Origin of the sequence: Pleomorphomonas carboxyditropha, assembly GCF_002770725.1 — a bacterium.
GTDB classification, from domain to species: domain Bacteria; phylum Pseudomonadota; class Alphaproteobacteria; order Rhizobiales; family Pleomorphomonadaceae; genus Pleomorphomonas; species Pleomorphomonas carboxyditropha.
In genome coordinates, this window is record NZ_NQVN01000013.1 from 1 (window position 1) to 115,343 (window position 115,343).

94 protein-coding genes and 1 riboswitch (1 of these 95 running past the window's edge) are annotated in these 115,343 nt (G+C 66.7%); of the genes, 40 read left to right on the forward strand and 54 right to left on the reverse strand.

The annotated features are described in order from the left end of the window. From CJ014_RS17400 to CJ014_RS17415, 4 genes are all read left to right on the forward strand, one after another. Positions 1-811, forward strand: an 811-nt coding sequence (locus CJ014_RS17400) for a sugar ABC transporter substrate-binding protein (protein WP_100081764.1), incomplete at its 5' end; no start/stop codon positions are given. 168 nt (positions 812-979) lie between these two features. Next, on the forward strand, positions 980-1,924 hold the full coding sequence (locus CJ014_RS17405) for a sugar phosphate isomerase/epimerase family protein (RefSeq protein ID WP_100081765.1): 945 nt from the start codon (positions 980-982) through the stop codon (positions 1,922-1,924). Positions 1,925-1,950: 26 nt separating this feature from the next. Next, positions 1,951-2,967: a Gfo/Idh/MocA family protein gene (locus tag CJ014_RS17410; RefSeq protein ID WP_100081766.1), complete on the forward strand. Its 1,017-nt coding sequence runs from the start codon at positions 1,951-1,953 to the stop codon at positions 2,965-2,967. Between the two features lie 399 nt (positions 2,968-3,366). Then, positions 3,367-4,290 (forward strand): sugar phosphate isomerase/epimerase family protein, encoded by a 924-nt coding sequence (locus tag CJ014_RS17415; protein ID WP_100081767.1) that lies wholly within the window; start codon positions 3,367-3,369, stop codon positions 4,288-4,290. 92 nt (positions 4,291-4,382) lie between these two features. Here the strand turns inward: CJ014_RS17415 and CJ014_RS17420 are convergent, their stop codons facing one another. Next, positions 4,383-5,435 (reverse strand): LacI family DNA-binding transcriptional regulator, encoded by a 1,053-nt coding sequence (locus CJ014_RS17420; RefSeq protein WP_100081768.1) that lies wholly within the window; start codon positions 5,433-5,435, stop codon positions 4,383-4,385. 390 nt (positions 5,436-5,825) lie between these two features. Here CJ014_RS17420 and iolG point away from each other — a divergent pair, with 390 nt between their 5' ends. The 7 genes from iolG to CJ014_RS17455 all read left to right on the forward strand — a co-directional run bounded on the left by iolG (position 5,826) and on the right by CJ014_RS17455 (position 15,439). After that, complete coding sequence (gene iolG, locus CJ014_RS17425) at positions 5,826-6,842, forward strand: bifunctional inositol 2-dehydrogenase/D-chiro-inositol 1-dehydrogenase (RefSeq protein WP_100081769.1); 1,017 nt, start codon at positions 5,826-5,828, stop codon at positions 6,840-6,842. A 46-nt stretch (positions 6,843-6,888) separates the two neighbouring features. Then, positions 6,889-7,716, forward strand: coding sequence for a TIM barrel protein (locus tag CJ014_RS17430; protein ID WP_100081770.1), 828 nt, complete (start codon positions 6,889-6,891; stop codon positions 7,714-7,716). A gap of 448 nt (positions 7,717-8,164) precedes the next feature. Continuing rightward, positions 8,165-9,076, forward strand: a complete 912-nt coding sequence (locus CJ014_RS17435) for a sugar phosphate isomerase/epimerase family protein (protein WP_100081771.1) — start codon at positions 8,165-8,167, stop codon at positions 9,074-9,076. 271 nt (positions 9,077-9,347) lie between these two features. Continuing rightward, the gene (locus tag CJ014_RS17440; RefSeq protein ID WP_100081772.1) at positions 9,348-10,277 is read left to right on the forward strand and encodes a sugar ABC transporter substrate-binding protein; all 930 of its coding nucleotides are present in this window, start codon (positions 9,348-9,350) and stop codon (positions 10,275-10,277) included. An 85-nt stretch (positions 10,278-10,362) separates the two neighbouring features. Beyond that, complete coding sequence (locus CJ014_RS17445) at positions 10,363-11,904, forward strand: sugar ABC transporter ATP-binding protein (RefSeq protein ID WP_100081773.1); 1,542 nt, start codon at positions 10,363-10,365, stop codon at positions 11,902-11,904. A gap of 31 nt (positions 11,905-11,935) precedes the next feature. Further along, entirely contained in the window at positions 11,936-12,973 is a 1,038-nt protein-coding gene (locus CJ014_RS17450; RefSeq protein ID WP_100081774.1) for an ABC transporter permease, read from the forward strand. 84 nt (positions 12,974-13,057) lie between these two features. Then, positions 13,058-15,439: a methyl-accepting chemotaxis protein gene (locus CJ014_RS17455; protein ID WP_100081775.1), complete on the forward strand. Its 2,382-nt coding sequence runs from the start codon at positions 13,058-13,060 to the stop codon at positions 15,437-15,439. Positions 15,440-15,835: 396 nt separating this feature from the next. On the opposite strand, the gene CJ014_RS17460 is transcribed toward CJ014_RS17455, so the two are convergent. The 5 genes from CJ014_RS17460 to CJ014_RS17480 form a co-directional block, all read right to left on the reverse strand. Further along, positions 15,836-17,515: an ABC transporter permease gene (locus CJ014_RS17460; RefSeq protein ID WP_100081776.1), complete on the reverse strand. Its 1,680-nt coding sequence runs from the start codon at positions 17,513-17,515 to the stop codon at positions 15,836-15,838. Between the two features lie 10 nt (positions 17,516-17,525). Continuing rightward, entirely contained in the window at positions 17,526-18,485 is a 960-nt protein-coding gene (locus tag CJ014_RS17465) for an ABC transporter substrate-binding protein (RefSeq protein WP_100081777.1), read from the reverse strand. A gap of 15 nt (positions 18,486-18,500) precedes the next feature. Next, positions 18,501-19,580 carry an ABC transporter ATP-binding protein gene (locus CJ014_RS17470; RefSeq protein ID WP_100081778.1) on the reverse strand — a complete coding sequence of 360 codons (1,080 nt, stop codon included), beginning with the start codon at positions 19,578-19,580 and terminating at the stop codon, positions 18,501-18,503. A 299-nt stretch (positions 19,581-19,879) separates the two neighbouring features. After that, positions 19,880-24,199 (reverse strand): 2-hydroxyacyl-CoA dehydratase, encoded by a 4,320-nt coding sequence (locus CJ014_RS17475; protein WP_100081779.1) that lies wholly within the window; start codon positions 24,197-24,199, stop codon positions 19,880-19,882. 94 nt (positions 24,200-24,293) lie between these two features. Further along, entirely contained in the window at positions 24,294-25,145 is an 852-nt protein-coding gene (locus CJ014_RS17480; protein WP_245427423.1) for a TetR/AcrR family transcriptional regulator, read from the reverse strand. 459 nt (positions 25,146-25,604) lie between these two features. Here CJ014_RS17480 and CJ014_RS17485 point away from each other — a divergent pair, with 459 nt between their 5' ends. The 5 genes from CJ014_RS17485 to CJ014_RS17505 are packed head-to-tail and all read left to right on the forward strand — an operon-like array spanning position 25,605 to position 30,088. Beyond that, the gene (locus CJ014_RS17485; protein WP_100081781.1) at positions 25,605-26,645 is read left to right on the forward strand and encodes an ABC transporter substrate-binding protein; all 1,041 of its coding nucleotides are present in this window, start codon (positions 25,605-25,607) and stop codon (positions 26,643-26,645) included. A gap of 54 nt (positions 26,646-26,699) precedes the next feature. Next, on the forward strand, positions 26,700-27,698 hold the full coding sequence (locus CJ014_RS17490) for an ABC transporter permease (protein WP_100081782.1): 999 nt from the start codon (positions 26,700-26,702) through the stop codon (positions 27,696-27,698). Continuing rightward, entirely contained in the window at positions 27,698-28,483 is a 786-nt protein-coding gene (locus CJ014_RS17495; RefSeq protein ID WP_100081783.1) for an ABC transporter ATP-binding protein, read from the forward strand. Before CJ014_RS17490 ends, CJ014_RS17495 begins: the two co-directional genes overlap by 1 nt. Then, positions 28,476-28,781 (forward strand): hypothetical protein, encoded by a 306-nt coding sequence (locus tag CJ014_RS17500; protein ID WP_100081784.1) that lies wholly within the window; start codon positions 28,476-28,478, stop codon positions 28,779-28,781. The genes CJ014_RS17495 and CJ014_RS17500 overlap by 8 nt, the downstream gene beginning before the upstream one ends. Continuing rightward, positions 28,778-30,088 (forward strand): O-acetylhomoserine aminocarboxypropyltransferase/cysteine synthase family protein, encoded by a 1,311-nt coding sequence (locus CJ014_RS17505; RefSeq protein WP_100081785.1) that lies wholly within the window; start codon positions 28,778-28,780, stop codon positions 30,086-30,088. The genes CJ014_RS17500 and CJ014_RS17505 overlap by 4 nt, the downstream gene beginning before the upstream one ends. Positions 30,089-30,097: 9 nt before the next feature. Here CJ014_RS17505 and CJ014_RS17510 read toward each other — a convergent pair whose 3' ends face one another. Genes CJ014_RS17510 through CJ014_RS17530 form a run of 5 tightly spaced genes read right to left on the reverse strand, consistent with a single transcriptional unit; the run spans position 30,098 to position 35,289 of the window. After that, positions 30,098-30,790 (reverse strand): methionine ABC transporter permease, encoded by a 693-nt coding sequence (locus tag CJ014_RS17510; protein ID WP_100081786.1) that lies wholly within the window; start codon positions 30,788-30,790, stop codon positions 30,098-30,100. Continuing rightward, positions 30,771-31,868 (reverse strand): methionine ABC transporter ATP-binding protein, encoded by a 1,098-nt coding sequence (locus CJ014_RS17515; protein ID WP_100081787.1) that lies wholly within the window; start codon positions 31,866-31,868, stop codon positions 30,771-30,773. The genes CJ014_RS17510 and CJ014_RS17515 overlap by 20 nt, the downstream gene beginning before the upstream one ends. A 7-nt stretch (positions 31,869-31,875) precedes the next feature. Continuing rightward, positions 31,876-32,664, reverse strand: a complete 789-nt coding sequence (locus tag CJ014_RS17520) for a MetQ/NlpA family ABC transporter substrate-binding protein (protein WP_100081788.1) — start codon at positions 32,662-32,664, stop codon at positions 31,876-31,878. A 16-nt stretch (positions 32,665-32,680) separates the two neighbouring features. Then, on the reverse strand, positions 32,681-34,114 hold the full coding sequence (locus CJ014_RS17525) for an FAD-binding oxidoreductase (protein WP_100081789.1): 1,434 nt from the start codon (positions 34,112-34,114) through the stop codon (positions 32,681-32,683). After that, a complete protein-coding gene (locus CJ014_RS17530) occupies positions 34,111-35,289 on the reverse strand; it encodes an aminotransferase (RefSeq protein ID WP_100081790.1) in 1,179 nt (392 codons plus the stop codon). Before CJ014_RS17530 ends, CJ014_RS17525 begins: the two co-directional genes overlap by 4 nt. Positions 35,290-35,633: 344 nt before the next feature. Between CJ014_RS17530 and CJ014_RS17535 the strand changes: the two genes are divergently transcribed. Beyond that, positions 35,634-36,251: an RBBP9/YdeN family alpha/beta hydrolase gene (locus CJ014_RS17535; protein ID WP_100081791.1), complete on the forward strand. Its 618-nt coding sequence runs from the start codon at positions 35,634-35,636 to the stop codon at positions 36,249-36,251. A gap of 112 nt (positions 36,252-36,363) precedes the next feature. After that, complete coding sequence (locus CJ014_RS17540) at positions 36,364-37,419, forward strand: isopenicillin N synthase family dioxygenase (protein WP_100081792.1); 1,056 nt, start codon at positions 36,364-36,366, stop codon at positions 37,417-37,419. A 694-nt stretch (positions 37,420-38,113) separates the two neighbouring features. On the opposite strand, the gene CJ014_RS17545 is transcribed toward CJ014_RS17540, so the two are convergent. Continuing rightward, positions 38,114-38,557, reverse strand: a complete 444-nt coding sequence (locus CJ014_RS17545; protein ID WP_100081793.1) for an RrF2 family transcriptional regulator — start codon at positions 38,555-38,557, stop codon at positions 38,114-38,116. 287 nt (positions 38,558-38,844) lie between these two features. On the opposite strand from CJ014_RS17545, the gene CJ014_RS17550 reads away from it, so the two are divergent. The 6 genes from CJ014_RS17550 to CJ014_RS17575 all read left to right on the forward strand — a co-directional run bounded on the left by CJ014_RS17550 (position 38,845) and on the right by CJ014_RS17575 (position 45,867). Then, the gene (locus CJ014_RS17550; protein WP_100081794.1) at positions 38,845-39,882 is read left to right on the forward strand and encodes an amino acid ABC transporter substrate-binding protein; all 1,038 of its coding nucleotides are present in this window, start codon (positions 38,845-38,847) and stop codon (positions 39,880-39,882) included. A gap of 25 nt (positions 39,883-39,907) precedes the next feature. Beyond that, positions 39,908-41,104 carry an amino acid ABC transporter permease gene (locus tag CJ014_RS17555; protein ID WP_100081869.1) on the forward strand — a complete coding sequence of 399 codons (1,197 nt, stop codon included), beginning with the start codon at positions 39,908-39,910 and terminating at the stop codon, positions 41,102-41,104. Then, positions 41,101-42,156 (forward strand): amino acid ABC transporter permease, encoded by a 1,056-nt coding sequence (locus tag CJ014_RS17560; protein ID WP_100081795.1) that lies wholly within the window; start codon positions 41,101-41,103, stop codon positions 42,154-42,156. Before CJ014_RS17555 ends, CJ014_RS17560 begins: the two co-directional genes overlap by 4 nt. 182 nt (positions 42,157-42,338) lie before the next feature. Beyond that, the gene (locus CJ014_RS17565) at positions 42,339-43,277 is read left to right on the forward strand and encodes an aldo/keto reductase (RefSeq protein WP_165790883.1); all 939 of its coding nucleotides are present in this window, start codon (positions 42,339-42,341) and stop codon (positions 43,275-43,277) included. Positions 43,278-43,306: 29 nt separating this feature from the next. Then, entirely contained in the window at positions 43,307-44,692 is a 1,386-nt protein-coding gene (locus tag CJ014_RS17570; RefSeq protein WP_100081797.1) for a pyridoxal-phosphate dependent enzyme, read from the forward strand. Then, entirely contained in the window at positions 44,689-45,867 is a 1,179-nt protein-coding gene (locus CJ014_RS17575) for a cystathionine gamma-synthase (protein WP_100081798.1), read from the forward strand. The genes CJ014_RS17570 and CJ014_RS17575 overlap by 4 nt, the downstream gene beginning before the upstream one ends. A 347-nt stretch (positions 45,868-46,214) precedes the next feature. Here CJ014_RS17575 and nifH read toward each other — a convergent pair whose 3' ends face one another. The 6 genes from nifH to CJ014_RS17605 all read right to left on the reverse strand — a co-directional run bounded on the left by nifH (position 46,215) and on the right by CJ014_RS17605 (position 52,739). Then, positions 46,215-47,084, reverse strand: a complete 870-nt coding sequence (nifH, locus tag CJ014_RS17580; RefSeq protein WP_100081799.1) for a nitrogenase iron protein — start codon at positions 47,082-47,084, stop codon at positions 46,215-46,217. A gap of 30 nt (positions 47,085-47,114) precedes the next feature. Further along, positions 47,115-48,047, reverse strand: coding sequence for a radical SAM protein (locus tag CJ014_RS17585; RefSeq protein WP_100081800.1), 933 nt, complete (start codon positions 48,045-48,047; stop codon positions 47,115-47,117). Next, positions 48,044-48,415: a NifB/NifX family molybdenum-iron cluster-binding protein gene (locus tag CJ014_RS17590; protein ID WP_100081801.1), complete on the reverse strand. Its 372-nt coding sequence runs from the start codon at positions 48,413-48,415 to the stop codon at positions 48,044-48,046. The genes CJ014_RS17585 and CJ014_RS17590 overlap by 4 nt, the downstream gene beginning before the upstream one ends. Continuing rightward, entirely contained in the window at positions 48,412-49,815 is a 1,404-nt protein-coding gene (locus CJ014_RS17595) for a nitrogenase component 1 (RefSeq protein WP_100081802.1), read from the reverse strand. The genes CJ014_RS17590 and CJ014_RS17595 overlap by 4 nt, the downstream gene beginning before the upstream one ends. Positions 49,816-49,828: 13 nt before the next feature. Continuing rightward, positions 49,829-51,334: a nitrogenase component 1 gene (locus CJ014_RS17600; protein ID WP_100081803.1), complete on the reverse strand. Its 1,506-nt coding sequence runs from the start codon at positions 51,332-51,334 to the stop codon at positions 49,829-49,831. A 337-nt stretch (positions 51,335-51,671) separates the two neighbouring features. Then, on the reverse strand, positions 51,672-52,739 hold the full coding sequence (locus tag CJ014_RS17605; RefSeq protein WP_100081804.1) for a threonine aldolase family protein: 1,068 nt from the start codon (positions 52,737-52,739) through the stop codon (positions 51,672-51,674). A gap of 44 nt (positions 52,740-52,783) precedes the next feature. Further along, positions 52,784-52,890, reverse strand: a riboswitch (SAM-I-IV-variant riboswitch). 264 nt (positions 52,891-53,154) lie between these two features. Here CJ014_RS17605 and CJ014_RS17610 point away from each other — a divergent pair. The 3 genes from CJ014_RS17610 (at position 53,155) to CJ014_RS17620 (ending at position 57,163) form a co-directional block, all read left to right on the forward strand. Next, on the forward strand, positions 53,155-54,660 hold the full coding sequence (locus CJ014_RS17610; RefSeq protein ID WP_100081805.1) for a pyridoxal-phosphate dependent enzyme: 1,506 nt from the start codon (positions 53,155-53,157) through the stop codon (positions 54,658-54,660). Positions 54,661-54,663: 3 nt separating this feature from the next. Further along, positions 54,664-55,944: a PLP-dependent lyase/thiolase gene (locus CJ014_RS17615; protein ID WP_100081806.1), complete on the forward strand. Its 1,281-nt coding sequence runs from the start codon at positions 54,664-54,666 to the stop codon at positions 55,942-55,944. Between the two features lie 415 nt (positions 55,945-56,359). After that, a complete protein-coding gene (locus CJ014_RS17620) occupies positions 56,360-57,163 on the forward strand; it encodes a DeoR/GlpR family DNA-binding transcription regulator (RefSeq protein WP_245427425.1) in 804 nt (267 codons plus the stop codon). Between the two features lie 75 nt (positions 57,164-57,238). On the opposite strand, the gene CJ014_RS17625 is transcribed toward CJ014_RS17620, so the two are convergent. From CJ014_RS17625 to CJ014_RS17635, 3 genes are all read right to left on the reverse strand, one after another. Next, on the reverse strand, positions 57,239-58,042 hold the full coding sequence (locus CJ014_RS17625) for a triose-phosphate isomerase (protein ID WP_100081807.1): 804 nt from the start codon (positions 58,040-58,042) through the stop codon (positions 57,239-57,241). A gap of 71 nt (positions 58,043-58,113) precedes the next feature. Further along, entirely contained in the window at positions 58,114-58,746 is a 633-nt protein-coding gene (gene dhaL, locus CJ014_RS17630) for a dihydroxyacetone kinase subunit DhaL (RefSeq protein ID WP_100081808.1), read from the reverse strand. 3 nt (positions 58,747-58,749) lie between these two features. Continuing rightward, positions 58,750-59,754 carry a dihydroxyacetone kinase subunit DhaK gene (locus CJ014_RS17635; RefSeq protein ID WP_100081809.1) on the reverse strand — a complete coding sequence of 335 codons (1,005 nt, stop codon included), beginning with the start codon at positions 59,752-59,754 and terminating at the stop codon, positions 58,750-58,752. A gap of 476 nt (positions 59,755-60,230) precedes the next feature. Between CJ014_RS17635 and CJ014_RS17640 the strand changes: the two genes are divergently transcribed. Then, entirely contained in the window at positions 60,231-61,265 is a 1,035-nt protein-coding gene (locus tag CJ014_RS17640) for an NAD(P)-dependent alcohol dehydrogenase (RefSeq protein WP_100081810.1), read from the forward strand. Between the two features lie 141 nt (positions 61,266-61,406). On the opposite strand, the gene CJ014_RS17645 is transcribed toward CJ014_RS17640, so the two are convergent. From CJ014_RS17645 to CJ014_RS17670, 6 genes are all read right to left on the reverse strand, one after another. Then, positions 61,407-62,402, reverse strand: a complete 996-nt coding sequence (locus CJ014_RS17645) for a sugar-binding transcriptional regulator (RefSeq protein ID WP_207765786.1) — start codon at positions 62,400-62,402, stop codon at positions 61,407-61,409. A 102-nt stretch (positions 62,403-62,504) separates the two neighbouring features. Further along, complete coding sequence (locus tag CJ014_RS17650; protein WP_100081812.1) at positions 62,505-64,199, reverse strand: methyl-accepting chemotaxis protein; 1,695 nt, start codon at positions 64,197-64,199, stop codon at positions 62,505-62,507. Between the two features lie 622 nt (positions 64,200-64,821). Beyond that, entirely contained in the window at positions 64,822-65,769 is a 948-nt protein-coding gene (locus CJ014_RS17655) for a D-ribose ABC transporter substrate-binding protein (protein WP_100081813.1), read from the reverse strand. A gap of 103 nt (positions 65,770-65,872) precedes the next feature. Continuing rightward, entirely contained in the window at positions 65,873-66,889 is a 1,017-nt protein-coding gene (locus CJ014_RS17660; protein ID WP_425351927.1) for an ABC transporter permease, read from the reverse strand. 48 nt (positions 66,890-66,937) lie between these two features. Then, on the reverse strand, positions 66,938-68,467 hold the full coding sequence (locus tag CJ014_RS17665; RefSeq protein ID WP_100081870.1) for a sugar ABC transporter ATP-binding protein: 1,530 nt from the start codon (positions 68,465-68,467) through the stop codon (positions 66,938-66,940). Positions 68,468-68,483: 16 nt separating this feature from the next. Further along, positions 68,484-69,161, reverse strand: a complete 678-nt coding sequence (locus CJ014_RS17670; protein WP_245427426.1) for a DUF2291 family protein — start codon at positions 69,159-69,161, stop codon at positions 68,484-68,486. A gap of 763 nt (positions 69,162-69,924) precedes the next feature. Here CJ014_RS17670 and CJ014_RS17675 point away from each other — a divergent pair. The 3 genes from CJ014_RS17675 to CJ014_RS17685 all read left to right on the forward strand — a co-directional run bounded on the left by CJ014_RS17675 (position 69,925) and on the right by CJ014_RS17685 (position 72,751). Next, entirely contained in the window at positions 69,925-70,575 is a 651-nt protein-coding gene (locus CJ014_RS17675) for a TetR family transcriptional regulator (protein ID WP_165790884.1), read from the forward strand. After that, a complete protein-coding gene (locus tag CJ014_RS17680) occupies positions 70,576-71,697 on the forward strand; it encodes an alpha/beta hydrolase (protein WP_100081817.1) in 1,122 nt (373 codons plus the stop codon). Between the two features lie 184 nt (positions 71,698-71,881). After that, a complete protein-coding gene (locus CJ014_RS17685) occupies positions 71,882-72,751 on the forward strand; it encodes an Lnb N-terminal periplasmic domain-containing protein (protein ID WP_100081818.1) in 870 nt (289 codons plus the stop codon). A 1,089-nt stretch (positions 72,752-73,840) separates the two neighbouring features. Here CJ014_RS17685 and CJ014_RS17695 read toward each other — a convergent pair. The 4 genes from CJ014_RS17695 to gltS form a co-directional block, all read right to left on the reverse strand. Further along, the gene (locus CJ014_RS17695; protein WP_100081820.1) at positions 73,841-74,077 is read right to left on the reverse strand and encodes a DUF2934 domain-containing protein; all 237 of its coding nucleotides are present in this window, start codon (positions 74,075-74,077) and stop codon (positions 73,841-73,843) included. A 376-nt stretch (positions 74,078-74,453) separates the two neighbouring features. Further along, on the reverse strand, positions 74,454-76,967 hold the full coding sequence (gene glgP / locus CJ014_RS17700) for an alpha-glucan family phosphorylase (RefSeq protein ID WP_207765787.1): 2,514 nt from the start codon (positions 76,965-76,967) through the stop codon (positions 74,454-74,456). A gap of 193 nt (positions 76,968-77,160) precedes the next feature. Next, positions 77,161-77,943 (reverse strand): mycofactocin-coupled SDR family oxidoreductase, encoded by a 783-nt coding sequence (locus CJ014_RS17705; protein WP_100081822.1) that lies wholly within the window; start codon positions 77,941-77,943, stop codon positions 77,161-77,163. Positions 77,944-78,679: 736 nt separating this feature from the next. Continuing rightward, positions 78,680-79,876, reverse strand: a complete 1,197-nt coding sequence (gltS, locus tag CJ014_RS17710) for a sodium/glutamate symporter (RefSeq protein WP_100081823.1) — start codon at positions 79,874-79,876, stop codon at positions 78,680-78,682. A gap of 277 nt (positions 79,877-80,153) precedes the next feature. Here gltS and CJ014_RS17715 point away from each other — a divergent pair, with 277 nt between their 5' ends. Continuing rightward, complete coding sequence (locus CJ014_RS17715) at positions 80,154-80,768, forward strand: TetR/AcrR family transcriptional regulator (protein ID WP_100081824.1); 615 nt, start codon at positions 80,154-80,156, stop codon at positions 80,766-80,768. A gap of 163 nt (positions 80,769-80,931) precedes the next feature. Here the strand turns inward: CJ014_RS17715 and CJ014_RS17720 are convergent, their stop codons facing one another. The 5 genes from CJ014_RS17720 to tal all read right to left on the reverse strand — a co-directional run bounded on the left by CJ014_RS17720 (position 80,932) and on the right by tal (position 86,814). Next, entirely contained in the window at positions 80,932-81,702 is a 771-nt protein-coding gene (locus tag CJ014_RS17720) for a GolD/DthD family dehydrogenase (protein ID WP_100081825.1), read from the reverse strand. Positions 81,703-81,779: 77 nt separating this feature from the next. Beyond that, the gene (locus tag CJ014_RS17725) at positions 81,780-82,772 is read right to left on the reverse strand and encodes a substrate-binding domain-containing protein (protein WP_100081826.1); all 993 of its coding nucleotides are present in this window, start codon (positions 82,770-82,772) and stop codon (positions 81,780-81,782) included. An 86-nt stretch (positions 82,773-82,858) separates the two neighbouring features. Next, entirely contained in the window at positions 82,859-83,860 is a 1,002-nt protein-coding gene (locus CJ014_RS17730) for an ABC transporter permease (RefSeq protein ID WP_100081827.1), read from the reverse strand. 34 nt (positions 83,861-83,894) lie between these two features. Continuing rightward, complete coding sequence (locus CJ014_RS17735) at positions 83,895-85,373, reverse strand: sugar ABC transporter ATP-binding protein (RefSeq protein WP_100081828.1); 1,479 nt, start codon at positions 85,371-85,373, stop codon at positions 83,895-83,897. A 481-nt stretch (positions 85,374-85,854) separates the two neighbouring features. Next, positions 85,855-86,814 carry a transaldolase gene (tal, locus tag CJ014_RS17740; RefSeq protein ID WP_100081829.1) on the reverse strand — a complete coding sequence of 320 codons (960 nt, stop codon included), beginning with the start codon at positions 86,812-86,814 and terminating at the stop codon, positions 85,855-85,857. A gap of 428 nt (positions 86,815-87,242) precedes the next feature. Here tal and CJ014_RS17745 point away from each other — a divergent pair, with 428 nt between their 5' ends. After that, positions 87,243-88,031 carry a DeoR/GlpR family DNA-binding transcription regulator gene (locus CJ014_RS17745; RefSeq protein WP_165790885.1) on the forward strand — a complete coding sequence of 263 codons (789 nt, stop codon included), beginning with the start codon at positions 87,243-87,245 and terminating at the stop codon, positions 88,029-88,031. 49 nt (positions 88,032-88,080) lie between these two features. On the opposite strand, the gene CJ014_RS17750 is transcribed toward CJ014_RS17745, so the two are convergent. The 7 genes from CJ014_RS17750 to CJ014_RS17780 form a co-directional block, all read right to left on the reverse strand. Continuing rightward, positions 88,081-89,196: an alcohol dehydrogenase catalytic domain-containing protein gene (locus tag CJ014_RS17750; RefSeq protein WP_100081831.1), complete on the reverse strand. Its 1,116-nt coding sequence runs from the start codon at positions 89,194-89,196 to the stop codon at positions 88,081-88,083. 126 nt (positions 89,197-89,322) lie between these two features. Beyond that, entirely contained in the window at positions 89,323-89,961 is a 639-nt protein-coding gene (gene dhaL / locus CJ014_RS17755; RefSeq protein ID WP_100081832.1) for a dihydroxyacetone kinase subunit DhaL, read from the reverse strand. A 14-nt stretch (positions 89,962-89,975) separates the two neighbouring features. Beyond that, on the reverse strand, positions 89,976-90,971 hold the full coding sequence (locus CJ014_RS17760; RefSeq protein ID WP_100081833.1) for a dihydroxyacetone kinase subunit DhaK: 996 nt from the start codon (positions 90,969-90,971) through the stop codon (positions 89,976-89,978). Between the two features lie 1,465 nt (positions 90,972-92,436). Beyond that, positions 92,437-94,191, reverse strand: coding sequence for an NADH-dependent [FeFe] hydrogenase, group A6 (locus tag CJ014_RS17765; RefSeq protein WP_207765789.1), 1,755 nt, complete (start codon positions 94,189-94,191; stop codon positions 92,437-92,439). A gap of 26 nt (positions 94,192-94,217) precedes the next feature. Beyond that, on the reverse strand, positions 94,218-95,852 hold the full coding sequence (locus CJ014_RS17770) for a NuoF family protein (RefSeq protein ID WP_245427427.1): 1,635 nt from the start codon (positions 95,850-95,852) through the stop codon (positions 94,218-94,220). Between the two features lie 64 nt (positions 95,853-95,916). Then, the gene (locus CJ014_RS17775; RefSeq protein WP_100081836.1) at positions 95,917-96,462 is read right to left on the reverse strand and encodes an NADH-quinone oxidoreductase subunit NuoE family protein; all 546 of its coding nucleotides are present in this window, start codon (positions 96,460-96,462) and stop codon (positions 95,917-95,919) included. A 410-nt stretch (positions 96,463-96,872) separates the two neighbouring features. After that, positions 96,873-97,352, reverse strand: coding sequence for an RpiB/LacA/LacB family sugar-phosphate isomerase (locus tag CJ014_RS17780; protein ID WP_100081871.1), 480 nt, complete (start codon positions 97,350-97,352; stop codon positions 96,873-96,875). A 255-nt stretch (positions 97,353-97,607) separates the two neighbouring features. Here CJ014_RS17780 and tkt point away from each other — a divergent pair, with 255 nt between their 5' ends. Both tkt and CJ014_RS17790 read left to right on the forward strand, forming a co-directional pair. After that, complete coding sequence (gene tkt, locus CJ014_RS17785) at positions 97,608-99,644, forward strand: transketolase (protein WP_100081837.1); 2,037 nt, start codon at positions 97,608-97,610, stop codon at positions 99,642-99,644. 241 nt (positions 99,645-99,885) lie between these two features. Then, complete coding sequence (locus tag CJ014_RS17790) at positions 99,886-100,284, forward strand: hypothetical protein (protein WP_165790886.1); 399 nt, start codon at positions 99,886-99,888, stop codon at positions 100,282-100,284. Between the two features lie 3 nt (positions 100,285-100,287). On the opposite strand, the gene chrA is transcribed toward CJ014_RS17790, so the two are convergent. The 4 genes from chrA to CJ014_RS17810 form a co-directional block, all read right to left on the reverse strand. Continuing rightward, positions 100,288-101,469, reverse strand: a complete 1,182-nt coding sequence (gene chrA, locus CJ014_RS17795) for a chromate efflux transporter (protein ID WP_100081839.1) — start codon at positions 101,467-101,469, stop codon at positions 100,288-100,290. 169 nt (positions 101,470-101,638) lie between these two features. Then, a complete protein-coding gene (locus CJ014_RS17800; protein WP_207765793.1) occupies positions 101,639-102,664 on the reverse strand; it encodes an HlyD family secretion protein in 1,026 nt (341 codons plus the stop codon). Between the two features lie 155 nt (positions 102,665-102,819). Next, positions 102,820-104,523: an MFS transporter gene (locus tag CJ014_RS17805; RefSeq protein ID WP_245427428.1), complete on the reverse strand. Its 1,704-nt coding sequence runs from the start codon at positions 104,521-104,523 to the stop codon at positions 102,820-102,822. Continuing rightward, positions 104,520-105,098 carry a TetR/AcrR family transcriptional regulator gene (locus CJ014_RS17810; protein WP_100081841.1) on the reverse strand — a complete coding sequence of 193 codons (579 nt, stop codon included), beginning with the start codon at positions 105,096-105,098 and terminating at the stop codon, positions 104,520-104,522. The genes CJ014_RS17805 and CJ014_RS17810 overlap by 4 nt, the downstream gene beginning before the upstream one ends. 333 nt (positions 105,099-105,431) lie before the next feature. Between CJ014_RS17810 and CJ014_RS17815 the strand changes: the two genes are divergently transcribed. The 5 genes from CJ014_RS17815 to CJ014_RS17835 all read left to right on the forward strand — a co-directional run bounded on the left by CJ014_RS17815 (position 105,432) and on the right by CJ014_RS17835 (position 109,450). Continuing rightward, positions 105,432-105,977 carry an RNA polymerase sigma factor gene (locus CJ014_RS17815; RefSeq protein WP_100081842.1) on the forward strand — a complete coding sequence of 182 codons (546 nt, stop codon included), beginning with the start codon at positions 105,432-105,434 and terminating at the stop codon, positions 105,975-105,977. Beyond that, positions 105,974-106,384 (forward strand): hypothetical protein, encoded by a 411-nt coding sequence (locus CJ014_RS17820; RefSeq protein WP_207765791.1) that lies wholly within the window; start codon positions 105,974-105,976, stop codon positions 106,382-106,384. The genes CJ014_RS17815 and CJ014_RS17820 overlap by 4 nt, the downstream gene beginning before the upstream one ends. 11 nt (positions 106,385-106,395) lie before the next feature. Continuing rightward, on the forward strand, positions 106,396-106,842 hold the full coding sequence (locus CJ014_RS17825; protein WP_165790887.1) for a periplasmic heavy metal sensor: 447 nt from the start codon (positions 106,396-106,398) through the stop codon (positions 106,840-106,842). 66 nt (positions 106,843-106,908) lie between these two features. Continuing rightward, a complete protein-coding gene (locus tag CJ014_RS17830; protein ID WP_100081844.1) occupies positions 106,909-108,297 on the forward strand; it encodes a DUF1800 domain-containing protein in 1,389 nt (462 codons plus the stop codon). Between the two features lie 4 nt (positions 108,298-108,301). Beyond that, a complete protein-coding gene (locus tag CJ014_RS17835; RefSeq protein ID WP_100081845.1) occupies positions 108,302-109,450 on the forward strand; it encodes a DUF1501 domain-containing protein in 1,149 nt (382 codons plus the stop codon). A gap of 3 nt (positions 109,451-109,453) precedes the next feature. Here CJ014_RS17835 and CJ014_RS17840 read toward each other — a convergent pair whose 3' ends face one another. The 7 genes in view from CJ014_RS17840 to CJ014_RS17870 are tightly spaced (at most 36 nt apart) and all read right to left on the reverse strand, a layout consistent with a single transcriptional unit that may run on beyond the window. Next, positions 109,454-110,710 carry a Zn-dependent hydrolase gene (locus CJ014_RS17840; protein ID WP_100081846.1) on the reverse strand — a complete coding sequence of 419 codons (1,257 nt, stop codon included), beginning with the start codon at positions 110,708-110,710 and terminating at the stop codon, positions 109,454-109,456. Continuing rightward, positions 110,707-111,549 carry a BtpA/SgcQ family protein gene (locus CJ014_RS17845; protein ID WP_100081847.1) on the reverse strand — a complete coding sequence of 281 codons (843 nt, stop codon included), beginning with the start codon at positions 111,547-111,549 and terminating at the stop codon, positions 110,707-110,709. The genes CJ014_RS17840 and CJ014_RS17845 overlap by 4 nt, the downstream gene beginning before the upstream one ends. Beyond that, positions 111,546-112,436: a ribokinase gene (locus CJ014_RS17850; RefSeq protein ID WP_100081848.1), complete on the reverse strand. Its 891-nt coding sequence runs from the start codon at positions 112,434-112,436 to the stop codon at positions 111,546-111,548. The genes CJ014_RS17845 and CJ014_RS17850 overlap by 4 nt, the downstream gene beginning before the upstream one ends. A 3-nt stretch (positions 112,437-112,439) precedes the next feature. Further along, positions 112,440-113,207: a glutamine amidotransferase gene (locus tag CJ014_RS17855; protein WP_100081849.1), complete on the reverse strand. Its 768-nt coding sequence runs from the start codon at positions 113,205-113,207 to the stop codon at positions 112,440-112,442. Positions 113,208-113,243: 36 nt separating this feature from the next. Further along, positions 113,244-114,332, reverse strand: coding sequence for a phosphotriesterase family protein (locus CJ014_RS17860; protein WP_100081850.1), 1,089 nt, complete (start codon positions 114,330-114,332; stop codon positions 113,244-113,246). Between the two features lie 2 nt (positions 114,333-114,334). Further along, entirely contained in the window at positions 114,335-115,342 is a 1,008-nt protein-coding gene (locus tag CJ014_RS17865; RefSeq protein WP_100081851.1) for an ABC transporter permease, read from the reverse strand. Next, positions 115,339-115,343, reverse strand: partial view of an ATP-binding cassette domain-containing protein gene (locus CJ014_RS17870; protein WP_100081852.1) — the 3' end only. It continues 793 nt past the right edge of the window; 5 of the gene's 798 nt are visible here — the last part of the coding sequence; its start codon lies off the right edge, out of view; its stop codon occupies positions 115,339-115,341. Before CJ014_RS17870 ends, CJ014_RS17865 begins: the two co-directional genes overlap by 4 nt.

Consider the following 115,343-nt stretch of genomic DNA (forward strand, 5'->3'; position numbering starts at 1 on the left):
CGACGTGTTCACCATGAGCCGCAAGAACGCCTTCATCGAGGCGGTCAAGGCCGATCCGGACGTCGAGGTCCGCTTCACCGACGCCAATCTCGACATCTCCAAGCAGCTCGACCAGATCGACAACTTCATCACCCAGAAGGTCAACGCGATCATCGCCGTGCCGGTCGATTACGACGGCATCGTGCCGGGCATCGAGAAGGCCAACGCGGCCGGCGTGCCGGTGATCACGCTGGGCATCGCCGCCGCCGGCGGCGAATACACCTTCGTCGGCTCGAAGAACTACGACGCCGGCAGGCTGCAGGGCGAGTTCATGAAGGAGAAGCTGCCCAAGGACGCCAAGATCCTCTATCTCCAAGGCACGCCCGGCCTCTATCACTCGGTGGAACGCCTGCAGGGCTTCACCGACGCCTGCCTGAAGGAACGGCCCGACGTCACCCTGCTGGCCAGCCTGACCGGCAACTACGACCGTGCCGAGGGCATGAAGGTGACCGAGGACTGGATCCAGTCCTTCCCGCAGTTCGACGCCATCATCGCCGCCAACGACCAGATGGCGCTCGGCGCCCTCGAAGCGCTGAAGACCGCCGGCCGCCTCCAGGGCGTGATGATCTCCGGCGTCGACGGCACCGCCGATGCGCTTGCCGCCATCAAGGCCGGCGAGATCGCGCAGACGATCTTCCAGAACGCCAAGGGCCAGGGCGCCGCCACCTTCGAGGTGATCGAGGGCCTCAAGGCCGGCCAGCCGGCGCCCAAGGAGAAGCTCGTCGCCTTCGAGTCGATCACCGCCGACAACGTCGATCAGTACATGCAGTAACCGCCTTGGGGCGACGCGGCAAACGAACCCGCGTCGCCCCGCAAAAGATAGCCGCAGGCAAGCGCCGGTCCTCGAACGGGCCCCGGCGCCCCGAGACGGCCGACCCCGCGGGCAAGCGAACTCAGACCTCCCGAGACCGGACGCGCCCGACAAGCCTGGAGACTCCCCATGATGAAGATCAGCCTGGTTACCAACATCTTTGCCCGCATGCCGTTCGACCAACTGACGGCGACGGCGGCGGGGCTCGGGATCGAGGCGCTCGAGCTGGGCACCGGCAACTGGTCCGCCAACGATCACCTGAAACTGGATGCGCTGATCGACAGCGCCGCCGAGCGCGACAAGTACAAGGAGACGCTGAAGCGCCACGGCCTGGAGATCGCCGCCTTCAACTGCTCGGGCAATCCGCTGAAGCCCGGCCCGGACGGCGAGGCGCACAAGGCGGTGATGGTGAAGACGCTGCGCCTTGCCGAGCTGTTCGACGTCAAGACCGTGGTCGGCATGTCCGGCTGCCCCGGCGGCGCCCCCGGGGACAGCACCGTCAACTGGATCACCCATCCGATCCTGCCCGAGCACCAGGAATCGCTCGACTGGCAGTGGGACGAGATGCTGATCCCCTTCTGGCAGGAGATGTCGAGGCTCGCCGAGAACCACGGCGTCGAGCGGCTGGCCATCGAGAACCTCGGCATGAACCTCGTCTACAACGCCGATACGCTGCTGCGCCTCCGGGCGGCGGTCGGCCCGCGCGTCGGCATGAACCTCGATCCCAGCCATCAGATGTGGATGGGCGGCGATCCGATCGCCATGGCGCGCAAGCTCGGCGACGCCATCCTGCACGTCCACGCCAAGGACGTGCGCATCGAGCGCGTGCTGGCCGACGCCGACGGCCTGATCGACACCCACTGGATCGCCGACGTGCCGAAGCGCCAGTGGAACTACGTCGCCCTCGGCCATGCGCACGACGTCGCCTGGTGGAAGGAATTCTTCTCGGTGCTCGTCTACCTCGGCTACGACGGCCCGGTCAGCCTGGAAATGGAAGACCTCAGCATGCCGCCGATCGTCGGCGTCAAGAAGTCGCTCGACGTGCTGCGGCAGGCGCTGCCGCGGGATCTTTGAGACCAAGAGTAGAGGATTGAAAAGAAATGACTCTCAAGATCGGTGTCATCGGAACCGGCGCCATCGGCCAGGACCATATCCGTCGGCTCACCAACACGCTGACCGGCGCCGAGGTCGTCGCCGTCAACGACATCAACCTCGATGAGACCAAGGCCTTCGTCGCCCGGGAAAAGCTCGGCGCCAAGGTCTACGACAACGGCCAGGAGCTGATCCGGGCTTCCGATGTCGACGCGCTGGTCGTCACCTCCTGGGGGCCGTCGCACGCCGAGTTCGTGCTCGGCTCGATCGCCGCCGGCAAGCCGGTGTTCTGCGAGAAGCCGCTGGCCACCACGGCGAAGGACGCCCGCAGCATCGTCGATGCCGAGATCCGGCACGGCCGCAAGCTGGTGCAGGTCGGCTTCATGCGCCGCTACGACGCCGGCTATCGCATGCTGAAGGCCGCATTGCAGGCCGGCACCATCGGCGAGGCGCTGATGGTGCACTGCGCCCACCGCAATCCGTCGGTGCCCGACACCTATACCGGCGACATGGCGCTGACCGACTCCTTCGTGCACGAGATCGACGTGCTGCGCTGGCTGCTCGACGACGACTACGTGACGGCGCAGGTCGTCAACGGCCGCGACACCCGCCGGGCCGAGGGCGGCCTCCGCGATCCGCATTTCGTCCTGCTGGAAACGCGCAAGGGCATCCGCATCGACGTCGAGATCTACGTCAACTGCCAGTACGGCTACGACATCCAGTGCCAGGTGGTGGGCGAGACCGGCATCGCCAACCTGCCGGAGCCGATGAGCCTGCTGCTGCGCAAGGACGCCAGCCTGTCGCAGGCCATCCTCACCGACTGGAAGCAGCGCTTCATCGCCTCCTACGATGTCGAGTTGCAGGAGTGGATCAACTCGACGCGCGACGGCGAGGTGCACGGCCCGACCTCCTGGGACGGCTATTTCGCCTCCGTCACCGCCGACGCCTGCGTCGAGGCCAAGCGGACGCGGGCCATCGTGCCGATCTCCATCGACGACACGCCAGCCTTCTACGCGCGGCGCTGAGACATTGGGCCATTGTCGCCGCCTCCGGATGAATCCGGAAGGCAAGCCAATTGCATGCATGCCGGGTTTGGCATGCATGCGACCCGACCGCGGCGGAGGGGGACGAATGCTCCAGCATCTCCCAGAGCATGCCCTTTGCCGCGGCACGCATCGGCACTCTCCTCGGGGCGAGCTCCCCCTTTACCCGTGCCCCGCCGATGCAACTCACCGGAGCCGCCGAAGTCCATCTCCCACTGTGACCGAGGCGCTCCCGTGGACCCGTGCCGGTGTTTCACGTGAGACCACTCGCAAGAGACGTGAAATCCGGCGTGGTTCGGCGGCCCGTTCGGAAGCCCGTTGTCCTGACGCTGTCTTCCGGCGGGTCGCCTGTCTTTCTTTTCCGATGCCCAGGAGGAAACGATGAAACTCGCGCTCGATCCCTACATGCACCGTCACCTGTCGCTGCCGGAGATCTGCCGGCTGACCGCCGAACTCGGCTACGACGGCGTCGAGCTGTCGCCGCGCGCCGACTTCCTCGACTGGTGGGTGATGCCGCGCGCCACCCCCGAACGCCGCGCCGAGTTCAAGAAGGCGCTGAAGGACCACGGCCTCGAACTGATCACCCTGCAGCCGATGTATCGCTGGGCCAGCCCGGTCGAGGAAGAGCGCCAGATGGCGGTGCGCTACTGGAAGCGGGCCATCGAGGTGGCCGTCGACATGGGCTGCGACACCATGGTCTCCGAGTTCGGCCGCGGCACCTCGCCGGAACGCTCCAGGACGCTGCCGCTCGGCACCGATACCCGCGAGACCAAGGAAGCGGCCTGGTGGCGGTCGATCGAGGAGTTGACGCCGATCTTCGAGAAGGAAGGCGTCATCCTGTCGGTCGAGCCGCATCCGGAGGACTGGGTGGAGACCTTCCATCCGGCCTTCGACATCATCCGCATGGTCGGCTCGAAGAACGTCAGGATGAGCTACATCGCGCCGCACACCTTCTACTATTGCAGCGGCGACGCCAGCAAGATGGCGACGACGCTCAGGGAGGCGGCGCCCATTCTGCACCACGTTCGGGTGGCCGACACGTTCAATCCCTTCGTGTCGTCGGGCAACCGCTACATCGCCAACCCGCCGGATGCGTCGATCCGGGTGCACCAGCACCTCGACATCGGCCAGGGCGAGATCGACTGGGAGACGTTCTTCAAGACGCTCGGCGAGGTGAAGTTCGACGGCATCTATTCGTCCTGCGTGTTCGCCTGGGAGGATAGGGCCGAGGAATCGTCGCGCTTCATGTGCAAGGAAATCAGACGGTACGTCGAGAAATACGCCAGGGCCGGCGCCGCCGCGTGAGGGAGCATCGCCTGGGAGACGAGCGGCGGGGTCGGCTGTTTGCCGGTCCCGCGGTCTCTTTCACATTCCATCGGCGCTGCCGGTAGCAGCAGCTATTTGATGTAGGCGCCTTCGGCGAAATTCTCGGAAAAATAGACCCGGAACTCGCACCCCTGTTCGCCGGGGGCCGGTCGTTCGTCCTCGGTGTCCGCCGAGCGGACGAGATAGCGGAGCGCCGAAATGGCCTGCATGTCGGGGTCCTGGTCGATGACCATGGTCAGCGTGCCGGACTTCAGGTACTGCCGGTGATCGTCGGACAATTCGTGGGTGATCCAGACGACCTCGTGGCCCGGGTCGTACTCGTTCAACGCCTTGACGATGCCGGCCGAGCCGGCGCCGCTGTTGTAGAGGCCGGCGAGGCCCGTCGTCCTGAGGGCGGAGGTGACCGCTTCGTAGCAGCGGGTGTCGTCGTCGTGGGTTTCCTGCGACGTCCTGTCGCAGGTGAGGTGCTGGAACGACGCCGTGAGGACGTCGCGGCAGCCCGCCGTGCGGTCGAAATGCGCCTTCCAGATGTCGCGATTGCTGAGAAACATCACGCGGCCCGGCTTGCGGGCGAAGCGGCCCAGGATGAGGCCGGCGGTGCGGCCGGCGCGGTAGTTGTCGATGCCGACATAGGCCAGGCCGTCGGCACCGACCACGTTGACCACCGCCACCACCGCTTCCCCGCGGCCGATGACCTCGCGCAGCGCCTGCCGGATCGGCAGCGTATCCGGGGCGGCGACGACGAGGCCCTGACGCGGATAGCCCGGCTCCAGCATCGCCCGGGTCAACAGGTCCTCCCTGTCCTCGCGGACGATGCGGCGGTGAATGACGAAACGCTTGTCAAGAAAGCGCGCCGATTCCTCGAAGGACTTGCGCAGCCGCTGAAAGAAGGGCGTGCGGTCGTCGGGCAGCAGCAGGTCGAAATGGATGAGCTTGTGGGTCCGGCTGGGCAATATCCGGGGCACGCCGAGCTTGGAGGCGGCGGCGATCACCTTGGCGCGCGCCTTGTCGGAGACGCTGCCGCGCTCGTTGAGGACGCGGTCGACCGTCGACGGGCTGACGCCGGCTTCCGCGGCGATTTCCAGGAAGCGGGGCGTACGTTTGCGGCGCGGCGCGTCGGCCATGGAGCGGAATCCTCAAGTTTTTCGACTTTAGTCGATTGACGATAATTCGTCAAAAGCCAGCTCGGTCAAGCCCGGCCTGTCGGGTTAGCTTTCCCGTCGAGGAGAGGGAGCTATCTCGAAATAACCAATGATCACCCGCAGCTTCTTTGCAAGCCGGCGTGGTCGTTTTTGGCCGAAGACGGGTTTTGCTCGGCTTTACGGGTGGGATTGTTGTGATTTGAGACAGCTTTTCCCGTGCGCACGACCGTGCCCGGGACAGTTCCGGACCGTTGGACGCGGTCCGGAAGGCAACAATTATTGGCTATCGCCAGCCAGATGGACGGGACCGTCAGTATTTCGATGACGTCCGGCTTTCCGGACTTCTGGGACTTGAGACAAGGTGGATTTGACATGACGCTGAAAGTTGGCGTGATCGGTACCGGGGCTATCGGTCAGGAACACATCAATCGCCTCAACAACAAGCTGGCGGGCGCGCAGGTCGTCGCCGCGAGCGACATCGACGCCGCCGCCGCCAGGGCCGCCGTCGCCAAGCTCGCCCCCGGCGCCAAGGTGCATGCCGACGGCCGGGCGGTCATCGCCGATCCGAACGTCGATGCCGTGGTGGTCACCTCGTGGGGGCCGACGCACGAGGAGTTCGTGCTCGCCGCCATCGCCGCCGGCAAGCCGGTGTTCTGCGAGAAGCCGCTGGCGACGACGGCCGACGCCTGCCTGAAGATCGTCAACGCCGAGATCGCCGCCGGCCGGCACCTGGTGCAGGTGGGCTTCATGCGCCGCTACGACAGCGGCTATCGCGCCCTCAAGAAGGCGATCGACGACGGTGCGATCGGCGCGCCGCTGATGGTCCACTGCGCGCACCGCAACCCGTCGGTGCCCGAGGCCTACGTCAGCTCCATGGCGATCGTCGACACGTTCATCCACGAGATCGACGTCCTGCGCTGGCTGATCGGCGACGACTACGCCTCCGCCCAGGTGATCGTGCCGCGCAACACCCGCCTGACGCATTCCAAGCTCGACGACCCGATCATCGTCATGCTGGCCACCAAGGGCGGCATCCGCATCGACGGCGAGGTCTTCGTCAATTGCCAGTACGGCTACGACATCCGCTGCCAGGTCGTCGGCGAGGACGGCGTCGCCGACCTGCCCGAACCGCAGAGCGTGCCGCTGCGCCGCGAAGGCAGGTTCAGCACCGCCATCCTGCAGGACTGGAAGCTCCGCTTCATCGATTCCTACGACGTGGAGCTGCAGGACTGGATCGACGCGACCAAGCTCGGCAAGGTCGACGGCCCCAACGCCTGGGACGGCTATTTCGCCGCGGTGACCGCCGACGCCTGCCTCGAAGCGCAGCGCACCGGCGCGGTCGTTCCGATCGTCACCACCCCTCGGCCGGTTTTCTACGACAAGGGCTGACCGCCGGCCATCGGTACCCACCAAGCAAATGCTGGGAGGACAGGACATGTCCAGCAAGACAATCAAATTCGGCTTCAACCACATGGTCAGCCCGTCGCTGACGCCGGGCGCCCTGCTGACCACGGCGGTCAAGGTCGGCGCCGTCGCCGTCGAGCTGCGCAACGACGTCGGCGACAACAGCGTGAAGGATGTCGACGCCGCCCGCGACATCGGCGCCAAGGCGGCCGACCTCGGCCTGAGCATTCGCAGCATCAACGCGCTCTATCCCTTCAACGTCTGGAACGACGAGCGGGCCCGGCAGGCCGAGGCGCTGGCCAAGCTCGCCAGGGCGTCGCGGGCCGAGGGGCTGGTGGTCTGCCCGCTCAACGAGGGCAAGCTGCTGGAGGACACGCCGGAGAAGGCGGCGGGCCTGCGCGCCGCGCTGACGGCGCTCCGCGACATCCTCGGCGAATACGGCATCAAGGGGTTCGTCGAGCCGCTCGGCTTCCCGGTTTCGTCGCTGCGCTTCAAGCGCGAGGCCCTGGCCGCCATCGACGCCATCGGCGCCGCCGACACCTTCTCGCTGGTGCACGACACGTTCCATCACGCCGGGGCCGGCGAGAAGGAGATCTTCGCCAAGCGGACGGGGCTTGTCCACATCTCCGGCCTCGAGGATCCGTCGATCGGCTTCGACGACATGCTCGACGGCCACCGCGTGCTCGTCGGCCCCAAGGACCGGCTCGGCAACATCGAGCAACTGCAGGTGCTCCTCGACGACGGCTACGACGGCATCGTCTCCTTCGAGCCGTTCGCCAAGGAGGTCCACGACAGTCCCGATCCCATCGGGGCGATCCGGAGAAGCATGGACTATGTACGCCAGCAACTCGGCGTCTAGGCCGGCCCTCGCCCGCCCTGCCGAAACGGCGGGGCGGCACGGGGTGGTCAACATCTTCACGACGGCCGGTATTTATCTCCCACGGTACTATGGGCCGTCGTGTCGCGCGTCGGTGAGGGCTGCCGCTCCCCAATTTCACGGCGCCCCTCGCCGACGCAATCGCGCCCGAACGTCCGGTCACCTCCTCACTCCCATCGACCGCGTCAGGGCGTGCACCGTGCCGGCATTTCGCGTGCGACCACTCGCAAGAGGCGCGAAATCCGGCGTGGTCCGGCGGCCCGTTCGGAAGTCCGTTCTCCTGATGCTGCCTTCCGGCGGGCCGCCATCTCCCATCGGCATGTCCCGGGCATCGGCTCGCTTGCCGGCGACGATCGGCCGGCGGCAGCAGGGCCCGCATGTTCCGCCGGCCCGGGCGGCCCTGAGCACATAGCAAAACAGGATGAAGTCCATGAAACTCGCGCTCGATCCCTACATGCACCGCCACCTGTCGCTGCCGGAGATCTGCCGGCTGACCGCCGAGCTCGGCTACGACGGCGTCGAGCTGTCGCCGCGCGCCGACTTCCTCGACTGGTGGGTGATGCCGCGCGCCACGCCGGAGCGCCGCGCCGAATTCAAAAAGGCGCTGAAGGACCACGGGCTGTCGCTGATCACCCTGCAGCCGATGTACCGCTGGGCCAGCCCGGTCGAGGAAGAACGCCAGATGGCGGTGCGCTACTGGAAGCGGGCCATCGAGGTGGCCGTCGACATGGGCTGCGACACCATGGTGTCCGAGTTCGGTCGCGGCACCTCGCCGGAGCGCTCCAGGACATTGCCGCTCGGCACCGACACCCGCGAGACCAAGGAGGCGGCCTGGTGGCGGTCGATCGAGGAGCTGACGCCGATCTTCGAGAAGGAGGGCGTCATCCTGTCGGTCGAGCCGCACCCGGAGGACTGGGTGGAGACCTTCCATCCGGCCTTCGACATCATCCGCATGGTCGGCTCGAAGAACGTCAGGATGAGCTACATCGCGCCGCACACCTTCTACTATTGCAGCGGCGACGCCAGCAAGATGGCGACGACGCTGCACGAGGCGGCGCCGATCCTGCATCACGTTCGGGTGGCCGACACGTTCAATCCCTTCGTGTCGTCGGGCAATCGCTATATCGCCAACCCGCCGGACGCGTCGATCCGGGTGCACCAGCACCTCGACATCGGCCAGGGCGAGATCGACTGGGAGACCTTCTTCAAGACGCTCGGCGAGGTGAAGTTCGACGGCATCTATTCCTCCTGCGTCTTCGCCTGGGAGGATAGGGCCGAGGAATCGTCGCGCTTCATGTGCCAGGAGATCAGACGGTACATCGACAAGTACCGCAAGGTTTAGAAGTTCCTGGCCAGCATTCCGCCATCAAAATCGGCCCTTTCGAGCAACGAGCGAAGCAAAAGACAGCTCCATTCCTATTTCAGGCATCGATCCGAGCTTGGAGTTAGTGCTGTCTAAATCGAATAAGACCGAGTTGGACGGGTTGCTGGCCAGTCGTTGAATTCCGTTTTGGCGGTCGATTGAGGAATCGGCCGCCAAAAGAGACGGAACGCCCCTGGAGGAGGGGATCCGGTAAATCGGGTGGACCGGACACCAGCAAGCGGAGGTATTCATGAAGAAGTTTCTTATAGCCACGGCCATGACCCTGATCATGGCTTCGTCCTCGCAGGCGACGACCATCGGCATCTCGATGGCGTGGTTCGACGACAACTTCCTGACGGTGCTGCGCAACGGCATGATCTCCTATGCCGGGACGCTCGATGACGTGCAGTTGCAGATCGAGGACGCGCAGAACGACATTTCCAGGCAGCAGAACCAGATCCAGAACTTCATCGCATCCAAGGTCGATGCGCTGATCGTCAACGCCGTCGACACCAACGCCACCGTCGCCATGTCGGAACTGGCCGCCAACGCCGGCATTCCGCTGGTCTTCGTCAACCGCATGCCGGTGAACGTCGACAGCCTGCCGCCCAAGCAGGCCTTCGTCGCCTCCGACGAACGCGAGTCGGGCACGCTGGAGGCCCAGGAGGTCTGCCGGCTGCTCAACGGCAAGGGCAAGGCCCTGGTGATGATGGGCGAACTGTCGACGTTCCATGCGCGCCAGCGGACCCAGGACATCGAGGACGTCTTCAGCACGCCGGAATGCTCGGGCATCGAGATCGTCGACAAGCAGACCGCCAACTACATGCGGGTGCAGGGCGCCGACCTGATGTCGAACTGGCTGTCGGCCGGCATCGAGTTCAACGCCGTCGTCGCCAACAACGACGAGATGGCGATCGGCGCCATCCAGTCCATGAAGGCGGCCGGCCTGGACATGAAGGACATCGTGGTCGGCGGCATCGACGCCACCGCCGATGCGCTGGAGGCGATGAAGGCCGGCGACCTCGACGTCACCGTGTTCCAGAATGCCGCCGGCCAGGGCCAGGGCGCCGTCGACGCGGCGCTGAAGCTCGTCAAGGGCGAGCCGGTGGAAACGAAGGTCTACGTGCCCTTCGAGCTGGTGACGCCGGCCAACCTCGACAACTACCTCAAGAAGAACTGAACGGCTTCGGCAAACGGACCAGAGAGTGCAGGCCTTCGGGCCTGCGCTCCAATGACAATTGCATCAAGCCCGCAAGGAAAAGGTCATGGTACTCAGTCCATCGACAATGGCCGCTGTCCGCAAGAGTGGCGCGATACCCAATGCGGAATTTCTTTTGACAGCCGAGGGCATCCGCAAGGAATTCCCCGGGGTGCTCGCCCTCGACGACGTGCAGTTCCACCTCAAACGCGGCACTGTGCATGCGCTGATGGGCGAGAACGGCGCCGGCAAGTCGACGCTGATGAAGATCCTGGCCGGCATCTACCATCCCGACCAGGGCGAGATCCGCATGAAGGGCGTCGACATCCGCCTGGAATCGCCGCTCGACGCGCTGGAGAACGGCATCGCCATGATCCATCAGGAGCTCAACCTGATGCCGTTCATGACGGTGGCCGAGAACATCTGGATCCGCCGCGAGCCGAAAAGCCGCTACGGCCTGGTCGACCACGCCGAGATGAACCGCAAGACGGCGGAGCTGTTCGAGCGGCTCAACATTCCGATCGATCCGAGAGCCGAGGTGCGCGACCTGTCGGTGGCCAACCGCCAGATGGTCGAGATCGCCAAGGCCATCTCCTACGAATCCGACGTGCTGATCATGGACGAGCCGACCTCGGCCATCACCGAGCGCGAGGTCGAGCACCTGTTCCATATCATCCGCGACCTCAAGGCGCAGGGCCTCGGCATCGTCTACATCACCCACAAGATGAGCGAATTGTTCGAGGTGGCCGACGAGGTGTCGGTGTTCCGCGACGGCCGCTACGTCGGCACCCACGCCTCGAGCGAGGTGACGCGCGACGACATCATCCGCATGATGGTCGGCCGCGAGATCACCCAGATGTTCCCCAAGGAGGAGGTGCCGATCGGCGACGTGGTGCTGTCGGTCAGGAACCTGACCCTCGACGGCGTGTTCCGGGACGTCAGCTTCGACGTGCGGGCCGGCGAGATCCTCGGCGTCGCCGGGCTGGTCGGCTCGGGCCGGTCGAACGTCGCCGAGACGCTGTTCGGCGTGACGCCGGCCAGTTCCGGCAGCATCGCCATCGACGGCAAGCAGGTGAAGATCGACAGGCCGGTCGAGGCGATCCGCCACCACATGGCCTTCCTGACCGAGGACCGCCGCGACACCGGCTGCCTGCTGATCCTCGACGTGATGGACAACATGCAGGTCGCCTCGCTGCACGACCAGTTCGTGCGCGGCGGCTTCGTCGACGAGAAGGCGGTGGCCAGGGTCTGCAGGGACATGGCCGGCAAGCTCAGGATCAAGACGCCGAACCTCTACGAGCGGGTCGAGAACCTGTCGGGCGGCAACCAGCAGAAGGTGCTGATCGGCCGCTGGCTCTTGACCAATCCGCGCATCCTGATCCTCGACGAACCGACGCGCGGCATCGACGTCGGCGCCAAGGCGGAAATCCACCGTCTGGTCACCGACCTCGCCCGCACCGGCGTGGCGGTGATCATGATCTCGTCGGAGCTGCCGGAAGTGCTCGGCATGAGCGACCGCATCATGGTGATGCACGAGGGCCGCGTCACCGGCTTCCTCGATCGGGCCGAGGCCGATCAGGTGAGCGTCATGGATCTCGCCGCGCGCTGACGCGCCCCACAGGCTTCAGGGAGAAATTTCAATGAATACGGACATGCTAGACAAGCAGGCGGTCACCGCGCCTGTCGCCGGCATCGGCAAACGCCGGCTTCCGCCCGAGCTCAGCATCTTCATCGTGCTGATCGGCATCGCACTGCTGTTCGAGCTGGTCGGCTGGCTGGCGATCGGCCAGAGCTTCCTGCTCAACACCGCCCGCCTGAAGATCATGATCCTGCAGGTGTCGGTGATCGGCATCATCTCGGTCGGCGTGACGCAGGTGATCATCACCAGCGGCATCGACCTGTCGTCGGGCTCGCTGGTCGGCATGACCGCCATGCTGGCGGCGAGCCTCGCGCAGACGTCGCAGTTCGTCGACCGCGCCGTCTATCCGTCGCTGGTTGACTTGCCGTTCGTCGTGCCGGTCGTGGTCGGCCTTGCCGCCGGCCTGCTGGCCGGCGTCGTCAACGGCACGCTGATCGCCAAGACCGGCATCCCGCCGTTCATCGCCACGCTCGGCATGTTCGTGTCGGCGCGCGGCATCGCCAAATGGTACACCAAGGGCCAGCCGGTATCCTTCCTGTCCGACGGCTTCACCTTCTTCGGCTCCGGTCTGGTGCCGGTGGTGATCTTCCTGGTGGTGGCGGTGATCTTCCACATCCTCCTGCGCTACACGCGCTACGGCAAGTTCACCTATGCCATCGGCTCCAACATGCAGGCGGCCCGCGTTTCCGGCATCAACATCCAGGCGCACCTGATCAAGGTCTACGCCGTCGCCGGCCTCTTGGCCGGTCTCGCCGGCGTGCTGACCGCCGCCCGCGCCCAGACCGCCCAGGCCGGCATGGGCGTCGGCTACGAATTCGACGCCATCACAGCCGCGGTGATCGGCGGCACCTCGCTGGCCGGCGGCGTCGGCCGCATCACCGGCACGGTGATCGGCACGCTGATCCTCGGCGTCATGCTGTCCGGCTTCACCTTCCTGAGGATCGACGCCTACTACCAGGAGATCATCAAGGGCGTGATCATCGTCGGCGCCGTCATCACCGACGTCTACCGGCAGAACAAGAAGAAGAAAAAGGTCTGACGACCTCCGCCACGCAAGACCCGGACGGGGCAGGACCGCCCGTCCGGGTCAACGGAATATTCGTCGGGCGGTTCGGGAACGATCATGAAACTCATGTCCGCCGTGCTGGATCTGCCGATCGTCGCCAAGGCGTGGTCGGGGGTTGCCGTCATTCTCGTGCTGTCGTCGCTGCCGGGCCTGATCGGCGTCGGCGGCGTCGACAGGCTGGCGGCCCTGGTCCAGGCCTCCGACGGGGCGGCGCGCGCGCTGATCGAGGTGAACAGAGCCACGCAGGAGGTCAACCGGTTCATCGCCGGCGGCGACAGGGCGGCGCTGGAGGAAGCGGCGAAAGCGCTGGCGGATGCCAGGGATTCGGCGGCGGCCGTCCGACTGGCCGACACCGCCGAGGCCAGCCGCAATCTCGGCGACATCTTCGCGGCCTACACGGAGGCCATCGGCCGCCTCGACCAGGCGACGGCGCGCATTCGCGAGGCCGAGGACCTGCAGGGCAGCCTCAACGCCCGGCTCGTCACCACCGCCGAGGCGCTGCGCGCCGCCGCCGATGCCGCCTACAAAGAGGCGCTGACGGCGGCCGGCGACGCCAAGGCCGGCGCCGATCGCCTGCAGGAGCTGATTGTCGCCAACGGCAGCATCGCCACGGCGAGCGCCCGGGCCCAGTTGCTGCTGCGCGACGCCGGGGACGGCCGCGCCGAACTCCTGAAGCAGGCCAAGGCCACCTCCAACATGATCGGCGCGTCGGTCGCCGCCCTCGGGCAGAACGGGCCGGCGACCATCAAGGACGACGTCGCCGCCATGCAGCGGGATCTCGCGACGGCGCTCGACGGCCTGGCGGCGCTGCCGGCCGGCGATGGCGGCGCGGCGCCCGTCGCCGTTCTGAACGGCATCGCCGCCCGGCTCAACAGCCTGTCGGCGCATACCCTGAAGATCGGCTTTGCCTTGAAGAGCGCCGAGGCCGAGGCGAATGTCGTGGCCAAACGCGCCAGCTTCGCCGCCGAGCAGGCGACCGGGCAGGCCAATCTCGGACGCGACCTCAACGAAACGGCCGTCACCCTCAGGGAACGGATCGCCTTGTTCCAACTCGCCAGATCGGACGCCTCGGCCAAGGCCATCGTCGAGTATCTCGACAAGGCCGATGCGCTGACCGGTCGTTTCGGCTCGGGCTCGCAGGCGATCGCGGCGGATTTCGCCAGCTATCGCCAGAGCTTCGAAAACCTGTCGCGCTCGCTCGCCGCCTTCGGCGAAGCCGTCGCCAACACCCGCGATCTCGCCGAGCGCTCGACGGCGGAGATCGGCAAGCTGATGGCGGCCCAGACCGCCTTTGCCCTCGCGTCCAGGCAGACCTTCCTCGGCCTTTCCATCCTGGTGTTCGCCCTCGCCATCGTCGCCGCGCTGATCGTCGGCCTGTTCCTCGCCCGCGCCATCGGCCGGCCGATCGTGCAGATGACCAGGACCATGCTGGCGCTCGCCGCCGGCGACACCGGCAGCGAACTCGCTTTCCGGCCGCGCCAGGACGAGATCGGCAAGATGCAGTCGGCCGTCGTCACCTTCCGCGACAACGCCGTGGAGCGGCAGCGTCTCGAAGCCGGGAAGCGGCTCGAGGACCTCGGTCGCCAGCAACGCGCCGACCGGATTCGCACCCTGATCGACGGCTTCCGCCGGCAGACCGAAAACCTGGTCGTCTCGGTCGACAATGCCGCCAGGGAGATGCAGGCGACGAGCGATCACCTGGCGTCGATTGCCGCCGCCACCGCCGAGCGGGCCTCCGCGGCCCAGGCGGCCGCCGGCCAGAGCCTGAAGGAAATCACCGTGGTGGCCAGCTCCAGCGAGGAGCTTTCGGCGTCGATCGAGGAGATCAGCCGCCAGGCCAGCGCCGCGTCGTCCCTGGTTTCCACCACGAGCCAGTCGGCGGGCCATGTCCGGACGCATGTCGGCGATCTCCACCGCTGCGCCGAGCAAATCGGCATGATCGTCGACCTGATCAAGGGCATCGCCGCGCAGACCGATCTGTTGGCGCTCAACGCGACGATCGAGGCGGCGAGAGGCGGCGAGGCCGGCAAGGGCTTCGCGGTGGTGGCCAACGAGGTGAAGGCCCTGGCCAACCAGACGACGAAGGCGACCGAGGACATCGGCCAGCAGGTGGCCGCCATTCAAGGCGTCACCCATGCGACGACGGACGGCGTGCTCGGCATCGTCGACCAGATGAACACCGCCAGCCAGGCGGCCAATGCCATCGCCACCTCGGTGCTCGAGCAGCAAGCCGCCACGGCCGAAATCTCCCGCAGCGTCCGGGCGGCGACGCAGAGCTCGCTGGTTTCGCACGACGAGATGATGGAGCTTCTCAACAAGGCGACGGAAACCTCCCAATCGGCCGACGGCCTGCTGTCGGCCTCCCGCAGCGTCATCCGGAGCTCGGCGGGACTGCGGCAGGCCATCGACGGTTTTCTTCATGAGGTGGAAGCGGTTTAGACGCTGACGCGAGCCCGCTCGTCGGGGCGGCCGGGCCGCCAGGAAACCAACCGTCGGCTTTTCGCGCGAGAGTACGGCGATCCCGGCGAATTTCGGAGATTCATTGCGTCGTCGCGCAATAATATGACACAGATTTTATAGATCCGGACCCACCCGCCCTTTTCCGGGACGCAACGCGCAACCCCCGTCACTACATATAAAAGCTTTTATTTTCAATGTTATACGCTACGAACGGCACGTCTCTTTCTGCCGCTTTCGCCTGCCTTCTACCGTCTGTTTTCAAAGACGGAACGAGGGCGCATGACAGGTGGTCATTCCCTGGAAACGGCAGACGATGCCAGCGCGTGACATCGGAAACCCGCGTGATGATCTATTCGCCGCCGGGAAGGAGAAGACTCACGCCGCGACGAGGCCGGTCCGCCGCAGCAGCGCCAGGAAGGCGAGCGGCAGCAGCGTGGTGACGACGATGGTGACGAAGGCCATCGCCATGCCGAGGCCGACCGAGCCCTGCTCGAACTGCCGCCAGATGAACAGCGCGATGGTCTGCATGCCGACCGGCGCCACGACGACGGAGGCGACGAGTTCGCGCGAGGCCAGGGCGAAGACGAGCAGCATCGCCGAGGCGAGGCTCGGGAAGATCAGCGGCAGCAGGATGCGGCGGAAGGCGGTGGGCGCGCTGGCGCCGCAGACCCGGGCGGCCGCCTCGAGGTTGTCGCCGATCTGCAGGAAGGCGGCGGTGGCGTAGCGGGCCGTCTGCGGCAGCAGGATGCAGCAATAGGCGAACAGCAGGATGAGCGGCGTGTTGTAGGGGGTGAAGGGCAGCGCCGGCATGTTCCAGGCGAGGATCAGGCCGACGGCCACCACGATGCCGGGCAGCGCGTTGGGCAGCACGGTCAACACGTCGATGGCGGTGCGGCCGCGGATGCGCGTCTTGACCACCGCATAGGCGGCGACGGCGCCGATGACGCCGGTGACGGCGGCGGTGAGAACGCCGAGCAAGAGGCTGTTGCCGAGGGCGGCGAGCGCGCCGGAGGCGCCGCCGAAGACGGCGGCGAAATTGCCGCCGCCGAGGTTGTCGAGCCTGAGGCCGCCGGAGATCGTCCGCGTCAGCGCCGTGGCCAGCACCGCCAGCATCGGCACGCCGGTCGCGAGGAAGGAGACCGCGGCGAAGGCGGCCAGCACCGGCGCGGCGAGCCGGCCGAGCGGCTGCTTTTCGGCCGCTTGCGGCTTGCCGCCCACCGTCTGGTAGGAGCGGCGGTTGAGGATCCAGCGCTGGACCAGGAAGGCGGCGAGCGACAGCAGCACCAGCACCAGCGACAGGGCGGCGGCGCCGGGCAGGTCGATCGGCCAGTCGGAGACGCGCGAATCGATGCCGGTCACCAGTACCTCGAAGCCGGCGCGGCGCCCGAGGGCGGCCGGCGTGCCGTATTCCTCGATGGCGGCGGCGAACACCAGCAGCAGGCTGGCGGCGAGCCCCGGCGCCGACAGCGGCAGCGTGATGTGGAAGAAGGCCCGCAGCGGCGAGGCGCCGAACACCCGTCCGACGCCGGCATAGCGCGAGCCGACCGCCTCGACGGTGCGCGAGACGGCGAAATAAACCACCGGAAAGGTGTTGAAGGTCATCACCAGCGTCATGCCGGTCAACGAGAACAATATCGGCGCCAGGTTGAAGCCAGCGATCTGTTCGAGATAGCCGCGCGGCTGCAGCGTCATGATCCAGCCGAGCGTGGCGATATAGGGCGGGATCATGAAGGGGACGAGCAGCAGCACGTCCCAGAGCGGCGCGAGCGGCACCCGGTAGAGCGCCCGGACCATGCCGAGCGGCACCGCGAGGCAGGCCGAGGCGGCGACGACCGCGAGGCCGAGCAGCACGGTGTTTCCGGCCATGCCGACGAGGCGGATGTCGGACAGCGTCGCCAACAGGAGCGAGAAGGGCTCCGCGAAGGAGCCCCGCCCGAGGTTGGGGAAAATCGCCTGCAGCACGACCGCGGCGAAGGGAACGACGACGATGACGGCGAGCCCGATGCCGGCCAGCCAGGCGGCCGGCGCCGCGCCGCCGATCTCCTTGGCGCGCATCGGCCGCGCCTCAGTTGGCGGCGAAGATCTTGGCGATCTCGTCGAGGATTTCCTTGCGCTTGCCGTAGATGGCGGCGGTGTCGTAGTCCATCAGTTCGAGGTCGGAGATCAGCGGCCGGGCGGCGGGAACGTCGGTGCGGGCCGGCATCAGGAAGGTGTCGGCAACCAGCTTCTGTCCGGCGTCGGACAGCATGTAGTCGACGAACTTCTTGGCCTCGTCCTGGTTCTTCGACCAGTTGAGGATCATGGCCGGACGCGGCGCGACGACGGTGCCCGAGGCCGGGAAGATCATGTCGATGCTCTCGCCCTTGGCCTTGGAGCCGAAGGTGATGTAGTCGACGGCGCCGAACACGGCAGCCTTGGCGCCCTGCAGCACCGGGTTCAGCGCTTCGGCGTTGGCGCCGGCGATCGCCGCGTCGTTGGCCTTGAGGTCCTTGAACAGCTTGTAGTCGTCGGCGGCACCGAGGGCGGCGTCGAGCTCGAAGGCCGAGCCGGACTGCGCCGGATCCGGCAGGTTGACGAGGCCCTTGTACTCGGGCTTGGCGAGATCGGCCCACTCGGCCGGCTTCGGCGTGCCGGAGTTGGTGTTCCAGGCGATGCCGAGCGCCGAGACGCCCTGCGCCACGGTCGTGTCGTTCTTCAGGAAGGCGGGCACCTTCTCGGCGTTGGGGCTGCTGTAGGGCACGAGCCAGCCGCGCTTGGCAAAGTCGGTGGCGGTGTCCCAGGAGGCCGAGATCAGCACGTCGACCACCGGATTGGCGGCCTCCGCCTCGATGCGGGCCATGATCTTGCCGGTGGTCGCCTGGAAGACGTTGACCTTGATGCCGCTCTCGGCGGTGAAGCCCTCGGCCAGCTTGTCGATCAGGCTCTGGGGGCCGGCGGTGTAGACGGTGATGTCGGCATGGGCGACGCCGGCGCCAAGGATGGTGGCAAGAGCGCCGAAGGCGACGCTTTTCAATGATTTAAGCATGTCTGGTCCTCTCCTCTATGAAACGCGCCCGGCCGGCGGAAAGACGTGGATACGGTCCGGGTCGATGGAAAGACGGATGCTGTCGCCCGGCTTCAGCCGGACCTGGCTCAGCACCTGAAGCTCGACGCCGGCGAGCCCTTCGGGGGCCACCGCCGCCAGATGTCCGTCGCCGCGGAACTGCGTGCGCAGCACCGTGGCGGCAATGCCCGTCCCGGCGAGCGAAACCGCTGCCGTCGGGATCAGCACGCGGGCCGGGCCGCTACCGGCCGGCCGGCGCAACGGCAGCTCGACCGGGCTGCCAGCAAAGCGCCACCGGTCATCCCAAGGCTCGACCTCGGCGGTGCCTCCGAGACGCAGGAAGTCGGCGACTTCCGGCGCGGCGGGCGTCGCGACCAGCCTGTCGGGCGAGGCCAGCTGGACGATGCGGCCGCCGCGCATCACCGCCACCTCGTCGGCGAGCGTCAGCGCCTCGGCGTGATCGTGGGTGACGTAGACGGCGGTGAGCGCCAGCGCGGCGATGAGCGCAGCGAGCTCGCCCACCATGGTCTCGCGCAGCTCGCGGTCGAGGTTGCTGAGCGGCTCGTCGAACAGGATGAGCTGCGGTTCGGCGACGATGGCGCGGGCGATGGCGACCCGCTGCTGCTGGCCGCCCGACAATTCGCCCGGCCGCCGGTCGGCAAAGCCGGCGAGGCCGACGCGGTCGAGCGCCTGGAGCGTGCGCTGCCGCCGCCCGGCGCGAGGGACACCGCGCATCTGGAGCGGGAAGGCGACGTTGCCGGCCACCGTCATGTGCGGCCACAGCGCGTAATCCTGGAAGACCATGCCGAGGTTGCGCTTTTCCGGCGGCACAAAGGCGCCGGAGGCGGCGTCGGCCACCGTGCGGCCGGCGATCGCCACCCTGCCCCGCGTCGGCCCGAGCAGGCCGGCGATGAGACGCAGCAGCGTCGTCTTGCCGCAACCCGACGGCCCCAGCAGCGCCAGCGTCCGGCCGCGGGCAAGCGTCAGGTCGATGCCGTCGAGCACGACGGTCTCGCCGAAATGGAGCTTGAGCGCGGACGTCGAGACGGCCTCGGCTGCGGATGGGTCGTGGAGCATCGAAACGATTTTCGACAGAGCGAGATCCGAGCCTGACTATTGCCTGCCCATGACAGGGATGTGACGGCACCGGCACGCCGCTGCGGGAAGCCTGCGCAGCTATCGAATGCGGACCACGCACGGGTCGGAGAAAACGGTACACCCTCAAAACCGGGGATTAAACAACCATGTCCGGGCAGACGACGGCCGCTACGACGGCGCTTTCGTTGACCATCTGCCGCCAGAAAGTGTTGGAGCCCGGCTGCCCTCGATTCCGGCCATTGACAAGTTTGGCCTCTCGTCGCGATCGCAGGAAAAAGTCAGCGCGGCCGCTGTCCAATATTGACTTCCCCTAAATTGCGGAACGCCACTGAAAGCATCAGCTTGATCCTATTGAGCTGATTGACGGCGGACGAACCAGCATCATAGTCGATTGCGGCAATGTTGGTGTTCGGATACCGCGCCTTCAGCGCTTTCATGACGCCCTTGCCAACGACATGGTTGGGCAGGCAGGCGAATGGTTGCATGCAAATGATGTTTGGCACGCCATGCCCGATCAACTCGACCATTTCGGCCGGGAGGAGCCAGCCTTCGCCGGCCTGGTTGCCGCGCGCCAGGAGCGGCTCCGCGCCAAGTGCCAACTGGTCGACCGAGCTTGGCGCATCAAAACGCCGGCTCCGCAACAATGCCTTGCGCATGTCTTTGCGGTAGAATTCCAGCAGTCTGATCATGGCGTTGCCTGCCACGGCGGCCAGTCTGCCCTTGGAGAGGCAGGCATGGTTGTAGCTATAGTCATAGGCACAGTATTGGAGGAAATCCATCAAGCCCAACATCACGGCTTCGCCGCCTTCCTGCTCGATCAGCTTGATGATGTCGTTGTTGGCGCCAGGATGGAACTTGACCAGAATCTCCCCAACCAACCCAATCCGGGGTTTGTGCACGCCGGTCAGTTCGAGAGTGTCGAAATCATCAACGATGGCATGGACGTTCTTCCTGAAGCCTGCGAAATCACCTTGGCAAACCGCGCTTTTGCAGCGTCCGACCCAGCTTTGGTACAGGGCTTCCGCTGCGCCCGGCGCTTTTTCGTAGGGGCGGGTCCGCAGCAGCGTCTGCAACAACAAGTCGCCATAGACGACGCCCATGAGGAGACGGCTGAGCATCGGCAGGGTCAGGTGAAAGCCGCTGGCCTTTTCCATGCCGAGCGCGTTCAGCGAGATCACCGGCACATTCGGAAAGCCGCTGTCATGCAACGCCTTGCGCAGGTAGCTGATGTAGTTGGTCGCCCGACAGCACCCTCCGGTCTGGGAAATCATCACCGCGGTTCTGTCCGGGTCGTATTCGCCGGAGCGCAGCGCCGCGATGATCTGGCCGACGACGATGATCGCCGGATAGCAGGCATCGTTGTTGACGTAGCGCAGGCCCTCGTCGACCGTACCAGCGGTGACATCGCCCAGGATTTTCAGATTGTACCCGATCGCCTGAAGGGCCGGTTCGAAGAACTGGAAATGCACCGGCGACATCTGCGGCGCGATGATGGTGTAGTCCTTGCGCATTTCCCTGGTGAAGGCGACGCGCCCATACGCGCGAGGGTGCGCGCCGGGATGCGGGGAAGGAGGATCGTGACGGCCCCGTTCCGCCAGGGAGGCCCGCAGCGAGCGGATGCGGATGCGCGCCGCGCCGAGATTGTTGCCCTCGTCGATCTTGATGCCGGTGTAGATCCTGCCGTGCGCCTCCAGGATTTCCTGGACCTGGTCCGTGGTGATCGAGTCCAGGCCGCAGCCGAATGAATTCATATGGACGACGTCGAGGTTCCCGTTGGCGGCGGCATAGGCGGCGGCGCGATAGAGCCGGCTGTGGTAGGTCCATTGGTCGACGACGCGCAGGGGCGGCTCGATCTTGCCCAGGTGGGCAACGGAATCCTCGGTCAGGACCGCCATGCCGAGCGAGGTGACGATCTGCGGAATGCCGTGATGGATTTCCGGATCGACATGGTAGGGCCGCCCGGCGAGGACGATGCCGTGCCCGCCGTTGAGGCGCAGCGCCTCGAGCGTCTCCTGGCCCTTCTGCCGGATGTCCCGCTTGAACCGCTCCTGCTCTGCCCAGCCGGCATCCAGGGCCCGGCGGACGTCTTCCGGCGCGACGCCCAGCGGTGCAAATTCCTCGGTCAGGCGCCGGCCGAGCCTGTCACGGTTCTCCAGCGACAGGAACGGCTGGACCAGCGTTACGTCCCGCTCGGCAAGCAGATCGATGTTGTTGCGGATCAACTCGGGATAGGACGTGACGATCGGGCAATTGAAGTGATTGTGGCTGTCGGCGAATTCTCGGCGCTCGTAAGGCACGCACGGATAGAAAATGGTCGTCAGGCCCTGCCGGACCAGGTCGATGACGTGACCGTTGGCGAGCTTGGCCGGATAGCAGATCGAATCCGACGGCAGGGTGTCCAGGCCCTGTTCCAGCAGCGCTTTCGATGATGGCGACGACAGGATGACGCGGAAGCCCAGTCCGGTCAGGAACGTGAACCAGAGCGGGTAGTTCTCGAAGAGATTGAGCGCCCGCGGCACGCCGATGGCGCCGCGGGGCGCCTGCGCTTCACCGAGCGGCGCATAGTCGAAGACGCGCTGGTACTTGTAGGCATAGAGATCGATGACGTCGTTGCCGGCCCGTTTGCCGCCCAGCCCGCGCTCGCAGCGATTGCCGGTGACGAAACGGCGCCCATCGGAGAAGCGGTTTATGGTCATCGGGCAGGTGTTGGGACAGGCCCGGCAGCGCGTCATCGAGTGCCGGACCGAGAACTGCTCGACGGCCTTCGCATCCAGCATCGCGCTTTTCCGGCCGCCTTGCCAACGCTCCTTGGCGATGAGCGCCGAGCCGAAGGCGCCCATCAGTCCGGCAATGTCCGGACGGACCGCCTCCCGCCCGGCGACCAGTTCGAAGGCGCGCAGCACCGCGTCGTTGCAGAACGTCCCTCCCTGGACAATGATCTTCCGGCCCAGATCTTCCGGTTTCCTGACCTTGATGACCTTGATCAGCGCGTTCTTGATGACCGCGTAGGACAGGCCGGCGGCGATGTCGCCGATCGAGGCGCCTTCCTTTTGTGCCTGCTTGACGCTGGAATTCATGAAGACCGTGCAGCGCGACCCGAGGTCGGGCGGGGCCCTCGCCTCCAAGGCCGCCCTGGCGAAATCCGTGACCGACATCTTCAGCGACCGGGCAAAGGTTTCGATGAACGAGCCGCAGCCCGAAGAGCAGGCTTCGTTGAGCAGGATGCTGTCGATGACGCCGTTCCTGATGCGCAGGCACTTCATGTCCTGGCCGCCGATGTCGAGAATGAAGTCGACGCCGGGGAGGAAGTGGTTGGCCGCCTTGTAATGGGCGATGGTTTCGACTTCCGAGAAGTCCATCCTGTAGGCTTCGCGGATCAAGGCCTCGCCGTAACCCGTCACCGACGAGGCGGCGATTTCCGCGCCTTCCGGCAATACGGCATAAATTTCACCGAGGATATGACCGACGATCTTCAGCGGATCGCCTTCGTTGCCGCGGTAATAGCTGTAGAGCAACTGGCCGTCTTCGCCGATCAGCACGGCCTTGGTCGTGGTCGAGCCGCCGTCGATGCCGAGGAACGCCGCACCGCGATATCCTGTCAGGTCGGCGCGTGCGACACAGGCGCGCCGATGACGTTCTTCAAAGGTTTGCCGCTCTTCCTCACTGGAGAACAGAGCGGGCAGAGCGGAGCGTTGCTGCCGCGGACCCATCCCCGTCAGCTTGCCGAAAGCGCGCAGGAGCGCATCCAGCGTCACTTGCCGCTTACGATCGCCATGCAGCGCCGCCCCCATCGCGACGAACAGCTCGCTGTCCGGGGGAGAGACGATATCCTCCGGCGTCAGATGAAGCGTCTCGACGAAGCGCTGCTTCAGCTCGGGGAGGAATGTCAGCGGACCGCCGAGAAAGGCCACCTTGCCGCGGATCTTGCGGCCGCAGGCCAGACCGCTGATCGACTGGTGCGCAACGGCCTGCAGCACCGACAGGGCGATATCCTGCCGGGAAGCCCCCTCGTTGAGCAGCGACTGCACGTCCGTCTTGGCAAAGACGCCGCAACGGGCGGCGATCGGGTAGAGGCTCACGGCATTTCCGGCCAAGTCGTTGAGGCCGCGGGCATCGGTCTGCAGCAGACTGGCCATTTGGTCGATGAAGGCGCCGGTGCCGCCGGCGCAAGAACCGTTCATTCGCTGTTCGATGCCGTCGGTAAAAAAGGTGATCTTAGCGTCCTCACCGCCGAGTTCGATCGACACGTCGGTCTCCGGCGCGAAGGTCTCAACCGCCTTGGCGCAGGCGATGACTTCCTGCACGAAGGGGAAGCCGATGGTTTCCGCGACTCCCATGCCACCGGAGCCGGTAATCATCAGCGCCAATGGCAGATTGCCGGGAACCGTATTGCTGCCCTGCAAACAAGAAAGACAGTACACAATAGATTGAGCGATATCCGAATAATGTCTTGTATATGTTTTATACAGAATGTTTTCATTATTGCCGATCACAACAAGCTTGGTGGTTGTGGAACCGATGTCTACTCCAACTCTAAGGCAATCTGGATAGCAGCCGGTGGACCTTACATCGAGGGGCAGAGGAGCTATATTGTACATATATCCAGCCCTCCCCAAATTCAGGCGCCAGTCACCCGCTATCCATGGAAAACCATCCAGTTACATCCCGCTTGTCCCGGGTTCTCTTGCCTGCTCAACCCAGAGCAGGAGACGTTTTCACGAGGGCTTTACAACCATAAGCGCGGAGAAACGTTGTCACGGCAGAGGAGACCCATTGGTCGATCTGCTCCGGCGATGGACGGGCCTCGGGATGCATCAGGTAGTGCATTTGCGGCTCGCTACGGACCAGTCCTGCAAAAACCTGCGCTGCCGCTTCGATACCGATCGTGGTCAGCTCCACATCTCCCGTCGCGGCGGCTCTGGCGAGATGTTCCGACGCTCGATCTATAACGACACGTGGCCCACCCCGATAAAAAGCATGCGCCAATTGAGGAAATCGCGGCGCCTCTGCCACCACGATCCGGAAAAGCGCCAGCCCATCGGAAGATATGACGGTCTTGAGATAGGCGCGGCCGAACTCCGTGAGCGTCTGGCGGAAATTGCCCGGAACAAACGCGATGTCATCGAGTCCGTTCGCAAACCATTCGCATCTCGACTCAATCACCGCGACAAAGAGCGCCTCTTTGTTTGGGTAATGCGCATAGACCGTAGCCTTGGAGACGCCGGCCTCTCGCTGGATCATGTCGGTCGTTGCGGCACTGAAGCCGTAAGTCAGAAATATCTTGTTTGCGGCTTGCAGCACCGCATCCGCCTTGCTGGACAGCGGATGCGCCTCGAGGCTGCGTGATGCTGGATCCGGCGAGGATTGGGTCATAAGAAAACCGATCGGTTCACCTCGCCTCATGCCGGCGAGATTGTGAATGATACTAGCACAATTTGCTGCTTTTGAAAGAAATTTTTGAGCCCTATCTATTAGCTCGATATTCCGATCACCGACGAACTGTACCGATCGGTTCAGTCTAGTTGCCGTGTCAAGAAAGCGCACTCTTGCAAGCCGATGCATGTTCACGCGGATATGACCTGATCAATGAGCCAGCTAGGCCGCGCACAGACAGGAAGCACACGACTTTGCCCCGGCGTCAGAGTGGCAAACGAATGTGTCGGCGCGGCGTGCCAACACCTCCTGGAGGCGCTGGGCGTGCGGCTTCTGTGCCAGCGCGAGCCAGTAGGTTCTTACACTTACCAACTCGCCGCTCGACGGCAACGGCCGGATAATGCCCGGTTGGCTACAAACGAGGGGGGACAGCCGCGGACACGAAATGGTGCGGCTTGCCGCCAAATCCGGCCGATTTCCCGATCGGCGGGATTCGCAGCACAGCCTGACGGTTGCGCCAAGGTAATTAGAATAGTTTTTTTGTAGATTATATGGACAACCGACACCCCCGGATTATCCTTCCGGTTGACGGGCCGTGGCGTGACACGGCGGCAAACGGGAGTACGGGGCATGGCGGATATTTCGACCAATCTGGCGGCGGCGCGACCTTCGCGGCGCGACCTCCTGAAGCGGACGGCGGTCGGCGCCGGCGTCGTCGCCCTCGGCGCGGCGGCCGGCGGCCGGCTGTTCACGCCGGCCATCGCGGCGCCGCCGACCAAGATCCGCCTCGCCTGGACGGAAGTGGCGGCCTGCCACTCGCCGCTCGGCTTCGGCGTCGCCAAGGGCATCTACGCCAAGCACAACGTCGACGTCGAGCTGTTCTACCAGGGGCAGAGCGGCCAGACGCTGATCCAGGCGCTGGCCACCGGCAAGGCCGACGCCGGCGCCGGCCTGGTCGGCGACTGGCTGAAGCCGCTGGAGCAGGGCTTCGACGTCAAGCTGTTCGTCGGCTCGCACGGCGGCTGCCTGCGCCTGCTCGCGCCGGAGGCGTCCGGCATCAAAACGCTGGCCGACGTCAAGGGCAAGACCATCTCGGTCGCCGGCCTCGGCACCTCGCCGCACCTGCAGTTCCAGGTGGCGCTCGCCAAGGCGGGCGTCGACGTGCAGAACGACATCACCTGGAAGGTGGTGCCCTTCGAGCTGGTGGGCGACGCCGTGGTGAAGGGCGAGGCCGACGCCGTCGCCCACCTCGACCCCTGGGCCTACTCGATCCAGAAACAGCACGGCTTCAACCTGATCGCCGACAGCCAGACCGGCTATTTCGACGGCCGCGTCTGCTGCGTGCTCGGCGCCAACGGCCCGTTCCTCAACGACAACAAGGACGCCATCCGCCGGCTGGCCGAGGGCAACATCGAGCTGCACGAATACACCGCCGCCCATCCCGACGAAGTGGCGGCCTGGTATCTCGAAAACCTCAAGCCGGCCGGGCTCGACCTTCAGAGCCTCACCGAGATCATCGGCCATCTCGTCACCCACAACCATCCGGTCGGCGCCGATCTCGTCGAGCAGGTGCGGCGCGGCGCCGACGACCTGAAGTTCGTCAACGTGCTCGATCCGACCACCGATCCCAGGGAACTGGCCGAACGGGTGACGGTCAACATCCTCGCCTGACGACGGACGGCGGCCCGAGAGCCGCCTTCCTCTTTTTTTGCCGGGAGTATTGTCGTGAGCGATCTGGCTCAAACCGCTGGTGACGGCGTCGTCTCGACGTCGGTGCCGTCCTTTTCCATCTGGCACCAGGGCCTGGTGGCGGCCGTCTTCTGGCTGCTGACGGCCGCCGTCACCTGGGGCCTGCCGGACGTGCTTCCCTGGGGCAGCGCCGGGCTGTTCGCGGCGATCACGGCGACGGGCGGCGTGCTGCTGCTGGCGCTGGCGCTGACCCTTCACCGCCTCGGCGCCTTCGGCCGCCGCATCGCCTTCTGGGGGCCGTGGCTGATCGCCGTCGGCGTGTGGTTCCTGGTCTGGGAATACACCACCGCCAAGACCGGCTGGCTGCCGAAGCCGTTCTTCTCGCCGCCGCACGGCCTGCTGCAGGTCTACGTCACCGACTGGTCGCGCCTCCTGCTCTGCATCGGCTATTCGCTGCGCCTCTGGGGCCTCGGCTTCTTCTCGGGCATCACCGTCGGCTTTACGATCGGCGTGGCGCTCGGCTGGTCGGCCCGCTTCAACTACTGGGGCATGCCGATCCTGAAGCTGATCGGTCCGGTGCCCGCCACCGCCTGGATCCCGGCCACCTTCTACTTCTTCCCCACCACCTTCCACGCCTCGGTCTTTCTGGTGGCGCTGTCCTGCGGCATCCCGGTGGCCATTCTCACCGCCGCCGGCGTGTCGCAGGTCAACCGCGCCTACTACGACGTGGCGCGGACGCTCGGCGCCAACGACCGTTTCCTGGTGCTGAAGGTCGCCGTACCGGCCGCCCTCAACCACGTGTTCGTCGGCCTGTTCATGGGCCTCTACTATTCGTTCGCCGTGCTGGTGGTGGCCGAGATGCTGGGCGCCAAATACGGCCTCGGCTGGTACATCGCCTTCCAGAGCGCCTATTCGGCCTACGCCAACGTCTACGCCACCATCGTCATCATGGCGATCCTGTGCTCCGGCCTCGTCAAGCTGCTGTTCGTGGCGCGCGACCGGCTGCTCGTCTGGCAGGAAAGGGGGCTGATCTGATGTCGGCGCTCGCCCAAACCGACGGCCCGGCCCGCGCCCTGTCGCTGGACATCCGCTCCGTCTCCCACCACTACGACATCGCCGGCACGCGGTTCGACGTGCTCGACGACATCAGCCTGTCGCTCACGCCGGGCGAGTTCGTCGCCCTGCTCGGTCCGTCGGGCTGCGGCAAGTCGACGCTCTTGCGTCTCGCCGCCGGCCTCGAGCATCCCCGGCAGGGGACGCTCCTCGAAGACGGCAACCAGATCGAGGCGCCCGATCCGTCGCGCCTCCTGGTCTTCCAGGACCCGACGCTGTTTCCCTGGCGCACCGTCCGCAGGAACGTCGCCACCGGCCTCGAGGCGCGCGGCCTGCTGCCGCAGAGGGCGCACCGCATCGACGAGGCGCTGTCGCTGGTCCGCCTCGAGGATTTCGCCGACGCCTATCCGCGCCAGTTGTCGGGCGGCATGGCGCAGCGCGTGGCGCTGGCCCGGGCGCTCGTCAACGACCCCGGCCTGCTGCTGCTCGACGAGCCGTTCGGCAAGCTCGATTCCCTCACCCGCCTGTCCTTGCAGACAGAGTTCCTGAGGCTGTGGCAGACGGCGGGCTTCACGGCGCTGCTCGTCACCCACGACGTCGAGGAGGCGCTGCTGCTCGCCGGCCGCATCGTCGTGCTGTCCGACCGGCCGGCCCGCGTCCTCGCCGAATTCAGGATCACCGCCGACTATCCGCGCCACCGCGACGATCCCGACTTCGTGCGGCTGCGCCGCGACATCCTGCATGAACTGGGGGTGCAAAGTGTCTAGCCGCCTTCCCATCACGCTGATCGGCGCCGGCGCCGCCGCCGGCCTCGTCACCGGCCTCTGGTGGTGGGTCGTCTACGGCCGGCAGGTCGATAGCGGCAGCCTGCCGCTCGCCAACGCCCTCTCCTGCCTCACCCGCAAGACCGACATCTGCTCGCTGGCCGAGGCGCTCTGCGCCCAAAGCCATGTTCTCGGCATCACCCATTATGCGCCGGCCGCCTTTTGGCTGTCCGCCGCCCTGCTCGCCGCCGGCCTCGTCCTGCTCGGCCGGCGGTCCCTTCCTCCGGAGAGCTTGCCATGAACGCGCCGACCCCGATCAAACCGCCGCTGGCAATCGATACGCTGGTGCTGCACGGCGGCAGCTTCCGCGTCGATCCGGCCACCTCGGCCGTCGCCGTGCCGATCTACCAGACGACGTCCTTCGCCTTCGAGAGCACCGAGAAGGCCAAGCGCATCTCCGCCTTCGAGGAGATCGCCTACACCTATTCGCGCGTCGGCAACCCGACGGTCGACGCCTTCGAGCAGCGCCTTGCCGAGCTCGACGGCGGCGTCGCGGCGCTCGGCGTCGCCTCGGGACAGGCGGCCACCGCCGTCGCCGTGCTGTCGCTGGTGCAGGCCGGCGACAACATCGTCGCCTCGCGCGGCCTTTATGGCGGCACCGTCAATTTCTTCCGCGAGCGGCTGAAGCAGTTCGGCATCGAGGCGCGCTTCGTCGACGGCGACGCCCCCGAGGATTTCCGCCGGGCGACCGACGACCGCACCCGCCTCTATTTCGGCGAGACGCTGCCCAATCCGAGGCTCACGGTGTTCCCGATCCGCGAGGTGGCCGACATCGGCCGGCCGCTCGGCATACCGTTGATCATCGACAACACCGCCGCGCCGCTGGCCGCCCGGCCGCTCGACCACGGCGCCGCCATCGTCGTCTACTCGGCGACCAAGTATATCGGCGGCCACGGCACCACGATCGGCGGCGCCATCGTCGACGGCGGCTTCCCCTGGGCCGATTTCCCGGAGCGGCAGCCGCTGATCAACAGCCCCGACCCGGCCTACGACAATCGCTCCTACATCGATCTCGCCGCCGCCCTCGGCGGGCCGATCGCCTTCATCGTCCGCGCCCGCGCCGCCATCGTCCGCGACCTCGGGCCGTCGCTGTCGCCGCAGAATGCCTTCCAGCTCATCCAGGGCCTGGAAACGCTGCCGCTGCGCCTCGAACGGCATTTCAGCAATGCCGCCAAGGTGGCCGAGTTCCTCGCCCGGCATCCGAAGGTCGAGCGCACCGTCTATCCGGGCCTTCAGGCCGGCGAGCAGCGTCGGCGCGCCGACGCCTATCTCAAGGGCGGCTACGGCGCCTTGATCGGCTTCGAGCCGAAGGGCGGCGAAGAGGCGGCGCTCGCCTTCATCGACCGGCTGAAGCTGATCTACCACCTCGCCAACATCGGCGACGCCCGCACGCTGGCCATCCACCCCTATTCGACGACGCACGGCCAGTTGTCGCCGGAGGAGAAGCTGGCCGCCGGGGTGACGCCGGCCTTCGTCCGGCTCTCCATCGGCATCGAGAACCCCGCCGACATCATCGCCGACATCGACCAGGCGCTGTCGGGGCTGTAGGAGCCGGCCTCAGCGACTGTTGCGCCGCCGCGCCAGGCGATGGTTGACGGCGAAGGCGGCGCGGTCGCCGGCGAGCTGGATCACCTGCACCAGCACCACCAGGATGGCGACGACCACCAGCATCACCTCCGGCATGAAGCGCTGGTAGCCGTAGCGGATGCCGAGGTCGCCGAGGCCGCCGCCGCCCACCGTGCCGGCCATGGTCGAGTAGCCGACCAGGCTGACCAGCGTCACCGTCACGCCGGCGACGATGCCCGGCAGCGCTTCGGGGATGATCACCTTGACGATGATCTGGAACGGCGTGGCGCCGATCGCCTCGGCCGCCTCGATCAGTCCCCGGTCGACCTCGCGCATCGCCGTCTCGGCGAGGCGGGCGAACAGCGGCGTGATAGCCACGGTCAGCGGCACGATGGCCGCCGAGGTGCCGACCGAGGTGCCGACCAGCAGCCGGGTCAGCGGAATGATCGCCACCATCATGATGATGAAGGGCGTCGAGCGGATCAGGTTGACGAAGGTGCCGACCACCCGGTTGAGCAGCGGCCGGGCGAAGATGTGGCCGGGCGTCGTCACCACCAGCAGCACGCCGAGCGGCAGCCCCAGCACCAGGGCCAGCACCGCCGACACCGACACCATCACCGCCGTCTGGGTCAGCGAATCGAGAAGAAGGCTGGCCAGCGCCGGACTAAGGAAGCCGAGAAACATGGCCGATGACCTCCGCGTGAAGACCGAGCGCGGCGAGATGGCCGACGATGGCCGAAAGGTGCGCCTCGCCGTTGCCGAGCGCCAGCGTCAGCACGCCGAGCGGCCGGTCGCCGACATAATCGATGCGGCCGAACAGGATGTTCGGCTCCACCGGGAAGCGGTGGATGAGATCGGCGATCACCGGCTGGTGGGCGTAGTCGCCGGAGAAGACGATGCGCAGCACCGGATCGGTGTCCGGCCCGGGCGCGGCGCGCAGCCGGCGCTCGACCGGCGGCGGCAGCTCGTGGGCGACGAGGCCCGAGAGGAACGAGCGCGCCACCGCCGACTTCGGGAAGGCCAGGACGTCGAAGGTGACGCCCTCCTCGATCAGCCGGCCGCGTTCGAGCACCGCCACGTGGCTGGCGATGTCGCGCACCACCTGCATCTCGTGGGTGATCAGCACGATGGTGAGGCCGAGCCGGCGGTTGATGTCCCTCAGCAGCGACAGGATCTGCTCGGTGGTCTCGGGATCGAGCGCCGAGGTCGCCTCGTCGCAGAGCAGCACCGACGGGTTGGTGGCCAGCGCCCGGGCGATGCCGACGCGCTGCTTCTGGCCGCCGGACAGCTCGGACGGATAGCTCGCCGCCTTGTCGGCGAGGCCGACCAGGTCGAGGAGCGGCGGGATGCGCCCGGCGATCTCGGCGCGCGACAGGCCGGCCACCTCGAGCGGCAGCGCTACGTTGCCGGCCACCGTGCGCGACGACAGCAGGTTGAAATGCTGGAAGATCATGCCGATGTCGCGCCGCGCCGACCGGAGCTCGGCGCCGGCGAGCGCGGTGATGTCGCGGTCCGCCACCAGCACCCGGCCGGTGGTCGGCCGCTCCAGGCGGTTGATGCAGCGCACCAGCGTCGACTTGCCGGCGCCGGAGCGGCCGATGATGCCGTAGATGTCGCCCTGCCCGACGGTCAGCGAGATGTCGTCGAGAACCGGCCCGACGGCCGGGTCGAAGGTCTTGCCGAGCCGTTCGAGGCGGATCGCCGGGGCTTTCGCCGCGGCCTCGGGCGGTGCGAAATCGGCCGACTGGGGCAAGGCGTTCATCCGACCCTCACCAACTGACGATGATGTTGCCCTGGAACTCCTTGTCGATGAAGGCCTTCACCTCGGGCGAGCGATAGGCCTCGACCAGCGTCTTCACCCAGGGCTTGTCGGCGTTCTCCGGCTTGACGGCGATCAGGCAGAAATACTCCGACTGCTGGCTCTCGATCAGCAGCGCGTCGCGGCTGGGCAACAGGCCGGCGCTGATGGCGAAATGCGAGGTGATCACCGAGAAGTCGACGTCCTCCAGCGAGCGCGGCAGTTGCGCCGTCTCCAGCGACAGGATCCTGACGTGCCTGGGGTTGTCGACGATGTCGAGCTCGGTCGCCTTGGAGGTGACGCCCGGCGTCAGCTTGATGATGCCGCCCTGGTCGAGCAGCTTCAGGGCGCGGCCGCCGTTGGAGGGGTCGTTGGGGATAGTGATCTCGGCGCCGTCCGGCAGGTCGGCGATCGACTTGACCTTACGCGAATAGGCGGCCATCGGCAGCAGCACCGTCTTGGCCACCGAGACGAGATGAAGGCCGCGGTCGGCATTCTGCTGCTCGAGATAGGGCGTGTGCTGGAAGGCGTTGGCGTCGAGGTCGCCGTCCTCGGTGGCCGGATCGATCAGCGCGCCGTCGGAAAACTCGACGATCTCGACGTCGAGCCCCCTGGCGGCGGCCACCGGCTTCAGCGCCTCGGCGATCTCAGCGTGCGGGCCGGCGGTGACGCCGAGCTTGATGGTTTCGGCGGCGGCGCCGCCGGCAAGGGCCAGCAGCAGGCCGAAGGCGGAAGCGGCAAGTAAATTCCTGACGGGCATCGTTGTCTCCGGAAGGTCAAGCGAAGGGCAGCGGCAGGCCGGCGGCCGCCGCGATGTCGTCCGGCAGCACCTTGCCGGGGTTGAGGATGTTGTCGGGATCGAGCGCCTTCTTCAAAAGCGCCATCACCGCCACGGCGTCGCGGCCGTGCTCGGCCTCGAGATAGGCGCGCTTGCCGAGGCCGACGCCGTGCTCGCCGGTCGACGTGCCGCCGGCGGCGATCGCCCGCCCGACGATGCGGGCGTTGAGGCGGGCGACCTCGGCCACCTCGGCCGGGTCGTCGGCTTTCAATTTGAAGACGCAATGGAAATTGCCGTCGCCGACGTGGCCGACGATATAGGCCGGCACATGGGAGGCGGCGACGTCGGCCTCGGTCTCGACGATCACCTCGGCGAGGCGCGACACCGGCACGCAGACGTCGGACGGCCAGGAGCGGGAGCCCGGCCGCTCGCTGCCGGCCCAGCCGAGGCCGAGCCGCCGCGTTTCCCAGAGCGCCCGCGCCTCGTCGGCCGTCCTCATCCAGGCGATGGCGTCGCCGCCGTGCTCGGCGACGATCTCCGCCACCGTGCCGGCGACGGCGTCGATCTGCGGCCGGCTGCCGTGGAATTCGAAATAGAGCGTCGGCTTTTCCGGCAGGCGAACGGTAGAATGGCGGCCGATGACGCCGATCAGGCGGGCGTCGAGAAGCTCGACGCGGCCGATCTCCAGCCCCATCCGCCTGATGTCGACCACCGCCCGGACGGCGCCTTCCAGGGTGGCGAAGCCGGCGACGGCCGACACCGAATCCGGCAGCGGATGCAGGCGCAGCGTCACTTCGGTGACGATGCCGAGCGTGCCCTCGGAGCCGACGACGAGGCGCGTCAGGTCGTAGCCGGCCGACGACTTGCGGGCCAGCGAGCCGGTGCGGACGACGCGGCCGTCGGCCAGCACTACCGTCAGGCCGAGCACGTTCTCGCGCATGACGCCGAAGCGGACGGCGTTGGTGCCGGAGGCGCCGGTGCCGACCATGCCGCCGATCGACGCGTCGGCGCCGGGATCGACCGGAAAGAACAGGCCGGTGTCGCGCAGGAAGGCGTTGAGCGTCTGCCGGCGGACGCCCGCCTCGACGCGGGCGATCATGTCGGCCTCGCGGATCTCCAGGATGCGGTTGAGGCGGATGGTGTCGAGGCTGATGCCGCCATGCACCGGGATCGCCGCGCCTTCGAGGCCCGAGCCGGCGCCGAACGGCACCAGCGGCACCCTGTGGCGGCCGGCGATGCGGACGATCTCCGCCACCTCCTCGGTGGTCTCGGGCTCGACGACCACGTCGGGCAGGCCGACGGCATGATGGCTCTCGTCGGCGCCGTGATGGCGGCGCACCGCCTCGGCATCGCGCGCCCGGGCGCCGAACCGCGCCTTGAGCTCGGCGACGGCGGCCGCGACATCCGGCTTCAGGCGAAAGGGGCTGTTCATTCGGCGGCCGCCCGGAAACCGGCGCCGGCACGCCAGGCGGCGAGGCGGCGCACCGCCTCTTCGAGCGTCTCGCGGCGCTTGGCGAAGCAGAAGCGGACATGGCTGCGGACGTCGCGATTGCCGTAGAAGGAGGAGATCGGCACGGCGGCGACGCCGGCCTCGCGGGTGATGCGCTGGCAGAAGGCGAAGTCGTCGCCGTTGGGATCGAGGTCGCCGAGTTCGACGAGCGCGAAATAGGTGGCCTCGACGCCGGCCACCTTGAAGCCGGCCGCCCGGAGGCCGCCGACCAGAAGGTCGCGCCGCTCGGCCAGCGTAGCACGCAGGCCGTCGAAATAGCGGTCCGGCTGGTTGAGCCCGAAGGCGACCGCCGCCTGCAAGGCCGGCGGCGTGGTGAAGGTGATGAACTGGTGCGCCCGGGCGATCGGCGCCAGCAGCCGCCGGTCGGCGGTGACGTAGCCGACCTTCCAGCCGGTGACCGAGAAGGTCTTGCCGGCCGAGCCGATGCGCACCACCCGGTTCCGCACCTCCGGCAGGGCGAACAGCGTCCGGTGGCGGCGGCCGTCGAAGACCAGATGCTCGTAGACTTCGTCGGAGATGGCGACGAGGTCGTGCTTCAGGAGGAGGTCGGCGAGGAAGCGCAGTTCCTCGTCGCCGACGATGCGGCCGGTCGGGTTCCACGGCGTGTTGAGGACGATCGCCCGGGTGCGCCGGGTGACCGCCTTCTCTATCCGGTCGGCCGGCAGCTCCCAGCGGGGCGGATCGAGGCGCACCGGCACCGGCACGCCGCCGGCGCGGCGGATGATGGTGGCGTAGCTGTCGTAGACCGGCTCGAACAGGATCACCTCGTCGCCGGGCTCGATGAGGCCGAAGAAGGCGTCGCTCAGCGCTTCCGTCGCCCCGGAGGTGACGAGCACCTCCTGCTCCCAGTCGACCTCGATGTCGAGGAAGCGGCGGGTGTTGGCGGCCACCGCCTGGCGCAGCGCCGGCAGGCCGAGCATCGGCGGATATTGGTGCGGCCCGGCGCGCAACGCCTCGATGGCCGCCTCGACGACCTCTTGGGGTTCCAGCCCCTCGGGAAAGCCCTGTCCGAGATTGATGGCGTCGGTCTCGACCGCGAGACGCGACATGGCCTCGAAGATGGAAGTCCCGATGGCGCCGAAAACCGAGCTGACCATGGCGTCGTTCCCTTATCGCGCGGCGCGTGTCGCCGGCTATTGGGACGCGATGATAAGAATACCGCTATAATAGACTAAGTATATTATTCGAAATGTCGGCGAGCGCCGGAAACTTTGTTCTCCCGCGGCGCCGGCCGGTCGACGCAATCATTCGCCCGGCCGGCCGGACGGGCGAGTCACTTCGTCTCTTCACCGATCCGTCCCGGCAACAGCCATCCGCCTTGGCGGTCGAAAAGGAAAAATCAGACCACTACAAGCGCCGACGCAGCGCCTAACCTTTCCCCTATGCGGCAGAGGCGCCCCCTCGGGCTCCCGGCCGCCGTTCTGGCAAAGGGAGACACGCGATGGCGACGCTCATTCTTCCGGGCTGGCAAGGCTCGGGGCCCGAACACTGGCAGGCGCATTGGCTCGACCTGATGGACAGGACCGTGCTGGTGCGCCAGCGCGACTGGAACCGTCCGGACCTCGGCGACTGGCTCGACGCGGCCGTCAAGGCGATCGAACGGCATCCCAATCCCATCCTGGTCGGGCATAGCCTCGGCGCCATCCTGATCGCCCACCTGGCCAGCCGCTATCCCGAGCTGCCGATCGCCGGCGCGCTGCTGGTGGCGCCGGCCGACGTCGACAACCAGGCGGACGGCCTGCCCGCCCTCGCCTCCTTCGCCCCCATTCCGACCGGACCGTTCGGCTTCCCGGCCATCGTCGTCGGCAGCCGCAACGATCCCTGGATGCCGTCCGCCCGCGCCCGCATCCTCGCCCGCATGTGGGAAGCCGAATATGTCGATGCCGGCCGCGCCGGCCATATCAACGCCGCCACCGACCTCGGCGCCTGGCCGGAAGGCCAGAGGCTGCTCGCCCGCCTGACGAGCGTGGCACGGCACCGGTCGCTGGCGCTCGGCAGCGGTTTCTGCGGCGGCGCGGTGCGCAAGGCGATTTTCCCGCCGGCCGCCGCCGCGAACTGAAAATGCGAGGTGGAGGCGATCTAAAGAATACCAAATCTGTCGCCTATCCCGTCGACATGCTCGAATGGCCGCCGGACGCCGGTGCGGCGGCCGACCTTCGAGGAGCATGTCCATGACCTATCAGCCCGCCTCCGTCACCCTGCCCTTCGTCGACATTTCCCGCTTCCGCGGCCCGGCCGAGGAGCGGACGCGCTTCATCGACGAGCTGCGCCGCATCCTTTACGACCACGGCTTCTTCTACCTGACCGGTCACGGCGTGCCGCAGCCGCTGATCGACGACGTGCTGGCCGCCGCCCGCCGCTTCTTCGCCCTGCCGGTCGAGGAAAAGCTCAAGGTGGAGATGATCAACTCGCCGCATTTCCGCGGCTACAACCGGCCCGGCTGGGAACTGACGCGTGGCGAGAAGGACTGGCGCGAGCAGATCGACATCGCCACCGAGGCCGAACGGCTGCCCGAGGATCCGGAAAAGCCGTGGAACCGGCTGACCGGCCCCAACCAGTGGCCGGAGGCGCTGCCCGACTTCAAGCCGCTCATCCTCCGCTATCAGGCGGAGGTGACGCGCGTCGGCCTTGAGGTGCTGAAGGCGGTCTCGGTGGCGCTCGGCCAGGACGAGGAGGCGTTCGCCGACATCTATACGCCGCTGCCGACCCAGCTTCTGAAACTGATCCGCTATCCCGGCCGCGACGTCGCCGAAAGCTCGCAGGGCGTCGGCGCCCACAAGGACGGCGGCTTCGTCACGGTGCTGTTGCAGGACAAGGTGGGCGGCCTGCGCGTCCGCACCGAGGAAGGCGAATGGATCGAGGCGCCGCCGGTGCCCGGCACCTTCGTCATCAACACCGGCGAGGTGCTGGAGCTGGCGACGCAGGGCTACGTCCGCGCCGACGTGCACGACGTGGTGACGCCGCCGGCCGGCAGCGAGCGCTTCTCGGTCGCCTTCTTCCTCGGCGCCCGCGTCGACTCGGTGGTGCCGGTGATCGAGCTGCCCGAGGAGATCAAGGACAAGCGGCGCGGCGTCACCGTCGACGCGCTCAATCCGATCTTCCAGGACGTCGGACGCAACGTGCTGAAAAGCCGGCTGCGCTCGCATCCGGACGTCGCCCGCCGGCATCACGCCGACCTGCTGACGGCCGAGGAGCGGGCGGCGAGCGGCCCCGGCTCGGCCTACTGAAAGGGCCTTGCGAAGAGGCGCCGCATATCCCTGTCGCGCCTCCTTCGTCCCGAGGTCCTCGCCTTCGCGAGGATGACAATCTATGGGAAGCGATGCGCGCGGCGACGACGGCGTGACAGGAACGTTCGCGTGCCCGGGGCAAACTTCCGGGCCAGCTTGAGAAACAGCACGCGCGGGAATTTGCCTCGGGCACCAGCGTGCCGACCTATCCGTTTGTTCCCCAATATAAAGCTGTCATCCTCGCGCAGGCGAGGACCTCAGGCAGAACAAAGCTCGACGCGGATATAGCGCTCCAGCAACGCTGGGGCGCCTGATACGCCCCTCATCACCTTCTCGTCCTGAGGTCCTCGCCTGCGCGAGGATGACAACCTATGGGACCATGGGAGACGATGCGCTCGGCGATGACGGCAACCTATGTAATTGTTTTATATATATATATATAAAGCTGTCATCCTCGCGCAGGCGAGGACCTCGGGCAGGACAAAGCTCGACGCAGATATAGCGCTCCGGCAACGCTGGGGCGCCTGATACGCCCCTCATCGCCTTCTCGTCCCGAGGTCCTCGCCTTCGCGAGGATGACAATCTATGGGACCATGGGAGACGATGCGCTCGGCGATGACGGCGTGACAGGGACGTTCGCGTGCCCCCGGGGCAGACGAAGCCTAGCCGGACTTGCACCGGTCCCCAGGCAAGATCAGCCGGCGAGCACCATGGCGGCGGTGTTGGACTTGTTCAGCATGTCGGCCAGCGTGGTGCGGTCGAGCACCTCGGCGATGGCGTCCCGCACCTCGGTCATGACGATGCGCACCGAGCAGGTCGACAGGTCGCCGCAGTCGTCGCAGGGCTGGAAGGCGGTGCGGCTGGCGCAGGCGATCGGCGCCAGCGGTCCGTCGAGCGCCCGCACCACCGGCCCGATGACGATATCGGCGGCCGGCCGGCTCAGCGCGAAGCCGCCGCCCGGCCCCTTCCACGAGCGGACGAAGCCGGCGTTCTTCAGGTCGCGCATGATGGCGTCGAGGAATTTCTTGGAAATATTCTCGCGCGCGGCGATTTCCGCCACCTGGACTGCCTTGCCCGGCTCCGATCGGGCAAGATGGACCAGCGCCTTAAGCCCGTATTTGCCCTTCTTGGTCAGCATCGATCGTCTCCGGACACCTTCAGGCCGAGATAGCCGCGCGCGCCGGTAACGTCAATCGACCGAACGCGCTTCGACCTGTCCTCGCCGCGAAAATCGGCGTTTTCGAGGGCGGCCGGACCGGAATGGAACGAAATTCGCCATAATGCTATAAAATTGATAGTTTATATTTTGGAACCTTGGGCCGGACCTGCTCAATTCGGCGTCAGAGCCCGCCCCGACCGGGGGCTTCTCTCCTCTCCCGGTCTTCAGCCTTTCGGCGGGCTCGTCCTTTTTCGATAGGTGCTCTCATGTCCTTTCATTTCGGGCTCGGCCAGGGCCTCCGGGCGGCGGCCGTCGCCGTCGCCGTCAGCGGCGCCTTCCTCGGCGCGGCCAAGGCAGGCCCCACCCTCGACGCCATTCAGCAGCGCGGCCTCATCAAGGTCGGCGTCGGCACCTCGCCGGGCTTCTTCGCCCCCGATTCCAACGGCAAGTGGCAGGGCTTCTTCGTCGACTTCGGCCGGGCGCTGGCGGTGACCGTGTTCAACGACCCCGACAAGGTCGAGTTCACCTCGTCGTCGCCGCAGCAGCGCCTGCCGGCGTTGCAGGCCGGCGAGTTCGACATCCTGCTGTCCGGCGTGACGCAGACCATCACCCGCGCCTTCAAGCTCGGCTTCCACTTCGGCCCGGTGATCTTCTACGACGGCCAGGGCATCCTGGTGAGCAAGTCGCTCGGCGTCGAGAAGGCCGCCGACCTCGACGGCGCCACCATCGGCGTGCAGTCGGGCACCACCGGCGAGCTCAACATCGCCGACTTCTTCCGCAAGACGGGCAAGAAATACACGCCGGTGGTGATCGAGGATTCCAAGGAGTTCCTCGCCGCCCTCGAATCGGGCCGCGTCGACGCGCTGACGCAGGACAGCTCCGACCTCGCCATTCGCCGCGGCCTGCTCGCCAAGCCCGACGACTACGTGGTGCTGCCCGAGCGCCTGTCCAAGGAGCCGCTGGTGCCGGCCGTCCGCGCCGGCGACGACCGCTGGCTGGAGATCGTCAACTGGACGGTCTACGCCACCATCCAGGCCGAGGAATTCGGCATCACCCAGGCCAACGTCGACGAGTTCCTGAAGAGCGAGGATCCGTCGATCAAGCGCTTCCTCGGCGTCGACGCCTCGCTCGGCGAAGCCATCGGCCTCGATCCGAAGTTCGCCTACAACATCATCAAGGCGGTGGGCAACTACGGCGAGATCTTCGACCGCAACATCGGCCCGAAGACGCCGGTCGGCTTCGAGCGCGGCTACAACCAGCTCTGGACCAAGGGCGGCCTGCTCTATTCCCCGCCGTTCCGCTGAGCCGCCGGCCATGGTCGACGGCGTCATGAACGCCTCTGCCGGAAATGAGGAACCGGGCCGCGCGCGGCCCGGTATTCCCGCGTTCATCCGCCTGTGGCTGGGCGGCTGGCCGCTCGCCCAGATCGCCCTCTACCTCGGCACGCTGCTGCTGTTCGTCTGGCTCGGCCGCAACCTCGTCGCCAACATGGCGCGGCTCGGCCTGACGCCCGGCTTCGAATTCCTCGAACACGCCGCCAACTACGAGATCGGCGAGAGCTTCATCGCCTACGCCGCCGGCGACAGCTACGCCCGGGCGGCGCTGGCCGGCCTTCTCAACACCATCGTCGTCTCGGCGCTCGGCTGCCTCGTCGCGACGGTGCTCGGCGTGGCCTTGGGCATCGCCCGCCTGTCGATCAATCCGTTGGTCTCCCGCCTGGTGCAGGCCTATGTCGAGGTGCTGCGCAACACGCCGCTGCTGCTGCAGCTCTTTGCCTGGAACACGGTGATCCACCTGCTGCCGGTGCCGCGCCAGGCGCTGTCGCCGCTGCCCGGCGTGCTGCTCACCAATCGCGGCCTGTTCCTGCCGGCGGTCGATGCCGGCGGCCACGGGGCGGTGGTGGCGGCGGCGATCGTCGCCGCCATCGTCGCGACATGGCTGGTCCTGAAGCGGCGCCGCCGCCTCGCCGGCCCGGCGCCGCGCCGCGTCGTCGTGCTGGCCTATGCCGCCGCCGTCCTGCTGCCGGTCGGCATCGCCGCCGGCTTCGGCGTCGCCTTCGCACCCGACATTCCGACGCTCGGGGGCTTCAACATCCGCGGCGGCGTCTCGATGACGCCGGAATTCGCGGCGTTGATGCTGGGCCTTGCCGTCAACGCCTCCGCCTCGATCGCCGAGACGGTGCGGGCCGGCATTCTCGCCGTGCCCGGCGGACAGTGGGAGGCGGCGCGGGCGCTCGGCCTCAGGCCGTTCGCCGTGCTGCGCCTCGTGGTGCTGCCGCAGGCGCTCAGGATCATCATCCCGGTGATGACGTCGAGCTATCTGAGCCTCACCAAGAACTCGTCGCTGGCCGTCGCCATCGGCTTCCCGGACCTCGTCAGCATCCTCAACACCACCGCCAACGTCACCGGACAGGCGCTGGAGGTGATCGCGCTGATGCTGGGCGCCTATCTCACGCTCAGCCTCGCCACCTCCGCCGTCATGAACGTCTACAATCGCCGCAGCGTCCTCCGGGGAGAGCGGCGATGAGCGCGCTGCGTCCGCCCGCCCTCCTCGACCGGTCGCCTCTGCTGAAGGCCACCGTCGGCAGCCGGGGCAACCTCACGCTGTCGGTCGCCGTGCTGCTCCTCGCCGCGCTGGCGCTGCCGCCGATGCTTCGCTGGCTCTTGCTCGACGCCACGTTCATCGGCACCGCCGAAAGCTGCAAGGCGGCCTCCGGCGCCTGCTGGGCCTTCATCGGCGAGAAGCTGAAGTTCGTCGTCCTCGGCTTCTACCCGCAGGACCAGGCGCCGCGCGCCTACGCGGCGATCGGCCTGCTGATCGGGCTGGTCGGCCTCTCCGCCATCCCCCGCCTCTGGAGCCGCTGGCTGGCGGCCGCCTGGGTGGCCGGCCTCGTCGCCGTCCTCTGGCTGCTCGGCGGCGGCGGTCCGCTCGCCCCGGTGCCGACCGACAAATGGGGCGGCCTGCCGGTGACGCTGCTCCTGTCGCTCGGCAGCTTCATCCTCGCCTTTCCGCTCGCCATCCTGCTGGCGCTGGCCCGCCGCTCGAAGCTCGGCGGCGTCAGGCTCTACGCGGTCCTGTTGATCGAGACGGTGCGCGGCGTGCCGTTCATCGCCATCCTCTACGCCTCGACGCTATTGTTCCCGCTGATGCTGCCGGCCGGCGCCGCCATCGACAAGTTCGCCCGCGCCGCCGTGGCGCTCTCCATCTTCGTCGCCGCCTATCTGGCCGAGATCGTGCGCGCCGGCCTGCAGGCGGTGCCGCGCGGCCAGTCGGAGGCGGCGGCCTCGCTCGGCCTCACCCACTGGCAGACGCTGCGCCTTATCGTGCTGCCGCAGGCGCTGAAGGAGGTGATCGCGCCGATCGTCAACCTGGCCGTCGGCATCTTCCAGGATACGACGCTGGTGGCGATCATCGGCATGTTCGACCTGCTCAACGCGGCGCGGGCGGCGGCGACCGATCCGCAGTGGATCGGCTTCTACGCCGAGGCCTACGTCTTCGTGGCCGCCGTCTACTTCGTCTTCTGCTTCGCGGCCGCCCGCTACAGCCTGTGGCTGGAGCGGCATCTCAGGACGCCATGACGACTTTGGGCAAATCGCTTGCGGCAAAACCGGCCTGTCGCGGCATATCGTTCCGGCATTTCCCGCCAAAAGGAAAACCCAAGCCTGATGGTCCGGCGGAATATTGGCTAGCCTTCTCAGGATTACCGGCGAGGGCCGGCACCCGTAACCCATCCGGAGCGAGGACAATGCCAGAAGGCCGCATGCCGAGCGCCCTCACCACCGTCGGCGGCGCGCCGCTGTCGCGGGTCGGGCTCGGCACGGCGGCCTTCGGCATGGGCGGCACCGGCGACGACCTCGCCGACGCCACCTTCCGGCATGCCATCGACCTCGGCATCAACTGGATCGACACCGACGCCATATTCGGCTTCGGCGGCGCCGAACGGCTCGTCGGCCGCACCCTGGCCGAGCTGCCCGCCGGCGACCGTCCGTTCATCGCCACCGCGGTCGGCTTCGACTGGGACGGCCGGTCGCGGCGGGCGACGCCGCAGCCGGCCATGGAGCCGCGCCGCCTGCGCCAGCAGCTCGAACGGTCGCTCGGCCGGCTCGGCGTCGAGGCGGTCGACCTCGTCAAGCTCAACCTCGACGCCGGCTCCGACGCGCTGTTCGAGGATGCCTGGTCGACGCTGCTCGACCTCAAGCAGGGCGGCCTGGTGCGGGCGGTCGGCCTGATCGCGCCCGACAGCGCCCGCCTCGAACGCGCCGAGCGGATCGGCGCCTGCGACGCCGTCTACGTCGAGCTGTCGCTGATCGACCGCCGCGTCGGCGACAGCGAGCTTTTGTGGCGGCGGACGCCGACGCCGACCGTCATCGCCTATCGCGCGCTGGGCGGCGGCGGGCTGGTGGCGCCGGACGATCCGGCCGGCGAGCCCGCCCTCGGGCCGCTCCGGCATCTCATCCAGACGATCGCCGGCCGCCGGCACGCGACGCCGCCGGCCGTCGCCGCCGCCTGGAGCCTGACCTGGCCGGGGGTGGCCGGCGTCGCCGTCGGCGCCCGATGTCCCGAGCACGTCGCCGCCGTCGCCCCGGCGCCGGAGATCGACCTGTCCGTGCGCGACCTCTCCGACATCGCCAACCTCCTGCCGACGCTCGGTGCCGGGCGCGGCCCCCTTCATCCCCGCCGGTTCGCCAAGGCAGCATGAAACCGGCCGCGTTCTCCCAGGAGAAGTCCATGTCCGCTCTCAGGAAACCCGCCCGCTCGGCGCTCGACCTGATCGGCGCCACGCCGGTGGTCGAACTGACCCGCTTCGACACCGGCCCCTGCCGCCTGTTCGTCAAGCTGGAAAGCGCCAACCCCGGCGGCTCGATCAAGGATCGCGTCGCCCTGTCGATGATCTCGGCCGCCGAGGCCGACGGCCGGCTGAAGCCGGGCGGCATCCTCATCGAGGCGACCGCCGGCAACACCGGCCTCGGCCTCGCCCAGGTCGGCCTGCCCAAGGGCTACAAGGTGATCCTCGTCGTGCCCGACAAGATGTCGCGCGAGAAGATCGCCCACCTGCGCGCCCTCGGCACCGACGTGCGCCTCACCCGCTCGGATGTCGGCAAGGGCCACCCCGCCTATTACCAGGACATGGCCGAGCGGCTGGCCGACGAACTCGGCGCCTTCTACGTCAACCAGTTCGCCAACCCGGCCAATCCGGCCGCCCACGAGACGACCACGGCGCCGGAGATCCACGCCCAGCTCGACGGCGACGTCGATGCCGTGGTGGTCGGCGTCGGCTCGGGCGGCACGCTTTCCGGCATCGGCCGCTATTTCAAGCGGGTGTCGCCGAAGACCGAGATGGTGCTCGCCGACCCCGAGGGCTCGGTGCTGGCGCCGCTCGTCAACACCGGCAAGCTGATCGAGGCCGGCTCCTGGGCCGTCGAGGGCATCGGCGAGGACTTCGTGCCGCCCAATTGCGACCTGTCGCTGGTATCGTCGGCCTACACCGTCACCGACGCCGAGAGCTTTGCCGCCGCCCGCGAGCTGCTGTCCAAGGAAGGCATCCTCGCCGGCTCGTCGTCGGGCACGCTGCTCGCCGCCGCGCTCAAGTACTGCCGGGCGCAGACGGTGCCGAAGCGCGTCGTCACGCTGGTCTGCGACACCGGCGCCAAATACCTCTCCAAGGTCTACGACGACGGCTGGCTGGCCGAGCAGGGGCTGGCCGACCGGCCGCTGCACGGCAACCTGTCCGACCTGGTGATCCGCCGCCAGCAGGACGGCTCGACGGTCACCGTCGCCCCCGACGACACGCTGGCCACCGCCTACAAGCGGATGCGGCAGGCCGACGTGTCGCAGCTGCCGGTCGTCGCCGGCGGCCGCCTCGTCGGCATCATCGACGAGGGCGACCTCTATGTGGCGCTGGGGCGTGGCGCCGCCGCCGGCCAGGCCCGCTTCGGCGAGACGGTGGGCGAGCACATGATCACCGACCTGCACACGCTGCAATCCGTCGACCCGGTCAGCGCCGCCCTGCCGCTGTTCGAGCGCGGCGAAGTCGCCCTGGTGCTCGACGGCAGCGACTTCCTCGGCGTGGTCACCCGCGTCGATCTCATCAATCACCTGAGGCTCCATTCGTGACCTACCAGCCCCCGCGCATCAATCACCGGCTCGCCTTCTCGACCCGCACCATCCACGGCGGCCAGAGCCACGATCCCACCACCGGCGCCGTCATGGTGCCGATCTACGCCACCTCCACCTTCGCCCAGTCGAGCCCCGGCGTGCACAAGGGTTGGGAATACGGCCGCACCCACAATCCGACCCGCCAGGCCTTCGAGCGGGCGATCGCCGACCTCGAAAGCGGCACCGCCGGCTTCGCCTTCGCCTCGGGCCTCGCCGCCATCGCCAACATCCTGGAAACGCTCGACCACGGCGACCATATCGTCGCCTCCGACGACCTCTACGGCGGCACCTTCCGGCTGATCGACAAGGTGCGGCGGCGGTCGGCCGGCCTCGACGTGTCGTTCGCCGACTTCCGCGACCCCGCGGCCATCGAGGCGGCCATCCGGCCGGAGACCAAGCTGATCTGGGTGGAGACGCCGACCAACCCGATGCTGAAGATCGCCGATCTCCAGGCGATCGCCGCCATCGGCCGCAAGCGCGACATCGTCACCGTCGCCGACAACACCTTCGCCAGCCCGGCCATCCAGCGGCCGCTCGAGCACGGCATCGACCTCGTCGTCCACTCGACGACCAAGTATCTCAACGGCCATTCCGACATGATCGGCGGCACGGTGGTGGTCGGCGACAACGCCGAGCTGCGCGAGCGGCTGACCTTCCTGCAGAACGCCGTCGGCGCCGTGTCCGGGCCGTTCGACAGCTTTCTCGCCCTGCGCGGCCTCAAGACGCTGGCGCTCCGGATCGAGCGGCATTCGGCCAACGCGCTTTCCATCGCCCGCTATCTCGAAGGCCGCAAGGACGTCAGGCGGGTGATCTATCCCGGCCTCGACAGCCATCCGCAGCACGCGCTGGCCAAGTCGCAGATGTCGGCCTTCGGCGGCATCGTCAGCGTCGAGCTCGACCGCGACCTCGAGGGCACCAAGCGCTTTCTGGAAAACACCCGGCTGTTCACGCTGGCCGAAAGCCTCGGCGGCGTCGAGAGCCTGATCGAACATCCGGCGATCATGACGCACGCCTCGATCCCGCCCGAGCAGCGCGCCGCCCTCGGCATCTCCGACGGTTTGGTGCGGCTGTCCGCCGGCATCGAGGACGGCAACGACCTGATCGAAGACCTCAAGGCCGCCCTCGACGCGTGAGGAGGCCACCCGGCCCGAGGATGACGCCGATTATATAGTGAAATCAAATATATAAAATGTCATCCTCGTACCCGGGGCAAGTTCCCGGGTACGCGAACGTTCCTATTACGCCGTCGCCGCCGAGCGCATCGCTTCCATAGATTGTTATCCTCGCGAAGGCGAGGACCTCGGGACGCGAAGGTGACGAAGGGCGTATCAGGCTCCTTGCGTTGCTGGAGCGCCATATCGGCCGATCGCTCCATCCTGCCTGAGGTCCTATGCCTTCGCATAGGAAGACAGTGAATTATATAAACAAATCAATATTATAAATTGCCATCCTCCGCGAAGGCGGGGATGGCAATCTATAGTCACGCCACCGCCCGCGCCCGCTCGGCCCGTTCCATTTGGACGATATGCTCGGCCCAGCTTGCCGACCAGTCGCGCAGCTCGGTCTGGCTGAGCGGCGTCGGCACCTTCGACTGCTCGTGGCCGGCGATGTGGCGGGCGAGCGCCCGGTAGACGTCGGCCTGCTCGGATTGCGGCGCCGCCTCGATGGTGGTCTTGCCGGACAGTTCGGCCTGGGTGACGGTGAGCGAGCGCGGCACGAACTGGACGATCGGCGTCGAGGTCTTGGCGGCGAAGTCCTCGATGATCTCGCGCTGGAAATCGGTGTTGATCGAGTTGGCGATGATGCCGCCGAGCAGCGCGCCGCCGGAATTGGAGAATTTCTCGATGCCGCGGAACAGGTTGTTGGCGGCGTAGATGGCCATGAAGTCGGCCGACGACACGGTGAACACGTGCTCGGCGATGCCCTCGCGCACCGGCACGGCGAAGCCGCCGCACACCACGTCGCCGAGCACGTCGTAGATGACGAAATCGAGGTCGAGGTCCTCGAAGACGCGCTGCTGCTTCAGGAGCTCGACGGCGGTGATGATGCCGCGGCCGGCGCAGCCGACGCCGGGCGCCGGGCCGCCGGCCTCGACGCAGTAGATGCCGGCAAAGCCCTTGAACACCGCCTCGCGGGCATCGACCCGGCGCTTTTCGGCCAGGAGATCGAGCACCGACGGGATGTATTCGCCGCCGCGCAGCGTCGTCGTGGAGTCGGCCTTCGGGTCGCAGCCGAACTGCATCACCTTGTAGCCGGCCTCGGCGAGGGCGGCGGAGATGTTGGAGGTGGTCGTCGACTTGCCGATGCCGCCCTTGCCGTAGATGGCGATCTGCTTGGGTTTGCGGGACATGAGGAACTCCTTGAAAAGAGGAAAGGGCGGTCAGCCGTGCGAAAAGGTCGGCTCGGCGACGAGATCGTCGCCGTAGAGGTCGCGGGTGTAGTCGGTGAGGCCTGGCACGCCGGCGGCGTCGGCGCGGCAGCGCTGGCAGTGGGTGAACACCTTGAGATGCCGCGCGGCGGCGGCGCGCGCCTTGTGGCGCTCGATGAACGTCGGCTCCCTGAGGTGGGCGAGCTGGTGCTCGGGGATCAGCGGGATGACGTTGATCATCCGAGCGCCGGCGGCCGCCACCCTTTCGGCCACGGCGCCGATGTGATGGTCGTTGAGGGTGGGGATCAGCACGGTGTTGATCTTGATCGTCAGGCCGAGCCCGGCGGCGCGGGCGATGCCGTCGAGCTGGTTGGCGATCAGACGCTCGGTCGCCGCGAGACCGTCGAGCCGCTTCCGCTGCCAGGCGAGCTTGGGGGTGATCGCCGCCTGGATCGCCGGGTCGACGGCGTTGACGGTCACCGTCAGCGTCGTCACGCCGGCGGCGTGGAGATCGTCGACGCGGGCCGGCAACATCAGGCCGTTGGTGGAGACGCAGAGCGTCAGCTCCGGCCAGCGGGCGTGGATGCGGGCGAAGGTGTCGATGGCATGGTCGGAGGCGAGCGGATCGCCGGGGCCGGCGATGCCGACCACCGTGAGGTTGGGGATCAGCCGCAGCGCCCGCTCGACCACGGCGACCGCCTCGCCGGGCTTGAGCAGCCGCGCCGCCACGCCGGGCCGCTGCTCGACGCGGTTGAAGTCGCGCCGGCAGAAGGCGCAGGCGATGTTGCAGGCCGGCGAGACCGGCAGATGCAGCCGCGCCGCCTTGGCGTGGCCCTCCGCCGTCGTCGAGAAGCAGGGATGATGGCCTTCGAGATCGGGGAAGGCCGGCTGCATCGACGCCTGGCGCAGGGCGTGGGCCGCGCAGGCGGTGGAGGGCGCGCTCATGCCGCCGTCTCCGCGGTGAACAGGCCGTCGAAGGCGGCAAGCTCGCGCAGCGCGTCGTCCACCCGATCGTCGGTCTCGAAGGCGAGAATGCCGAGCCTGGACAGGCGATTGATGGCGCATTCGCCGAGCCGCGACACCACCACCGCCCGGCAGTCGGCGACGAGGGCGACGGAGGCGTCCATTACTTCATCGGCGCGATCGCCGCACCCCGATCCGCAGGCGGGGCGGTTGTTGCGGGTTTCAAGGAAGCGCGTGCCGGCCGGGCCCACCTCCCAGATCTCGAAGCGGGTGGCATGGCCGAAGTGCTCGCTGACGCGGGCGCCGCTGGCGGTGCCGATGGCGACGCGGACGGGGCTGGAAAGGGTCATGACGCGGCCGCCTCCGGGTTCTCCTCGGTCGACTGGCGCACCACGGTGGTGTAGGTGCGCTCGATGAGCTGCAGGGCGCCGCGATAGCCGACGTAGGCGCGGTTCAGCACCACCTCGTCGGTGACCGGATAGCTCACCTCGACGAGCGGCGCGCCGATCTCGGCGGCGATGTTCGCCTCCCAGGTCGAGCCGAAGACGATCGGCAGCTCGCCGATCCGGTCATGCGCCCGGATGACGGCGTGCGCCCGGTGGCCGTCGGTCTCGAACAGCGGCTCGCCGTCGATGCCGGGCGCGAGGTCGCGGAAGGCGGCGACGATGCCGTCGCGTTCGCTGTCCGGCGGGTTCTCGGTGACGACGATGACGCCGGGATTGAGCCCGAGGTCGCCGACCAGGAACTTCGAGACGGCGAGCGCATAGGCGCTGTCGGCGACGACGTTCACCTCCGACGGCAGCCGGTACTGGCTGGTGCAGCCGGAATAGAAATGGGCGAAGTCGCGGAGGTAGCGGTAATAGGTCCGCTCCTCGGCGGCGACGAAGGTGTCCACCTTGCTCCGGGCGATGCCGGCATGGTCGCCGACGGCGCGCAGGAAGGCCGCCGTCTGCCGCGCGCCGACCGGCAGGGCCGGAATGTGCAGCGTCGGCTGGCCGTAGGCCGCTTCGAGGTCGCGGGCGGTGGACAAGCCCAGCCAGGGCGACAGCACCAGGTTGAATTCGGCCGAGGGGACGGCGCGCCATTCGGCAAGGCCGGCCGAGGCCGGACCGAACAGGATGTTCACCTCGAGGCCGATGCCCTCCAGCAGGCGGCGGATCTCGGTGAGGTCGCCGCGCCAGAACGGGTTCTGGTAGGGCAACAGCGACCAGACGTTGACGAGGCCGGCCCGCTTCGGCGCGGCCGGCTGTTTCGCCACGTATTGTTCGAGGATGGCCTTCACCACCGTCTCGTGGCCGGTGAAGTTGTTGCCGCGATAGCCGAGCGTCTCGGCGAAGACGATGGGAACGCCGCGGCGCTGATAGCTGCGCACCACGTTGTCGACGTCGTCGCCGACCAGGCCGGGAATGCAGCCGGACTGCACGACGTAGAGCTCGGCCTCCATGATCTTCAGCGTCGAGGCGATCAGCTCGTCGAGGCGGTCGGCGCCGCCGAAGATCACTTCCTTGTTGCCGATGTTGGTGGAGGGAACGTGGAACTCGCCGCCCTGGTAGCCGGAGATGCCGGACAGCGCGTGGAACTGCTTCGATGCGCAGCCGGGGCCGCAATGGGTGATCGGGATCGCCCCCTCGATGGCGATCACCGAGGTGAGCGCGCCGAGGGCGCAGGCGTAGCGCACCTGCTCGATCGGGCCGGGCGGCGCGATAAACGAGGCCGAGGGCACGGCGGCAATGGGAGTGAGGACGTTCATCGGATGCTCCGGCTCATTCGGCGGCTTCTAGGGCGAAGGGATCGGTCTCCTCCAGCCACTCCCGCCGGTAGGGGAAGGCGGAATGGGCCTCGACGTCCTCGTAGAAGCGGCGGCGCGGCAGCACGCGCAGGATGGCGCGGCCGATGGTCAGGAGGCCGTCGTAGCCGATGCCGTCGTTGGAATAGAAGATCGGCAGCACCGGGATGCCCATGCGGGCGGCGAGGACGGCCATGGTGCCGGAATGGCGGCAGATGACGAAGTCGGGCCTTGCCCGCTTCAGCGCCGCGTGCGCCTGGAAATGCTGGTCGGGGCTGACGGTGAAGTTGCGCACGTCGCCGGTGGTCTGCACCAGGTGGCCGAGCGAATCCTGCTCCGGATCGCCGCTGTCGGTGGAAGGATCGTGGTGGAAGGAATAGGCGTCGTCGACGGTGACGCCGAGCTCGCGCAGGTCGGCGATCAGGCCGTGGGCGAAGGCGGCGCCGGCGGCGACGAAGCCCTTCTTGCCCTTGAGGAGCCGTCTGAGGCGGTCGAGCTCCGGCGCGATGCGGGCGCGCTCGGAGGCGATCACCGCCTCGACGAGATGCGTCCGGCCGGTGACGCGGGCGATGTCGCGCAGCCAGTTGTCGCTGGCGTCGAGGCCGTAGGGCAAGGGCGCGCGGATCTCCGGCACGCCGTATTCCTGCTCGAGGCCGGTGGCGAGGTAGCTGAGCACGAAGCACATGGTCACCGTCGCCGCCGCCGTCGACAGCGCCGCCAGCCGTTCGAGCGGGTTGCCGCCCATGACGAGGTTGACCTCGAGGCCGAGCGGGTTGAGCAGCGGCGAGAACACGTCGGGGCCGCCGAGGTGGATGACGTTGATCAGGTCGGGATTCTTGTCGTCCGGCCGGTGCGGCACCAGGCGGCGCAGGATGCCGTGCTCGATGACGTCCCAGCCCGACGACCAGTGGCGCGACTTGAAGCCCTCGCAGTGGAGCGGCACCACGGGAATGCCGATCTCCTCCTCCAACTGGCGGGCGGTGCCGTCGACGTCGTCGCCGATGATGCCGGTGGCGCAGGAGGTGGCGACGAAGATGACGCGCGGATGGTGGCGCTCGTAGGCGTCGCGGATGGTATCGGCGAGGCGCTCGACGCCGCCGAACACCATGTCCTGCTCGCCGAGATTGGTACAGATGGAGCGCGGGTCCTCCGGCTTCCAGCCGCGCCGGGCGGCGAGATCGCGCGAATAGCGCGAGGTGAACGACTGGCTGGAGGCGCAGCCGATCGGCGCATGCTGGATCACCACCGTGTCGCGGATGATGGTGGCGTTGGTGACCGCGATCTGCTCGGCGCACATCGACGCCTGCGAATAGGGGCTCGACAGCTCGCAGAGCCGCCGGCCGCCGGGACCGCAGTCGCGGCCGCAGCCGAAGGTGAAGGCGCTGTCCCTGGCGAGCTGCGCGGCGCTGCCGTCCCATTGGGTGATGGTGCCGAGGCGCTGCTCGCGCGTCTCGGCCTGCGGGGTGCGAAGATTGATCGGCATATGGTGGTATCCCTGTCGGCTGGCCGCTCGAACGGACCGGTCGCCGAAGGATGAATGCGACCATCCCGGCGACCCCTGGCTTTCAGGAGATCACGGGTGAACATTAGACGATAGATTTAGTATTTTAAAAGAGCTCGGGCGTGAGCAGTTTTTGCCCGCAAACGGCGAAGCGCCGGGAACTCGTTTTCAAGGAGGCCGCTTAGTACATCATACTTACGATGTTTTACTTAAGAACGACTTTGCCGAGATTGCTCATGCCTATGATTTGCAGTCCTTATTTCCATGTGGCTCGCCCGAGGCCTGCGAAACGTCGATCCCGCGTCGCCGACGCCGGCCCTCAAGCCACGCTGGACCGCAGTGGCTCGGCGGCGGCCGCCGCCGCCGCGCGAATGTCGGCCGCCAGCTCGTCGACACGCGCCGGATCGGCGTCCCAGGCGAACATGAAGCGGGCGCCGCCGCCGATGAAGGTGTAGAAGCGCCAGCCGCGACGGCGCAACTCGTCCAGCACGCCGTCCGGGGCGCTCAGGAACACCGAGTTCGCCTCCACGGGAAAAAGGAACGCGATGCCGGGCGCGCCGGCAATCGCCGCCGCCAGCCGCGCCGCGCAGGCATTGCCGTGGCGGGCATTGCGCAGCCAGGCGCCGCTTTCCAGCATGCCGATCCACGGCGCCGACAGGAAGCGCATCTTCGAGGCGAGCTGGCCGGCCTGCTTGCAGCGATAGTCGAAATCCTCGGCGAGGGCCCTGTCGAAGAAGATGACGGCCTCGCCGGCCGCCATGCCGTTCTTGGTGCCGCCGAAACAGAGCACGTCGACGCCGGCCTGCCAGGACAGTTCGGCGGGCGAGCAGCCGAGCGCCGCGCAGGCGTGGGCGAAGCGGGCGCCGTCCATGTGCAGCTTGAGCCCCAGCTCGCGGCAGACCGCCGCGATGGCCCGCACCTCGTCGAGGCTGTAGACGAGGCCGGTTTCGGTCGGCTGGGTGATGGTCACCACCCTCGGCTTGGGAAAGTGGATGTCGGACCGGCTGCCGGCCAGCGTCCTGATGATCGCCGGCGTCAGCTTGGGCGACGCCGAGGGCGCGACCAGCAGCTTCGAGCCGTTGGAAAAGAACTCGGGCGCGCCGCATTCGTCGGTTTCCACGTGCGCCGACGACGCGCAGATGACGCTGTGGAACGACTGGCAGAGGGCGGCGAGCGCCAGCGAATTGGCGGCCGTGCCGTTGAACACGAAAAACACCTCGCAGTCCTTTTCGAACAGCCGCCGGAAGGCATCGGCGGCGCGCTCGGTCCAGGCGTCGTCGCCATAGGCAACGGCCGAGCCGCCGTTGGCCCGCTCCATCTCGGCCCAGGCCTCGGGGCAGATGCCGGCGTAGTTGTCGCTTGCGAATTGCTGGGCGGGATGGGTCACGTCAGCGTCCTCTCTTCCTTGAAAGGCGGAGCGACGCGCGTGGCTTCAATCCCGTTGTTTGCCGGTCGGCCACATCCCCTTCTTGCGAAGGGCACCACCTTGCCCGGGAGCAGGTTGGTGTCGGGCGTCTCCCCGACTCTTGATGCATGCATGGCAATTACCACCGCGGCCCGGCGGCGGCAACCGCTTGTCGCATCGCCGCGCCCCGCACCGGCCGGGCCCATACGGAACACAGCGTAGGCCGTTGCGCCAGCGGTGGTTCCATCCTATTCCAGTTCGGTGCCGTGGCGGCCGGTTTTCGCGTTTCCGTGCTCGCCGGTGGCCGGCCACCGGTCACCGCACGGATCGAACAATCGGCTGCGCGCCCGCGAAAGCGGATGGGCGGGCGCCAAAAATCAACGAGGGGATATCGAATATGGCGCGGCTGGGTTTGGAGCGTAACGTCGTCGATCAGGAGGTTCTCGACCGGACCATCGCGCGTCTCGCGCAAGAGGGCGTGCTGCTGCCCACGCTGGGGCAGCTCGCCGATCCGACGCGGATTCCCGACGGCGTGCGCAAGCGGCTCGCCGGTGTCGACCCTGATGTCGCCGATCCCCTCAACCTGTTCCGCGTCCACTGGTTCAACGACGCGGCCCGCAGCGGGCTGACCGACGTGCCGGTCCACGTCGAGCTGCCGAGCGAGCTCACCGGCGTCAAGGCGCGCATCGTGCTGGCGCTCGGCAACCGCTTCCCGATGATCCAGGCCCACAAGGTGCTCGCCGCCTACGGCTGCCTGGTGCCGCGGCTGGTCACCGGGCAGTTCGACCCCGGCCATCACAAGGCGGTCTGGCCGTCCACCGGCAACTACTGCCGCGGCGGCGTCGCCATCTCGCGCATCCTCGGCTGCCACGGCGTGGCCGTGCTGCCGGAGAACATGAGCCGCGAGCGCTTCGACTGGCTGGACAAGTGGGTGGTCGACGGCGCCGACGTCATCAAGACGCCGGGCTCGGAAAGCAACGTCAAGGAAATCTACGACGAATGCGCCCGGCTCGACAGCGACGCCGACAACATCATCTTCAACCAGTTCTGCGAGTTCGGAAACTATCTCGTCCACCGCACCTGCACCGGCGCGGCGCTGGAGACGCTGTTCGAGGCGATCACCAGGGATCGTCCCGGCTCCAAGCTCGCCGCCTTCGTGTCGGCATCGGGGTCGAGCGGCACGCTGGCGGCCGGCGACCACCTCAAGGAGCGGCACGGCGCCAAGATCGTCGTGGTCGAGGCGACCGAGTGCCCGACATTGCTGGAGAACGGCTTCGGCGAGCACAACATCCAGGGCATCGGCGACAAGCACGTGCCCTACATCCACAACGTCATGAACACCGACCTGGTGGCCGGCGTCAGCGACAGCGACACCGACCGGCTGATCGTGCTGTTCAACACCGAGGTCGGCCGCAACTATCTTGTCGAGCGGCGCGGCGTCGATCCCAAGCTGGTCGCCGATTTGTCCAACCTCGGGCTGTCGTCGCTCTGCAACATGCTGGCGGCGATCAAGACCGCCAAGTATTACGACCTCGGTCCCGACGACGTCATCGTCACGCTGGCGACCGACGGCGCCGCCATGTACGGCAGCGAGATCGACAAGGTGGTCAAGCGCGACTTCGGCAACCGCTTCGACGCGGTGGCGGCCGGCGAGACCTGGGGCCGCTCGCTGGCGGCGGCGTCGACCAGCGACCTCCTGGAAATGACCCATGTCGACCGCAAGCGGGTGTTCAACCTCGGCTACTTCACCTGGGTGGAGCAGCAGGGCGTCGAGCTCGAGGACTTCAAGGCGCGCGCCAAGCAGTCGTACTGGGACGGCCTGCTCGATCTGGTGCCCGCCTGGGACGAGATGATCGCCGACGTCAACGCCAGAAGCGGCGCCGCCAAGAAGCTGGGCCTCTAGGCCATGGTGAGGTTTCGCTGCCACGGCTGCGGCGCCGAAGTCGATGCCGGCGTCCGGCTGGCGTTCCGCTGCCCGAACGCCGGGGCCGGCGATGACGTCGATCACGTGCTCACGGTCGCGACCGAGGCGGTGGCGCCGCCGATCGGCAGCGAAACCGATCCGTTCCTGCGCTACCGCGCCTGGCTTTCGCCCTACCGCCTGGCGCGGTCGTCGGGGCTGCCGGACGCGGCCTGGGGCGATCTCGTCGGCAGCCTCGACCAGGCCCTGATCGCCATCGACGGAAGCGGATTCCGCGTCACGCCGATGGCCGACCGGCGCCCGCTCGCCGAGGCGCTCGGCCTTTCCGGCGCGCTCCTTGTCAAGGACGAGACCCATAACGTGTCGGGCTCCCACAAGGCGCGCCACCTGATGGGGGTGATGCTCTACCTGCGCGTCCTGGAGGCGGCCGGATTGCCGGCCGGCGACAACCTCCGGAGCCGGCGGCTGGCGATCGCCTCCTGCGGCAACGCGGCGCTCGCCGCCGCCGTGGTGGCGCGGGCGGCCGACTGGCCGCTCGACGTGTTCATTCCGCCCGACGCCGATGCGTCGGTGAAGGCGCGGCTCAGCGAGCTCGGCGCCGAGATCGCCATCTGCGACCGGCGCCCGGGCGAGGCCGGCGATCCCTGCTACCTGCGCTTCCGCGAGGCCGTCGCCGCCGGCGCCATTCCGTTCGGCGTGCAGGGCACCGACAACGGGCTGGCGATCGAGGGCGGCCGCACCCTCGCCTTCGAGATGGCGGAAGACTTCCGCCGGATCGGCGCGGCGCCGGATGCGCTGTTCGTGCAGGTCGGCGGCGGCGCGCTGGCCAGCGCGCTGGCGCAGGGACTGGCGATCGCCCGCGCCAACGGGCTGCTGCCCGCGCTGCCCCGGTTGATCGCCGTCCAGACGGCCGGCTGCGCGCCGCTGGCGCGCGCCTGGCAGCGCCTCGACGGGCTGGATCTCGAAACGGCGGCCAGGACGCGATCCGCGTTCATGTGGCCGTGGGAAACGACGCCGGCGAGCCTTGCCCACGGCATTCTCGACGACGAGACCTATGACTGGTGGGCGATCGCCGAGGGCCTGCGCGCCAGCGGCGGCGGAATGGTGGTGGTCGACGAGGCCCAGGTCGCGGCGGCTCATCGGGCCGGCCGTGCGCATACCGATATCCCGGCATCGGCAACCGGCACCGCCGGGCTTGCCGGCGTGATCGCCAGGCCCGACGCCGGCAAGGAGATCGCCGTGATCTTTTCCGGCGTGGAGAGATAGGTCCGCTCTCGATCAGAGGGTCAACCCGCCAACCTTCCGAACGCCGCCGGCCCGGACGCGACGCAGCGGGGCGGCGTTCGCCTCGGGGCGGTCGACCATCCGGTCACTGGGCTGGACGCCATGTCCCGGCGCGCTTTCGGCTTGACGCGCGAGATCACAGCATAACATCCAAATCAACCGATCCGTGTTTGTTTGATAAGTTATGTTGATATTTTTGTGACTTTGCGCTAGGAACTGTCTCAAACAGGAGAGCTATAATGTCATCCTTAGCCCAGCGGATCAGGGAACAGGTCACCAGTGCCCCGATGGCCGTTGGCTGCAGGAAGCTTTCCGATTGTGCGGATGGCGCTTCCGGCTTTCTGAGCGACACCACGACGGAACCGTCTGCCTAAATCTCCAGCGACGGGTCCATACCGTGCAGCAAAACGATGACTTCCAGCAGGTGAAAGCGTCGGCCGGGCCGACCGGACGACGCAAGGCCCTTCTCGACTACCTGCTGCCGGCCGGCTCGGCGCAGGTCGAGGAGCTGGCCGACCATTTCGGCGTCAGCCGGATGACCGTGCATCGCGACCTCAGGCTGCTGGAAGAACAGGGCATCGTCCGCCGCGTCCATGGCGGCGTGACGGTCCGCTCGTCGAGCCTCGCCGACAGCACCATCCTCTACCGCGCCCGCCTCGCCGACGCCGAGAAGGACGCCCTCGCCCGCGCCGCCGCCGAGCTGGTCGAGCCGGGTCAGGCGGTGATCCTGGACGACTCGACGACCGTCGGCCATCTCGCCGCCCACCTCGTCGACTGCAAGCCGCTGACGGTGATCACCAGCAGCCTGACCATCATCGACACGCTCAAGGACGCGCCGGGCATCGAGACCATCTGCCTCGGCGGCCACTACAACGCGCGCTTCAACGCCTTCTTCGGCTATCTGTGCGAACAGGCGGTCGGCTCCCTGCGCGCCAACACGCTGTTCATGTCGACATCGACCATCCTCGGGCTCATCGCCTTTCACCAGCAGGAAGAAGTGGTGAAGACCAAGCGGGCGCTGATGGAAGCCGCCGACCGCAAGATCCTGCTGATCGACAGCTCCAAGTTCGGCAAGACGTCGCTGATCAAGCTCGCCATGCTCACCGAATTCGATCTGGTGATCACCGACAGCGGCCTTGCCCGGGCCGACGCCGACACCCTGCTGAAGGACGGCGTCAAGCTCAGCATCGTCGACGCCTGACGGCGACGGCGGCAAGGCGGCGGCCGAACACGGCGATCATCAATGCGGGAGGTTACGGGCGAGCGTGAAGCCCACCTACCCGGCGGTTATTGCTTCGGTTGGGACCGGCCTCAGCCGTTTGCGCGCCGCCATGGCCCGCGAGACCAGCGAGACAAGTCCCTCCGCCGACCAGGCGGCACGGCCGACGAACAGGCCGTCGATGGCCGGCTCGGCGGCAAGCGCCGCGGCGTTTTCGAGATTGACGCTGCCGCCGTAAAGCACCGGCACCGACGGAGCCCCAAGCTCCTTCAGGGCGTCGTGCAGGGCGACATGGACGGCGCCCGCCTCGTCGGGCGTCGCCGGCATGCCGCTCTCGCCGATCGCCCAGACCGGTTCATAGGCAACCAGAGAGCGGCCGATCTCGGCCCTGGTCAATCCGGCGAAAGCCAGCCTTACCTGGCGCACCACGGCCGCGGCCGACGCGCCGGCCGCCCGCTCCTCGGCGCTGTCGCCGACGCAGACCAGCGGCCTCAGGCCATGCCGCAGGGCGGCCTTCACCTTCAGATTGATCGTCGCGTCGGTCTCGCCGAAATATTCCCGGCGCTCGGAATGGCCGAGCTCGACCAGATCGATGCGGAACTCCTCCAGCATCGAGGCGGAGATTTCGCCGGTATAGGCGCCGGCCTCGGCCCAGTGCATGTTTTGCGCCCCGAGCAGCACCGGCGCCGCGCCGATCGCTTCGCGCGCCGCGGCGAGCGCCGTGAAGGGCGGAATGATGAACAGCGCGCAATCGGCGCCGGCCTCGTCCGGCAACCGCGCCTTCAGGTCGGCGATATAGCGCCGGGTTTCGGCAACCGTCTTGTTCATCTTCCAGCCGGTGCCGATCCAGAATGTGCTCACCTCTGCCTCCGCCTGACGGACGCGAAGGCTCTCCGGCCCTCGCCCGTCCCTGCCATTATCGCCGTCGAGCGTCAGGCGGCAATATAGTCGCGCATCGCCTCGAGGATCAGCGACATCGAGACGGCGCCCGGGTCCGGATGGCCGAGCGACCGCTCGCCCAGCGTCCGTGCCTTGCCGGTGGTGGCGATCATGCCCTTGGTCGCCTCGACCCCGCCCTTGGCGGCGTCGGTGGCCTGCCGCACCGCCTCGGCGAGACCGCCGGCGATGGCCGCCTCGGCGGCGGCGGCGGCCGGCGCCAAGGCATCGATCATCGTCTTCTGGCCGGGCTGGGCGCCGCCGCGCTTTTCCACGCCTTCGAGGCCTTGGCGGAGAAAGGCGGCGAAGCCCGCGGCATCCAGCACCGGACGCTCCTCGAAGGCGGCGCTGCCGGCCCGGAACAGCGTGCCGAAAACGGCGCCGGCGGCACCGCCGGTCTTGGCCATGATCGCCGTGCCGGCGGCCTTGAACACCTTGGCCACCGACTCGGGATCGATGGCGGCCATGGTTTCCTCGACGGCGGAGAAGCCGCGCCGCATGCCGATGCCGTGATCGCCGTCGCCGATCGCCTGGTCGACCTCGGTGAGCATGTCGACGCTGGCGACGAGATGCCGGGCGACGGCCGTCAGCATGTCGCGCGCCTGGGACGGAGTGAGCGTGTCGTACATCGGTCAGGCCCTCGAATAGGCAAAGGAACGGGCGGGCATGTCGAGATAGCGCTTGAGCTCGCCGTCGAGCTTCATCAGCGTGATCGACAGGCCGGCCATCTCCTGGCAGGTCAGGAAGGAGCCGACGTCGGTGCGGTGGACGGCAATCCCCCGCGCCTTCAGGACGTGATGCACCTTGCGAGCGACGATCAGCATTTCCATGCAGGTCGTCGCGCCGAGGTTATTGACCAGGAGCGCGACCTCGTCGCCGGCCGAAAACGGCAGGTCGGCGAGGATGCGGTCGGTCATCTCCTCGGCGATGGCGTCGGCATCGGTGATCTTGCGGCGGGCGATGCCGGGTTCGCCATGGGCGCCCATGCCGATCTCGATCTCGTCCTCCGGCAGCTCGAAGGTGCGCTCGCCGGTCTCGGGAATCGAGCCGGCGGCCAGCGCGACGCCCATCGAGCGGGTGTTGTCGCGCGCCTTGACGGCGACGCGATACACCTCGTCGAGATCGGACAGCTCGGCGGCGGCCCCGCCGGCCACCTTGATGACGAAGAAATCGCCGGCGATGCCGCGCCGGTCCGTGATGCGGTCAAGCGGCGCGGCGGCGACGTCGTCCCACACCCGCACGGTGCGGGTGACGATGCCCACCTCCTCGGCCAGCTCGGCGGCGATGTCGAAGTTCATGTTGTCGCCGGCATAATTGCCGTAGACCATCAACACGCCCCGGCCGCGATCGACCGCCGACAACGTGTCGAGAATGAGATCGGGCGTCGGCGCGGCGAACACCTCGCCGCAGGGCGCGCCGTCGGCGAGATTGGGGCCGACGAAGCCCGGGAACATCGGCTCGTGGCCGCTGCCGCCGCCGATCAGCAAGGCCACCTTGCCGTCGGCGATCTCCGTCCGCACCACGGCATTGCGACCGTCGAGACGGCGAAGATCACCGCCGCAGGCGGCGGTCAAACCGTCGATCAGCTCGGTGACGACATCGACCGGATTGTTGAGCAGTTTCTTCGGCTTGCCCATGCCGAACCTCCCATTTTCGTTTATGCGGCCGGGATTGCGCGCGGGCATCCCGTCCAGTTGGGGCAATAGGGCCATCCGAATGAGCACATGTCAATGACAATTTCAGAATTTTGTTATTTTAGTATCCTAAAACTGTTGTTTTTTAGGCCACATGCCACGATTGACGTTGCATACGAACTCCGGATCGGCACCGGCAAGGCAGCCAAGAACGCTGGCGATATCGCCTCATATAATTGTTTTTGATGTATTTTTTGATTTCTGACCGATATTTTCATTCAGGATCAAGCGAAACATCCCAGGAAGCAACGTCTCAGCGATCGGCTTGCCCCTGGCGCACATCAATGTTATCAAATGATCATAGATCGTGACGCCATGGGGCGAGCCGGTTCCGCCAACGGGACGACGGCCGCCGGGCGGACACAGATCGAGCCGCACGGCGCCTGGCGCCGCGCAGGAAGAAGGCGGAGGAAAAAGACATGAAGGCGCTTGTTCTCGAAGAGATCGGCAAGATCCGTCTGCGGGACATCGATCTACCGACCGTGCCCGGACCGGACGACGTCAAGATCGCCATGAAGAACGTCGGCATCTGCGGCAGCGACGTCCACTTCTACGAATACGGCAACATCGGCCCGTTCGTCGTCAGGGAGCCGATGGTGCTCGGCCACGAGGGCTCGGGCGTCGTGGTGGCGGTCGGCGCCAACGTCACGTCGCTGAAGGTCGGCGACAAGGTCTGCATGGAGCCCGGCATTCCCGACTGGACGTCGCGGGCCGCGCGCATGGGCCTTTACAATCTCGACCCGGCCGTCCGCTTCTGGGCGACGCCGCCGGTGCACGGCTGCCTGGCGCCGGAGGTGGTGCATCCGGCCAACCTGACCTTCAAGCTGCCGGACAACGTCAGCCTCGCCGAGGGCGCGATGGTCGAGCCGCTGGCCGTCGGCATGCAGGCCGCCACCAAGGCCCGCGTCCAGCCCGGCGCCACGGCCGCGGTCATCGGCTCGGGGACGATCGGCATCATGACCGCCCTGTCGGCGGTGGCCGCCGGCTGCTCGGACGTGTTCGTCATCGACCTGCAGCAGGAAAAGCTCGATGTCGCCGCCCAGTATCCGGCGCTGACGCCGGTCAACCTCGCCAAGGAGGACGCCGTCGCCCGGGTGCGGGCCGCTACCGGCGGCTGGGGCGTCGACGCCGTCTTCGAGGCGAGCGGCAGCATGAAGGCCTACGACACGCTGTTCGACTACGCCTGCCCCGGCGGCTGCGCGGTGCTGGTCGGCATGCCGGCCAAGCCGGTGGCCTACGACGTGGTGGCCGGACAGGCCAAGGAATTGCGCGTCGAGCACGTCTTCCGCTACGCCAACATCTACGACCGGGCCATCAACCTGTTGGCCTCCGGCAAGATCGACGTCAAGCCGCTGATCTCGAAGTATTATTCGTTCGAGCAGGCGGTCGAGGCCTTCGAGTTCGCGGCCAAGGCGCCGGCCAACGTCATCAAGACGCAGATCGTCTTCGCCTGATACCGACGCCGCCGGGCCTAGAGCATCGGACCGAAAAGTGGGAACCGGTTTTCGGTCCGATGCGATAACAAAAAACTGGATCGTCATGCGTCTGTCAGGACGCATGACGATCTAACGGATTCGGCGGCATCATTCTTTTCGCTACTGGCCGGTCGCCAGCCGCTGCGCCCGTTGCCGCCGCTTGCTGGTGGCGTCGTCGAGGGCGAGGACCGTGTGGGCGTTGGCCGCGCTGGTGGCCAGCGTGTTGACCACGCCGGTCCTGAGCGCGCCCAGGATGCCGGCCGCCTTGGTGTTCTCGCTGGCGATGGCGATGACGTTGGGGATCCGCTCGAGCTCGCCGATGGTCAGCCCGATGATGCGCCCCTGCATCGGCGTCCGCGACTGATGGCCCTCGATGTCGATGAAATCGTAGCCCATCAGATCGCCGATGGTTCCCGACAGGCGCGCCTCGACGATCTCCTGCGGCGAGAACCAGCCCATGCGGACCATGTTGCTGTCCTCGCTGAGATCGCCGACGCCGATCAGCGCCAGGTCGGCGCGGCGCGCCCGGTCGAGCGTCTGCTTGATGGTGTCGTTCTTCAGAAGGGCGGCGCGGATGTCCGGATTGGCGACCAAGGCCGGCGCGTAGAGCGTCTCGCTCTCGCCGCCGAAGCGGGAGGCGAGGCGGCGGCAGATGTGGTCCGGGTTCATGAACTCGCCGGCCCGGAGCGAGCCGCCGATCGCCGACACGAAGGTGACCGCCTTCTGGGTGGGCGCGAAGATGTTGTCGGCCACGGCACCGACGTTGCGCCCCATGCCGACGGCGACGATCATGCCGTCGAGCAGCGTCTTGTCGAGATAGTTGGCCACGAGGTTGGCGAGCGCCGACCGCTGGGCGTCGGGATCGCGATTGTCGGCGGCGATCAACACCCGGTCGACCCCGAAGCGCTTCACGAACTCCTGCTCCAGCCTGAGGCTCAGCGTCGGATGGGTCCGGACGGCGATCTCGACGATGCCCTCCTCGCGCGCCTGGCGGAGCAGCCGGCCGATCTTGGCGCGCGACATGTGATATTTGCGGGAGAGCGCCTCCTGCGTCTCCTGCTCGAGATAGTAGGCCGCGGCAATCTCGGTGAGGATGGTCAGCTCTGGATCGTTCATGGTCTCTGGCATCCCATCCCGCCGCGCCGACGGCTCGCCCGAACGGTGATTTAACACGGGAGGCGGGGCATGATCAGCCCCGCCGACCGGCGTAGGATGAGATCAGGCCGCCCGGATCTCCTCGACGAAGGCGCACACTTCCTCGCCGAGCTGGGCCGACTGCCGCTTCAGCTCCTCGGAGACGGTGAGCACGTGCCGCGCCGTCGTGTCGGTCAGTTGCGAGGAGGCGCCGACCTTTTCCATGATCGCCGTCACCTCCGAGGCCGCCTCGGCGGCGCGCTGGGTGTTGCGGGCGATCTCGGAGGTCGCCGAGCCCTGCTCCTCGACGGCCGAGGCGATCGACTGCGAGGACAGCTCGATGCTGGAAAGCGTTTCGACGATGCCGTCCATCGCCCGCTCCGCCGCGTCGGTCGCCGCCTTGATCTCGCCGATCTTGCCGCCGATCTTCTCGGTCGCCCCGGTGGTCTGGTTGGCCAGTTCCTTGACCTCGGCGGCGACGATGGCAAAGCCCCGGCCGGCCTCGCCGGCCCTCGCCGCCTCGATGGCGGCGTTGAGCGCCAGGAGGTTGGTCTGGGAGGCGATGTCGCTGATCATGCTGACCACCTCGCCGATCTCGTGCACCGCCGTCGACAGCACCCTTACGCTGGAAACGCTGTCGCGGGCTTCCTCGGCCGCCTGGCTGGCGGTCAGCGACGAGCGTTCGACCAGCGAGGCGATTTCCTGGATGGAGGCGGCGAGCTCCTCGGCGCTGGCGGCGACGGCATGCACGTTCTGCGAGGCGTGATCGGCGGACGACGAGCCCTCCTGCCCCTGCCGCGCCGTGTCGCTGGCCGTCTCGGTCAGATTGTTGGCCGAATCGGCGAGCGCCATCGACGACGCTCCGAAGCCGGACACCATCTCCTGCGTCCGCTCGACGAAGCGCTCGGCCAGCCTGGCGCGCTCGGCGATCACCGCCTGCTGACGGGCATCGATCTCCTTCTGGGCGGCGCGCTCGGCAACGCCGGCCGCCAGGGCGCGGCGCAGGGCCTCGAGGCTCTCGGCCAGCGCGCCGACCTCGTCCTTGCGGCGGTCGTGGGGAATGGCAAGATCGTAGTTGCCGCCCTCGATCTCGGCCATCAGGCCGAGCAGCCGGCGCAGCGGCCGCGAAACCGTCCGGCTCATGAAGCCGATGCCGACGGCCATCACGACGATGACGGCGAGCAGCGTTCCGCCGGCGGCGAATCCGATCGACAGCCAGGAATAGGCGTTGTTGGCCTGCGACTCCGTCCGCACATCCTTCAGCAGCAGATCGTTGAAGCGGACGGCGGTGGCCTGGGTCTTTTCGATGACCGGCGTGCAGGACTTCTGCATGTCGTCGACGGCGGCGGCGATCTGTCCGCGATCGGAGGAGGCCAGCCGCTCCATGACGCTGCCGCAGGTCTCCAGGAAGACCTTGTCAATGCTGGCGCGGATCGCCTTCAGCTCCGCGTCCTTGGCCGGCAGCGCCTTGGCGGCGGCGTCGATGTATTTGTTGAAATTGGAGCGGCTGGTGGTGCGCAGCATCGCCGCTTCCTGGATCTGCTCCGGGCTGGACGCCGCCGCGTTCTGATACATCGATGTTACGATGTCGGAGATCGCGCGATTGGCTCGGCCGACGTAATCGGCCGCCGCCACCGAACCGTTGAGCAGATCCGAATAGCGCTGGTCGACCATCAGCATGTTGACCGACGAGTAGCCGCTGCCGAGCAGCGCCATCACGCCCAGCATGCCGACCAGCAAATTGGTCTTGACCATCAGTGAAGCATTGACGATTCGCATGACCTCTCCCTTCCAGAACCAGACTTGTGCTCCCTGAGGACCTGCCTCGCCGCCGGTTCACAGCAAGCCGTCATTCGGCGGCCACTCCTCCTCCTGTGATCCACAACCGTTGTTCGGCTCTCTTCCGTGACGGATCACAAGAAGCGACACGACAAAGTGCCGGGATTTCCCCGCCCTCCTGGAGGCGGCGGCCGGCGATTGTCACTTCATCGCCGATAATATCATCATGATTGTTGATATTATTCTAACGCGAGAGCGTCATATGCAATCATCGGATCCGAGACGGCCGGCATGGCCGCCGATAGGCCGATGCAAGCGGTCCGGACGACAAAAGGCCCGCATCGCGTTGGCGATGCGGGCAAAAGCCCTGCTTCCGGGCCGGAGCGGCGGACGCCCGGATATATCGGGCCGCCGCTCCGGTCTTTTGTTGGCGCATCGGACCGAAAAGCGGAGCCACTTTTCGGTCCGGATGCTCCGGCGGTGCGCACCGCACACCTCGGCAGTGCGACCGGCGTCGATTCGACCGTCTCCGGCTCCGTTCGTTCCTTTCGGGGGACCAAAGGCCGACGGAGCCGGACGGCCCGGCAAGCACGGCTTCGTCCGGAGGGTCGCTACCCTGTCGTTACTCGGCCAGCACGAAGGGCGAGGTCATCTTGTCGACGTTGTCCTTGGTGATCAGGATGCAGTCGTAGAGCTGCTTCTCGGTGTCGACGCCGGTCTTGCCGGTCTTGATGAAGCTGTCCGCCTGCTCGACGGCCTTCTGCGAGAAGATCGCCACCGGTTGGAGGACGGTGTACTGCAGTTCGCCGGCCTTGATGGCGGCGACCGCGTCGGGCGAACCGTCGAAGCCGCCCACCTTCACCTGATCGAGCTTGCCGGCTTCCTTGAGAGCGGCGATCGCGCCGAGCGCCATCTCGTCGTTGCCGGAGATCACGCCGATGATGTCGGGATGAGCCTGCAGCAGCGACTGCATCTTCTGGTGGCCCTGGGCGCGGTCCCAGTTGGCGACTTCGCGGCCGACCTTGACCAGATCGGGATACTGGGTCAGCACGGTCTCGAAGCCGTTGGAACGGGTGGCGGCGTTGTTGTCGGCCGGGTTGCCGAACAGCTCGACGTAGTTACCCGTCTCGCCGACCATCTGCACCCACTGCTGGGCGCCGGCCGCCGCTCCCTGGGCGTTGTTGGAAACCAGCTGCGCCTTGGCGAGGCCTTCCTGGTTGATCTCGGCGTTGACCAGGAACACCGGGATATTGGCGGCGATCGCCTTCTTGACGGCGCCCACCGAACCATCGGCATTGGCCGGATCGAGGATGATCGCCACCGACTTGTTGGTGATCGCCGTGTCGATCAGCGTGCTTTCGGTGTTGGTGTCGCCCTTGTGGGCGGCGACGTTGGCCGTATAGCCGAGCTTCTCGGCGGTCGCCTTGGCCACTTCACCTTCGGTGAACCAGTAGGGGTTGGCCGGATCGGTGACGATGATGGAGATGAGGCCGTCGGCATAGGCGTAGCCGCTCATCATAGGAGCCACGGCGGCGGCGGCCAGAAGCACGCGGCGGAAGGCGTTAGGCATATTTCTCTCTCCCTAGGTTGTTTTCGCGCCGAACAGGCAGCGAAGCTTTCCGCCCAGGCATTTTCCTCCGGCCTGGAGCAGAGAAGAGCGGAAGGACGGCGGCTCAGAAGCGCTTGCCACCGTACTGAAGGCTGTTGAGCAACACGGCGAGAACGATGACCGCGCCGGTGAATACGGTCTGCCAGTAGGCGGAGACGCCGATGATCACCAGGCCGTCCGACAGGAAGCCGATGACGAAGGCGCCCAGCATGGTGCCGCGCACCGTGCCGCGACCGCCGCTGAGCGACGCGCCACCGATCACCACGGCGGCGATGGCGATCATCTCGTAGGTGAAGCCGGCGGTCGGACCGGCCGAGGTGAGCTGCGAGGACAGCACCAGACCGGCGACCGACGCCAGCATGCCGGACAGCGCGTAGACGCAGATGTGAACGAAGGGCACCGGCACGCCCGACAGCTCGGCGGCGCGCTGATTGCCGCCGGTGGCGTAGATCCAGCGGCCGAAGGCGCTGCGGGCCAGCACGATGCCGAAGATGGCGGCCAGCAAGGCAAGGATGATGACGCTGACCGGGATGCCGAACAGACGGTTGAAGCCCAGCCAGTCGAAACCGGTGTTGCCATAGGCCTCGTTGCCGCCGAGGTTGTTGTAGGTGAGGCCGTTGGTGATGAGCAGAGCGATGCCGCGCGCGACGTACATGATGCCCAGCGTCGCCACGAAGGACGGGACGCGCAGATAGGCGACGAGAACGCCGGTGATCGAGCCGAGAAAGGCGCCGAAGGCCAGCGTCATCACCGTCACCGCCCACACCGGCGGATAGACGATGACGCCAAGCGAGTTGAAGCTGACGCCCTGCATCAGGAAGCCGGCGATGATGCCGGCAAGCCCGAGCAACGAGCCGACCGACAGATCGATGCCGCCGGTCAGGATCACCAGGAGCATGCCGATCGCCAGGATGCCGTAGATCGCCACATGCGACGACATGATGAGAAGATTGCTGACCGTCAGGTAGTTCGGCGACATCAGCGAAAAGAAGACGATGATGACCAGAAGCGCCCCGAAAGCGCGGCCTTCGATGAGAAGGTCGGCAAGGTTGATCTTCTGCTTTGCAGCGGTCGGGTTCATTTTTGAAACATCTGTGCTAGACATCGACGTTGTCCTGCTCATTCGACTTTAGTGGACAACGGCTTCACCCGAAGCCGCCATAATTCGTGCCTTGGTCACGTCCGAGCCGAACTCGGCAGAGATCTTGCCCTTGTGCATGACGATGATGCGGTGAGCGACGCTCAGGCATTCGCCGACTTCCGAAGTGGTGTAGAGAACGGCCAGCCCCTCGCGGGCGCCCTCGGCGAGCAGGCGGAAGACCTCCGCCTTGGCGCCGATGTCGATGCCGCGGCTCGGCTCGTCGAGCAGGATCGCCTTGGGGTTGGTCGACCACATCTTGCCGATCACCACCTTCTGCTGGTTGCCGCCGGACAGCGAGCCGATCAGGTGATCGGGCGAGCCGGCCTTGACGGTGGTGCGGCGGATGGCGTTGTCGATATGCTCGCGTTCGAGCCGCCTGGAGGTGAACAGGCCGCGCACCAGACGGCGCAGATTGGCAAGCGACAGGTTCTGGCCGATGGTCATGGTCTGCACCAGGCCGTCGCGCTGGCGGTCCTCGGGGACCAGCACCAGGCCCTCGGCGATCCGCTCGGCGATGCTGGCACGGGTGATGTCGCGGTCGTTGAGCGCGACCTTGCCGTGCCGGGCGGCGAGCCGTCCGGCCAGGCATTCGAGCAGTTCGGTGCGTCCGGCGCCCATCAGCCCGTAGATGCAGACGATTTCTCCGGCGCGCACGTCGAGCGACAGCTCGTCGACCAGCTTCTGGTTGCCGGTGGCATCGACCACCGTGACTTCCTCGACCTGCAGCACGACGTTGCCGAACGGATAGCCGGTGGGCGGAGAGCCGAGGTTGAAGTGCTCGCCGACCATGTGGCGGACGATCCATTCGAGGTCGATGTCGCCGCGCGGCGCGTAGGCCGTCATGTTGCCGTCGCGCAGGACGACGGCGTGATCGGTGATCTGCAGCGCTTCCTCGAGGTGATGGGAAATATAGACGATCGACACGCCCCGGCTCTTCAGGTCGCGGATCACCTTGAACAGCACCTCGACCTCGGAGGCGGACAGCGCGGACGTCGGCTCGTCCATGATCAGGATGCGGCTGTTGACCGACAGGGCGCGGGCGATCTCGACGATCTGCTGCTGGCCGAGGCGCAGATCCTCGACCTTGGTGCGCGGATCGATGTTCTCCTCGAGCTCGGCGAGCAGCAGGCGGCACTGCCGCTCCTCCTCGGCGAAGTCCACCCCCTTCATGGTGCGGATCTCGCGGCCCATGAAGATGTTGTCGCGCACCGTCATGTTCGGCGCGAGGCTGAGCTCCTGATGGATGATGGAAATGCCGTGGTTGCGCGCGTCGGTCGACGAGTCGAACTCGATCGGCTCGCCGTCGAGGATGATGGTGCCGGAGGTCGGCTTGTAGACGCCCGACAGGATCTTCATCAGGGTCGACTTGCCGGCGCCGTTCTCGCCGAACAGCGCGGTCACCTGGCCGCGCCGGACGTCGAAGTTCACGCCCTTGAGCGCCTGGATGCTGCCGAACACCTTGGCGACGTTGCGCGCGCTCAGCACGATCTCGGAGGTTTCGGGCGCGGCGACGGGGATGACGGACGTGTCCACTTTATTGGACCTCCAGGCGCACCGGCGTCACCAGCCAGCTCTTGGGATTGATCAGCCGGAAGGCGCCGACGATGCTGACCGTCTTGCCGGCCAGCGCGGAGGTGTCGACCTCGGCGAGAACGGTCTTCTTCATCTCGTTGTTCAGCGCCGAGCCGGCGTTCTGATATTCGATCTGGTTGGTGAACTGGCCGAAGGAGACGGTGCCGGTGGCATCCCGCAGCTCGGTGCCGTTGATGGCCGGCCCGGTCTGGACGCGGATCTTGACGTCCGGCACGTCGGCGACCGTGATCTCGCACAGCCCGGAGGCCAGCCGCTCGCCGGCGACGCCGGTGAATTTCACCGAGAAGACCGGCCCCGAGCCACCGGCGATGCCGTATTTGGCGACGGCCTCGTCCTTGTTGGCGGCGATCGCCTGCTGCAGGGTCGCCGCCTCGACGGCGCGCGCCTCGATCGCCGCCTTGATGTCGGGAAAGGCCTTGGCGCCGTAGACGGCGGCCGAGAAGCCGGCCTGCCGGAGGTCCTCGGACGAGCCGATCCGCACCACCTTGGTGTCCAGCGCGATGGCGAGGACAACGACGATCACGCCGCCAAGCAACGCGAAGCGGCGCCACTTCGGCCGTCCGGACGACAGCCCGCCCGCCTTCATTTCCACAGTTGACGCCTTTGCCTTGTTGATCATCGCCCAGGAACCTCGACCATTGATACCCATTCGCGAGGATGCCGACGCATCCGCTCATTGAGCGCCATTGCCGGTTTCTCATCTGCATCAAGGGCATGAGAAATCGGCAAGCGGACTGCCAAGAGGCATTTTCGATGCCCCCTGGCACGACGATCACAGCGAGGCCGGTTGGAAGCGGCGCACTTTGCCGGCACCCTGCCGGCAGCCGAGGCATACTCCCCCGACAACGATGCCAACGCCGGCATCGCCAGTGAAAATGTCCGGATTTCCTCCCAGTCGACGCGCCTCGGACTCTCCTCGCCACCGAGCGTGTGATCTGTTGTTATTTTGATCAAACCATACGGCAACCGTAACACGGATGTCAATGACTTATGTTTTCTTTATACCACAAATATGTTCTTTTTCGGCGAACCCGCGCGGGAAAATCGCAAGCCGCTCGCGTACCGGGAGAGTTGGCCCGGTTTGGAGACGAGATGATTTATATAATCTAAACAATTATTTGAAGGGACATGGCTCCTGCGGTGGCGCGAGGCCGGCCGGCCTCCGCCTCCGTCCGCAACCATGCATCATGGAACGTAACAACATTCCCTCACCCACCCCGCCCGAGCGAGGCACCCAGATCCGGTGCGGGGCCACGGCGCTAGGGCTGCGCGATATGATCCGCGCGACAATGGCGGGATAGCCTTGGCGGACCAATTCCATACTGTCTTGATCATATACATTCATGCATGTATGTAAACGTCCGCAAAGGATGTGCATCGACATGCCGCGCAGAACCAAGCCCGAAGCCGAGCATACGCGAGAAACGGTGCTGGACGCCGCCATCCAGGTGTTTCTGGACCAAGGCGTTGCAAGGGCTACCTTGGAAGATATCGGCCGGGTAGCGGGGACGACGCGAGGCGCCGTCTATTGGCATTTCCACAGCAAGATCAATCTACTGATCGCGATCGACGAACGAGTCCGCCTGTTCGGCGAGGAGGTGCTGGCCAAGGTCGGCTCCTATAGCGGGCCGGATCCGCTGGGGGAGTTGGGCCGGGCGCTGATCGCCGCCTTCGAAATCATCGAATCCGACCCGCATCTTCGGCCCATGCTGACGGTGCTGCTGCTGCGGTGCGAATATACCAGCGAGATGGCGCCGATGAGGGAGCGGCAACAGCGTTCCAACGAGGCGCTGCGGGCCGAGCTCGGCAGGATTTCCCGACTTGCGGCCACGGCGGGCCTGCTTGCTCCGCCGTGGCGACCGGAGACGGCGGTAACAGCGCTGCGTGCCCTGCTGGCCGGTTTGATTCACAACTGGCTTCAGGACGCGGAATTTCGTCTCGCCGTCGACGGAGGGGACGCGGTGCGATCCCTCATGATGTCGATGGGCGTTTCTTCCCCTTCGGCAGCCGCCCGGTCGACCTCGGAGGCTTGATTGAAGCTCTGTTCCAGCCTTGTGCTTTTCGCCCTCCTGACCCTGCTCGCCGCCTGTGCCGACCGCCCCGGTCCCGATGCTCTGCGCGCCACGGCCGTTTCGGCGCCGGGCGCCAGGACGGTGACGGTCTACGTCGCGACGACCAGACAGCGCGCCGAGGGCCAGGACGACCTGTTCACCGCCAGCCGCGCCGATCAGGTGAGCTATGCCAGGTTCACCATATCGGTCCCGCCCGGGCACAAGGCCGGCGAGATCGAATGGCCGGGGCGGACACCCGATCCGGGCAAGGACTTCGTCACCGTCGAGCGACGGCTTCTCGACCGGGCCGCATTCGAACAGGAGGTGTCGCGCCGGCGGGGCGGACGGCCGCCGTCCGTCGGCGTCTTTGTGCACGGCTACAACACCAACTTCACCGAAGCCGTGTTCCGGATGGCGCAAATGTCCGCCGATGCCGGAGTGGATGGCGTCCCGATCCTTTTTGCCTGGCCGTCCGAAGGCAGCGTCACCGGCTACGTGGCCGACAAGGATGCCGTCACCTATTCCCGTGACCAGCTCACGGAGCTGCTGACCATGCTGGCCCGCAGGCGGACGACCGGCCCGATCACGCTCGTCGGCCACAGCATGGGCGGGTGGCTGACGGCCGAGACGGTGCGCCAGCTTCGCCTGACGGGACAGGATGCCGTCGTCCGTCGCCTGCACGTCATTCTCGCGGCTCCGGACATCGATGTGGATGTCTTCCGCTCCCAACTGGCGGTGATCGGCCCGCTTGACCCGCCGATGGTCATCCTGGTCTCGCCGGACGATTCGGCCCTCGGCCTGTCGGAGTTTCTTTCGGCCGACCGGCGGCGGACGGGCAGGCTCGACGTCAACGATCCGGCAATCCAGGAGGCGACCCGTGCCGCCGGGATTCAGGTCGTCGACATCTCGGGACTGGAGACGTCGGACAGCTTCAGGCACAACAGGTTTGTCGCGCTGGCCGCCCGATACCCCCAGTTCGCGACGATGGAGCAGAGCGGGGCCGGCGCCAGCTTGCGGCAGACCGGCGCCTTCGTCCTCAACACGGTCGGAACGGCCGTGTCGAGCCCGTTCGTGCTGGCCGGAAAGGTGATCGGCAGTGAATGAGGCCGCGACAGACAGGACGCCTGGACCCGAGACGGAGACGGGGCAGCGGCTCCGCTCCCGGCGTCGCGTCCTGGCGAAGGGGGCGCTCGCCCTTCTCATTGTCCCAGGGGCGGCATGGACGGCAGCAGCCGTATGGTTCCAGACGGAGCCGCCGCTCGGATGGCTCTGGCTCGCGGTGGTGGCCATGGTCGCCGGCGGCATTCTCCTTGCCGCGCGGCGCCGGCCGGGGCGGGCCTGGTTGGCCCTTGGCCTGGCGGCTGTTCTGACCGGTCTGTGGTGGACCTCGATCCGCCCGTCGAACGATCGCGACTGGGCCGAGGATGTCGCACGCGGGGTGACCGCCGAGATCGGCGGGTCCGAGGTCGTGGTCCACAATGTTCGTGCCTTCGACTGGCGAAGCGAGGAAGATTTTGTTCCGCGCTGGGAAAGCCGGCGCTATCGGCTCGACGACATCGCCTCCGTCGATCTCGTCAGTTCGGTGTGGGGCCACCCGGCGATCGCGCACACCCTGGTCAGCTTCGGCTTTGCGACCGGCGAGCACCTCGTCTTTTCGGCCGAGATCCGGAAAGAGCGGCATGAAGTCTTTTCCGAGCTCGGCGGCTTCTTCAAGGAATTCGAGCTGGTGATGATCGCCGCGGATGAAAGCGACATCCTCCGGCTGCGCACCAATATCCGGCGGGAGGAGGTTTCGCTGTTTCCCCTGCGCCTGAGGCCGGCGGAGGCGCGGGCGCTGTTCCTGTCCTATCTCGCCAAAGGCAATGCTCTGGCGGACACCCCTCAATTCTATCATACGGTTACCGCCAACTGCACGACGGTGATCTTTCAGCTCGCACGTCTGATCGAGCCCGGCATCCCCACCGACTGGCGCATCCTGCTCTCGGGCTACCTGCCGGACTATGTTCATGAACATGGCGGGATGCTTGCGACGCTTCCGCTGTCGGAGATCAAGCGGCGGGCGGCCATCAGCCGGCGCGCGCAACAAGCCGATCCATCGCTTCCTTATTCCCGCGTCATTCGGACAGGGCTGCCCGAGGCCCTCGTGGATGGACCGTGACGGGCTCCGCCTGGGGCAGACGCGATCTCCGGCGGCGCTCGAAATTGCGCCCAATCAAAGAGATAGAGCATTTCCGGTGAACCTGTCTTCGCCGGAAATGCTCTAGTTCGTCGTGTGTACCTAGGGCAAGTTCCCGGGCACGCGAACGTTCCTGTCACGCCGTCATCGCCGAGCGCATCGCCTCCATAGATCGTCATCCTCGCGAAGGCGAGGACCTCGGGACGAGAAGATGACGAGGGATGTATCAGGCGCCCCAGCGTTGCTGGAGCGCTATATCGGTGTCGAGCTTTGTTCTGCCTGAGGTCCTCGCCTGCGCGAGGATGACAGAATTATATATAGGGAACAAATGGATAGGCCGGCACACTGGTACCCGAGGCAAATTCCCCGGATACGCTATCTCTCAAGCTTGCCCGGGAATTTGCCCGGGTCCGTGAACGTCCCTGTCACGCCGTCGCCGCCGAGCACATCGATCCCATAAATTGTCATCCTCGCGCAGGCGAGGACCTCGGGACGAGAAGGTGACGAGGGATGTATCAGGCGCCTCAGCGTTGCTGGAGCGCCATATCGGCGTCGAGCTTTGTCCTGCCTGAGGTCCTCGCCTGCGCGAGGATGACAGCTTTATATGAGGATGATAGCTTTATACATGGGGAACAAAGGGATAGGCCGGCACACTGGTACCCAGGCAAATTCCCGAGTGCGCGAACGTTCCTATCAAGCCGCCGCCGCCGAGTACCGCGGCGCCGACGAGACAGATGGTCGCGACGGTGGTCAGGAGAGAATTGCCCAGCGCGGCCAGCCCGAGGACGAAAAGGGCGAGGCCGGCTACCAACAGCCGCCCCATTTCGCGCGCAGGAGATCAAGATCTTCCTAGCCGGTGTTCAGCGTGATCAATGGCGGCACAATTCTCCCCTGGGTAGCCGTTATGGAATTTCGACATTCCCGCGGATCTACCTACGCTTCCTCGTCGGGGACGTGCTTCGAATCGCCGCATCTCCTCGAGCGTCGGGCGCCCGGACATGGCCCGGGCCGCCGCTCCAGTCCTTTTGTTTGCGCAACGGCCCTCCCCTCACGCCTGGAAACGCCGTTTTGCTATTCCGTTGCTTTTCCCGACGATCTGGGCCGTCTCTTTACGGGCGCCTCTCCATTATCGGTATTCTGCGCCACGATAGGATCACCGGGCGGGCTCTCCTCGTCTCTCTCGACCAGCGACAGATATTCGTCCATGGCCTGAAACCAGTGGTCGAGTTCTTTTCCCTCCGGGCAACCTTCTTTTTCCCATAGTTCATGTGCGCGATTGCGAACCCAGGTCTCATCGATGTTCGGCATTTGATCTTCTTCCTCAAGTGTGTGGATCGTCGTTGCGGCTGTCGCGGATCAGTCGGGTCAATAGCCGGCGCCTCCGCTCTCACCGGCTATCGGCGTCACCGCCGGTTTCGCTCGTCCGTGGGCATCGCCCAAGGGCGAAAGGCCGTAGCGGCGTCTTCATCTCCCCGATGTCCGCCACGATGCGATCTCCCAACCTTTCCCGTCATTTGGGAAATACGCGCCATGTCCTTCGAGGTTAGCCTCGGTGACGGGTCCTCCTCGCCGGTGTCGTCCGGTCTTGTCCTGGGCCTGTTCATTGCCTCCTCCTCTCCTTGGGTGGCGACGCGGTTGGCAACCGTCCTCCCGGAAACCGACACGGCCACGCCGTTGTTCCGGTTCACCCCGGCCAGACGATGGTCGCCAGATCCAGCGGGACCCGGGCTAGCGGATGATGGGGAACCAGACGCGGCGTGTAGTCCGTCGCGGGTCTGTCCGCCGGCACCGTGCATGCGTATCGGCAATAGCCGTCCGGATTGGAATCGGCACCTTGCCGCCGGGCTTTCCCGACGAATGGCGCTTCCTCGCCGATGCCGTCCGCATAGATCTCCACCGCGAGATCGGCCGGGGAAAGCTGACCGAGGTAGACCTCGATCGAAAAGAGATGCGATTGGTCCCGCTGCTCGACCTGGACGGCCCCGAAGTGGATCGACGCGCCATGATCGCGCCAGCGCTTTCTCCACATGTTCATGTCCGTGGCAGGGTCGTTCAGCGCCGTCACCCGTTCTTCGTAGGCTTGGGCGGCGGGAAGATAAAATCCTTGAGTATAGTCGCGCACGTTTCGATTGGCCGAGAAGCGCGGCGTCAGGCGCGCCATGCTTTCCCGGACCCTTCCGATCCATCTGCCCGGCACGCCATCCGCTTGCCGGTCATAGAACTCCGGGATGATCTCCTCTTCGAGAAGCCGATAGAGTTCCGCCGCCTCCGCGGCGTCGATCGCCGGGTCGTCGCCGTGCTCCTGGCCGTCGCCGAGCGCCCACCCGACTTCCGGGCCGAACGCCTCCTGCCACCAACCGTCCAGCTCGGACAGATTCAACCCGCCATTGACGAGAATCTTCATGCCGCTCGTGCCGCTTGCCTCCCACGGACGCCTCGGCGTGTTGATCCACACATCGACTCCCTGCACGAGCCATTCGGCCTGCCGCATGTTGTAGTCGCGCAGGAAAATGAGCCGCGTTCGTAATTCGGGTTTCCTGGCGAAACCGTGCCACAGCCGGATGAGATCCTGGCCGCCCCGATCCTGCGGATGCGCCTTGCCCGCCAGGACCAGTTGAACCGGCCGCTCCCTGCTGGTCAGAATGCGGGCCAGCCGCTCGGGATCACTCAGGAGAAGCGCGGGACGCTTGTAGGTGGCGAAGCGCCGCGCGAAGCCGAGCGTCAGTGCGTTCGGATCGAAGACATCCCGGATTTCCTCCGGGTCGATCTCGATATCGCCGTCCTGAACCCTTTGGACGAGATAGTGCTTGCGGACTTCCTCGCACAAGGTTTTCCGGGCCTCGCAGCGCACCTGCCAGAGGCGGGACACGCCGGCCTTCCGGATGTTTTCTCCCAACCGATCGAGATTTCCCCGCCATCGGTCCTTCCCGCAAAGCTCGGTCCAGAGCTCGTCCGAGCCGGGTGAATCCCAGGTGGGGGCGTGGATTCCGTTCGTAACGTGGCCGACCGGTACCTCGCGTTGGGGCCACCGGGGAAAAAGGGGCTGGAAGAGTTTGCGGCTGACCGCTCCATGCAAGGCGCTCACGCCGTTGACGGCCCCGCTCGCACGTACCGCCAGGTAGGCCATGTTGAACGGTTCGAGGGGATTTTCGGCGCTCTGCCGGCCGAGCGCCAGAAATTTCTCCATCGTCGTTCCGAGGAATTTTTCCACATAAGTGCGGAAATACTTCCGTATCAGGCTCGGCTGGAAAAGATCGAAACCGGCCTCGACCGCGGTATGCGTGGTGAAGATGTTGCCGGCGCGGGTGACCGCGAGAGCCTCGTCGAAAGGTATACCTCTCTCGACCTGGAAGCAGCGCGCGCGCTCGATGGCGGCGAAGGCGGCATGTCCTTCGTTGAGATGGCAGACTTCAGGTTCGATCCCGAGTTTTTTGAGAAGCTGCCAACCGCAGATGCCCAGAACGATTTCCTGTTGGAGGCGGGTTTCCGATCCGCCTCCGTAGAGTTGGCTCGTGACGCTCCTGAACGTCACGGGATTGGCCGGATCGTTGGTGTCGAGAAGATAGAGCTTGTTTCTGCCAACCCTGACCTCCCAGGCCCTTATCCAGATGGAAGCGCCGGGGAGATCGATCTGCAGGCGCAGCAACTCCCCGTCGTCGGTGCGGATCGGCTGGATCGGCAACTGGTCGGGCTCGTTTGCGGGGTACAGAGCTTCCTGGTTGCCATCCGGATCGATGGCCTGGCGAAAGTAACCCTGCCCGTAGAGAAGCCCGACACCGATCACGGGAACGCCCAGATCGGCCGCCGCTTTCAACTGATCGCCGGCGACGTTGCCCAAGCCGCCCGAGTAGATCGGCAATGCCTCCGTCAGCATGAATTCCATGCTGAAATAGGCGATGGCCTTGGGCCGGCTCGCCTCGCATGCCTGCTCGTACCAACTGGATGCGGCATCGGCCTGCCGCGTCTCCTCCTGCACCTTCGTTATCCGGCTCAGGAAATCCGTCGTCCGCAGTAGCCATCTCAGCCTGTCGCGGGACACCGTGTGAAGAACGGCGACCGGGTTGCGGGTCGCCTGCCAGGTTTCCGCGTCGATTTCCTGCCAGAGGGCGTCGGAGAGATGGTTCCAGGACCACCGCAAATCCAGCGCGATTTCATTGAGGGCCAGATATCCCGCAAGATCTTCCGCTCTTTCAATCAACACCGTTCTCCTTGGGGGCTGTCGCTACGCCGGGCCTATCCGTCCACCCTCCATGTCGCGGAAACGCGAACCGGACACTCGCCAACTCGGCTAGAGCATTTCCGGCGAAAACAGGTTCGCCGGGAATGCTCCATTTCTTTGATCAGGCGCAATTTCGGACGCAAAACCGGTTCCCACCTTTGCTGAAATTGCTCTAGATTTTCGTTGCACCGTGATCGACGGGGATCTGGGCGGCGGTGATGGTGCGCGCTTCGTCGCTGGCGAGGAACAGGATGGCGTTTGCAACGTCTTCCGGCTCCGAAATCGGCGGATCGAGGAGAATCTGCCCCATCGCGGTCGCATAAGTCGGATTTTCCTCGAACAGCCTGCGCATCTCGGGATCGTCTTCGCTCATCGCCGTCCGCATGCCCCAGGGATGAACGGAATTGACGCGGATGCGATAGGGGGCGAGTTCGATCGCAGCGGATTTGACCAGTCCGACGACCCCGTGCTTGGCAGCGCTGTAATGCGCCTGACCGGGGAGCGATTTGATGCCGGCCACCGAGCTGACCGCGATGACCGAACCGCCATTGCCCGCCGCGATCATCGCCGGCGCGGCGGCCCGGAAGGTGTTGAAGACTCCGGTCAGGTTGATATCGATCATGTCCCGCCAGCGCTGCGGATCGATTTCCCAGAACCGTCCCCAGGTAATGATTCCGGCATTTGCGACGACGACGTCGAGACGGCCGGACTCATTCACGCCTTGTCGAACGAATTGTTCCAGGGCATCAAGATCCCGAACGTCGGCAAAGGCATGCGTCGCGCGCCGGCCGCGTTTGCGAACAGCGTGGCAGGTCGCAATCAGATCCAGCTCCACAGCCGGGATGTCCGAAAGTAGCAGGTCGGCCCCCTCCTCGGCCAACCGCAGGGCGATGGCCCGGCCGAGACCGCGTGCCGCTCCCGTCACGAATGCAACCTTTCCACCGACGCGATTCATCCGACGTCTCCTTTTGCGTTTTGTCCAAGCCGCCATCCCGGCTCCGGCCTGACGCAGGAATGTCCCGAACCGGCGCCGCTCGCTGCGCTTAGGCGAACATGGGCCGGAAGCCAAAGGAAAGGCGGACGGATGGAGCGGGGGACTGGGCAGTGATCGCTCCATCCGTCCTTTCAGCCTGAGGGGGTTCTTCAGGCCGACGGGGGCCGCTCTCCGATCGTGTCTTGCAGATAACCGATGAAGGCTTCCTCGAGAGGGGTGGTAGAGTTCGTCTCGACGATTTCGGAGGAAGACCCGCCCGTTCGAGCAAGTCATCGATGCGGCGCTGTCGTTCCTGCCAATCTTGGCCGAGCAGGCGACCAAAGAAATCGATCATGACATCATGGCCTTCGAGCCGGAGCCAAGAACAAAAGACAGATAATGTCCTAAGCCCAACTTCTGAGCTAATTAGGGATTCCCCACTGGATTCTTCCAAGCAACGGCTACTTCATTGGAGTCCAATTCAGCACTTCACCGAAATGTTACTGGAGAGGACGCTCCAAGAAAACTGCCTTCCTCCTCATTCCGAGGGCAAGCTAGATTAATCATCAGTAGATGACAACAAGAATCATCACCTGATGACAACTTTTTCAAGATTGATAGCGGCCGGGAACCCGGTGATATGAACCTTCGCCAGCGGGGGGGTGTGGCGTGGCTTGCCGGAGCATCGAACCTGGGCAACGCCGCCCTTGTTACGACTTCAGCCGACGAAAGCGGAAATGATGAAAGCGTTGACGATATCGATGAAGAAGCCGCAGACGAGGGGAACGACTATGAAGGCCCGGTGCGCCGCTCCGTATTGCTGCGTGACCGCCGTCATGTTGGCGATCGCGGTCGCAGTCGAGCCCAGCGTGATGCCGCCGAAGCCGGCCGACATCACCACCGCCTCGTAATCGCGCCCCATGAGGCGGAAAACGATGGTGACGGTATAGATCACGGTCAGGGCGATCTGGATCGCCAACGTGCAGGCGATGAAAGTGAAGACGCCATTGAGCTGCCACAACTGCAGTCCCATCAGCGCCATCGTCAGGAAAAGGCCCAGCGAGAGGTCCGACACCAGGGCAAGTCCGTCGTCGACACCTAGCCAGATGCGTTGGATCGCAGCGCTGAGGGTATAGGGAACGACGTTCCTGATCAGAATCCCGGCAAACAGGCAACTGACGAAGGTTGGAACCGTAAAGCCGCTGAGCGCGATCAACTGGCTGATCCCAAAGCCCAGGATAATGGCGATATTCAGGGCTAGAATAGCCCAGAGGACGCAGAAATAGTCCAGCCTGGATTGCGGGCGGTCGTTCGAGACGCCGATGTCGAGATCGCTGCCATGGGCCGGCGCGATCCGGTGCCTGCTCATGAGAAAGGCGGCGATCGGCCCGCCGATCACGCATGCGGCGATCAATCCCACGGTGTTGCTCGCGACACCGAGTTCCATGGCGTTTTCGATGCCGAGGCGATCGGTGAATAGCGGGGCCCAGGCGAGCGTCGTGCCGATACCGCCCGTCAGGGAGATGGAGCCGGTCATGAGTCCCGCCTTCGCCTCCAGCCCGAACCAGGACGCCATGACCATGCCCATGGCATTCTGGAGCAGCATGAACACGATGGCGAGAAGGAGAAGAATCAGCAACGGCTTGCCGCCCGACAACAGGCTGCCGACATCGGCCTTGAGGCCTATGCCGGCAAAAAAGATCAGAAGCAGGAAGTCGCGCATGCCGAGCTCGAAGGTGATTTTCTCGCCCAGGATGGCGTAAACTCCGGCGACGAGCGCCGCGCAGACGAGACCGCCCACCACCGGCTCCGGTACCGAGTATTTGCGAAGGAACGCGACATTCATGGAGAGAATCTTGCCGATGATCAGGAGAATCACGGCGATCGTGAAGGAAAGGAAGGCGTCTACCTGCATGTGAACCCGTCGTCGCTGTCGTGGAAGGGATGGGAATGCCGCGAAGCGGTCAAACGGTGTGGAATCCATTCAAGCTGGTGTTGCTCGATGATGTCCGCTCCATTCCGGGACGGGTTCGATCATCGCTGCTGCCATTTGCGTTCACCCGTCGTGCATGGATAGTTTACGCCTTTGACATGTCCGGGCGCCTTGGGGCCTGAATGTCGGTCATCACTCGTTGACTGCCTGGCGATGTGCCGATAGACCCACGCCGACGTCAATAGGTTTAGGGAAGAAAATGTCGAAACGAGTCATCCGTTCGGAAGCCGATGACACGACGCGGGAGCGAATCCTGAAAGCGGCGATGCTACGGTTTTCCGCGCATTCCTACGAGGAAACGGGATTGCGCGACATCGCGGCGGACGCCAAAGTCGACATGGCCTACGTTCACCGTTGCTTTGGTTCGAAGGAAAAGCTGTTCTACGAAGCCGTCAAGGCGACATTCCAGCCGGAACGCGTGTTCGTCGGAGAAACTCGCGACCTGCCTTCCATCTTGGCGAAAGACGTTCTGACGGACAGAGGCAAGGACGAGATCCGCTCTCTCGATATCGCCATCCGCTCCCTTTCCAGCCCCGACGCGTCGCGCGTGCTCCGCGAACTGATGATGGAGGACTTTGTCGGGCCGCTCATGCGCAAGCATGATGGGGTGTCCGAAAAAAGGGCGGCGGTGATCGCCGCGCTTCTGGGCGGTGTCGGCGTGCTCAGGGACGTGATCGGCGCCGCGGCTCTCCAGGAGGAGGAAGGCGGAGAACTGGAGCGCATCATCACAAACGTGATCGCCAGCCTTCTTGATGGCGAGCCGGACAACGACTGCACGAAGTCTACGAGCCCTTCGATGCGACCATCCGGTTGATCAGGGCATCCAGGTCAGCGAAATCCCCCGGAAGCTCCGCGGTGCGCGTGAGCAGTTCCAACATAGGCAAACGAGTATCGATTGCCTGGACGGCCGGGCGTCGCGGGCCGCCCGGCCCCTGATGAAACGAACGTCCCGCCCAACGGAATGGCGGCCGCCGGGCTCAGACGATGGTGTAGCCGCCGTCGATCAGCAGGTCGGCGCCGGTGATCATGTCGGCGGCGCTCGACGCCAGGAACACGGCGGCGGCGGCGATTTCCTCGGGCAGCGCGAAGCGGCCCACGGGAATGCGCGTCTTCAGCGCCTCGCCCTTGGGATTGTCCCAGGCCTTCCTGCCGAGGTCGGTGAGGACGACGGTGGGAGAGAGGGTGTTGACGTTGATGCCGTATTTACCCCACTCGGCGGCCAGCACCTTGCTGAGGCCGATGACGCCGAACTTCGACGCGCAGTAGGAGACGTGCTGGTCGATGGCCACGGTGCCGGCCTGCGAGGCCATGTTGATGATCTTGCCGCCCCGGCCGGCCCTGATCATCGCCTTGCCGGCGGCCTGCGACATGTAGAAGGTGCCGGACAGGTTGACGGCAATCGTCTGCTGCCAGTAGTCACGCGGCAGTTCCTCGGCCGGGGCGAGCTGCACGATTCCAGCGCTGTTGACCATGATGTCGAGGCGGCCGAATGCGTTCACGGCATCGGCGATCACCTGTTCGGCGGCGTCGGGATTGGAGACATCGCAGCCGAAGGACCGCGCGTCCCTGCCGAGCGTGTCGGCCCTGGCCCGGGCGATCTTTTCGTCGATGTCGATGACGCCGACCGTCGCTCCCTTGGCGGCGAAGGCGGAGGCGATGGCGCTGCCGATGCCGGAGCCGCCGCCGGTGACGAGCGCGACCTTGCCGGTCAGGGAGAAGCTGAGATCGATGGTGCTGGACTCGGTCATGACTGTCCTCGATTTCCAGGCGAGGGGCGGCGGTCCGCCCCTCGCCTCGCTGGTAGGTTAGGGATCGGACGTGCCGATTACTGGCGCGTGGCAAGCAGCGCGTCGACGTTCTCGGCGGTGACCGGCGTCCACGGCACGTTGTATTCCTTGTCCTTGCCGTCGTTCCACGGCATGTCCTTGCCGTACTTGGCCCAGATGTCGGACTCGGGCTTGTAGTCGCCCTTCTTGGCGTAGAAGATGGCGAGGTCCATGGCGCCCTGGGCCTGGGCGGTGGCGTCCTGCAGGATGGAGGTCATCTCGCCGGCCTTGGCGGCGCGCAGGCCGTCGGTGATGCCGTCGATGCCGGCAATGGCGAAGGACTTGACGTCGTTGCCGGCCGCCTTGATCGCCTCGATGGCGCCGAGCGCCATCTCGTCGTTCTGGCCGATGACGCCCTGGATCTGGCCCGGATGGGCGGTGAGCCAGTTCTCCATCAGCTTCTGCGCCTCGGCGCGCGACCAGTTGGCGGTCTGGTCCTCAAGCACCTTGACGTCGGGGCACTCGGCGAGCGCCTTCTTGTTGCCCTCGAGGCGCTGGATCTGGGCCGACTGGCCGATCGGGCCCTCGATGATCACCACGTTGCCCTTGCAGCCGATCTTGTCGAGGACGATCTTGGCTTCCATGTAGCCGGAAACCGTGTCGTCGGAGCCGACATAGGCGGACAGCAGGTCGGAATTGACGCGGGTGTTGGAGCCGATGACCGGAATCCCGGCGTCATGGGCGGTCTGTACGCCGGTCGCGCCGGCGTCGATGTCGATCGGCACGAAGATGATGGCGTCGAACTTCTGCGTCACCATGGACTTGAACTGGTCGTTCTGGACCAGGGCGTCGTAGCGGCCGTCGAACACCGTCAGCTCGACGTCGCCGTTCTTGACGGCCGGGTGCTGCTGCAGCGCCGCCGACCAGATCTGCATGAACTCGGCGTTGAGGCCGTAGGGCGCGGCGCCGATCTTGAGCTTCGCCGTCTGCGCCGTGGCCGGCACGGCCAGAAGGGCGGTAGCGGCGACGAGAGCAAGTGCCAGTTTTTTCATGACGTTTCCTCCACCTTTTCTTATGACGCCAATCGACACACCACATGACGGACGGCCGGAGCGGCCCCGTCCTCCTCCTGAAAGAGCTAGGCGCCGTAGCTTCTCTTCTGGTCCAGCATGACGGCGCCGACGATCAGGGCTCCCTTCAGCACCTGCTGGTAGTAGGATTGGATCCCCATCAGATCGAGGCCGTTGTTCATGACGCCGATGATCAGGGCGCCGATCAGCGTTCCGGTGATGCGGCCGACGCCGCCGGAGAGACTGGTGCCGCCGATGACCACCGCGGCGATGGCGTCGAGCTCGTAGGCGATGCCGGCCTGCGGCAGCGCCGAGCCGGTGCGGGCGCTGAGCAGCATGCCGGCGATGCCGGCGAGGCCCGCCGAGATGACGTAGACGGCGAAGCGGATGCGCACGACGTCGATGCCCGAGGTCTTGGCGGCGTGGGCGTTGCCGCCGACGGCGTAGATGTAGCGGCCGAAACGGGTTCGGGTCAGCGTCCACCAGGCCAGCCCGAAGATGACGGCCAGGATGATCACCGGGGCGGGAATGCCGAACACGTGGCCGGTGCCGATCCAGCGGAATTCGGGCGTCAGCGCCGGCACGGGACGGCCGCCGCCGTAGATCAGCGTCAGGCCGCGCGCCGCCGACAGCATGCCGAGCGTGGTGACGAAGGCGGGAACCGCGAAATAGGAGACGATGAGGCCCGACAGCGCGCCGCAGGCGACGCCGACCAGGACGCCGATCGCGAGCGGAATGACCACCGGATAGGGCGCGCCGTAGACGGCGGCGGTCGACGAGGTGGTGGCGAAGCTGGCGCTGACGATGCCGGCGAGCGCCACCACCGAGCCGACCGACAGGTCGATGCCGCCGGTCAGGATGACGAAGGTCATGCCGACGGCCAGCACGCCGTTGATCGACGTCTGGAGCAGCACGTTGGAAATGTTGCCGGGCGTCAGGAAGAACTCGTTGGACACCGAGAGAATGACAGCCAGGATCAGGAAGGCCAGAAAGATGCCGTATTCCTGGATGAGGGCCCGCCGCTGCTCGGCGGTGAACCATCTGGACCGGGTCTCGCTCATTGACACCATTCTCTCCTCTTGCGGCCGAGGCCGTGCGAACCGCTCAGGTCGACAGGTTGACGAGCGCCTGCGCGTCCGTCTCGCCGCGATCGAAGGTGCCGACGCTCCTGCCGTTCCTCATCACCATGATCCGGTCGGCCATGCCCAGGACCTCGTCGATCTCCGACGACACCATCACCACCGTGCCGCCGGAATTGGCGAAGTCGCACATGATGCGGTAGATCTCGCGCTTGGCGCCGACGTCGACGCCGCGCGTCGGCTCGTCCAGCAGCAGAATCCGGGGGTTGCGCAGAAACCACTTGCCGAGCACGACCTTCTGCTGGTTGCCGCCCGACAGGCCGGATACCGGCATGGTGTCGCGGGCCGCCTTGATCTGGAAATCGGCGCGCATGCGGCGGCTGGCGTCGGCCTCGCCGGCGCGGTTCATGACGAACAGCGGGCTGAGCGTCGGCAGGCTGGCCATGCAGATGTTGGCCCGGACGGAATCGAGCAGGTTGAGGCCGGTGGACTTGCGGTCCTCGGTGACCAGCGCCACGCCGAGCGCCATGGCGTCGGCCGGCCTGCGGATGGTCACCTGTTGGTCGTCGATGAGGATGGCGCCGGCCGACGCCTTCTCCAGGCCGAACAGGCACTCGAAGATCTCGGTGCGCCCCGATCCCATCAGGCCGTAGATCGCGAAGATCTCGCCCTTATGGGCGGAGAAGGAAATCGCCTCGAAGGCGTCCGGCCGGCAAAGATCCTCGACCCTGATTCCCACCGCGTCGCTCGGCGTGTTGGTCTTGACGTATTCTTCCGACAGCTCGCGGCCGACGATCATGCGGATCAGGTCCTGGCGCCTGACCTCGGCGAGCAGGCCGCTGCCGACATAGGCGCCGTCGCGGAAGGCGGTGTAGCTGTCGGCGATCTCGAAGATTTCCGACAGGCGGTGCGAGACGTAGACGACGCCGCGGCCGAGCGCCTGCAGGCGGCGGATGGCGGCGAACAGCCGCTGCGCCTCCCGCTCGCCGATCGCCGAGGTCGGCTCGTCCATGAAGATCACCTCGGCGTCGTGGCTGAGCGCCTTGGCGATCTCGACGAGCTGCATCTCGGCCACCGTCAGGTCGTTCATCCGCCGGGTGGCGCGGATGTTGAATTCGAGCTCGTCGAGGAGGGCCTGCGCCGCCCGGTTCATCGAATTGAAGTCGATGCCGCCGAACCGCCGCGACGGCTCCCGGCCGAGGTAGATGTTCTCGGCCACCGTCATGTGGGGAACCGGGCTGAGCTCCTGCTCGATGATGGCGATACCGGCGGCCAGCGCCTCGGCGGGGCTGGCGTAATCCACCTCGACGCCCCGGCGCCGGATGACGCCGCCGTCGCGCTTGTAGATGCCCATCAGGATCTTGAGGAACGTCGACTTGCCGGCGCCGTTGCCGCCGCACAGCGCGTGAACCGACCCGGCGCGCAATTCGAGCCGCCCATCGGACAAAGCTGCCACGCCGCCGAAGGACTTCTTCAGCCCCTCGACCTCAAGAAGACGTTCCACGTGCTCTCCTCCCGCATGCGTCCCCTTGCTCCGGGACGCATCTTCGAGCCGCCGCAGCCGCGACGTGGCTTATCGACGGCATTCCTCCATCATCAGCCCCGGACTGTCCTCACCACCGGGGGCTGTGATCTATTGTTATTTTGCTCAAATCATATGACGACCGTAACACATATGTCAATAGTAGCTGTTTTTATCCTACCAAATGAGTGTGAAATTGTTGCATTTGATGGATGGAGCACATCCGGCCAAGACGTGTTGGTCACCCGTCGCGGCATGAATCCGAGAAGGAGGAAGATAATTTCGATTGCGAAAACAATATGTTCTTCCGGATTCACATCGGTCGAAGGTTTACCCGCCAATGCGCAGCCGCCGGCGGGATGGAGCCATCGCCCCATCCCAAACGTAACAACATCGGCGAGGGAGACGGGACCGTGGATCCCGCGCGCGATCGGCGACCGGCGCGGGACGACCCGGAACCGGCTCAGGCCGGCAGCCTGGCGCGCAGCAGCCCGCACAGGGTTTCGGTGTCCTTGCCGAACTGGCGGATACCCTCGGCCAGCTTTTCGGTGGCCATGGCATCCTCGTTGAGCTGCCAGCGGAAGTTGGTCTCGTCGAGATCGAGCGGCCGGATGTCGCGCGACGGCGGATTGGCGCCGAGATGACGCTCCACCGGTCCTTCGGCGGCGCGCAATTCCTCCAGGAGGTTGGGACTGATGGTCAGGCGATCGCAGCCGGCAAGACCGAGGATCTGGTCTGTGTTGCGGAAGGAGGCGCCCATCACCACCGTCTTGTAGCCGAAGGCCCGGAAGTAGTCGTAAATCTCCCGGACCGAACGGACGCCCGGATCATCCTCGGCGGAGGTGACGACGGTGCCGTGGGCCTTGTGCCAGTCGGTGATGCGCCCGACGAAGGGCGAGATCAGGAAGACGCCGGCGGCGCCGCACAGGGCGGCCTGGGCCTTGGCGAAGATCAGCGTCAGGTTGCAGGCGATGCCCTTTTCCTTGAGCTCGGCCGCCGCCCTGACGCCCTCCCAGGTGGCGGCGATCTTGATCAGGATGCGCGACGGATCGACGCCGGCCTCCCGATAGATGGCGATCAGCCGTTCGGCGCGCTTCACCGTGCGGGCCGTGTCGAACGACAGCCGGGCGTCCACTTCGGTCGACACGTAGCCCGGCACGATGCGGGACAGCTCGGCGCCGAAATTGACCGCCAGCTTGTCGAGCGCCAGCTCGAGGCGGGCCTCCCCGCCGCGCTCGCGGGCAACGGCGTAGGCGACGGCGTCATCCATCAGCGCGGCATATTCGGGCTTGCTCGCCGCCTTGAGGATGAGGCTGGGATTGGTGGTGCAGTCCTCGGCCCGCACCGCCTTGATCTGGGCGATGTCGCCGGTGTCGGCGACGATCACCGTGTGACGGGCAAGTCCGGCCAGTTTGTCGGTCATGACGGTTTACCTTCCTTCCGGCGTCCGGCGGCAACCGCGCCGCCCGCGCAGGCTTCGTTGGAAATGGGATGATCCGAACGTAGCACGCCATCGATCCGAGTCAAGAAAATATAACGTCATTATGTTATTAATGTATCATATATGTAGTTATATTGATACAAACTGGGCATCGCCGATGTGTCTCGCCCGGCAGGGGCGCAAAACCGGCGATCTCTCGCGAGCGACGACCAGCATGGTCGTCCATGGACCGCGAGCGGCCGGACGACCCGGCCTCATCGGTGCGGCACCGACCTGCCGATATCCGCCTAAAGCAGCGCGAGATGTAACGACAAGGTGCTATAATTTTCGCCGAATTGTGCTAACACCGGTACGGATTCCCTAGGAGGAACGTTACGACCGTGGATATCGAACATGATCGACGCCGAGGCGTGAAGCCGTCTTCCGGACCGGAAGGACGGCGCAAGGCGCTTCTCGAGTATCTCCTGCCTGTCGGCTCCGCCCAGGTGGACGAGCTGGCGACGCATTTCGGCGTCAGCCGCATGACCGTTCACCGCGACCTGAAGGTCCTGGAGGAGCAAGGCATCGTTCGTCGCGTCCACGGCGGCGTCACCGTGCATTCCTCCAGCCTGGTCGAAAGCACCATCCTCTACCGGTCGCGCCTCGCCGACGCCGAGAAGGAGGCGATCGCCCGCGCCGCCATCGAGATGGTCGAGCCGGGACAGGCCATCATCCTCGACGATTCCACCACCGTGTCGCGCATGGCGCCGCTGATCGTCGGCTGCAAGCCGCTGACGGTGATCACCAACAGCCTGACGGTGATCGACATGTTGAAGGAGGCGCACGGCATCGAGACCATCTGCCTCGGCGGCCACTACAACTCCCGCTTCAACGCCTTTTTCGGCTACCTCTGCGAGAAGACCGTGTCGACGCTGAGGGCCAACACGCTGTTCATGTCGACCTCGACCATCCTCGGCGCCGTCGCCTACCACCAACAGGAAGACGTGGTGCGCACCAAGCGGGCGCTGATGGAGGCGGTCGACCGCCGGGTCCTGCTGGTCGACAGCTCCAAGTTCGGCATCACGGCGCTTATCCGCCTGGCCGGCCTCAACGAGTTCGACATCGTGATCACCGACTCCGGCATCCCGCCGGCCGAGGCCGAACTCTTGCGCAAGAGCAACGTGCAACTGCGCATCGTCGAGACGACGCCGGCGGAGTGACCGGCAGGGTTGAAGAGCGGGCGGCACTGCCGCCCGCCCGCGTCCTTCATCAGGGAACCAGCATGATCTTGAGGGACTTGTCGCCCTTCTTCATCATCTTGAAGCCCTCGTCATAGTCCTTGAGCGGCAGCGTGTGGGTCACCACGCCCTCGGTCGGCAGACGGCCATCGGCGATGGCGTCGATGACGAAGGGATAGACGTAGGGGCTGAGATGGGCGCCGAGCACATCGAGCTCCTTGCGGTCGGAGATGATCGACCAGTCGCAAGTGACGTCGTGGCTGAACACGCTGAACTCGACGAAGCGGCCGAGCTTGCGGATCATCTTCAGGCCCTGCAGCACGCTGGACGGATGGCCGGTGGCCTCGATGTAGACGTCGCAGCCATAGCCGTCGGTCAGGTCCTTGACGATCTTGTCGACGTCCTCCTTGAACGGGTTGAGGACCATGTCGGCGCCGAACTTCCTGGCGAGCTCGAGACGGTCTTCCTTGCCGTCGAGGACGATCAGCTTCTTGGGATTCCTCAGCCTTAGGGCGCCGACCATGCCGAGGCCGAGCGTGCCGGCGCCGGACAGCACCACCACGTCGTCGAACTGGACGTTGCCGCGGTTGACCGCGTGCGCCGAGCAGGCATAGGGCTCGACGAGAATCGCCTTCTCGAGCGGCAGGTCGTTGGGAACCTTATGGGTGCGCGATTCCTTGGGGAAGCGCATGTAGGCGGCCATGGCGCCGTTGACGTTGGTCTGGAAGCCGTAGACGTCGTGCCTCTCGCACATCCAATATTCGCCGCGCTGGCAGAAGCGGCAATGGCCGCACGGCACGATCTGCTCCGAGATCAGCCGCTCGCCGAGCTTGTACTTGCCCTCGGCGGCGACGTTCTCGCCGAGCTCGACGGCGATGCCGACGAATTCGTGGCCGGGGATCATCGGCGCCTTGATGTAGGCCGGCTGGTCCTTGTCGCCCCAGAAGGACGGCGCGCCGTCATAGCTCTTGATGTCGCCGGCGCAGATGCCGCAGCCCTCGACCTTGATGATGATCTCGTCCGGACCGGCGCGCGGCACGTCGACCTGGGCGAAGCGAAAATCGCCGGGGGCGTAGGCGACGACGGCGTCCATCTTGGCCGGCAGCTCGCCGAGCGACACCGACTTGGGTTGTTTCACGAAATTCATGTCTTCCTCCCTGAGGGTTCGGCGGCACGGCCTCCCGGCCGAAAACGCCCGCCAGCTTTTGGTGCAATCGTCAGCCCCTGACCGTGACGGGTCGCTCACGGCCGTCCTCCTGAAAGGGGCCTCCGGTCAGTCGATCTTCGAGGCGACGCTGGCGGCAAGCGTCTCCAGAATGACGCAGCAGGACGCCGAGCCGGCGTCCATGACGCCGCGCGACCGCTCGCCGAGACGGCTCGCCCGCCCCACTTTGGCGATCATCGCAACGGTGGAATCGCGCCCCTTGCGCGCAGCCTCCGTCATGTCGTCGAGGGCGACCCGATAGGGCTTGCCGGCCGCGGTGGCCGCCTCGAAGGCTTCGACCGCCGGCACCAGGGTGTCGAGCAGCGTCTTGTCGCCCGGCTTGGCGCCGCCGATGTCGAGCACGCCGTCGAGGCCGGCGCGGATCATCCGGCCGAAGGCGGCGGCGTCGAGCTCGGCGGCGCCGTCGAGGGAATCGGCCATCTCGTTGAAGAAGGTGCCGTAGAGCGGCCCCATCGAACCGCCGATGCCGGCCATCAGCGTGTTGCCGAGGATGCCGAGGCTCTCCTTCAGGCCGGGCGTCGGCGAGCCGAGCGCCTGGGCGCACAGGTTGAAGCCCTTGGCCATGTTGATGCCGTGGTCGCCGTCGCCGATGGCGCCGTCGATGTCGCTGAGGTGGTCGCGCTCGGCAACGATCGCCTTGACCAGATCGGTCACCAGGAAGCCGGCCGCGCTGACGGGAAGGGTCATGACAAGCTCCCCGCTCATTTCACGAGACCGATCGAACGGGCCGGCCGGGCGAGCAGCCGGTCGAGCTCGTCGTCGAGGCGCATGACGGTGAGGGTGGCCCCCATCATCTCGAGGGAGGTGAAGTAGTTGCCGACGAAGTTATGCTTGATGGCGATCTTCTTCTGCCCGAGCACCTCGGCGATCCGATTGTAGAGAATATAGAGCTCCATGATCGGCGTGGCGCCGAGGCCGGACAGCAGGACCGCCACCTTGTCGCCGGCGGCGAACGGCAGATCGGGCAGCACGTAGTCCAGCATCATGTCGGCCATCTCGGCCGCCGGCTTGGTCTTCATCACCGACACGCCGGGCTCGCCGTGATGGCCGATGCCGACCTCCATCTCCCCGTCCTTGATCTGGAAGTTGGGATGCCCGACGGCGACGATCGTGCAGGGGCTGAGGCCGATGCCGATCGAGCGGGTGTTGTCGATGGCCTTCTGCGCCGCCGCGATCACTTCGTCGAGGCTGCCGCCCTCGGCGGCGCGCGCCGCGCCGACCTTCCACATCAGGATCTCGCCGGCGACGCCGCGGCGCTTGGCCAACTCGTCCTTGGGCGCCGAGGCGACGTCGTCGTTGGCCACCACGGTCTTGACGGCGATGCCCTCCTTGGCGGCCATCTTGACGGCCATCTTCACGTTCATGTTGTCGCCGGCATAGTTGCCGTAGAGGCAGGCGACGCCGGCGCCGCCATTGCTGGCCTTGAAGGCGTCGAAGAAGGCCTGCGCCGTGGGGGAGGAAAAGATTTCGCCGACGGCCACCGCATCGACCATGTCCTCGCCGACATAGCCGAGAAAGGCCGGCTCGTGGCCGGAGCCGCCGCCGGTCACCACGCCGACCTTGCCGGCCTTGGGCGCCGACTTGACCTTGATCACGCGCGGGTTCGTCGTCGCCGACACCAGATCGTCATGCGCCTTGAGATAGCCGCTGACGGCATCCTCGACCATCAGATCAGGGTCATTGAATATTCTATTCATCGGTCGTCTCCACCCTAAGCCAGTTATCGTTATCCATCCGGCAGTCACCGCCGGACGCACCTTGCCCGTTACTGCCGACGCCATGGACGAAAGCAGTCACTGTCCTTCAAAACTTGGCAAGCCGCTCGCCGGCACGTCTGCAGACGCGGCCCGGCGACCCAATTCCTTCCCTAGCGCAGTCTTCAATGCTGCGTTGTTTCTTTAGGAAACGCTACGCCCGGCCCGACCGGATGTCAACACGAATGAGCGTTTGTTCGCGTTCTTACGGGCGAAAATGACATTAGTTATGATACAAATATCCCAAATATCACAGGTGCACGCCTGTTTTGTGGGTATTTCGGATCATTCCGCCCCTTCGGGCTGAGATCATGCTCAAAGCCGGATAAGGGCGTCTCCCGGTGGATGTGAGCGCTCGATCATCGCCTGGACATTTGCGCATCGGTCATTTCAGCGCTTGCGGCTCTCGATGGAAGTTGCCTTCAAAAATCGAAACTTAAATTTCAAATATTTCAATAATATGTGCGATTCATCAAAGACATATATATTTGAAATCATCAAATATCCGAATATATTTAAACTGTTCTTGAATTCGATACAACGAAATATCAAAGAACAATCCTGGCGAGGCGGAGGACAGGGATATCTTATGGCGATATGCGGTGTTTCATCTGGCTCGGCATGGAATTGTCGGTGAAGCCGTACGCGAACAGTCGCTACATAGCCTTGTAACGGTTGCGCCATCGGCCAATCAGCGGCGTGCGCGCTCCGATCCTCGCCGGGCCACGGCCTGGAAGGCCCGAACGTCAGGATATGAGAAACAGCGTGCCCGGGAATTTGCCCTGGGCACCAGTGTGCCGACCTATCCCTTTGTTCTTCATATATAAAGCTGTCATCCTCGCGCAGGCGAGGACCTCAGGCAGAACAAAGCTCCAGCGCAGATATAGCGCTCCAGGACGCAAGGCGCCTGATACGCCCTTCATCACCTTCTCGTCCTGAGGTCCTCGCCTTCGCGAGGATGACAATCTATGGGAAGCGATGCGCTCGGCGGCGACGGCGTGACAGGGACGTTCCGTAACCGGGCAAATTTCCGGGCAAGCTTGAGAGATAGCGTGTCCGGGGAATTTGCCTCGGGTCCCAGTGCGCCGGTCTATTCCTTTGTTCCCCAATATAAAGCTGTCATCCTCGCGCAGGCGAGGACCTCAGGCAGAACAAAGCTCGACGCCGATATGGCGCTCCAGCAACGCAAGGCGCCTGATACGCCCCTCATCCCCTTCTCGTCCCGAGGTCCTCGCCTTCGCGAGGATGACAATCTATGGGAAGCGATGCGCTCAGGATCACGGCGTGATCGGAACGTGCGCGTACCCGGGAATTTGCCCCGGGTACGCACACGACGAACCAGTTCTTTGTTGTCGCATCGGGCCGAAAACCGGAATCCACTTTTCGGTCCGATGCCGACGCGACGCCATCAGCGCTTGTATTCCGGCAGCACCTGATAGCCGGTGTGCAGGAGATCGTGGGCCTTGTGGCTGCCGATGTCGCCGAGGAAGTCGGCGTAGAGCTCCTTGATGTAGGGATTGTGGTGCGAGCAGCGCCACAGGCCCGCCTGGTCTTCCTGATACAGCCCGGCCGCCCGCTTGGTCCTGAGCTCGTTGGTGGCGCCGTAGGGCTGGCCGCCGCCGCCGACGCAGCCGCCGGCGCAGGCCATCACCTCGATGAAGTGATAGGGCAGCTCCTCGCCGGCCTCGCGGGCGGTCCGCACCTTTTCGAGCACCTGCTCGACGTTGGCGAGACCGTGCGCCACGGCGACGCGGATCTCCTTGCCGGCGACGGTGAGCTTGCCTTCCTTGACGCCCTTGAGGCCGCGGGTCATCTCGAAGTCGACGCGCGGCGCGTCCTCGCCGGTGACGTAGTAGTGCGCCGTGCGCAGCGCCGCTTCCATGACGCCGCCGGTGGCGCCGAAGATGGTGCCGGCGCCGGTATAGGCGCCGAGCATATGGTCCGGCTGCTCCTCGGGGATGCCGACGAAATCGATGCCGGACTGCTTGATCATGCGGGCGAACTCACGCGTGGTCAGCGACACGTCGACGTCCTGATAGCCCGACGAGCTCATCTCCTTGGAGCGGATGATCTCGGACTTCTTGGCCGTGCAGGGCATGACCGACACGACGAAGATCCTGGCCGGATCGATGCCCATCTTCTCGGCGTAATAGGTCTTGGACAGGACGCCGACCATCTCGTGCGGCGACTTGCAGCTCGAGAAATGGTCGATCATGTCGCCATGGAACTTCTCCATGAAGTCGACCCAGCCCGGACAGCAGCTGGTGATCAGCGGCAGCGCGCCCGTTCCTTCGAGCAGCCGGCTCTTGAACTCGGCCGCTTCCTCGATGATCGTCAGGTCGGCACCGAAATTGGTGTCGAACACCGCCTTGAAGCCCATCCGGCGCAGCGAGGCGTAGATCTTGCCGGTCAGGTTGGCGCCCATCGGGAAGCCGAAGGCCTCGCCGACGGCGACGCGGACGGCCGGCGCGATCTGCACCACGCAATAGGCATCGGGATCCTGCAGCCTGTTCCAGACGTCGACGGTCTCGTCATACTCGACGATGGCGCCGGTCGGGCAATGGGCCGAGCACTGGCCGCAGCGCACGCAGGGCGAATCGGCCAGAGGAATGTCGCCGGCCGCCGCGATGCGCGTCTTGAAGCCGCGGTTGAGGAAACTCAGCGCCCAGACGTTCTGGTGCTGCTGGCAGACGGTGATGCAGCGGCCGCACAGCACGCATTTGCGCGGATCGAGCACGATGCTGCGGGTGGAGGTGTCGAGCGGCAGGTCGGGGACGACGCTCGGCAGCTCGGAGCCGGTCATGCCGAAGTCGGCGGCGAGCGCCTGCAATTCGCAGTTCTGGTTGCGGAGGCAGGTCAGGCATTCGTTGGGGTGCCGCGACAGCGTCAGTTCCAGGACGCCGCGCCGCACTTCGACGATTTCCGGCGTTTCCGTCAGGATGTCCATGCCGTCGTCGATGGGCGTGCAGCACGAGCGCAGCATCTTGCCGGTGTTGTTCACCTTGACGATGCAGATGCCGCAGGCGCCGGTCGCCTCGAGATCCGGATGCTTGCAGAGCGTCGGAATCTTCACGTGAGCCTTGCGCGCCGCGTCCAGGATGGTGGTTCCCGGAGCAACCTCCACGGGCACGCCGTTAATCGTTGCGTTGATCATGTCTGTCATTTCGACCACTTCTCGATCTCGGGAAATCAGGCTTCGGCAGCCACGGGCTTCTTCAGGCGCTCGGTGAACTCCGAGCTGAAATGCTTCAGCGCCGACAGCACCGGGTTGGGAGCCGTCTGTCCGAGCGCGCACAGCGAGCCCTTCTGCATGGCCTGGGCGATCATCCTGATGTTGGCGATGTCCTCTTCGGTGCCGTCGCCGGCCACGATCTTGTCGAGAAGATGCAGCATCTGCGTGCCGCCGATGCGGCAGGGCGCGCACTTGCCGCAGGATTCGTCGACGCAGAAGTCGAGATAGAAGCGGGCGAGCTCGACGACGCTGTCGTGGTCGTCGATGACGATGAGGCCGCCGGACCCCATCATCGAGCCGAGCTGCTGCAGGTGCTCGTAGGAGATCGGCGTGTCGAACTGGCTTTCCGGGATCATGCCGCCCGACGGACCGCCGGTCTGCACGCCCTTCACCTTGCGGTCCGTGCCGGTGCCGCCGCCGATCGTCTCGACGATCTCGCGGATGGTGATGCCCATGGGAACCTCGACGAGGCCGTTGTGGGCGATCTTGCCGGTCAGCGCGAACACCTTGGTGCCCTTGGACTTTTCGGTGCCCTTGGCGGCGAACCACTCGGCGCCCTTCAGCAGGATGCGCGGCACGTTGGCCAGCGTCTCGACGTTGTTGACGCAGCTCGGCTTGTCCCACAGGCCCTTGACCGAGGGGAACGGCGGACGCGGACGCGGCGTGCCGCGCTTGCCCTCCACCGAGGCGATCAGGGCGGTTTCCTCGCCGCAGACGAAGGCGCCGGCGCCGAGGCGGACGTCGAAGTCGAAGCTCCAGCCGGAGTTCAGGATGTTGCGGCCGACGAGGCCGGCCTGGCGCGCCTGGCGGATGGCCTTCTCGATGCGGTCGACGGCCAGCGGATATTCGGCGCGGATGTAGAACACGCCGTTGGTGGCGTTCATGGCGCGCGCGGCGATCATCATGCCCTCGAGCACCGCATGCGGGTCGCCTTCGAGCACCGAGCGGTCCATGAAGGCGCCGGGATCGCCCTCGTCGCCGTTGCAGATGACGTATTTGACGTCGGACTGCATGCGGCGGGCGAAATCCCACTTGAGGCCCGTCGGGTAGCCGGCGCCGCCGCGGCCGCGCAGGCCGGAGGCCAGCACTTCCTGGCAGATTTCCTCGGCCGACATGCTCAGCGCCTTCCTGAGGCCCTGATAGCCGCCGTGCACCAGGTAGTCGGCGAGCTTCTCCGGATCGGCGTGGCCGTTGTTGGAGAGCACGACGCGCTCCTGCATGGCGAAGAAGGCGGCGTGCAGGTCGACGACGTGGGCGCCGAGCGCGCCGACCGGGTCGTCGAGCTTTTCGCCGCCGGCGATCGGCGCGATCACCTCGTCGACGAGACGCGTCGCGAGGTCGGGGGTCATCTCGCTGAACAGGATGTCCTCGTGCGCCTTGGAGGTCATGCGCACCAGCGGCCCCTTGCTGCACAGGCCCATGCAGCCCGTGCCGCCGACCTGAACCTTGCCCTCCAGCCCCTTCGCCGCGAGATCGGCCTTGAGGCGCGCGACGATGTCCGCCGCGCCGGACGACTGGCAGCCCGTGCTCGAGCAGCAGACCAGGCGCACTTCCATCGCTTGCTGTTTGGCAAGCTCGGCGGCAGCTTTCACTTCAAGCTCTTCCGGCTTCATAACAGTCCTACTTCATGTCTGGAATTGTTCGGATTTCGGCGGCCTATTCGGCGTCGGCGGCCTCGGCGGCAACGTGCATCGGCTGGTCGTGCCCGACCTGCTCGAGCAGCCCGTGGGCGTTGGTGACGTCCTGCTTGCCGTAGACCTTGCCGTTGACCGAGGCGAGCGGCGCGAGACCGCAACAGCCGAGGCAGCGCACCCCCTGGAGGTGGTATTCGCCGTCCGGCGTGCTTTCGCCTTCCTTGATGCCGAGCTCGTCCTCGATGCCGTGCAGCAGCTTCGGCGAGCCCTTGATATGGCAGGCCGTGCCGGTGCACACCGAGATGATGTATTTTCCGGGACTTTCCAGCTTGAAGTAATTGTAGAAGGTCAGCACCTCGTAGATGTTGGCCAGCGGAACCCCCATCTCGCGCCCGAGCTTCATGGCGGATTCGCGCGGCACATAGCCGAGCCGCCCCTGAAGTTCGTGCAGCGCCATGATGAGGCTGCCCCGCTTCCTCTTCCATTTTTGCGCCAGGACGATGATTTCGTCCTCCGGAGCCTCTTCGACTTCGGATTCGATGTCCTCCACCACGCTGTCTTCACTCATCTTTTTTGTCCGTGCAGCCTTTGTTGTTATTTCAATCGATTTAATTGCCAGGCGAACAGTTCTGCCTATCCAAGTCCGTCAGTTAATGAGGAATCCCTCCAACCAACCCGCCGTCCGGTCGGCCCCGAATATTTAGATGTTTATTGTCATGTTTTCGGAGTCCACCAGGCGTTACGGTCCGTGCGTCCGCCCAACACTTCGATAGGCTTTCACATCATCGCGCCGTCATCAAGAAGTAGAGTTCCATATACGGCAATATAAACATGCAAATCGAAACGTTACGATGGATCAATCATTCCGTTTTTCGCCTGTAGACCGGTCTTGGGACGGCTTTCAGCCGCCCGCTTCCGTCCGGCCGACATGGCGGGACGGGGTCCCCCAGCCGGGATGTTGCGCCACCTTCGGCGCTGTCAGCGGTCGCACGCGCCAAGGCTCGCCGCGTATTTCCGGTCGACGTCCTCGATGGCTTTCACATTCCCTCCCGATGGCCCGTTCGGATCAAACTTTCCGGTGAGGTCGAGGAAGGTCTCGGCGATCAGCTTGGCGTGCTCGACGCCGACGACGCGGGCGCCCATGGTGATGATCTGGGCGTCGTTGGAAAGCGCGGCCCGCTGGGCGGAATAGACGTCGTGCGTCAGGGCGGCCCGAATGCCGCGCACCTTGTTGGCGCTGATGCAGACGCCGATGCCGGTTCCGCAGATGAGGATGGCCCGGTCGTAGGTGCCGTCCAGCACGCCCGTCGCGACGCGGTCGGCAAGATTGGCGTAGAAGGGGTCAGCGACATTGCCGGTACGCGACACTTCGAACACGTCGAAGCGCGTCTTGAGATGCTCGGCCAGCACATGGGCCAGCCCTTCCCCGGCACTGTCACCGGCCACCGCCACCTTGATCATGCTTTCCTCTCCGCGTGTTGGCACCCGTCTGCGCCGGTCGGGCCTTATGGCCTCTGCCGCGTGGATGTGAACTCACCCGGCGCGTCTCCCGGCGGGGACGATCAGAGTCTCATCATTCTGTGCGTCTCGGGGCTTTCTGGGCGGAACATAACACCGTAACAGGCAAAATCAACCTATTTGTGTTGGTTTGATAACTTATGTTGATATTTTTGTGCCTTTGCGCTAGGAACTGTCTCAAACAGGAGAGGCATCATGTCGACCACGTCTCAATGGATCATGGAAAAGGCCACGCGTGCCCCGATCGATTTCCAGCTCGCCAATTGCATCCGGGCGCTCGCCATCGACGCCGTCGAAGCGGCCAATTCCGGGCATCCCGGCGCGCCGCTCGGCATGGCGGACGCCGCCACGGTGCTGTTCGCACGCCATTTGAAGTTCGACGCCGCCCATCCCGACTGGCCCGACCGCGACCGGTTCGTGCTGTCCAACGGCCATGCCTCGGCGCTGCTTTACGCGATGCTCTATCTCACCGGCTATGAGGATATGACCATCGATCATATCAAGGCCTTCCGCCAATGGGGATCCAGGGCGGCCGGCCATCCGGAATACGGCCATGCCAGGGGCATCGAGACCACCACCGGCCCGCTCGGCCAGGGCATCGCCGGGGCGGTCGGCATGGCATTGGCGGAACGGCGCCTGGCCGACGAATTCGGCGCCGACCTCGTCGATCACCACATCTTCGCGCTGTGCGGCGACGGCTGCCTCGAGGAAGGCATCAGCCAGGAGGCCGCCTCGCTGGCCGGCCATCTCGGCCTCGGCAAGCTGATCGTCCTTTACGACGACAACGGCATCACCATCGACGGCTCCACGACGATCAGCTTCTCCGAAGACGTTCCCGCCCGCTTCCGCGCCTGCGGCTGGCACGTCCAGGCCTGCGACGGGCACAACGTGGCTGCCCTCGACCAGGCGATCGCCGCCGCCAAGGCCGCCACCACCCGTCCGTCGCTGATCGCCATGCGCACGGTGATCGGCTTCGGCTCGCCCAACAAGGCGGGCAAGGAATCCTCGCACGGCGCGCCGCTCGGCGCCGTCGAGGCGGCCGCCACCAAGGCGGCGCTCGGCTGGACCGCCGCCCCGTTCGAGATTCCCGGCGAGCTGCTCGCCCGCTGGCGCGAGATCGGCGGCCGCGGCATGACGGCGCGCAAGGCCTGGCAGGAGCGCCTGGCGGCCCGGCCGGCCGATGTTCGGGCGGAGTTCGAGCGGCGGATGGGCGGCGCGCTGCCCGCCGGTTATCCGGACGCCGTCGAGGCGCTCAAGCGCGACCTGTTCGCCAAGCCGCAGAAGGTGGCGACGCGCCGCGCCAGCCAGATCGCCCTCGAGGCGATCACCGCCGCGGTGCCGGAAATGATCGGCGGCTCGGCCGATCTCACCGGCTCCAACCTCACCCGCGTCAAGGCGGTGGACAGCCAGTTCACCCGCTCGCAGTCCGGCCGCTATGTCGGCTACGGCGTGCGCGAGTTCGCCATGGGCGCCGTCATGAACGGCATGGCCGCCCACGGCGGCCTCATTCCCTATGGCGGCACCTTCCTGGTGTTCTCCGATTATGCGCGCGGCGCCATCCGCCTGTCGGCGCTGATGCGCGTCGGCACCATCTACGTGATGACCCACGATTCGATCGGCCTCGGCGAGGATGGCCCCACGCACCAGCCGGTGGAACATCTGGCCTCGCTGCGCGCCCTGCCGCGCCTCCTGGTATTCCGGCCGGCCGACGTGGTCGAGACGCTCGAATGCTGGGACGTCGCCGTGCGCAACCGCCATCGGCCGTCGCTGCTCGCCCTGTCGCGGCAGGCGGTGCCGCAACTGCGCGGCGGCGAAGGAGAAGACCCCGCCGGGAATCGCGCCGGCCTCGGCGCCTATGTCATCCGCAGCTTCGGCGGCGACAAGCGGGACGTGACGCTGCTCGCCACCGGCACCGAGGTGTCGCTGGCGGTCGAGGCGGCGGAAGCGCTGGCAAAGGACGGCCTGGCGGTGGCCGTGGTGTCGATGCCGTGCTGGGAGCTGTTCGAGGAGCAGCCGAAGGCCTATCGGCAGCAGGTGCTCGGCGCGGCGCCGCGCCTTGCCGTGGAGGCCGCCGGCAAGTTCGGCTGGACGCGCTACGTCGAGAGCGAGGACGACGTCGTCGGCCTCGACGACTTCGGGGCGTCGGCGCCGGCCGAGCGGCTCTACGCCGAGTTCGGCATCACCCGCGAGGCCATCGTCGCCAAGGCGAAGGCCCTGGCGGGGCGCGCCTGACGGCGGTCCTCGATAGCGGAGGTTAGCCGGCGTAGGTTTTGGGTCCTCGACCGCTCCGGCGCCTCCGATCAACGGGCGGCCTCCTCCCGCCCGATCGGAGCCGTGCCGGAAGCTCTCCCGATCCGGCACGGCCTCCGGCTTTCCTTGCGGGCCGGCCGCAAGGCGCCGGAACGCCGTACCTCCCGCAGAAATGCCGCAAACGCCGCGTATCGACCTTGTCGACGATGACAAGGGCCATACGATGAATCTGCATGCGCGCAACATCGAGCCGGACCTCGGCCCGCTGCTCGACCTGACCGACGACCTGCCGGATCAGGATGCCTCGGGATACGGCAAGACCGAACCTCGCCTCGAGGCCGACGACCGGAAAAAGCCCGGCCTGGCGTTCGGCCCGATGGACCGGATCGGCCCGGAGAGCCCCTTGCCCGCCGATAAACCCTCGCGGCGGGACAGCGTTGCGGCAGCGCCATCCGGCTCCGCCCTGCTGACGGCATGGGGCGGCTTCTGGCGCGCCGTCGTCATCGGCATCGTCTCGGGCACGGTGGGCGGCGTGGTCGGCGCCTTCACCCTGGTCTGGCTCACCGGCGCGGGATGGAGCGTCTTTGCCAAGCTGCTCGTCGACGCGATCGGCCATCTCTGACGCTCAGCCAAGCAGCATCAGGCCGACGCCGCCCGCCGCCGACAGAACGACGACGAGCCATGGCGGCGCCTTTCCCACCGTGAGCGCCACGAAACCGGCGAGCGCCAGGGCGAAGTCGCGCGGACCGGCGACCGCGCTGGTGAAGACCGGGGAATAGAGGGCGGCGCCCAGCACACCGACGACGGCGGCATTTGCGCCCCGCATCAAGGATCGGGCGGCGGCCCCGCTACGGAACCGGTCCCAGAACGGCAGAACGCCGACGAGCACCAGAAAGCCCGGAAGAAAGATCGCCAGCAGGGCAAGTCCGGCGCCGGTGACGCCGTTCGGCCCGGGCGCCAGTATCGCCCCGAGATAGGCGGCGAAGGTGAAAAGCGGTCCCGGCACGGCCTGGGCCGCGCCGTAGCCGGCGAGAAAAGCGTCGTGCGTCACCCAGCCGCCTTGCACCACTTCGGCATCGAGCAGCGGCAGCACGACATGGCCGCCGCCAAAGACGAGCGCTCCCGCCCGATAAAAGCGATCGACGACGGCGAGCGCCGGCGACTGTCCGGCCAAAAGCGGCAACAAGACCAGCAGAGCGAAAAAGACGACGAGGACGCCGACGGCCATCCATCGGGAGACCGGAACGGCGACGTGACCGCCGGTCGGCCTGGCCTCCCCTCGGCCGAGGGCCAGCCCGGCCATTGCGCCCAAGGCAATCGCCGCCAACATGCCGAGGCCGCCCGGCGCAAAGGCCAGCAGGATAACGGCGGCAACGGCGATCGCCGCGCGCTCACGGTCGGGGCACAGGTTTCCTGCCATGCCCCAGACCGCCTGCGCCACGATGGCGACGGCGACGATCTTCAGGCCATGCAGGGCGCCGGTTCCAACCGGCCCGCCGATCGCCGGCGCGGCCAGCGCGAAAGCCAGCAGGATCAGCGCCGACGGCAGGGTGAACGCCAGGAAGGCGGCGAAGGCGCCCAGCCAGCCGGCCCGCATCATGCCCAGGGCGAAACCGACCTGGCTGGAGGTCGGCCCCGGCAGGAACTGGCAGAGCGCCACGAGATCGACATAGGCATGGTCGTCCAGCCAGCGCCGGCGAACCACCAGTTCCTCGCGGAAATAGCCCAGATGGGCGATGGGACCGCCGAAGGAGGTCAGGCCCAGCTTGAGGAAGGCGGCAAACACCTCGACGGCATTTCCGCGCATCCCTTGTTCGCCGGAGCCAACACCCTGATTTGCCATCGGCCGCCACCCCGCGCTGCCCATTCCCGCAGAGTGTCATGGTGGCGGCGTATGACAAGCCGGTGACAAAAGGCATTGCAGGCGATATCGGCGGCGCCCACAGCCGACGACAGTATGGTCCGATGCCCGGACCTTAGGGCGCCGGGGCGGGTGGCTCGGCCGACGCCGTGTCGACCCTGGCGATGACCGACATGCCCGGCCGCAGCCGCTCGGCCAGCGGCTGCCCTTCCAGCAGGCGGATGCGGACGGGGATGCGCTGCACCACCTTGGTGAAGTTGCCGCTGGCGTTGTCGGCCTTGAGCACGCTGAATTCCGAGCCGGCGGCGGGGGCCAGCTCCTCGACGGTGCCGCGCAGGGCGGCGCCGTCGAGACCGTCGACCTCGATGGTCGCCGGCTGTCCCACCCGCATACGGGCGGTCTGCGTTTCCTTGTAGTTGGCGACGATCCAGCGGGCCGGCGGCACCAGGAACATCAACTGGGTGCCGGCCGTGACGTATTGCCCCATCCTGACCGAGCTTTCGCTGATCTGGCCGTCGGTCGGCGCGGTGATCACCGTGTTGCCGAGATTGATGCGCGCCAGATCGACGGCCGCCTCGGCGGCGCGCACCTGCGCCGCCAGTCCCGAGCGCGACACGTCGGCGGCCCGCACCTGGGCGTCGGCCAGGCTGACGTTGGCCTCGGCGGCCGCGACGCCCGCCTGGGCGACCTTGAGGTTGGCCACGGCGCCATCGAGGTCGGTCTCGGCCCGGATGCCTTTCTGGGTCAGGGAACTGACGCGCTCGTAGGTGGCCTTCACCTGGGCGAGCTGGGCCGTCGCCTGATCGAGGGCGGCCTTGCGGACGGCGACGGTGGCGACGGTCTGCGCCATCGTCTGGTCAACGTTGGCGAGCGAGGCCCTGGCGATATCGAGCTGCGCTTCGGCCTGCTCCAGTTGCTGGCGGTAGATGCGGTCGTCGACCTTGACCAGCGGCTCCCCGGCCTTGACGAACTGGAAGTCGCGCACCGGCACCTCCGTCACGTAGCCGCTGACCTGGGAGGACAGCGTCGTCACCTGGCCGCGCACGTAGCTGTTTTCCGTCACCTCGACGGTGCCGGCGAACGGCCAGAGGTGCCAGGCCCACAGGACGGCCGCCGCGCCGGCGAGCGCCACCAGCAGCATGGCGACGACGGTGACGGTGCCGGCCGTGGCCACCTTGGGCGGCGGCGCGGGCCGCTGTGGAGGCGCCGCGTCGGTGGTTTCGGTGTCCATGCTGCGGCGGGCGTGGGCGGCGACCGTGGTGGTCGATTCCGGCGAGGGCGGACGGACGGTCTGGTTCATTGCGGATGGGTCCTGAGTTTGCGTGACCGCCTGTAACGGGCGACGGACAGGCGGCGGCGGGTCAGCCGGCCGGCCCTTTCGACGCCGCCCGTCAGCACGCGGAAGATGTCGCTGGCGAAGGTCCAGAACAGGAAGCCGAAGGCGATCAGGCTATTGAGCAGCGAGGCGTCGTTGTAGGCGCGGACGTTGGCCTCGCGCGTGGCGACCTGGGCGAGCAGCGCCCGCGCCTGGATGTCGCGCCGCGCCGGATCGACGATCGTCTTGGCGTAAGCGCCCTGGTAGAGCTTGATCCGTTGCGTCACCTGGGGATCGGCCGGATCGAGCCCGGCGGTGATGACCGCCGAATACTCGTGCTCGCGGTAGAGCTGATAGGTGCCGAGCACCGCCGGCCCGGCAAGGCCGCCGATGCCCTGCGACAGGCTGAACAGCACCGAGAAGGTGACGATGTGATCGGTGCCGCGCGCCAGCGCCTTGGTAATTCCCATCAGCAACAGCGGCCCCATGAACATGCCGGTGGCGAGCGAGATCATCAACTGGCTGAGGTAGACGTCATGCGGCCGGGTGAGATTGGTGGCGCTGTGCTCGAGGTAGCTGCCGGCGATCACCAGGGCGATCGACACGCCGAGGATCGCCAGTATCCGCTTGGGGCCGAACATCAGCGCCGAGATCACCGCGCCGGCGATGGTGGCGGCGAAGATGACGGCATAGAGCGGCTGCAACTGGTCCGGTCCCATGCCGAGCGTCCGGAGCAGGCCCGGCGCCGTATAGCTCTGCTCGGACAGCAGGAAGCGCATGCCGATCGCCCCCATGCCGAAGCGGAAGGCGTCGCTGGTGCCGAGCCAGCGCGTCATCACCAGGGGGTGGGCCCGGTGGTGCTCGATCAGCACGGCCACCGTCGCCATCGCCATGGCGGCAATCACCGCGTAGGCCATCCACGGATTGTCCTCCCACCACTCGTAGCGCATCTGGGCGAACACGGCGCCGATGAGGGCGATGGCCGGCGCCAGCAGGGCGAAGGCGAGAAAGTCGAGCGGCTCGAAGACCCGGATGCGGATGCCCTGCGGCAATTTGACGATGACGATCGCCGCGAGGCTGAGGAGCGCCATGCCGAGCTCGAGCCGGTAGATCTCCCGGAAATCGCCGGTGCTGGCCAGCCACGGCGACAGCACCCAGGCGAGCGGCGTCATCGCCTGCATCAGCCCCAGGGCGAGGCAGAGGGCGCGGCCGAGATGCTTCAGCGGAAAGGCCTGCATCAGATAGAACATGCCGAGCGCGCTCATCGGCGCGGCGGCGAAGCCGGCGACGGCGCGCAGCAGCAGCGCCGTCGGATAATCGGCGATGACGAGGTGCAGGACGCAGATGACGACGTAGGCGGCGATGCCGGCCTCGGCGAAGTGGCGGATGCCGAACCTCTGCCGGCACTTGAAGAGCACCAGGTTGGCCGAGGCGTTGAACATGACGTAGACGGCCGACAGCCACGCCGCCTCCGACTGGGTCAGGCCGAGATGCCCCTGGATGTTCTGCAGGTTGGCGGCGACCAGGCCGGTGCCGAGGCCGCTGGTCGGAATGACCAGCAGCCCGACCAGGCCATAGGCGAGGCGGCGCCCGGGAGAGTGCTTGACGAAGGCGGGCGAGCCGGGAATGCGGGGGCGTTCCTCGGGGTCCCAGTCGGGCAGCGGATCGAGCGGCTGCTGGGTCATGCCGGCACCGCGGGGCCGACGGCCGTACGCGGCCGCAGGCCTTCGACCATCAGCTCGAAGATGCGCAGGCTGAGCCTGGCCTGCTCGTCGGCCGAGCGGCCGCGCAAGGCCGAGCCGAGCATGCTGACCAGCAGCGTGACGTCCTCGACCTGGATGTCGGAACGGCAGGTGCCGGCCTCGACGGCGCGAAAGATCAGCGGCGAGAATATCTGATGGAAGCGCTCGCGCACCCGCCGGACCTCCGGCGCATGTCGGTCGAGCACGCGCCAGTAGTCGACCAGCGACGAGCGGGAATGGATACGCTCGGCATGGAAGCGCAGCAGCACGAAGAAGGCGTCGTCGCGGTCGCCGAGCTCGACCGCCTTGGCGGCGGTTTCCTCGAGACCCCGTTCGAGGAGAGCGACGATCAGGTGGTGGCGGTCCGGGAAGTGGCGGTAAAGCGTCGCCCGCCCGACGCCCGCCTGCCGGCAGACGAGATCGAGCGGCACGGTGATGCCGTGGTTGGCGAAGACGAGATCGGCGGCCTCGAGGATAACCGAACGGTTTTCCTCGGCGTCTCTTCTGAGTTTTGACATGGCTTCCAAATCGGACAAAAACGTCCGTTTGTCAACGTGCCGAAGGCTCACCAAGGCGAGAACGGTGATGACAATCGGGTGATACGAGGTAGTGGAGCGTTTGCGGCTACGCGCTTCTGCCGACTCTCAAGTCTGGGCCGTAACATAAACGGACAAAAACGTTCGATTTTGTCTCATATCCGCCGGTCCGATGCGGTCCGGCACATTTTTCCGTGTTCGCCGACGGATCGGCGCGTTGCGGCCGTTCAACGGGGAGGCCGGTCTTACAAAGGGCGCAACCCGAAGCGATAATCAGAACGATGGCAATAAATACCCTAGCGAGAAGCGGGAGCATTGAACAACGATGATCCGGACGAGGCGCTGCTCGAGCGCGTGGCCAGCGGCGACAAGGGCGCCGTCCGGGAGATGGTCGCGCGCAAGCTTCCGCGCGTGCTCGGCCTCGCCAATCGTCTGCTCGGAGATCGCGGCGATGCCGAAGACGTGGCCCAGGAGGTGTTCCTGCGCGTCTGGCGTCGGGCCGGCGCATGGCGCCCCGGCGAGGCCTTGTTCGACACCTGGCTGCACCGGGTGGCGGTCAACCTCTGCCTGGACTGTCTGCGCAAGCGGCGCGACACCTATGTCGCCCAGCCGCCGGACCGTCCCGATCCGGGGCCGGGCCCCGACGCCGGGATTGCCATGAGGGAAGAGCGGGATGCGATCAAGGCGGCGATCGATGCGCTGCCGGATCGCCAGAGGGAGGCGATCGTGCTGCAGTATTACCAGGACCTCGGCAACGTCGAAGCGGCCGCCGTCATGGGGATCAGCGTCGAGGCGCTCGAAAGCCTGCTGGCGCGGGCCCGCCGCAACCTGCGGACCAGCCTGACCGGAGGCCAGCCATGACGCCCGAGAGATTCCGTGAGATCGTCGAGGCCTATGGCGCCGCGCCGCGGCGCTGGCCGGAGACGGAACGCGCGGCGGCCGAGGCCTTCGCGCGCGGCAACGCCGAGGCGCGGCACATGCTTGCCCGGGAAGCCGACCTCGACCGCCGGCTCGGCGCCTATCGGATCGCCCCGCCCGGCAGCGCGCTGACGGGAGCCGTCGTCGCCGCCGCTCCGTCCCGCCGGTCGTCGTGGACTTCGGTCCTCCAGGGCCTCGGCATCGTCGGCGCCGGCCTCGCCGGAGCGGTCGCCGGCGCCTTCCTGATGGCGATCTACGCCCCCTCGGTGCCAAACCTCATCGACGACGACGACCGGCCGATCCTCACCAGCTTCGACGCCGGGGATTTCGATCTGGGTGAAATCCAATGAGCGGACACACCATGAAAATCGCCCTGGCCTTGTCGCTGGCCCTCAATGTCTTCATTCTGGGCGCGGCGGTCGGCGCGTGGATCTGGCGGCTGGCCCCAATGCCCGCCGCCCAGCCGGCCGACCAGGGACTTGCATCGGCGGCGCAGGCCATGGCGCCGGACCAGCGCCAGGCCTTCCGCCAGGCGTTGGCCAAGGCCAGGAGCGACGCGCAGCCCGATTCACAGGCGGCGCGCGACGCACGCGACAAGCTCGCCCGCCTGCTGAAGGAGGCGGATCTCGACCGCGACGCCATCGATGCGACGCTCGAAACGACCCGGGCCGCCGACATCAGGGTGCGCGCCCGCGTCGAAGCGGCGGTGATGGATTTCGCCGAAGGCCTGGATTCCCAAAGCCGCGCCCTGCTCATCGACGGGCTTTCCTCGCGCGGACAGATCCTGCCGCACAGCGCAAAAAAATAGATCCCGTCCGACGGATCGCCGATTTTTCCCCGTTCAACGGCCATCGTTAACAGGCAGGAGGTTTGCGTGAGCACTCCCTCTCGTGGCGAGCGCGCCTTTATCGCGCTGAACCGCTTCGGCCTCGGCGCCCACCTGGGCGACGAGAGCCCCGACAATCCGAAAGGTTGGTTGCTCGGGCAATTCCAGGCCTATGAGCCCAAGCCGGCGGCGATGAGCGACCTGCCGTCGTCGGCCGACATATTCACCACCTATCGCGAAGACAGCGCCGACATCCGCGACCTGCCGGAGGCGGAGCGCCGGCAGGCGCGACAGGAGCTGCGCCAGCGCGGCCAGAAGCTCTACGAGGCGGAGGTCGAAGCCCGGATGCGCGCGGCGCTGGCGAGCCAGACGCCGTTCGTCGAGCGGCTCGTGCATTTCTGGGCCAACCATTTCGCCATCTCGGGCGACGAGCCGCTGGTGACGGCGCTCGCCGGCTCGTTCGAGCGCGAGGCGATCCGGCCGCATGTGCTCGGCCGTTTCGAGGACATGCTGCTGGCCGTCGAGACGCATCCGGCCATGCTGCTCTACCTCAACCAGGACCGCTCCATCGGCCCCAACAGTGTCCGCGCCAGACGCGCCGCCGAACAGGACGCATCGCGCAAGCCCGGCATCAACGAGAACCTGGCCCGCGAAATCCTGGAGCTTCATACGCTCGGGGTGCGGACGGGATACAGCCAGCAGGACGTGACCCAGTTCGCTTTCGCGATGACCGGGTGGACCATCGCCGGGCAAGGCGGAAACGACGAGACCGGGGCCGGCACGTTCGCGTTCAAGCCGCAGTTTCACGAGCCCGGTCCGCGCACCATCCTCGGCAAGACCTACGACCAGCAGGGGATGGACCAGGCGGAGGCCGTGTTGCGCGACGTCGCCCGCAGCGAGGCGACGGCAAGCCATCTGGCAACCAAGCTCGCCCGTCACTTCGTGGCGGATTCTCCGCCGTCCTCCCTGGTGCAGCGGCTGCAATCGGCCTTTGTCAAATCGCAAGGCGACCTGCCGACGGTCTATCGGGCGCTCGTCGATGCCCCCGAGGCGTGGGAGGAGGAAGCCAGCAAGTTCAAGACGCCGTGGGAATGGAGCGTTTCGGCGCTGCGGGCGCTCGACGCCTCCCCGGAGATGACGGCGACCGCCGCCCAGATGGCGAGGCAGCTCGGCCAGCCGGTGTGGCGGCCGCAGTCGCCGGCCGGCTATGACGACATCGCCGCCAGTTGGGCGGCCCCCGACGCGCTGATCCGGCGCGTCGAGGTGGCGCAAAGGCTGGCCCGCAAGGCCGACCCGACACTCGACGCGCGGGCGGCCGCCGGCGCGCTGATCGGCCCGGCGCTGTCGAAGACGACGGCGACCGAGATCGCCCGGGCGGAATCGCCTGCCACGGCAGTGGCGCTTCTGCTCGTTTCGCCGGAATTCCAGAGGAGATAGGGCCATGATGGACCGCCGAAACTTTCTGCGCGGAGCCGCGCTCGGCGCGGGCGCGCTGATGATCTCGCCGCGCATGGTGTTCGCCCACGTCGAGACGGACCGCCGCTTCGTCTTCGTGATCCAGCGCGGCGCCGCCGACGGGCTCGATACCGTCATTCCCTACGGCGATCCGGCGCTGGCCGGCCTGCGCGGCTCGCTGGCGATCGATCCGGCCGACATGCACAAGCTCGACGGCATGTTCGCGCTGCATCCGTCGCTCGAGCGGCTGGCCGGCTTCTACAAGCAAAAGCAGTCGCTGTTCGTGCAGGCCGTTGCCTCGCCCTATCGCGAGCGCTCGCATTTCGACGGGCAGAACGTGCTGGAAAGCGGCGGATCGAGCCCCTACCAGTTGCGCGACGGCTGGCTGAACCGGCTGTCGACGCTGTTGCCGAAAACCCGCGACGAGGCGATCGCCCTCGCCCCGACCATTCCGCTTGCCCTGCGCGGGGCGGCGCCGGTCAATTCCTATGCGCCGTCGAACCTGCCGGAAGCGCCCGACGATCTCCTGACGCGGGTCAGCGCGCTCTACGACGCCGATCCCGAATTGCATACGCTCTGGAACCGGGCGATGGAAAACCGTGGGCTCGCCGAGGCGGTGGGCGCGCGGCAGGACTCCGCCACGGTCGGCAAGACGGCGGCGATGTTTCTCGGCCGCGAGAACGGGCCGCGCATCGCCATGATCGAGACCGCCGGCTGGGACACCCACGACGCCCAGAAGCAGCGTCTCACCAATCAGTTGCGCGGGCTCGACCAGTTGATCGGGGCGCTGCGCGACGGCCTCGGCGACGTGTGGAGCAACACCACCGTGCTGGTGGCGACGGAGTTCGGCCGCACGGCGGCGGTCAACGGCACCGACGGAACCGATCACGGCACCGCCTCGGCCGCCATGCTGGCCGGCGGCGCGATCGACGGCGGGCGGGTGATCGCCGACTGGCCGGGCCTGTCGTCGCGGCAGCTCTACGAGAACCGGGACCTCGCCCCGACGCTCGACCTCGATGCGTTGATCGCCGTCGTCGCGGCGGAAAGCCTCGGGCTGGATCCGGAAAAGACCATGCGCACGCTGTTCCCCGGGCGCCCGTTCAACCGGAAGCTAACCGGCCTGGCGAGCGCCTGAACGTTATGTCGCGGCCAACCCGGCCATCGCTTCCAGCGTGGCGTCGCACAGCACCTGCGCGCCGGCGATCGCCTGATGCGGCTCGACATATTCCGCCTCGTTGTGGCTGAGGCCGCCGCGGCAGGGCACGAAGATCATCGCCGCCGGACCGAGGCGGGCCATGAACAGCGCATCGTGGAAGGCGCCGGAGAACAGGCGCCGGCTGGGAAAGCCGCGCCGCTTCGCCGCGCCCTCGACGATGCCGACCAGCCGCGCGTCGAAGCGGGCCGGCGCCACATCCATGCTGCGCCGCACCGAGGCGCGGCAGCCGCCGTCCGCGGCCACCTCGCCGGCCAGAGCGACGATCTCGGCCTCCAGCCGGTCGATCTCGGCGCCGCTCGGATGGCGCAGGTCGATGGAGAAGGTCACTTCGCCGGGAATGACGTTGACGGCGCCCGGCGCCAGCGTCAGGCGGCCGACGGTAAGGCGCGCATCGACGTCGGCCGGCATCACCGTCGCCTGCAACCGGGCGATGACGGCGGCGGCCACCGCCATGGCGTCGCGGCGATCGGCGAGCGGCGTCGTGCCGGCATGCGCCACCTGCCCCTCGATCACCACCTCCAGCCAGCGCGTGCCCTGGATGCCCTCGACGACGCCGATCAGCGCGCCCTCGCGTTCGAGCAGCGGCCCCTGCTCGATGTGCAGCTCGAAATAGCCGGCCACCGGGCGGCCGAGCGGCCGTTCGGCCGCCTGCGGCAAGGCCGCCAGCGTCGCCGCCAGTTCGTCGGGGAGGCGGGCGCCGTCGTTGTCCAGCGTGTCCTGCCAGCCTCGCGGGAAGGCCCCGGCGGCATAGACCTGTGAGCCGAAGGCGCCGGGCGCAAAGCGGCTGCCCTCCTCGTTGGTCCAGGCCACCAGCTCGACGGGACCGGCCGTGACGACGCCGTGGTCCTCCAGCGTTTCCAGCACTTCGAGCGCGGCGAGCGTGCCGAGCGCGCCGTCGAAACGGCCGCCGGTCGGCTGGCTGTCGAGGTGGCTGCCGATCAACAAGGGAGGCCGGCCGTCGTCGGCGCCGGCCCGCCGCAGGAACAGGTTGGCGGCGGCGTCCTGGAACGGCGAAAAACCGCGCGCCGCGCCGAGGCCGGCCAGCAAGGCCCGCGCCGCCCGGTCCTCGGGGCCGAGCGCCGGCCGGTTGACGCCGCCGGCCGGCGTGGCGCCGATCGCCGCGAAGGCATCGAGCCGGGCGAGCAGGCGGCGGCCGTCGATGACGGGACCGCCGGTCATGGGCGCAGCCCGGCCATGAAGGTCCTGACGCGGTCTGGATCGACCATGTTCCACCAGACGCCGTCGTATTTCAGGGCGCTGGCGACGATGACGCCGTCGACGATGCCGAGGATGTCGCGGGCATTGTCGGGGGTGACGCCGCTGCCGACCAGCGTCGGCAGGTGCGAGGCCTCCTTGATCATCCGGATATAGCCGAGATCGGCGGCGTGGCCGGTGCGCTGGCCGGTGGCGATCACCGCGTCGGCGTCGAAGAAGGCGAGATCGCGCACCAGCTCCTCGACCGGCCGGTCGGCGACGATGGCATGCGCGCCATGCTTGACGTGGGCGTCGGCGAAGATGCGGACGCCGTTCGCCCGGAGGCGGGCGCGGTAGCGCAGGGCGCGCGCCGCCTCGCCCTCGACGAAGCCCTCGTTGGCGACATAGGCGTTGGCCCACTGGTTGACGCGAACGAAGCCGGCGCCGGAGGCGCTGGCCACGGCGAGCGCCGGGATGGCGGCGTTGGCCAGCACGTTGATACCGATCGGCCGGCCGAGCTCGCGGCGGATGCGGTCGGCGACCACCGCCATGTGGGCGGCCGTCTCGGGGCCGATGTCGTCGGGCTTGGAGAACGGCACGTCGCCGTGGTTCTCGACGATGACGCCGTCGCAGCCGCCGTCGAGATAGGCGCGGGCGTCGGCGAGGCCGCGCCGATAGATCTCTTCGACGGGCTCGCCGTCGTGGCGCGGCGCGCCGGGCAGCGGCGCCAGGTGGACGACGCCGATCACCACCTTGGTCCGGCCGAACAGATGCTGCAGGGCGTCGCCGGCCGTCTGGCCGACCGGTTTTGCGGCTTCGGTCATGAAAGATCCCTCGATGTGCCGTTGATCAGGCCGGCGATTTCCGGACGGCTCGGACAGGCGGCGAGCGTTCCGCGCCGGGTGACGGCGACGGCCGCCGCCCGAACGCCGATCGCCACGGCGTCGAAAAGCGGCAGGCCACGGGCGAGGCAGCCGGACAGCACGCCGGCGAAGACGTCGCCGGCGCCGCTGGTGTCGACGGCAACGACCCGTGGCGCCGGCAGCAACCTCGGCTCGCCCCGCTCAAGAAGGAGCGCGCCTTCGGCGCCGAGCGTGACGACCACGCTCGCGGCGCCGTCGCGCGACAGGCGGTGCGCCGCCTCGGCCGGATCGGTGCAACCGGCCAGCGCCTCGGCCTCGACGGCATTGACGATCACGACGTCGGCCGTCGGTAGCGCGGTGGAGCCAAGCGGACTGGGGTTGAGGAGGGTGACGGCGCCCCGGTCCTTCGCTCTCTTGAGGCAGGCCCCGGTGACGTCGGCGCGAAGGTTGCCCTGCATCAGCAGGTAGTCGCCCCGCCCCGGCCGGACCGGAAACCCGGCCGGATCGAAAGCCATGGCCGACGCGGCGGCGGTGACGACGATATTCTCGCCCGTCCGGTCGACCAGGATGGTCGAGCGGTCGGTCGGCGTGTCGAGCACGGCGAGGCCGTCGAGCGGCAGTTCCCCGGCGAGCGCCGCCCGGACGAAACCTGCGTCGGCATCGGCGCCCAGCGCGGCGCGAAACACCACCTCGGCGCCGCTGCGCGCCGCCGCCACCGCCTGGTTGGCGCCCTTGCCGCCGACGCCGCGCGCCGACGCGACGGCATTGACCGTCTCGCCGGGCCGCGGCAGCCGGTCGACATAGAAGGTGTCGTCGACGCAGACGTTGCCGACCACGTGGAGCGCCATGGCTCAGTCCCGCCCGGTCGCCCAGGCCAGCATCTGCTCGAACAGCGTCTTGTAGCCCTTCCAAGCGACGAAATCGGGCGACAGCCAGTGCGGGCCGACGTCGGAGGTCCAGGCGACCGTGCGGCCCTTGCCGTAGGTTCCGGTGACCAGCAGCGGCAGCGCGCCATATTCGGACGATACGGTGGCCAGCACCTCGGCGCCCGGCTTGACCTCGACCTCGTTGAAGCCGAGCAGCACCGGCCATTCGCCGCCGAGGCCCCTGAGTATCGGATGATCGGCCTTGCCGGTGATCTCGGCGGTGAAGCCTTCCGGCACCTCGACGCGGTCGTCGTAGGGCAGGCAGGCGACCGGCAGCACCTCCTCGACGGCGGTCTTGCGGTAGCGGGCGCCGCCGTTGATGCCCTGGAACGAGTAGTAGCCGCCGAACATCAAGAGGCCGCCGCCGTTCCGGACGTAATCGCGGATCAGCTTCAGCCGGTTGGGCGTCGTCTGCGACTTGATCCAGGTGTCGGGGTGCAGCAGCAGCGTGTTGGCGCCGATGTCGGACAGCACCACCGCGTCGTAGGCCGTCAGCGCCTCCATGGTCTGCGGAAAGTCGCGCTGCGCCTCGTGCGAGGGCATGAAGGCGACGTCGAACGGCCCGCCCTTCAGCGCCGTCAGGAGTTCGTCGGCGCCGGTGTGGTAGGTGACGGTGGCGAACTGGTCGAAGCCCTTGATGTGGGTGGCCGTCGAAACCCAGGATTCGCCGGCCAGCAGGATCTTCTTGGTCATTTTTGCTTTCCTCGGCAGTATGTCCGGGGCGCTCCGTCAGGCGGAGAACACCGATTTCGGATTGTCGATGAGCATGCGGTCGATCACCGCGGCGTCGAGGCCGTGGCGCTTGAGGCGCGGCACGAAGTGGCGCAGCACGTGGGCGTAGCCGAAGCCGCCGTAGCGGGTCAGCATCATCTTGAGAAACACGTCCTGCGACATCAGCACGCGATCGGCGTAGCCCTTGTCGACGAGGCTCAGAATGCCGCGGGCGTTGTCCTCGTCGGACGGCGACTGGGCATCCTGGTCGGCGTAGTAATAGTCCATGCCGATCATGTCGTATTCGATGAAGGCGCCGCGGGCGGCGAGCGAGGTCTGATAGGCCGTGTCGTCCCAGCTCGGGTTCATGTGGCAGAGCACGGTATGGCGGAGGTCGGCGCCCTCCCCTTCCACGACGTCGAGAACCGCGTGGGCGAGCCGTTCCCAGCCCGGCAGGTGGATGGTCAGGGGCACGCCGGTGCGCGCCGACGCCCGCGCCGCGCCCGTGAGCGAGCGCCGCTCGGCCTCGGTGAAATCCTTGGAAACGCCGATCTCGCCGATGATGCCGGCCATCACCGGCGGCTGCGTCTCGCCGCCGCCGACGTCGTCGACGATGAACCGGGCGATGGCCTCGGCGTCCATCGCCTTCAGCCAGTCGGGATGGCTGAATTCGAGATAGAAGCCGGTGCCCATGACGATCCGGAGGCCGGACAGGCGGGCGATGCGGGCGAGCGCCGCGGGGTCGCGGCCGATGCCGATGGTGGTGGCGTCGATCACCGTGTTGCCGCCGAAGCGCTTGTAGCGTTCGAGCTCGCGCAGGGCGAGGTCGGCGTCGTCGAGCGACACGTTGTCGCGGTTGAGATAGGGGTTCATCCTGAGTTCGCCGATGATCTCGATGTTCACCGGCTGCTCGGACACGCGGCGCCCCTCGTCGTCGATGTCGCAGGGGCAGCGCCACGCCTTGGCGCCGTCGAGCAGGATGTGCTCGTGCATCAGCGTGACGCCCATCTCGTCGACCGGTACCGGGCCGGTCACCGTCATCACCGTGCCGGAGCGGATGCCGATCGGCGACCGTTCGGCCGGCTTGCCCGCGAACAGATGCTCCATGATCAGCGGCTCCTGGATCCGCCCTTGAACAGGCGGAAGTTCAGCCAGATGGCGACGAGGATGATCAGGCCGGTGACGATCGGCGTCAGGAACGGCGACAGATGGGCGAGGATCAGGCCATTGGCGATCACCGCCACGGTCAGCGCGCCCAGGATGGTGCCGACCACCGAGCCACGGCCGCCGAACAGCGACGTGCCGCCCAGCACCACGGCGGCGATGACGTCGAGCTCGAAGCCCTGGCCGGAATTGGACGAGCCGGAACCGAGCCGCGAGGCAAGGATGATGCCGGCGAGCGCCGCCGCCGTGCCGGTCAGCACGTAGACCATCAGCGTCACCAGGCGGGTGTTGACGCCGGCCCGCCGCACCGCCTCGGCGTTGGCGCCGACGCCGGTGACGTAGCGGCCGAAAGCCGTCTCGTTGAAGACGAGATAGGCGACGGCCAGCACGACGACGGCAATGAGGGCCGGCACCGGCACGCCGATGAACCAGGCGCGGCCGATGAAGTTGAAGCCGCTGGCCGGATCGACCGGGATCGAGTAGCCGCCGGTGATCAAAAGCGCGATGCCGCGGATCACCGACAGGCCGGCCAGCGTGACGATGAAGGCGGGGATGCCCTCATAGGCGATGAAGAAGCCCTGCGCCGCGCCGACGACGGCGCCGAGGCAGAGAAGACCCAGCACCACCAGCGGCCAGGGCACGCCCCATTGCAGCAGCACCGCCGACAGCGTGGCGGTCAGCGCCAGCACCGAGCCGACGGAGAGGTCGATGCCGCCGGTGGTGATGACGAAGGTCATGGCCGAGGCGACGATGAGGAGCGGCGCCGACTGGCGCACGATGTTGAGAAGGTTGGGCGTGGTCAGGAAGGCGTCGGTCGCCAGCGAGAAGACGATGCAGACCACGGCGAAGAACAGGGCGATGGAGACGACGCCGCCCCGGGCGACGGCCTTTTCGTGCCAGCTCGCCCTGACGAGGCGCGAGGGCACCTGCTGCTTGATGGCGCCGTCGCTCATG

Bases quoted from the DNA above. Each gene is read 5' to 3' on its own strand.
- CJ014_RS17850 (WP_100081848.1), bottom strand. From the start codon at position 112,436: ATGGCGCTCCACGTGGTCGGCAACGTCTGCGTCGACGACACCTTCTAT.
- CJ014_RS17705 (WP_100081822.1), bottom strand. From the start codon at position 77,943: ATGAATCGCGTCGGTGGAAAGGTTGCATTCGTGACGGGAGCGGCACGC.
- CJ014_RS17555 (WP_100081869.1), top strand. From the start codon at position 39,908: ATGAACGCCTCTGCCGGAAATGAGGAACCGGGCCGCGCGCGGCCCGGT.
- CJ014_RS17855 (WP_100081849.1), bottom strand. From the start codon at position 113,207: ATGACCAAGAAGATCCTGCTGGCCGGCGAATCCTGGGTTTCGACGGCC.
- CJ014_RS17435 (WP_100081771.1), top strand. From the start codon at position 8,165: ATGAAACTCGCGCTCGATCCCTACATGCACCGCCACCTGTCGCTGCCG.
- CJ014_RS17765 (WP_207765789.1), bottom strand. From the start codon at position 94,191: ATGACAGACATGATCAACGCAACGATTAACGGCGTGCCCGTGGAGGTT.
- CJ014_RS17640 (WP_100081810.1), top strand. From the start codon at position 60,231: ATGAAGGCGCTTGTTCTCGAAGAGATCGGCAAGATCCGTCTGCGGGAC.
- CJ014_RS17445 (WP_100081773.1), top strand. From the start codon at position 10,363: ATGGTACTCAGTCCATCGACAATGGCCGCTGTCCGCAAGAGTGGCGCG.
- CJ014_RS17645 (WP_207765786.1), bottom strand. From the start codon at position 62,402: ATGAACGATCCAGAGCTGACCATCCTCACCGAGATTGCCGCGGCCTAC.
- CJ014_RS17535 (WP_100081791.1), top strand. From the start codon at position 35,634: ATGGCGACGCTCATTCTTCCGGGCTGGCAAGGCTCGGGGCCCGAACAC.
- CJ014_RS17860 (WP_100081850.1), bottom strand. From the start codon at position 114,332: ATGGAGCATCTGTTCGCGGGCAAGCCGGCCGAACGGTCGCCGATCGGC.
- CJ014_RS17420 (WP_100081768.1), bottom strand. From the start codon at position 5,435: ATGGCCGACGCGCCGCGCCGCAAACGTACGCCCCGCTTCCTGGAAATC.
- CJ014_RS17485 (WP_100081781.1), top strand. From the start codon at position 25,605: ATGGCGGATATTTCGACCAATCTGGCGGCGGCGCGACCTTCGCGGCGC.
- CJ014_RS17570 (WP_100081797.1), top strand. From the start codon at position 43,307: ATGTCCGCTCTCAGGAAACCCGCCCGCTCGGCGCTCGACCTGATCGGC.
- CJ014_RS17750 (WP_100081831.1), bottom strand. From the start codon at position 89,196: ATGAATTTCGTGAAACAACCCAAGTCGGTGTCGCTCGGCGAGCTGCCG.
- CJ014_RS17715 (WP_100081824.1), top strand. From the start codon at position 80,154: ATGTCGAAACGAGTCATCCGTTCGGAAGCCGATGACACGACGCGGGAG.
- CJ014_RS17825 (WP_165790887.1), top strand. From the start codon at position 106,396: ATGAAAATCGCCCTGGCCTTGTCGCTGGCCCTCAATGTCTTCATTCTG.
- CJ014_RS17415 (WP_100081767.1), top strand. From the start codon at position 3,367: ATGAAACTCGCGCTCGATCCCTACATGCACCGTCACCTGTCGCTGCCG.
- CJ014_RS17790 (WP_165790886.1), top strand. From the start codon at position 99,886: ATGAATCTGCATGCGCGCAACATCGAGCCGGACCTCGGCCCGCTGCTC.
- CJ014_RS17670 (WP_245427426.1), bottom strand. From the start codon at position 69,161: ATGATCAACAAGGCAAAGGCGTCAACTGTGGAAATGAAGGCGGGCGGG.
- CJ014_RS17650 (WP_100081812.1), bottom strand. From the start codon at position 64,199: ATGCGAATCGTCAATGCTTCACTGATGGTCAAGACCAATTTGCTGGTC.
- CJ014_RS17595 (WP_100081802.1), bottom strand. From the start codon at position 49,815: ATGAACGTCCTCACTCCCATTGCCGCCGTGCCCTCGGCCTCGTTTATC.
- CJ014_RS17410 (WP_100081766.1), top strand. From the start codon at position 1,951: ATGACTCTCAAGATCGGTGTCATCGGAACCGGCGCCATCGGCCAGGAC.
- CJ014_RS17635 (WP_100081809.1), bottom strand. From the start codon at position 59,754: ATGGGCAAGCCGAAGAAACTGCTCAACAATCCGGTCGATGTCGTCACC.
- CJ014_RS17520 (WP_100081788.1), bottom strand. From the start codon at position 32,664: ATGCCCGTCAGGAATTTACTTGCCGCTTCCGCCTTCGGCCTGCTGCTG.
- CJ014_RS17730 (WP_100081827.1), bottom strand. From the start codon at position 83,860: ATGGTGTCAATGAGCGAGACCCGGTCCAGATGGTTCACCGCCGAGCAG.
- CJ014_RS17720 (WP_100081825.1), bottom strand. From the start codon at position 81,702: ATGACCGAGTCCAGCACCATCGATCTCAGCTTCTCCCTGACCGGCAAG.
- chrA (WP_100081839.1), bottom strand. From the start codon at position 101,469: ATGCGCGGAAATGCCGTCGAGGTGTTTGCCGCCTTCCTCAAGCTGGGC.
- CJ014_RS17840 (WP_100081846.1), bottom strand. From the start codon at position 110,710: ATGACCGGCGGTCCCGTCATCGACGGCCGCCGCCTGCTCGCCCGGCTC.
- gltS (WP_100081823.1), bottom strand. From the start codon at position 79,876: ATGCAGGTAGACGCCTTCCTTTCCTTCACGATCGCCGTGATTCTCCTG.
- CJ014_RS17455 (WP_100081775.1), top strand. From the start codon at position 13,058: ATGAAACTCATGTCCGCCGTGCTGGATCTGCCGATCGTCGCCAAGGCG.
- CJ014_RS17600 (WP_100081803.1), bottom strand. From the start codon at position 51,334: ATGCCGATCAATCTTCGCACCCCGCAGGCCGAGACGCGCGAGCAGCGC.
- CJ014_RS17440 (WP_100081772.1), top strand. From the start codon at position 9,348: ATGAAGAAGTTTCTTATAGCCACGGCCATGACCCTGATCATGGCTTCG.
- iolG (WP_100081769.1), top strand. From the start codon at position 5,826: ATGACGCTGAAAGTTGGCGTGATCGGTACCGGGGCTATCGGTCAGGAA.
- CJ014_RS17510 (WP_100081786.1), bottom strand. From the start codon at position 30,790: ATGTTTCTCGGCTTCCTTAGTCCGGCGCTGGCCAGCCTTCTTCTCGAT.
- CJ014_RS17685 (WP_100081818.1), top strand. From the start codon at position 71,882: ATGGTCGCCGGCGGCATTCTCCTTGCCGCGCGGCGCCGGCCGGGGCGG.
- CJ014_RS17475 (WP_100081779.1), bottom strand. From the start codon at position 24,199: ATGTACAATATAGCTCCTCTGCCCCTCGATGTAAGGTCCACCGGCTGC.
- CJ014_RS17660 (WP_425351927.1), bottom strand. From the start codon at position 66,889: ATGAACCCGACCGCTGCAAAGCAGAAGATCAACCTTGCCGACCTTCTC.
- CJ014_RS17610 (WP_100081805.1), top strand. From the start codon at position 53,155: ATGGCGCGGCTGGGTTTGGAGCGTAACGTCGTCGATCAGGAGGTTCTC.
- CJ014_RS17430 (WP_100081770.1), top strand. From the start codon at position 6,889: ATGTCCAGCAAGACAATCAAATTCGGCTTCAACCACATGGTCAGCCCG.
- CJ014_RS17470 (WP_100081778.1), bottom strand. From the start codon at position 19,580: ATGCTCCACGACCCATCCGCAGCCGAGGCCGTCTCGACGTCCGCGCTC.
- CJ014_RS17865 (WP_100081851.1), bottom strand. From the start codon at position 115,342: ATGAGCGACGGCGCCATCAAGCAGCAGGTGCCCTCGCGCCTCGTCAGG.
- nifH (WP_100081799.1), bottom strand. From the start codon at position 47,084: ATGTCCCGCAAACCCAAGCAGATCGCCATCTACGGCAAGGGCGGCATC.
- tkt (WP_100081837.1), top strand. From the start codon at position 97,608: ATGTCGACCACGTCTCAATGGATCATGGAAAAGGCCACGCGTGCCCCG.
- CJ014_RS17540 (WP_100081792.1), top strand. From the start codon at position 36,364: ATGACCTATCAGCCCGCCTCCGTCACCCTGCCCTTCGTCGACATTTCC.
- CJ014_RS17565 (WP_165790883.1), top strand. From the start codon at position 42,339: ATGCCGAGCGCCCTCACCACCGTCGGCGGCGCGCCGCTGTCGCGGGTC.
- CJ014_RS17585 (WP_100081800.1), bottom strand. From the start codon at position 48,047: ATGAGCGCGCCCTCCACCGCCTGCGCGGCCCACGCCCTGCGCCAGGCG.
- CJ014_RS17545 (WP_100081793.1), bottom strand. From the start codon at position 38,557: ATGCTGACCAAGAAGGGCAAATACGGGCTTAAGGCGCTGGTCCATCTT.
- CJ014_RS17460 (WP_100081776.1), bottom strand. From the start codon at position 17,515: ATGCGCGCCAAGGAGATCGGCGGCGCGGCGCCGGCCGCCTGGCTGGCC.
- CJ014_RS17450 (WP_100081774.1), top strand. From the start codon at position 11,936: ATGAATACGGACATGCTAGACAAGCAGGCGGTCACCGCGCCTGTCGCC.
- CJ014_RS17675 (WP_165790884.1), top strand. From the start codon at position 69,925: ATGCCGCGCAGAACCAAGCCCGAAGCCGAGCATACGCGAGAAACGGTG.
- tal (WP_100081829.1), bottom strand. From the start codon at position 86,814: ATGACCGACAAACTGGCCGGACTTGCCCGTCACACGGTGATCGTCGCC.
- CJ014_RS17465 (WP_100081777.1), bottom strand. From the start codon at position 18,485: ATGCTTAAATCATTGAAAAGCGTCGCCTTCGGCGCTCTTGCCACCATC.
- CJ014_RS17845 (WP_100081847.1), bottom strand. From the start codon at position 111,549: ATGACCGAAGCCGCAAAACCGGTCGGCCAGACGGCCGGCGACGCCCTG.
- CJ014_RS17775 (WP_100081836.1), bottom strand. From the start codon at position 96,462: ATGAGTGAAGACAGCGTGGTGGAGGACATCGAATCCGAAGTCGAAGAG.
- CJ014_RS17800 (WP_207765793.1), bottom strand. From the start codon at position 102,664: ATGCTGCTGGTGGCGCTCGCCGGCGCGGCGGCCGTCCTGTGGGCCTGG.
- CJ014_RS17405 (WP_100081765.1), top strand. From the start codon at position 980: ATGATGAAGATCAGCCTGGTTACCAACATCTTTGCCCGCATGCCGTTC.
- CJ014_RS17805 (WP_245427428.1), bottom strand. From the start codon at position 104,523: ATGACCCAGCAGCCGCTCGATCCGCTGCCCGACTGGGACCCCGAGGAA.
- CJ014_RS17725 (WP_100081826.1), bottom strand. From the start codon at position 82,772: ATGAAAAAACTGGCACTTGCTCTCGTCGCCGCTACCGCCCTTCTGGCC.
- CJ014_RS17560 (WP_100081795.1), top strand. From the start codon at position 41,101: ATGAGCGCGCTGCGTCCGCCCGCCCTCCTCGACCGGTCGCCTCTGCTG.
- CJ014_RS17550 (WP_100081794.1), top strand. From the start codon at position 38,845: ATGTCCTTTCATTTCGGGCTCGGCCAGGGCCTCCGGGCGGCGGCCGTC.
- CJ014_RS17695 (WP_100081820.1), bottom strand. From the start codon at position 74,077: ATGCCGAACATCGATGAGACCTGGGTTCGCAATCGCGCACATGAACTA.
- CJ014_RS17760 (WP_100081833.1), bottom strand. From the start codon at position 90,971: ATGAATAGAATATTCAATGACCCTGATCTGATGGTCGAGGATGCCGTC.
- CJ014_RS17655 (WP_100081813.1), bottom strand. From the start codon at position 65,769: ATGCCTAACGCCTTCCGCCGCGTGCTTCTGGCCGCCGCCGCCGTGGCT.
- CJ014_RS17525 (WP_100081789.1), bottom strand. From the start codon at position 34,114: ATGAACAGCCCCTTTCGCCTGAAGCCGGATGTCGCGGCCGCCGTCGCC.
- CJ014_RS17495 (WP_100081783.1), top strand. From the start codon at position 27,698: ATGTCGGCGCTCGCCCAAACCGACGGCCCGGCCCGCGCCCTGTCGCTG.
- CJ014_RS17505 (WP_100081785.1), top strand. From the start codon at position 28,778: ATGAACGCGCCGACCCCGATCAAACCGCCGCTGGCAATCGATACGCTG.
- CJ014_RS17590 (WP_100081801.1), bottom strand. From the start codon at position 48,415: ATGACCCTTTCCAGCCCCGTCCGCGTCGCCATCGGCACCGCCAGCGGC.
- CJ014_RS17820 (WP_207765791.1), top strand. From the start codon at position 105,974: ATGACGCCCGAGAGATTCCGTGAGATCGTCGAGGCCTATGGCGCCGCG.
- dhaL (WP_100081832.1), bottom strand. From the start codon at position 89,961: ATGACCCTTCCCGTCAGCGCGGCCGGCTTCCTGGTGACCGATCTGGTC.
- dhaL (WP_100081808.1), bottom strand. From the start codon at position 58,746: ATGTACGACACGCTCACTCCGTCCCAGGCGCGCGACATGCTGACGGCC.
- CJ014_RS17515 (WP_100081787.1), bottom strand. From the start codon at position 31,868: ATGAACGCCTTGCCCCAGTCGGCCGATTTCGCACCGCCCGAGGCCGCG.
- CJ014_RS17835 (WP_100081845.1), top strand. From the start codon at position 108,302: ATGATGGACCGCCGAAACTTTCTGCGCGGAGCCGCGCTCGGCGCGGGC.
- CJ014_RS17615 (WP_100081806.1), top strand. From the start codon at position 54,664: ATGGTGAGGTTTCGCTGCCACGGCTGCGGCGCCGAAGTCGATGCCGGC.
- CJ014_RS17810 (WP_100081841.1), bottom strand. From the start codon at position 105,098: ATGTCAAAACTCAGAAGAGACGCCGAGGAAAACCGTTCGGTTATCCTC.
- CJ014_RS17530 (WP_100081790.1), bottom strand. From the start codon at position 35,289: ATGGTCAGCTCGGTTTTCGGCGCCATCGGGACTTCCATCTTCGAGGCC.